Here is a 111,757-nt window from a genome sequence, read left to right as displayed (position 1 = left end):
TTCGAGCGCGAACTCTACGTGATCCGTCGTCGCATCGAGAAGGAGGTGATCGCGGCGCAGATCGGCGAGTTCTATATCTGCTCGCTGTCGTGCCGGTCGCTGATCTACAAGGGCATGTTCCTGGCCGAGCATCTGACGGATTTCTATCCCGATCTGCTCGACGAGCGCTTCGTGTCGCGGTTCGCGATCTACCATCAGCGTTATTCCACCAACACCTTCCCGACCTGGAAGCTGGCGCAGCCGTTCCGCAAGCTGGCGCATAACGGCGAGATCAACACGGTTTCCGGCAACATCAACTGGATGAAGAGCCACGAGACGCGGCTCGCCGATCCGGCGCTCGATCCGTTCATGGACGACATCAAGCCGGTGGTGCAGGCGGGCGGGTCCGACACCGCGACCCTGGACAACGTGTTCGAGCTGCTGACCTTTGCTGGCCGCGATGCGCCGATGGCGAAGACGCTGCTGGTGCCGGCGGCGATCGCCAAGGGCTCGGAGATGAAGCCCGAGCACAACGCGATGTTCCAGTACTGCAATGCGGTGATGGAGCCCTGGGACGGACCTGCTGCGATCTGCGGCACCGATGGGCGCTGGGTGATCGCCGGTCTCGACCGCAACGGTCTGCGTCCCTTGCGCTACACGGTGACGGCGAGCCGCATGCTGGTGGTCGGATCCGAAACCGGAATGGTGAAGATCCCAGAAGCGGACATCGTCAGCCGGGGCCGTCTCGGGCCGGGGCAGACCATCGCGCTCGATCTGGCGGAAAAGAAGCTCTACAGCGACGAGGAGATCCTGGATCTGTTGTCGTCGCGCCAGGACTTCGTCGGCTGGGTCGGCCGCATCAACCGGATCGACCGCATCGTCCGGGCCGATGCGGTGGAGCCGAGCTACTGGAGCGGCGAGGAGCTGCGCCGCCGTCAGACGGCGGTGGGCACCACGCTCGAAGAGCTGGAGATGATCCTGCATCCGATGGCCAGCGAAGCGCAGGAGGCGGTCGGCTCGATGGGCGACGACACGCCTTTGGCGGTGCTGTCGGAGCATTATCGCGGGCTTGCGCATTATTTCCGCCAGGCGTTCTCGCAGGTCACCAACCCGCCGATCGACTCCCTGCGCGAAACGCGCGTGATGAGTCTGGTCACGCGTCTCGGCAATCTCGGCAACGTTCTCGAGGAAGACGAGAACCAGTGCGATCTGTTGCAGCTCGACAGCCCGGTGCTGACCAGCGGCGAGCATCAGGCGATGCTGGAGTTCATGGGCGGCAACGCCTGTGTCGTGGACTGCACCTTTCCGGTCGCGGACGGCGAGAACGGCCTGCGCGACGCCATCGCCCGCATTCGTCGCGAGGCGGAAGAGCATGTGCGCGAAGGCGGAACGCATGTGTTCCTGACCGACGAGAAGCAGAGCGCGGAGCGGGCCTATATCCCGATGATCCTGGCCACCGCGGCCGTGCATACCCATCTGGTGCGCAGCTCTCTGCGGACGTTCACCTCGCTCAACGTGCGCACGTCGGAATGTCTCGACGTGCATGCGATCGCGGTGATGATCGGCGTCGGTGCCACCACGGTGAACGCGTATCTGGCGCAGGAATGCATCGCCGACCGGCATCGTCGCGGTCTGCTGGGCGATCTGTCCCTTCGCAAGGCGGTGGAGAACTATCGCAAGGCGGTCGACAAGGGCCTGCTCAAGATCATGAGCAAGATGGGCATCTCGGTGGTGGCCTCCTATCGCGGCGGCTACAATTTCGAGGCGATCGGCCTGTCGCGCGCGCTGGTGGCGGAGTTCTTCCCCGGCATGCAGTCGCGCATTTCCGGCATCGGTTTGAGCGGTCTGGCGCGCAACGTTCTGGGTTTCCACGAGAAGGCCTGGAGCGACGATGCGGTGGCGCTTCCCGTCGGCGGTCTCTACAAGCTGCGCCGTCGCGGCGAGGTGCATGCGTTCGACGGCGGTTTGATCCACACGCTGCAGACGGCGTGCGCGTCGGACAGCTTCACCATCTATCGCCGTTATGCCGACGCCGTGCGTCGCCAGCCGCCCGTCGCGTTGCGCGATCTGCTGGATTTCCGCGAGGGTCGCAGCGCGATCCCTGTGGAAGACGTCGAGAGCATCACCGAAATCCGCAAGCGTCTGCTGGCGCCGGGCATCTCGCTCGGTGCGCTGAGCCCGGAAGCGCATGAGACTCTGTCGATCGCGATGAACCGGATCGGCGCCAAGTCGGATTCCGGCGAGGGTGGCGAGGACCCTGCGCGGTCCAAGCCGCGTCCGAACGGCGACAACGCGTCGTCCGCGATCAAGCAGATCGCGTCGGGACGGTTCGGCGTCACCGCGCAATATCTGAACGATTGCCGCGAGATCGAGATCAAGATGGCGCAGGGCGCCAAGCCGGGCGAGGGCGGGCAACTGCCGGGCTTCAAGGTGACCGGCCTGATCGCCAAGCTGCGCCATGCCACGCCGGGCGTGACGTTGATCTCGCCGCCGCCACATCACGACATCTATTCGATCGAGGATCTGGCGCAGCTGATCTACGATCTGAAGCAGATCAATCCGGATGCGACGGTGACGGTGAAGCTGGTGGCGCGGTCCGGCATCGGCACGATCGCCGCCGGCGTGGCCAAGGCGAAGGCGGATTGCATCCTGATCTCCGGCCATTCCGGCGGTACCGGCGCCAGCCCGCAGACCTCTGTGAAATATGCCGGTCTGCCCTGGGAGATGGGGCTGGCGGAAGCGCATCAGGTTCTGATGCTGAACCGTCTGCGGCATCGGGTGAAGCTGCGCACCGATGGCGGGCTCAAGACCGGGCGCGACGTGGTGATCGCCGCCATGCTCGGTGCGGAGGAGTTCGGCATCGGCACGGCATCCCTGGTGGCGATGGGCTGCATCATGGTGCGGCAGTGCCATTCCAACACCTGCCCTGTCGGCATCTGCACCCAGGACGAGGCGCTGCGCGAGAAGTTCGACGGCAGCCCGGAGAAGGTGATCAACCTGTTCTCGTTCATCGCCGAGGACGTGCGCAACATCCTGGCGCAGCTGGGCGTGAAGACGTTGAACGAGATCATCGGCCGGACCGATCTTCTGCATCAGGTCAGTCGTGGTGCGGATTATCTCGATGACCTCGATCTGAACCCGCTTCTGGCGCAGGCCGATCCGGGTCCGTATGCGCGCTACTGCACCCGCGAGGGGCGCAACGAGGTGCCGGAAACGCTCGACGCGCAGATGATCGCCGACGCGAAGCCGTTGTTCGAGCATGGCGAGAAGATGCAGCTGCACTACAACGTGCAGAACACGCATCGCGCCATCGGCACCAAGATCTCGTCGCGCATCGTGCGTCGTTTCGGCCAGGACAGTCTCGCGCATGGCCATCTGACCGTGCGTCTGCGCGGTTCGGCGGGACAGTCCCTGGGCGCCTTCGCGGTGAAGGGGCTGAAGCTGGAAGTGATCGGCGACGCCAACGACTATGTCGGCAAGGGTTTGTCGGGTGCGACCATCGTGGTGCGCCAGCCGCCGTCGTCGCAGCTCGTGTCGAACCAGAACGCCATCGTCGGCAACACGGTACTTTACGGTGCGACCTCCGGCGCCTTGTATGCGGCCGGGCAGGCGGGCGAGCGCTTCGCTGTGCGCAATTCGGGCGCGACGGCGGTCGTCGAAGGCTGCGGCTCGAACGGTTGCGAATACATGACCGGCGGCACCGTGGTGGTTCTGGGGCCGGTGGGCGACAATTTCGGTGCCGGTTTCACCGGGGGCATGGCGTTCGTCTATGACAGCGACGGCGATTTCGAGATCCGCGCCAATCCGGACACGCTGACCTGGAGCCGCGTCACCGAAGCGCGCTGGCATGACGAGCTGCTGCGTTTGATCGAGACGCACGCCAAGGAAACCTCGTCCCGCTTCGCGGCCCTGCTGCTGCACGAGTGGAACAAGGCGTTGCCGCGCTTCTGGCATGTGGTGCCGAAGGAATATGCCAAGTACCTGGCCGTGGCGCGCGAGAACGAGAAGGCGCTTGCCGGCTGATCGCTCCGGGCGGGGTTGCGGCGATCCATCGGCGCTGCAACCCTGCCGGTCCGGCGTGGCGACGCGCCTGATCTCGCAGAACGGCGATGGAGACAGCATGACGGGACAAAGCTGGGATCGGGTACCGATCGATGCGCAGAGCGTGGCTGCGCCCTTGTCGCGTGCCGCGATCTTTCTGGTCGTGACCGTGAAGCCGGGCGATGCGGCGCTGGGCAGGGTGCGCGATGCGCTGGGCGGGATCGACGACCTGCTCAAGACCGTCGGGTTTCGCGACCTGGGCGGGCGTTTGTCCTGCATCGCCGCGATCGGGTCCGAACTGTGGGATCGTCTTTCGCCCGGCGCCAAGCCGGCAGAGCTGAAACCGTTCGCGGCCGTGGTCGGCCAGACCCATACCGCGCCGTCGACGCCAGGCGATCTGCTGTTCCATATCCGTGCCGAGCGGGTCGATCTCACCTTCGAGTTCGAGAAGCTTCTGCTGGGCTCGCTCGGCGATGCGATTGAGGTGGTCGATGAGGTGAACGGGTTCCGGTATTTCGATGCGCGCGATCTGCTGGGTTTCGTGGACGGGACGGCCAATCCGACCGGGCAGGACATTCCGGATTCAGCGATCGTCGGCGAGGAGGATGCGGCGTTCGCGGGCGGCAGCTACGTGATGGTGCAGAAATATCTGCACGATCTCACCGCCTGGAGTTCGATCGGCGTAGACCAGCAGCAACTGGTGATCGGCCGGACCAAGGTCGACAATATCGAGCTGCCCGACGACGCCGCGCCGCGGAAATCGCACAAGACGCTGGCGACGGTGGTGGATGCGCAGGGTGTGGAGCACGACATCCTGCGCGACAACATGCCGTTCGGGCGGCCGGGTCATGGCGAGTACGGCACCTATTTCATCGGCTATTCGCGCCGGCTCTGGGTGATCGAGAAGATGCTGGAGCGGATGTATGTGGGCGATCCGGTGGGGTCGTATGACCGCCTGCTGGATTTCTCCGTGCCGCATACGGGGACGGTGTTCTTCGCGCCATCGCGGGAGGTTCTGGGCCGGCTTTCCGGCGGCTGAGGGTGGACCCGGAACGAACCGCGATCGTAAGGGCGTTGCGGTCGCCTGTGTAAGGGCCCGGGTGGCGATCCGAAAGGCTTTCGGCCGGGTCTGAAGGATCGTCTCAAAACGGGGACGAACATCACGGAACGGTCACGAACCGTTAGTGCGCTTTCGGGTTACAAGGCCGACATGTCAGATCTTGCCATGAGCGCCTCGCGCCCGGCCGCCGCCAGCCGATCGACGCTGCCGACGGTCATCCTGTTCGCCGTGTTGTTGCTGGGAGGGCTCGGCTACGCGCTCTATGGCCTGATCACGGACATGAATTCCTCGCATTCCGAGCCCCTGGCGATCGGCACCCTGGTGCTGCTCGGCGTGGCGCTGCTGGTGGCACTGGGTTTCGAGTTCGTGAACGGATTCCACGACACAGCCAACGCCGTGGCGACGGTGATCTACACCAAGACGATGCCGCCCGCGGTCGCGGTGGTGTGGTCGGGCGTGTTCAACTTCCTGGGCGTGCTGACCTCGACCGGCGCTGTGGCGTATTCGATCGTGACGCTGCTGCCGATCGACCTGATCCTGAATTCCGGTTCCACCGCCGGCACCTGCATGATCTTCGCGCTGCTTCTGGCGGCGATCATTTGGAACCTCGCCACCTGGGCTGTGGGCATTCCGAACTCCTCCTCGCATGCGCTGATCGGGTCCATCCTGGGCGTGGGTCTCGCCAACCAGTTCATGACGCCACCCGGCGTGGCGTCGTCCGGCGTGCAATGGGGCCAGGCGTTGAAGGTGCTCGAAGCGCTGTTGTTCAGCCCGTTGCTCGGCTTCGTGTGCGCGGGCGGGCTGTTGCTGCTGGGCAAGGCGCTGATCCGCCGTCCGGAGCTTTGGCGCGAGCCGAAGGGCGACGCTCCGCCGCCGACCTGGATCCGTGGCCTGCTGATGCTGACCTGCACCGGCGTCTCGTTCTCGCATGGCGGCAATGACGGCCAGAAGGGCATGGGCCTGATCATGCTGATCCTGATCGGCGCTGCGCCCACCGCCTTCGCGCTGAACCGCGCCATTCCGGAAAGCGCCACCCCGACCTTCGTGCAGACCAGCCAGCAGGCGGCCGCGATCTTCAGGGCGCATGCCGCCGGTGCGCCGGACGCGGCGCCGGGCAATGCGCGCGGCGTGGTGGACGAGGCGATCAAGACGAGCCAGCTCGACCGTCCGGCGGTCTATGCGGCGTTGGCCACCTTGTCCGACGACATCGCGCACGAGATCCAGAGCTACGGCGCCATTCGTCTGGTGCCGGCGGTGGCGGTGAAGAACGTCCGCAACGAGATGTATCTGACTGCCGAGGCCGTTCGGATGCTGCCCAAGGTGGGGGCCAAGCTGGACAAGAGCGAACTCGGCACGCTGAAGAATTATGCCGGGGTTCTGAACAACGGCACCCGCTATATTCCGACCTGGGTGAAGGTGTCGGTGGCTCTGGCGCTTGGGCTCGGCACCATGGTCGGCTGGAAGCGGATCGTGGTGACGGTCGGCGAGCGCATCGGCAAGACGCATATGAGCTACGGCCAGGGTGCTGCGGCCGAGATCACCGCCATGGCGACGATCGGTCTGGCCGAGGCGTACGGCCTGCCGGTATCGACCACCCATATCCTGTCCTCCGGCGTCGCCGGTGCGATGGCGGCGAACGGGTCCGGCCTGCAGACCCGCACCCTGCGCAATATGGCGCTGGCCTGGGTGCTGACCCTGCCGGTGGCGATCACCCTGGCCGGCGTTCTCTACTGGCTGCTCCGCACCCTGTTCGTGTGAGAACGACGCCCGCCGTCCGGTTCGGGGCGGCGGGCTTCTCGCCAGAAGGCGAGATGTGCGACAGAAGCGGCGCATGGTCCCTCTCCCCCGACACGCTGCCCGACCGCTGCCCGCGATCCGTTCGCGGGCGTTTCGATTCGGGGTGTTTGCGGCCGGGATTATGGCCTGTGTTCCGGCGGGGGCGCGGGAGGCGGACCCGCCGCTGTCCTTGCGGGCGGGGGGGTGGCTGGCGGCGTGCGACAACGAGCGTTTCTGCACCGCCTATGGTTTTGCCGACGACGACAGCGCGGTGTTGTTGCTGCGGATGCCGCGCGGACGCGATCCGTCCGGCGCGCTGTTGTTGCGCTTCGACCGTCCGAACCGGCCGGAGATCGTTCGTCTGCAACTCGGGCGGCGTGGCGCGCCGCTGAGCCTGCGTTTCCGGCCGGGCGAGGCGGAGCAGGCGCGGGCGGTGCTGGACGCGTCCGCGGTGCGGATGGTGCTGCCGTGGCTGCGCCAGTCCGGGCGGTTGTTCGCCATCACCCAGGGGCGGCCGTCCTTGCGTGCGGTGTTCCGGCTGTCGGGGGCATCGTCCGTGCTGGACTGGATCGCGCGGGCGCAGCGGCGTCCGGCCGAGCCGGGCGTGCGGATCGCGGAGGCGCCGGCATCCGGTCCCGTCCCGCCGGACGCGGTGCCCCCTCCCGTCGTTGCGTCCCTGGCTGCGGTGCGGGCCTGTGCCGCACAGGATTCGGAGCAGCCGGGGCAGGGGCCGACCGCATCGGCCTTGTCCGGCGGGACCGTGCTGTGGCGGATCCCGTGCGGCAGCGGCAATTTCAGCCAGGACAGCCTGTTCGTGCTGGAGAGCGGCCGCACGGCCACGGTCGCGACGTTTCCGGTGCCGCCGCAATTCCCGGTGCGGCAGCCCGGCATTCTGGTGAACGCGGAGACGGACGGGCCGGATACGCTGCTGGGAACGGAGCCGTCGCGCGGGCTCGACGATTGCGGCGACACACGTCGTTATCGCTGGGACGGCAGGCGATTCCAGCTCGCACGCGCGCAGCTCATGCTGGCCTGCCACGGCCTGGCCGTCGAGGATTGGCCGGTGGTGTATCGGGCGGCGGGGGAGCGCTGAGGCCGGTCAGTCGGCGGCGAACTGGAGCCCCATCCAGGCCAGGATCGTGAACAGCACGATCACGGCGACCAGGCTGCCCAGCCCCAGCACGGCCATGCGCAGCAGGGTGAGGGCGACGCCGCCGCCATAAACGCCGCGCATGTGCCGGAACAGATGCGCCGGCAGCAGCAGGAGCAGCACGCCGGACGCCGGAACGATCGTGCCGGTCAGGAACACGGCGATCTGCACCAGCCCGGCGAAGGACAGGGAGTGGGTGGCGAAGATCAGGTGGTCGAAAAAGGTGAAGCGTGGCCGGGTCCAGAACGTCAGCAGCCAGAGCAGGGCGGCGGCGATCGGCAGCATCAGCAGGGTGAAGCGTTCCAGCCATTCGCGGATGATCTCGATCACCGGGTCGGGCTTATCCACGGCGCGCAGCAGATGCGGCTTGAGCCAGTCGTCGAAGCGGGTGGACCTTGTGTGGATGGTGCCGATCGCCTTGACGACGTCCTGATGCTCGGCGGCGGGGATGTCGACGGCGACCATGCCGTGCCGGGTGAGGGAGCCCGTGGTGAACAGGAGCAGCAGCACCACGAAGAACAGGCGCAGAGGCGGGATCTGCGACATGCGCCGGCCGGCCAGGTATTCGCGGGTCAGCACGGCCGGCCGGAGCGCCAGCGCGACCAGGGTGCGCCAGATGCGATGATCGGCGTGGGTCATCAGCTCGGCGAGTTCGCGCAGCAGATCGGTCACGGAACGGTGCACGGGGCCGCTTTTCTGGCCGCAATCCTGGCACCACGCACCGGCCGGGGTCGCGCCGCAGTTCAGGCAGAAGCGGCCGTCGTGATGATGTGCGTCTTCCATCGGCCTCTCCCGTGCCGAACCAGCATAACCGGGGGTGCGTTGTTCGTCTCGGTCGGATGGGGCGCCCTTTGAAGCGGGGCGCGGAGGCCATAGATAGAACCGAGCCGAACAGGATTGCGCCTCGAATGTCCAACGCCGCCACTGCCGTTTCCACCGTTCCGGAAAGCCCCGTCTGGGATCTGTCCGACCTGTATGCGGGGATGGACGATGCTGCTCTGCAGCAGGATTTCGCCGAGGCGGATCGTGCGGCGAAGGCGTTCGAGGAGGGCTACAAGGGCAAGCTCGCGACCCTCGACGGCAGCGGGCTGGCGGAGGCGATCGCGGAATACGAGCGCATCGACGTGCTGATGGGGCGCGCCGTGTCCTTCGCCGGGCTGCTGTTCGCGGGCGATTCCCAGGATGCGGCGATCGGGCGGTTCTACCAGTCCACCAACGAGCGCGTGACGGAGATCTCGTCCCGGCTGATCTTCTTCACCCTGGAGCTGAACGGTCTCGACGACGCGCATCTGGCCCGTCTGCTGGAGGACGAGCGGCTGCGTCGCTGGCAGCCTTTCCTGCGCGACCTGCGCGTGTTCCGCCCGCACCAGCTTTCGCAGGAGGTGGAAAGCGTTCTGCACGAGAAGTCGGTCACCGGCGCGCAGAGCTGGAGCCGTTTGTTCGACGAGACCATGGCCGGGCTGCGGGTGGAGATCGACGGCGAAAAGCTGACGGTCGGCGATGCGCTGAACCTGCTGAGCGATCGCGACCGCGCCGTGCGCGAGCGCGCGGCAAAGGCGATCGGGGTGACGTTCAAGGACAACATCCGGCTGTTCTCTCTGATCACGAACACGCTCGCCAAGGACAAGGAGGTTTCCGACCGGCTGCGCGCCTATCCGCGCCCCGGCAGTGCGCGCAATCGCGGCAACATGGTCGAGGACGAGGTGGTCGATGCGCTGGTGACGGCGGTGACCGGCGATTACGCGCGCCTGTCGCATCGCTACTACGTGATGAAGGCGAAGTGGCTCGGGCTGGAGAAACTGGAGCACTGGGACCGCAACGCGCCCCTGCCGGCCGATCTCGACGCGAAGATCAGCTGGGACGAGGCGCGGGAGCGTGTGCTGGGCGCCTATAACGGGTTCGCGCCGGAGCTGGGCGGGATCGCGCAGCGTTTCTTCGACCGGCCCTGGATCGACGCGGCGCTGCGTCCGGGAAAGAGCAGCGGCGCGTTCGCGCACCCGACCGTGCCGGACGCGCATCCCTATATCCTGATGAATTATCACGGCCGTTCGCGCGACGTGATGACGCTGGCGCACGAACTCGGGCACGGTATCCATCAGGTTCTGGCGGCGGATCAGGGTTATCTGATGGGATCGACGCCGCTCACTCTGGCCGAGACCGCCAGCGTGTTCGGCGAAATGCTAACCTTCCGCGCCGTGCTCGATGCGGAAACCGATCCGGCGCGCCGTCGCCGGATGCTGGCCGGCAAGGTCGAGGACATGCTGAACACGGTGGTGCGCCAGATCGCGTTCTACCGCTTCGAGACGCTGCTGCATGACGAGCGCCGCCAGGGCGAGCTGCTGCCGGAGCGGATCGGGGAGATCTGGCGACAGGTGCAGACCGAGAGCCTCGGGCCTGCGTTCAATTTCACACCGGATTACGATCAGTTCTGGGCCTATGTGCCGCATTTCGTGCATTCGCCGTTCTATGTCTACGCTTATGCGTTCGGTGATTGTCTGGTGAATGCGCTGTTCGGCGTGTTCCAGAGCGGGCATCCGGGCTTCCAGCAGAAATATGTCGAGATGCTGAAAGCGGGCGGCACCAAGCGGCACCAGGAGCTTCTGGCGCCGTTCGGTCTCGATGCCACCGACCCTGACTTCTGGCGCAAGGGTCTTGATGTGATCAGTGGATTTATCGACGAGCTGGAGCGTGACGATGGCTGAGCGCGATCTCGACCGGGGCAGCGTGTTCGGCGAAATCCGCCGTCTCGCACGCACCTCCGGGGCCGTCGGCGGGATCGCCGCGCGCATGGCCGGGGCGAAGGTCGGCATCCGCACCAACAAGAACGCGCATGCGGAGGATCTGCGCGCCGTTCTCGGCGGCTTGAAAGGGCCGTTGATGAAGGTGGCGCAGCTTCTCTCCACCATTCCCGATGTTCTGCCGCCGGAATATGCAGAGGAGCTGGCGCATCTGCAGGCGAACGCCCCGGCGATGGGCTGGTCGTTCGTGCGCCGGCGGATGGCGACCGAGCTCGGCCCGGACTGGGAACGCAAATTCGGGTCGTTCGACCGGGAAGCGATCGCGGCGGCCAGTCTGGGTCAGGTGCATCGGGCCACGCTGCGGGATGGCCGTCCTGTCGCGGCCAAGCTGCAATACCCGGATATGGGTTCGACGGTGGAAGCCGATCTGCGCCAGTTGAAGCTGGGCATGGCGGTGTATCACCGGCTCGACAACGCCATCCAGCAGGATGACGTGTTCAAGGAGTTGGCCGAACGGGTCAGGGAAGAACTCGATTATCGCCGCGAGGCGTCGCATCTGCGCTTGTATCGTCACATGCTGGCGGGGCATGACGAGGTGTCGGTGCCGGAGCCGTTCGACGATCTGTCCAGCGCGCGTCTGCTGACGATGGGATGGCTGGACGGGATCTCGATCCAGACGTTCCTGGCCGGCGATCCGGACCAGGAGAGCCGCAACGAGGTGGCGAAGGCGCTTTTCGCCGCCTGGTATCTGCCGCTCTACCGCTACGGCGTGATCCATGGCGATCCGCATCTGGGCAATTTCCAGGTGCGTGCGGATCGCGGCATCAACCTGCTCGATTTCGGCGCCATTCGCGTGTTCCCGGCGCGCTTCGTGCGCGGCGTGGTGGATCTGCAGCAGGCAATCGCTCGCAACGACGACGACCAGGCGTTCCACGCCTACCAGCAATGGGGTTTCACCAACCTCACCCGCGAGAAGATGGCGGTTCTGAACGAGTGGGCGCGTTTCCTGCACGAACCTTTGCTGCAGGATCGCGTCCGTCCGATTCAGGAAAACGACGATCCCACCTTCGGCCGTTCTGTGGTGGAGCGTGTGCATGCCGGGTTGCAGCGTACCGGCGGCGTGCGTCCGCCGCAGGAGTTCGTGCTGATCGACCGGTCGGCGATCGGCCTCGGCAGCGTCTTTCTACGTCTGGGCGCCAAGCTCAACTGGCACCGGCTGTATCACGAAACGATTGAGGGCTTCGACGTGGACGAGATGGCGCAGCGTCAGGAGACGGCCCTGCGCGACGCGCGCGTGCCGCCGCCGCTGTCGACGATCTGAACGCCCTTCAACGATCGCCGCCGCCATCCATCGGGGCGGTGGGTGCCGCGTTCGTCCTGGACGGCGGCTGAGGGTGCGGATCGGGCACGGCGATGCCGTGCCTGTTCAGATAGGCCGTCACCACAGGCCCCCAGATCGCTGCTCCGCCACGGCCGAAGAACAGGGCGTGACCATCGCTGCCGAACGGGCCGACCGCTACGGCGGATAATTCGCCGCCATGGGCAACGAAAGCCTGTTGCATCGCCGAGACCAGACGGGGTCCGAAGCGCGTGTCGTTGGCGGCACTGATCCAGAGCACGCCACCGGCCGAGCTTCGGCCGAAATACCCTGCGGCCTCGATCAAACGACGCGGTTCGCAGGTCACGTTCGCCTCGCCGTCGACATGGCCGCCATTGCCGGGCGCCATCAGGATGAAGGCGGCGACGTCGGGATGCTGAGCGCTGGAATAGGCCAGCGCGGCCCAGCCGCCGGCCGATTGCCCGAGCACGACGGCGCCACCCGGCCGGACGAACGGCAGCGACAGGGCTGCATGCACCGTCGCGTCGAGATCGACGGCGCCTTCGAGACCACCGCGAACGTAGTCGGGATCGCCGCAGGGTCCGATGCTGTCCGCATCGATCCCGCCGGTTTCGCCGTAGCCGCGACGCAGCGCCTGCACCACGACGAAGCCGCGACGGAGGAACCAGGCGATCGCCCGGTCGGAGCAGGGGTGCAGGGTGACGAACGGACGATCCCGCATCGGTGGCGCGCCGTGGGCGACGACCACGACGGGGGCGGGTGCGTCTCCATCGGGCCGACAGACCTTGCCTGCGAGAAGCACTCGGTCGCCATCGACCGCGACGGGTACGGAAATAGGCATCGCGCGCCAGCGGCCTGTTTCCGGAACCGGCTCGGGTGCCGCTGTGCAGCACGGCAGGGCAGCCGCCAGCAACAACGGGACGACGGCTTTGATCAATCGTGCCACCGGGACCTGCCTATACGAAGACACATGCGTAACGGACCGTGCGGAGCGGGGTGGAACCCACCCGTGTTTCCGATCCGGCGACGCAGGCCCTTCTGCTTGCATCGGGCTCGCAGCGAAGGCAAGCTGGCGCCGGATCGTCTCAGTTGCGGAGAAACGCTTCCGCCGTACGCAGGCTCAACGCCATCTGCGTGAGCGCCGGGTTGGCGGCCATCGCGCTCGGGAACGTCGAGTTGTCGCAGATCCACAGATTGTCGATCTCGTGGCTGCGCCCGACGCCGTCGACGACGTTGCGATCCGGGTCGTCGCCCATGCGGCAGGTGCCGATGGTGTGTGCGGAACGCGGGGCGACCCAGATATCCTTGGCACCTGCCGCTTCCCAGACGTCGCGCATCATGCGGATGGCGTGTGCGTCCATCGCCTTTTCGTTGGAACCGTAGCCGAAGGTGATCAGCGGTTTCGGCATCCCGCTTTCGTCAGTTTCGTTCGACAGCGTCATGCGGTTGTCGTCGCGGGGCAGGCAATCGCCGTTGATGCCGATGCCGCCTGCATGATTGTAGCCGAGCAGGGCGTCGGTGAGGGCGCGTCCGCCGATCTCCCGGCCGCGCCCCATTGCGTTGGCCCAAGTCGCCGGCATCACGCCGAGGCTCTGCACCAGATAGCCGCCGGCGAAATCGGCGTTCTTCGGACGCAGGAAGTCTTCCGTCATCAACGAGGATGGATAGCCCTCGTTCATCCGCATCTCGTCGTCGAATGAGCCCCAGACCTGGGTCGCGACATGCGCCATATAGTTGCGTCCGACCTGTCCGTTGCCGTTGCCGGTGTTCGTGTGCAGGAGCAGGCGCGCGGACTCGACCGCGCCGGCGCACAGAACCAGCGCACGGCATTTCTGCGCGTGCAGGACACCGTCCTTGCGATAGGCGACGGATCGCACGCGGCCGTCGGCGGCTCGTTCGATGTCGACCGCCATGCAGCCGGTGCGGATTTCCGCGCCATCGGCGATGGCGGCCGGGATGTAGGTGTTGGCGGTGGTGGCCTTGGCCTCGTTACGACACCCTTGATGGCAGGCGCCGCAGTTGAGACAGGCGGCGCGTCCGACGCGTGCGCGGGACAGCACCGCCGCCGGAGCGTCGGCCGTGGTGATCCCCAAGGCCTCGCAGCCGCGCTGCATCTTTTGTGCGGGAGCGTTCAGCGCCAAGGGCGGCATCGCGTAGGTCCTGTTTGGATCCCACGGATACTGCACCGGACCGCACACGCCGATATCCCGTTCGACCTGTTCGATAAAGGGCAGCAGCTCCGCGACGGTCAGCGGCCAGTCTTCGCCCTGTCCGGTTTCGCTCCGCAAACGGAATTCGCGCGGGTCCGGGCGTGGTGTGAACGCGCCCCAATGCAGGGTCGAGCCGCCGACGCCGATGCCGCTGTTGTTGGCGCCGAACGCTTCCGGGGTTTCGCCGGCGCTCAGGCGTTCGCCCATCCAGTAGAGATCGGGCGAGCCGAGTTCGTCGGGGGTGAAGTTACCGGGGTTGCGGAAGCGGCCGGCTTCGAGCGCCACGACGGACAGGCCGGCGGCGGCGAACCGGGCTAGCAGCGGGCCTGCACCGGCCCCTGTGCCGACCACCACGACGTCGACGATCTCGCTCGGAGAGAACCGGCGCATCATGCGTGCTCCTGCCAGAAACCGTTTTCCCAGTCTTCATTTTCGCCGGCGCCCGGTTTGTTGAAGCCAAGCAGCTCGGTGTCGTTGCCGGTCGCGGCGGCGAGGATGCCGGCGCGGGCCTCGATCGCCGGATGTGTCAAGAAGATCTGGCAGCTATCGCCCCTGACTTCTGCGAGCCAGTTCTGCATCGCCTCCGCGGACAGGCCGCCGTCCGAAGTGTCGAGTCTGCCGGCGGCGAGATCGTCGATCATCGTGTCGATGTCGGCGCGCGGGAGAGTCGCGAATCCGGTGCCGTGCTTGCGCTGTGCCGACGCATCGAGGGTCGCCAGCGCCTGCCGATAGGCGTCGGCATCCTGCGGCAGCATGGCGAAACGCCATCCGTCGCCGATGCCGTCATGGAGTTTGCTGTCCAGCTTCGCCGCCAGATCGATCTCGACGCCGTCCGGCATCGGCAGGATCGCGCGCACCAACGCGCGGAGAACGGCGAGACCGTTCCGGTCCAGAACGCGCGGCTCGTAGCCGTCGTCGGGCTGACCGCGCTTCTCCAGCAGGGCTCGCGTGCGGCCCGTCATGCGGCCGGACCGCGTTTCTTGTGTGAGTGTGTCGACGAACTCGGCGATCAGCTTTGCGACCGCGTCCGGTTTCTCCATCGGCAGCAAATGCGCGGCACCGGCGATACGCTCCAGCCGTCCGTCGTGCAGATGCGGCATCGTCATTGTTCGCTGCACCTCTTCGCCGAGCGCCTCGTCCTCGGTTCCGGCAAGAACCAGGGCCGGAGCGGCGACTTTGCCGATCCGCTCGCGGAGATCCTCCTTGCTGCCATCCGTCAGCCAGTGGCGCCAGGCCTGGCGCGCCGCGCGCAGGACGTCGCGCAGGGCGGCTTCGTGGGTTTCGGCGTCGAGATCGGCAGCGACATTGGCGCGCACGTACTGGTCCGCCTCCTTGCGGCTCTGCACCGCGTCGCCTTCGAACCAGCCGAGCATCTCAGCCCGCTTTTCATTCTCCATCGGTTCCGGCGCGGGCGGCGAGCCCGCGGCCAGCACCAGCCCAACGAGGCGGGACGGGGAGGGCGGCGCGGTTTCGGCGCGTTTCGCCACCGTCAGGGCCACCTTCGCGCTCATGCTGTGACCGACCAGAAAGAACGGTCCGTCGACGCGATCGGTGAGCTGATGCTCGATCCACTCCGCCATGGCCTCCACGGAACGTCCGTGCGTGGAGGAGGCGTCGCCGAAGCCGGGCAGGTCGAGGCCGAGGGCCGGGAACCGTCCTGCCAGCAGGGTTTCCACCTTCGTCCAGGTTTCCGCGCTGCCGCCCAGATGGTGCATGAAGACGATCGTCGTCGGCGACGCTGGTTGCGGCATCGGTTTGTCCGTTTCTTCGGCTGAGCACGGCGCAACACGGCAGCCCTCCGGTCGGTTCCCGTGCCGCATGTTGCGTCCTGGCTCGGATGCACCATTTCGGGAGAAACCCTTTCCCGAATGGAGCCGATCCATGCCCCGCATCGTCCGCTTTCATGAAACTGGCGCGCCGGAAGTGTTGCGTCTGGAAGAGCTGCCCGGCCGGGAGCCGGGCGACAACGAGGTCCGGATCGCGGTGCGCGCGATCGGCCTGAACCGGGCCGAGGCGATGTTCCGGCAAGGGCGGTATCTTGAGGAGCCGAAACTGCCGGCGAGTCTGGGCTACGAGGCGGCGGGCATCGTCGATGCGGTCGGGCCGGGGGTGCAGGGGATCGCGCCCGGCGATCATGTCGCGACCATTCCGTCGTTCTCGATGAACGCATACGCGCTCTACGGCGACGAGGTGATCGCGCCGGCGCATGCGGTGGTGGTGCATCCGAAGGAGATCGCCTTCGAGACCGCGGCCGCATCCTGGATGCAGTACGTCACCGCCTGGGGCGCGCTGCACCATATTGCCGGGCTTCGTGCGGGGGATACGGTGCTGATCCCGGCGGCGACCAGCAGCGTCGGTCTGGCGGCGATCCAGATCTGCCGGGCGGCGGGTGCGCGTCCGGTGGCGCTGACGCGGACAGCCGCGAAGCGGGCCGCGCTGGAGAAAGCGGCGCCGGGTGTGGAGATCATCGTGACCGGCGAGCGGGATCTGGTGGCCGAGACGATGCGTCTGACGGACGGCAAGGGGGCGCGCATCGTGTTCGACCCCGTCGGCGGTCCCACGCTGGAGAAACTCTGTGCGGCAGCGGCGCAAGGCGGGATCGTGTTCCAGTATGGCGCGCTGAGCCCGGAGCCGACGCCTCTGCCGCTGTTCACCGTGTTGTCGAAGCAACTCACCGTGCGGGGCTACACGTTGTTCGAGTTGAACGCGGATCGCGCGGTGATCGAACAGGCGACGCGGTTCGTTCTGGAGGGTCTGGCCAGCGGGGCGCTCGATCCGGTGATCAGCCGCGTGTTCCCGCTCGAGCAGGTGGTGGAGGCGCACCGGTTCCTGGAATCCAACGAGCAGATCGGCAAGATCCTGCTCTCGGTCGCGCCGTGATCGCAGCGCCGCTGGCCTGGGCCTGTGTCGGCTGGGCGGCTCTGAGCGGTGGCGTCTACCACTGGCTCGACCGGCGTCAGGCGCGCGCCGTGCGGGCCGGGCGGGGCCGGGTTCCGCCGGCCTTCGCCGCGACCGTGTCGGTCGAGCAGCACGAGAAGGCGTCGTCCTATGCGCTTGCGCGTCTGCGGCTCGGCGGGGTGGAGCGCGTGGCGGAGTTTCTCGCCACCGCTTTCGCGTTGCTGGTCGGGTTCGATCTCGCCTCGCGTCTGGCGAATGTGGTTCTGCCAGTGGGGATCGGCCGCAGCCTGCTGATTTTCGCGATCCTCTGGCTGGCGCAGACGGCGATCGGGCTGCCTTTCGCGGCGTGGCGCACGTTGCGGCTGGAGCAGCGTTTCGGGTTCAACCGCACCAGCCCGGCGCGTTTCGTTCGCGATCTCGCGATGCGTCTGGTGCTGACGGCAGCGATCGGGGGGCTGCTTCTGTTCGGGTTGCTGCTGGTGATGCGCGATCTGCACGGGCCATGGTGGGTGGTGGCGTGGCTCGGTCTGGTGGCGATCACCCTGGCCGCGCCGGCCGTCTATCTCCGGGTGGTGGCGCCGCTGTTCAACCGGTTCCAGCCTCTGCGTACCAGCGTGGCCGATCCGGTTCGGGCGCTGCTGGACCGGACCGGGTTCCGCGCCGGCGCCCTGCTGGAGATGGACGCGTCGAAGCGGTCGAGCCGGGGCAATGCGTTCGTGACCGGCTGGGGGGCGGCGAAGCGGATCGTGCTGTTCGACACGTTGATCGACGCGCATCCGCCGGAGGAGATCGAGGCGGTGGTGGCGCACGAGCTGGGTCACGTGCATCACCGCCACGTCCTGTCCGGCCTGCTGCGTGGCGTGGCGATGCTGTTCGGGCTGTGCGCAGCGGTGGGCTGGCTTTCGGCGCAGCCCTGGCTGCAACCGGCATTCGGGATTGTTCATCCAGACCCGGCCGTCGGGCTCGTTCTGGCGCTGCTGCTGGCCGGGCTGGTGTCGCCCGTGCTCGGCGTCGCCGGCAACGCGCTGTCGCGCCGGCACGAGTTCCAGGCCGACGCCTTCGCCCGTCGCATGGTGGGAGCGCGGCCGATGACTGACGCGCTGGTCCGCCTGGCGCGCGACAACGCGGCGACGGTCGTGCCGGACCGGCTGTATTCGCTGGTGCATCACACGCATCCGCCGGTGCCGCTGCGTGTGGCGGCGTTGCAGCGCGCGGCCTGACCGCGCGACCTGACGCCGGGGTGCTCGGCAACCTCCGGGCCCCCCGGGCGTGTTGGTTCGATCGAGCAAGGACCAGCCCATGATCGCATCGGCGAGAACGCCAGGACAACAGCCGGGAGCCGAGGCGGAAGGGCCGAGCCAGATTCCCGCGGCCGGATGGCTCCAGGTCGGCAAGCGGATGTTCTCGTCGTTTCTCGACGACAGGATCATGGCCGAGGCGGCATCCTGCACCTTCTATTCGCTGCTGGCGCTGTTTCCGGCGATCGCCACTGTGATCTCGATCTACGGGCTGTTCGCGGACCCGACGGTGCTGATCGACCAGCTCGACAATGTGAAGGGGGTGGTGCCGGGCGGCGGCATGGACATCGTCAAGGGGCAGGTGCAGGCGCTGACGTCCAGCCCGCCCAAGGCGCTGGGCTTCGGTCTGGTGATCGGTCTACTGACCTCGCTGTGGAGCGCCAACAACGGCACCAAATCGTTCTTCGACGCGCTCAACGTCGTTTATCACGAAAAGGAGAAGCGGTCCTTCATCTGGCTGACGTTGCAGACGCTGTGCTTCACCTTCGGTGCGGTGGTGTTCCTGATCGGCGCGATGCTGATGGTCGTGGTGGTGCCGATCCTGCTCGCCTATCTCGGGCTCGACAGCGCGACCAAGCAGGTGATGTCCCTGGTGCGCTGGCCGGCGATGCTGGTGCTGATGACGTTCGCGCTCGGGATCGTCTACCGGTTCGGGCCGAGCCGGAATCAGGCGCGCTACCAATGGATCAGCTGGGGCGCCGCGTTCGCGTCGATCGGCTGGGTGCTGGTGTCGGCCGCGTTCTCGTACTACGTCGCCAATTTCGGGTCCTACAACAAGACCTACGGGTCGCTGGGCGCCGTGATCGGCTTCATGACCTGGATCTGGATTTCGACCATCGTCGTGCTGATGGGGGCGGAGCTGAACGCAGAGCTGGAGCTGCAGACCAGCCGCGACACGACGGTGGGACCGGACAAGCCGGCCGGCCAGCGTGGCGCGTTCATCGCCGACCATCAGGTGGATACACAGCGGGCCGGGTGAGTTCTATACAGTCCGGCCACACTATCGGAGCGTTCCATGTCCGAAGAATTCCAGACTCTGCCGTCCGGCATCCAGTATCGTGACGAGGTGATCGGCGAGGGGGCCAGCCCCGTTAACGGCCAGACCGTGATCGTCCACTACACCGGCTGGCTCGACAAGGACGGCCAGCAGGGCGCCAAGTTCGACAGCTCGCGCGATCGCGGCCAGCCGTTCCGCTTCACCATCGGCGTGCAGCAGGTGATTTCCGGCTGGGATATCGGCGTCAGCACCATGAAGGTCGGCGGTCGGCGTCTGCTGCGTCTGCCGCCCGAGCACGGCTATGGCGCGCGTGGGGCCGGGGCGGTGATCCCGCCGAATGCGACCCTGCTGTTCGACGTGGAACTGCTCGGTCTCGCCTGAGACGCCGTTTCCGGTGCGGGTTCGCCTGCACCGGGCACTGGATCAGTCCTCCGCGAGCGTGCTGAATCCGTTGAACGGATCCTTGTAGACGATCCGGGAGCCCGGTTTCCCGTTCCACGGGGCGACGTCGCTGTAATCGCACTCGAACATGCCGACCCGGCACAGCGTGCCGTCGGCGCGCCAGACCATCATCAGCCCGTGCTCCAGCTCCCAATCGCACGAGCCGGCCATGATCACGTACCAGGGTGACCCGTCGGCCTTGGTCTCGCATTCTACGTAGAGCTCTTCCGGCGCGATATGCTCCCAGATCGCCTCGGGCGTCTTCGGCACGCTCATCGTTCTGCCGTCGTCGAACGGGGCGATGCCGCAGGTCTCCTTGATATGCCGGTAATAGGCATACAGGTGCCTCGTGTCGCGCAGCCGATCGGTACTCGTCAGGCTCAGGAATGCGTCCAGGGCTTGCCGCGCGGCCGAGTTTTCCTCCAGCAGTTCAACGGCGTTTTCGGTCAGGCAGACGGGCTTGGCGTCGAAATATCCGGTCGTGATCTGCGGCATCAGAGGACGCCGTCGGCGGGAATGGGACGGGTCGGCACGTCGTAGGTCGGATCGAGCCTCGAGCGTAGATAGTCGGCGCCGGAGATGGGCGGATAGCGGCGCAGCGCGGCTTCGCCGCCAGCGATCGGCGAGACGATCACGTCCGGGTTCGGGTCGAGGAAGAACGCGATCGACAAACGCTCCTGTTCCGGCACGCGCACGCGATGCGGGGTCGAGACGTAGATGTCGTTGGTCCAGCGCATCAGGCAGTCGCCGATATTGACGATGAAGGCGCCCTCGACGCAGGGGGCCTCGATCCAGATCCCGTCGCGCCGGCGCAGTTCGAGCCCCGCCACGCCGTCCACGGCCAGGATGGTGATGTTGCCGTAATCGGTATGCTCGCCTGCGCCGGGCGCGTCGCTCGGCACGCCGTCCGCGGGCGGGTAGCGCAGCAGGCGCAGCGTCGCCAGGGAGCGGTCGAGAGCGGGGATGAAGAAGTCTTCATCGAGGCCGAGATCGAGGCAGAAGCCCCGATGCAGGGTGCGACCGATCGCCAGGCAGCGCTCGAAATGCGCCAGCATCGCGTCGCGCCAGCCGGGCAGGGCCGGCCATGGATTGATGCCGCGGAAGGGTTTGCCGAGGTCCGGATCGTCCGGGGGCAGTTCCAGGCCGATATTGAAGCCTTCCTTGCGATCCGGCGCCGCGGCCGGATCCAGCCGTTCCTCGGCCAGACCGAAATAGCCGCGGTTGTTGCCGTGACGGTGGATCGACAGCGCCGCCCTGTCCTCGGCCGGTAGGGCGAAGAAGCGGCGCGAGGCGTCGAACAGAGCCTGCATGGTTCCGGCCGGAACGCCGTGGCCGGTGACGTAGAAAAAGCCGGTGTCGCGGCAGGCGCGGCCGAGCAACGTCGCGGTGCCCAGGCGCGTTTCGGGATCGGGGGCGGTCAATCCGCTCATGTCGATGATCGGCAGGGTCGCATCCATGGCTGCATCCTGGCCGCCGGACGGTCTTGGCTGCAATGGGACGGGAGCGGAAGCCCTGCAACGCCACGCGAAACGCGCACGTCATGAAGTTCCGGCCATGCAATTGCCGCATGGATGTGTCACATTCGCCGCAGCACGATCGCGAAGGAGGGCATGCGCATGATGATGATGGTCGGACTGCCTGCCGTGCTGCTGTCGATCGCGCTGCTGCTGGTCGCCGTGTGCGCGGTGCAGCCGGTGGCGCGCAGGCTGGCGCTGCCGGAAACCGTGCTGCTCGCCGTGGTGGGGATCGTACTGGGCGGTGCGGCCGATGTGCTGCTGCGGTCTTCCGTCACCAACGTGTTCGACGGCGCGGCGCGGACCCTGCTCGATTTTCCGATCGATTCCGAAGCCTTCCTGCTGATCTTCCTGCCGATCCTGGTGTTCCAGGGCTCGCTGATGATCGATGTGCGCCGTTTGGCGCATGAATGGGCCACGGTACTGCTGCTGGCGATCGTCGCCGTGGTGGTCAGCACGGCGGCGATCGGGTTCGCGCTCTATCCGTTCTCGGGAATGCCTCTGGTGGTGTGCCTGACGCTGGGCGCCATCGTCGCCAATACGGACCCGTCCGCCGTGGCGGCGATCTTCGGCGAGATCGGCGCCGCCAGCCGCCTGACCCGTCTGGTCGAGGGCGAGGCGCTGCTGAACGACGCGGCGGCGATCTCGATCTTCGGCATCCTGCTTCCGGCCCTGACCAACCATGCCGAGGTGTCCGCCGGGCCGGCCATCGTCGATTTCGTGCTGTCCTTCGGCGGCGCCCTGGTGGTCGGCGGGCTGCTGGGCCGGCTTACCCTGTGGACCACCACCCTGGTCGGCAGCACGCCTGCGGCCGAGGTCACGCTAACCATCGCCCTGCCTTACGTAGCCTATATCGTCTGCGACCGGTTCGGCATGTCCGGCGTGGTGGCGACCGCCGCGGCCGGTCTGGTGTATTCCGCCTATGGTCCGTCCACGCTGCGGCCGCAGACTTGGCGCTTCGTGCAGGAGCTGTGGGAACAGCTCGTGTTCTGGGCCGGGTCGCTGGTGTTCGTGCTGGCCTCCATGCTGGTGCCGCGCCTGCTGATCGGCATGACGCGATGGGACGTGGTCCTGATCCTGATCGCCGTCGCCGCCGGCCTCGTCGCCCGCACGGCGGTGGTGTTCGGCATGCTGCCGGTTCTGGCCGCGACCAAGCTGTCGCCGCCGGTGCCGACGCCGTTCAAGGCCACCATGGTCTGGGGCGGGTTGCGCGGCGCCATCACCCTGGCGCTGGCTCTGGCCGTGGCCGAGAACTCGCACGTGAATGCGGAGGTGGCGCATTTCATCGGCATCATCGCCACCGGCTTCGTTCTGTTCACCTTGTTCCTGAACGGCACCACGCTGCGCCATCTGGTGATCAAGCTGAAGCTGGATCAGCTGTCGCCGATCGATCAGGCGCTGCGGCATCAGGTGCTCAGCATCGGCCTGGGCGAGGTGAAGGAGCGCACGCGCCGCGTGGCCGGCGATCTGGGCTTTCCCGCCCATGCGATGAAGCATGTTCTGGACAAGCTGGATCGCCGCATCGCCGCCGAGCAGGCCGCCAATACGTTCGACACCGCGCTCGGCGACCGTCAGCGCGTCACCCTGGCGCTGATCACCATCGCCAACCAGGAACGCTCCATCCTGCTCGACCTGTTCCGCACGCGCGGCATCTCGCGGCGGGTAATGGAAACGCTTCTGCGTTCTGCCGAGGCGATGATCGACGGCGCGCGTCTGGAAGGGCGATTCGGCTACGTGCAGGCGGTACGCCGGCGTCTGAGCCCGAGCTGGCGCTTCCGTTTCGCGCAGTTCATCCACCATCGCCTGCATCTCGATGCGCCGCTGATGTATGCGATGATGGAGCGGTTCGAGATGCTGATGGTGGCGCATATCGTGTCGCTGTCGCTGACCCGCTTCATGCGCCGCCGCGTCGAGCCGACTCTGGGCACGCGCCTGGCCGATATCGTGTCCGAGGTGCTGGAACGGCAGCAGAAGCTGCTGGAGGAAGCGATCGGCACCATGCGCCTGCACTACCAGGGCTACACCGAGGCGCTGGAAAGCCGGATGCTGCGTCAGGTGGCCTTGCGTCTCGAAGGCGAGCAGTACGACGAGCTGCTGTCGGAAAGCCTGATCAGCGAGGAGCTGCACGCCGAGCTGTTCCGGGGCGTGGAGGTGCGGCGGCACAGGATGGAGCGGCGCATGCGCTTCAACCTGAAGAGCGGCATCGAAAGCCGGATCAAGGCGATTCCGGCGCTGAACGGCGTGCCCGTGGCGGTGCTGCACGATCTGGCGATGAGCGTGGCGATCCACTTCACTGCGCCGAACGAGCGGATCCTGAAGCGCGACCGTCCCGTGCGCATGGTGTATTTCGTCAGCGCCGGCCAGTTCGAAACGCATGTGGACGAACACGACGTTCATTTCGGCCCGGGCACCGTGCTGGGCGCGGACGATCTGCTGCGTGGCGGCAAGGTGCGGACGTCGGTGCGCTCGCTGCGTTTCGGCCATCTGCTGGCGATGAGCGCCAAGGAGTTCCTGCGTCTGGCCGAGGAATACCCGGTGGTGCGGGAGAACCTCGACCGTCAGTCGCGCGTCCGCATGGGCGAGGCGCCGAACCAGCCGCTTCTGCCCGCGCCGACGGGTGCCGCCGTCGCCCTTCCGGATTACGTCCCGCCGGCGGAGATCGAAACGATCTCGCATCGCTGACCCTGGAGGGCACCGCCGTGAATGGAGCGCTCGACCGCCTTCGTGCCATGACGGAGCCGCCGCAAGGCGCGTCGCCGGTTTTGCGTGCTCTTTGGCACGAGGCGAAGGGCGACTGGCCTGCCGCGCATACTCTGGTGGAAGAGCCGCGCAATGCCGAGGAATGCCTGATGCACGCGTTCCTGCATCGCGTCGAAGGCGATCTCGGCAACGCGGCCTATTGGTATCGTCGTGCGGGGGTGCCGGTTTGCCGGGACGATCTCGAGACCGAGCGTGCCGCGCTGGCCGAACGGCTGCTTCTGTGATTCGCCTTGCGAGCCTGCTGGGTTTAGGGTCGGCCTTTCTCGTTTGCTCGGCGCAGGCCGCGCCGTCCGTTTTGCCTCCCCCGCCGCCGGCCGGCGCGGAGAGCCCCTGGAACGGCGACTGGGTTCTCAGTCAGACACGCAATCCAGCCGCGATCCGGGACCAGGCGGCCGATGGCTACCGCTTCCATATCGGCCGTGACGGCGCGATCCTGTGGGAGATCCCGAGCCTGCACGAAACCGTCAGCGGACATCTCGACGGCGCGGAGATGCCGATCCGGCGCCCGGGCGCCGACGGCATGGCTCTGGCGGTGAAGGCCGACGGTCCGCAGACGCTGCTCTACACCGTCTTTCGGAACGAAAAGCCGATCGGCCAGGGGCGGATGACCCTGGCCGAGCAGAACCGGGTCTGGGTGGACATCTCCGGTCCTTTCGGCCGTCCCGATCTGGCCGGGGTGGTGATCTATGTCCGTCCTGGCCAGGGGAAGAGGTGACTGCGGCTCACGCCATCCAGGACAGCAGGAACGACACGGTGACCAGCGACAGGATGGTGGAGATCAGCGTGGCGCGGCTGGCGACGCCGGGTTCGCGCTCGTAGAGACGCGCCAGCATGAACGGGCCGGTGCCGACGGGAAGGGCGGAGATCAGGATCGCCGAACGCGCCCACAGAGAGGGCAGATCGAACACCAACAGCGCCAGCAGCGCGGTCAGGGCCGGCTGGAACAGCAGCTTCAGCCCGACCACGCGAGCCAGTGCCGCCACGGGCGCGCTGCCCTGCACCGGCTCGGTCAGGAACAGGCCGATCGTCACGAGAGCGCACGGGCTGGCCGCGTCACCCAGCAGGCCGGTGAAGCGCAGAACCGGCGCGCCGAGCGGGATCCCGGCCAGATTCACCGCAGCCCCCGCCAGAGGAGCTGCCACCAGCGGGTTGCGGATCAGTGCCGCGCCGACATTCAGCAGCGTCCGGCCCGTGCTCTGGCCGGATTGCAGGTCGAGCTCCACCAGGGCGATGCCGAGCGCGAAGAGAGCGCACACGGTCAGGATCGACGCCAGGATCACCGGCGGCAGACCATCCTGGCCGAACACGCCGAGGCAGAGCGGGATGCCCATGAACGCGGTGTTGGCGTAGCCGGACGCCAGCCCTTCGATCACCGCGCCGGATAGCCGGTTCTCCCGCTGCACCGGACGGCGCAGATCGAGCCATAATCCGATCGCGAAGGTCGCGAGCATCGCGACGGCGTAGCAGACGATGAAGCCGGGATGGCCGATCTGGCCTGGCGTGATCTGCGCCATGCTCTGGAACAGCTCCGCCGGCAGCGCCAGGCGTACCACGAAGCGGTTCAAGCTGTTGGTGGCGCCGTCGCCGAGCCAACCGAGCCGCCCCGCCGCGAAACCGGCCAGGATCAGCCCGAAGATCGGCAGCAGGACCGACAGCACCGCCTGCATCAGCCGGCTCCGCCATCCGCGGGAGACGCGATCAGCATCTGCACCGGAACGTCCTGCGCCGTGGCCGATGTGACGGCGATGCCTGAATTGTCGAGCGCGCCCAGCTCCACCGGAGCGCCGGGCTGCAGCAGCACCACGCGCCCGGCGATCCGCACCCGGACCGGATCGCGGAACAGCAGGGTGAAGCGCGTGCCGGCGGGCGGCCTGACCGGATCGCTCCAGCGTCCGGCCGGAGCATCGAAGCGCAGCCTGCGCAGCGGCACAGGCGGCAGGGACAAGGACAGCGTCGTCGGCGCGCCGGGACGCAGATCGATCTCGCGTTCCACCCGCTGCATGCCGGCCGCGGTCGCCGCGATCCTGTGCGGCCCGGCGGGCAGGGTGCGGCGCAGAGGCGTATGGCCGATCACCCGCCCGTCCACGCTCACCGACGCGCCGGCCGGATCGCTGTCGAGCACCAGCTCCGCCGGTTTCGGCTGCGGCGACAGGGTCAGGGTCGTGGTTCTGCCGATCTCCGCGTGCAGGATGCGGTCCGGCGTCATGTAGCCGTCCGCGGCGAAACCGATCCTGTGCCGCCCGGCGGAGACCGCGATCGGGCTGTCCGCCGCGCCGGACGTCACGCCGTCCACCAGGACGCTGCCGGAGGCGGGGCGGCTCAGATGCACGATCAGCGTGCCGTGCGGCGTCACCACCAGCGTCCGCCACAGGATCGCCGCGCACACGAACACGAAGACGGCGGCGAGAAGTTTGCGGATGGCGCCGGCCCGGTGCGGATTGGGCGGACGCGGCGTGCGCGACCGTTCGGGCCGTGCGCGTGTGTCGTTCCAGCGTGTATCGTGCGCGCTCTCCGCACGCTCGTGCGGGGTGTCGTGCGCAGGTTCCGGCATCGGCGCGAAACTCGGCTCGACACGCACCGGCTCCTCGGGCGCGGCGGTGGTCCGCACCAGATCGGGCGGCACCACGGGGGCGGCCGGATGCGAGGCGGCGTTCGGCGGCGGGGGTTCGTCGGCGACGGGCGGCGCCGGCGGGGGAGCGGGCGGTGGTGTCGGCCTGGCGATGCGCTGCTCCCGGCCGCAGAACGGACAGAACGGCACCGCCGATCCGAGCCTGGCGTCGCAATGCGGGCACGTCACGCTCACGGCGCGGCACTCCCGCATGCCGCCGACCAGCCATCGGGAACGGGCTGGCTCGGGGTGCAGCTTCCCGCCTGCGGGATGCGGTTGATCGCCGCATCCGCCAGTTCCAGCAGCCCGGCGCTCGGCTGTGCGTCCGGCGCCACCTGCTCGTCATGCTCGAAGCGCAGGATCGCCGCTGACAGCACGTCCGACGCGACGCCGTCCACGGGGCCGTCGTAATACAGCAGCCGTTTCAACGCCGCCTGGGTGTCGCGGATCAGCGGACTCGCTTCGGGGGCATCGTAGAGATGATCGGCGACGCGTCCCGGTCCCCAGCCGCCATCGGGCAGCCGGCAGCGCTCGCCTTCCACCGCGAAACGGCGCGACGCACCTTCCACAGTGTAGCGCAGCGCCCGGCAGAAACGCCCGTCGCGCAGATCGGGGGCGAACGGGACGATGGTACCGGACAGGCCGGTATTCGGGTCCTCCCAAGGCACCGGCGTGTTGGCGGGAACACTGTCGAGAATGGACGGCAGACGCCCCGCAACCGCCTGCTGCGCCTGCGCCATCGGCAGAACGGATTCCTGTGCCCGGGCGGGTTCCGGCGGCAGCAGCAGAAGCAGAACCGGGGCGAGAGCGTATCGCCGCCAGGGCCGGAACCCGGCGTCATTCGTCATCCGGCAGAAGCTCCTCGTCCTCCGGCAAGGTGTTCCGCAGCAGATCGAGCAGCACCGGAACGTCGCGCACGCGTTGCCATTGCGTGCTGCCCAGCAGACGGACATTGGTGCCTTCGCGCAGCGTTCCGTTGCCGGCCAGAACGCGCATCTCGGCCAGGGCGAACGGGCCGGAGAGCTGTTTGGCGATCGAGAGATGCCAGGCCGCTCCGGTGGAAAGCGGTTCGTCGCGTGGCGGCGCTCCCGCAGAGGTCGCGGGCTGTAGCAGACGCGACAGGGCCGTTTCGGTGAAACGCTCCGGCACGATGCGTCTCTTGTCCTGGGCGCGGGTTTCCGGCGCGTCCGACGGGTCCTGGTTGGCGTCGTGCGGATCGGCATCGGCGGCGCTGCCGGGCAATGCTGTCGTCCAGTCCGGAATAGTGCGGGACAGGGTCTCGAATGCATCCGTCACGTCGCTCGGCGCGCCCTGGATGGTCGCGGCGCGTTCGCGCAGATCCTGGGCGATTTCGCCTGCCAGGATCTGCACCAGACCCGGAATGCGGTCGGTCTGGGTCGGCCCGATCCGGCTCTTGCGCGCGGCATAGACGCGCTCGCCGGTCCAGCCGATCAAGGCGGCGGCGGCCAGCAATTGCAGCTTGCCGAGACCGTGCTCGAACGCTTCCACACGATTCTGCACCTTGTCGCGATGGCGCGAGAAGCCGCTGGACCGGATCACCCGCTCCGTGCCGGCATCGCCCCAGTCGCCGCCGCCCAGATCGATCTGGTAGGGCTCGCCCGGACGGGCGCCGCGCTGAAGGATTCCGTAGGCCACGCCGCGGATGAATAGCCCCATGTTGCGGCGCATCTCCTCGATCTCGCGCGTGGTCGGCACGACGGGATCGGGGAAACGCTCGCTCTGTCGATGCGTGTGCAGCGGCATCGGCCGCTTCTGTTCGAGCTGGTAGGCGATGCGCCAATCGGTGCGGAGCGGATCGATGCTGTCGAGCGGAATGCCGCTCAATTCGCAATAGATCACGACGCGGTCTCGCAGACCCGAATTCAGGTATTGCGGCACGCCGATGCCGAGACGCCCGGTCGGCACCACCTGCGCGATCTCCGCGCCGAAATTGCGTTCGAAGCTCTCCTTGTCGTCGGTGGCGATCAGCAGCGTGTAGCGCGGCCCCATGGCGATGCCTGTGCCAAGATGATCGAACGAGGCGTCGAGCCAGGGCATGGCGCGGACCATGGCACGCCCGAAGATCGCCATGCGGTCGCGCGCGCTCATGTCGAGCAGGATCGACTGCGCCGAACGCAGCGAGTCCGCACGCGGCGCCAGCTGCACCCGCGCGAAGCCGCGCAGACGATTCAGCAGAACCGCTCTCGCGGAATCGTCGCGCAGGATCGGGAACAGAACGCGCGATCCGCCCTCGTCGCGGAACATCTCCTGCGCCCAGCGGGTAATGTCCGCAGGGTCGCTGTCCAGCATGGCATGCGCTTCAGCATCCGCTTCGGGCAGAACCACGAAGGTTCCGGCATCGCGCCGCGAGACCGCTTCGCGCAGAAGCCCGATCTCGGTGTCGAACTCGGCCAGGGTGCGACGCACCAGCAGACGGCCCTGCACAAGCTCGGCCACCGCGCCATCCCAGAGCGTGTTGCCGTCCGCATCCTGGCCGCGGCGCGTGCCCAGCATCTCCGACATGTCACGCAGGAATTGCTGCGCTTCCACGGCGGCCTGACGGCGCAACTGCATGGCAAGATAATACGAGGTCTCGACGTGCAGATGCTCGAGATAGCGTTCCGCCGCCTTGCGGTCCGGGCCGAACAAACGGCGGTTCACCGCCTCGCGCAGATTGTCGAGCGATTGCTCGAAGCGGCGCTGCGTTTCCGCCGCGCGCGCGGCGTAGCGGTTTTCGATCTCGAACAAACGTCCGATCTCGGTTTCGAGCTGGAGCTTGGAATCCTCGACAAGACGGATGGTGTAGTCGAGACCGCCGCGATCGCGCTGGTCGAGATAATCGAACAGAACCGCGCGCAGACCGTGCGGCCCGGGGGAGGCGCGTTCGGCCGTGAGGCGGTTGCGCGTCGCCAGGATCAGATCGGCGGCGAGGCCCGATCCGCTCTTGTGCCTGATCGTGCCGAGAACGTCGCCATGGCGTTGCTCGAATTCGCGCAACGCCAGGGTCGGCAGATTGCGCGGATCGGCGCCATTGAACGCCTCGCTCTGGTAGGTCGCGAGCAGATCGCGATCGATCCCCGCCAGGATCGACTGTCCGTTGCCGTCTTCCAGCAGGCGCTCGATCAGCGCGGGCTCGTTGATGGTTCCGGTATCGCTGGCGCCGGGCAGGACGTGCTGGAACGGGTTGGGCTGGAGAAAGAACTGCTCGTCGAGGAAGTCGTCGCGCTCGGACGGCGTCGGCAAACGTCCTGAATCCTCCAGCGCCACGTTGAAATACGCCTTCAGCATCGCCTTGGAGGTCTCGGCGACCGCGCTGTCTACCGCGACGCGGCTCTTGGTGTCGATCGTGCTCTGGCCGAAGGACGAGAAGAGCTGGCTGTAGCGCAGCGCCTGACGGCCGAGCTTGGCCGGCAAAGGCGGTTCGTAGTTGTCGACCTTGTGCTGCGCCTGGTTGACGGCGATGGATCGCTTGGTCGCCGCGAATTCCGAGGTGCCGAAATCCTCGAACAGGATGTCGGCGGCCATGTCATAGAGATCCTCGACGCCGTCGAGACCGTCATCGAGCACGTTGCGCGTGTCGAGCAGATACACGTCGTCGAACGGCGCGATATTTGCCGCCGGGCCCTGATGCTCCGCCCATTGCTCCACGAAAGGCGGGGAGGGGTTCGGACGCATCGCGTGTTCGAGTTCCATCAGCGCCGCGTAGCCGTTGGCGCTCACGCGCTGTCGCTGATGATCCTGGTATCCGCCCGGCAGAAGCAGGACCAGCTCCACCGTCGGCATCGGATGGATCAGCGACCGCAGCGCCAGTCCCAGATCGATGAACGCGCCCGATCCGGTGCCTCCGGCCGCCGAACACACCACCACCACGCGCAGACGGTTCTCCACCTCCAGACCGAGATGGGCGAGATCGTCCTGATGGCCGACGGAGCGCAGCAGATGGTCGGCGCGCTCGCGCAGCATGTCGGAGAGTTTGCGGAACTGATCGAAGAACAACAGGCGCGAGATCGCCCGGACCTGTCCGGCGCCTTTCTCCGTGTTGATCAGCGCGAAATCGGCGATCGGCAGCCAGTCCGCGATCAGCGGATAGCGGTCGATATCCTTCATGTAGCGCTTCACGTCGACGGCGTGCTGCAGACGCTCGTTCTCGCGAAAGGCGACGATGCGGGCGAGCGGATCGCTGTTCGCCTGCCGGTCGCTTTCGATCGCCGTGCGCAGGTCGGTGTCGAAATACACGAAGGAGGCGATCGGGAAGCGCGACAGATCGTCGATCCGCCGCCCGTTCCAGTCCGCGGTCAGGATGCGGCGGCGCAGACGCAGCAGGATCTGCATCCCGGTGCCGCCCAGCCCCACGAACAAAGTAGGCTGCACGCGCCGCGGCGTGGCCTTCTCCGGCGTGCCTGATGTGGTGGCAGACATGGGTCGAACTCCCGATCAGGCGCGCGGGCGCAACTGCCGTCCGCGCGCGGCGGCGCGATACAGCAGCACGAACAGAACCAGCATCAGCAGGATGAACAGGCCGAGCGGCAGGGTGAAGGCGAGCGTGCCCCAGAGATTGCCCAGCAGCCCGAACAGCACCAGCACGCACAGCGCCAGCAGCAGCGCGAACAGCGCCCATCCTGCGCTTCCCGCCGCCGAGGGCGAGGCGCGCAGGCTGATCAGATGCGAGCGGATCGCGCCGCGCACGAAGAACAGCCCCACCGCCAGAACCAGCAGAATGGCCCCGCCCACCGCGGCGCTGGTCGCGGACAGCCCGGCCTCGCCCGGCAGCGTCGCCGCGTCGATGGTCTGGCCGGTCTGGATCTGGCCTGTTTGCGCCGTCCCGGTTTGAGACCCCGGCTGCGCGCCGGTCTGAACGCCGGTTTGGGCCGGCACCGCCGGGGTCGCCGTCTGTGCGTCGCCGCTGGGCGGCTGGAGGTTGAAGTCCGGCGTGCCGCTCTTCGCGGGAGTCTGGGGCTGGAGCTGGGCGGGTGCGGGCATGGGGCGGTCTCGATCCGGGTTCGTTCGTCAGCGCGGGGCGGCGCCGGATCGTTCCACGATTCCCGGCCGCCCGAACAGACGCCCGCGTATCAGGAAGGTCTTTCCGCCCGGCAGGACGATCTCGCGCCGCTCGAACGGACGCAGCCGGAGGCGCCGGACCTGCCCCGCCAGGGTCACCTCATGCTGACGCGGCGCCAGCAGCAGAACCAGCACGCCCAGCAGCAGAAGCAGCACCCCGCCGATCCCGCCGAGCCCCAGGATCAGCGGCCAGGCCGAGAACCGCACGATCAGCGTCACCGGCAGCTCTGTGCTGGCGGCGCTCACCGAGCGATCGGCGAAGAACACCGACGGCAACTGATCCATCGCCGCGATCTGCGCCATCTTCTGCCGGAAACCGTCGCTCAGAGAGAGACCGACGCCGGACAGGGCGATCCGCAACGTCCCGTGCAGCACCACATCCTTCTGCAACCAGCCTGCAAGGCCCGGTGCGCGGTCGATTGCCGGCACGTGCAGCGACAGCGTCACACCGTCCAGCGCCTGTTCCGGCTGCAAGGCGGTGAGCTGATCGGGCGCGATCGTCGCATCCAGCGCCGGACCGCCGCCCGTCGGGGGCACCCAGCTCAGCGAAAGCTGCGCCCGGTCGATCACGTGCGGATAGAAATCAGAGCGCAGCGCGCCTTCGATCGACACCACCGATGGTGCTGCGCCCGGCACGCCGTCGAACACCAGCCCGCCATCCGGCCCGCGCGACACGCGCAGCCCCGGCGTGGTGCTGCGTTCCGGCAGGAACGACAGGCGCGCCTGGTCCAGCGGCTTCAACTGCACCGCCGGATCGGAGAACAGATGAATCAAGGCAGGGGCGTGGGTGATGCGGTCCAGCTCCGCCGCTGCCGCCTTGCCGTAGGCGATGCCGTAGATGATCAGCCCGTTCGCCGCGTAGAGCTTGCCTTGCACCTGCATCCGCACCGGGTAGGACACCACCGACGGCAGGGCTTCGCTGGAACCAAGACGGGTCGCGAAATCGCGCGTGTTCTCGTTCACGCGCTGGCTGTTGCCGGGCGAGTTGCGGTTGTTGGTGATCATCCAGACAATGCCGGGCTTTCCGGCCAGGATGGTCTGGATGCCGCCCACCAGGGCGCCGTCGAAATCGGCATCGGCGAGATGGCCGTTGCGCTGCACGGCGGGCGCGATCGAATCGACCGCCCGCGCGATCGCCGCGGGATCGTCCGCGCCGCGATACAGCACGTCCGGCGAACGCCGCCCCGGCACCTGTCCGTCCTGGTCGAACCGCGCCACCACCGTTTCGCCGCCCGCATCGGAGGCGGCGATCAACGCCTTCACCAGGGGCCGGAACGGCGAGGACGGGTCGGTGTAGAACGGCTCCATCCAGCCGGAATCCTGGATCAGATACACCGATGCCACGGCTGCCATCGCCGGTGCGGGTGCCAGCAGTGTCAGCAAGGCGGCGAGCAGAGCGTTCTTTCTTGGAAGAAAGAACCAAAGAACTTCTATCCGTTTGGCCGTGTACCTGGCAGGCCAGGAATGACCAAACGGATGAAAGTCTTTTTGCTTCTTTTTCTTCAGAAAAAGAAGATCCTCTTCGGTTTCGTGAACCCTAGCCCGCATCGCGCAGCTCCCACCGGAAGCAGCGATTCTCCACCGCGCCATGGATCAGAAGGAACCGATCCTGCACCGTCACCGACAACTCGCTCGCGCGATGGGCGCGCAGCACGCAATCGAGCGGCTCCAGCATGCGCGGACCTCTGCTGAAGAACAGTGTGCAGAACAAGGGCGGCACATCCGGCGCGGGCGGAAACAACGGATCGCCCAGAAACGCGCCGAGCCGGCCGCGATCGTTGCACAGCGCCAGAACGAAGCGGTTCTCGCCCAGGCACAGCAGCGGATACAGGAACCGGTCGTCGTCGAGCGGATAATCGCAGATCGGGCGCTCGTCCCAGGGCAGGCGCAGCAGCGCGTTCTCGCGGAACACGGCGCGTCCGGTGCCGGGCATGTAGCCGCGCGCCATCCGGCGGCCACGCGGCTGGTGGGGCGCGAACAGGGTCTCCCAGACCAGCGTTTCCCGGTCGAGGCGTGCGGGCATATGCAGCGTGCCGTCGCGCCCCGCCACCGGCCGTGCTTCCAGCAGGGGCGATACCCCGTCGGACCAGAGCGAGAACCGGGCTTCGAACCCGTCGCCGGTATCGCGCACGGCCAACTGTCCGGCGCTGCTGCACCAGAACGCGCTGTCGATGCCGCACACCGGCACCGCGAACGGCGCGCGTGCCGCCTCTGCGCCGGACACCGGCAGGATCTCCCAAGCCGACCCCGACAACACGGCGACGGCCAGACCGCCATCGTACGACACCGGCGCGATCACCGCTCCGCCCAGTCGCGTCGGGCCGCCGAGTGAAGCGCAGGATTCCTCCGGCGCGCTGACCGGCGCGTCCAACGCGCCCAGAAGATCGACCCAGACCGGCCCGCGCTCGGTCGGCAAGGCGATGCCGCCATGGCTCGACGACGCCGCCCAGCTCCAGCGCGGCAGTGTCGCGCAAGGCGGCACACGCAGCAGCCTGTGCCAGTCCGCGTCACGTCCGGAATAGGCGAATACCCAGCCGCTGCTTTGGTCGCAGCACAGCAGGCGCGACGGCGCGCCCGCCACGGCCAGAGCCACCGCGCCGGGGGGCAGGGCGATCTCCTCCATCGTCGCCGGATCGGGCTGCAACGGCAGATCGCGTTCCGGCAGACCGCCGGCATCGCCGAACGGCGGCGACCACGGCGCGGAGCGATCCGGCGCGGGCGCCTCGCCCAGCGACGCCCCGCAGCGCGGGCAGAACCGGAACGCGTTCGGGAGCGGCCCGGGATGGGTGCAGCGTGTGTCGCGCACGCCGAGCCGCTCCAGCAGCGCCGCATCGGCTGCGCGCTCCAGCGCACGCCCCGCCACCGAGGCCGGGACGAACCGCCCCTCCGTTTCGCGCCAGATCTCCGCGCCGAACCGCCCGTCGAGCGTCCAGTCGCTCACGACGCCGCACGTCCGTCCAGCATGCGCAGCACCTCTTGCGCCGCTCCCGTGGACGGCGGCACGTCGCCCGGCGACAGCGACTCCATCACCGCGCGGAACCCGGCCCTCTGCGCATCCGCCGCCGCCCGGTCGCGGATCAACTCTTCCACCGTACGCGCCAGCTTCTCCGGCCGGCAGTCGCCTTGCAGCAATTCCGGCACCAGCGCCCGCTTGGCCAGGAGGTTGACCATGGACACGAACGGCACCCTGATCAGCCGACGCGCGATCGCCGCCGTCAGCGGGTTCACCCGGTAGGTCACCGCCATCGGCACCCCGGCCAGGGCCAGCTCCAGCGTCGAGGTGCCCGATTTGGTCAGCGCAGCGCCGCCGCCGGGCCGGGCGGCCGCGGCGAAGGCGTCGTGCTTCTCGTCGATTTCGCTCACCACGATCGGCTTCACCGACCAGTCGGCGACAGCGCGCGCCACGGTCTGCGCCACTACCGGCGATGCCACCAGCACCGGCTGCAATGCCGGAACCCGTTCCCGCAGCAGCGCCACCGTGCGGCGGAACACCGGCAGAAGACGCGGCACCTCGCTGCGCCGGCTGCCCGGCATCAGCACCAGGACCGGCGCGTCCGCCGCGAGGCCATGCTTTTCGCGGAACCGCGCGCCATCGCCGGCGTCGGCGCCCGATTGCAGCACCGGATGGCCGACGAAGCGCGCTTCCAGCCCGTGCCGCCCGAAGAAGTCCGGCTCGAACGGCAGCAGGCAGAGCAGCGCCTCCCAGCGGCCCGGAAACTCCCGCACGCGATGCTCGCGCCAGGCCCAGACCTGCGGCGCCACGTAGTGCAGACGAGGTATCCCCAGCCTGCCGATGCGCTTCAGCAGCCGCAGGGCGAAGCCGGGGCTGTCGATCGTCACCACCAGATCGGGCCGGCTCCGCTCGATGTCGCGCACCGCCTCGTCCAGCCGTCGCGACAGGCTCCTGATTCGGGGCAGGATCTCGACCAGTCCCATCACGGCCAGCTCGCGCATCGGAAACAGGCTTTCGAGTCCGCGCTCCGCCATCCGCACCCCGCCGATGCCGCGGAAGCGCAGTTCCGGCCGCAGACCTTGCAGCGCGGCCATCAGCCGGCCGCCCAGAACGTCGCCGCTGGCCTCGCCGGCCATGATCCAGATCAGCGGACCCGCCGCGCCGGCCTCATCCGCCATAAAGCTGGTCCGGGTCGATGAGCGGCGCGCTGATCGCCACCAGTTCGCCGTCGCGCACCGCGTCATAGAAGCAGGAGCGCCGCCCGGTATGGCAGGCGACCCCGGTCTGATCGACCAGCAGCAGCACCGCATCCCGGTCGCAATCGAGCCTCACCTCGACCACGCGCTGGGTCTGTCCCGAGCTTTCGCCCTTGCGCCACAGCTTGCCGCGCGAGCGGCTCCAGTAGCAGGCGCGACCGCTCTCGATCGTCTCGCGCAGGGCGTCGCGATTCATCCAGGCCAGCATCAGCACTTCGCCGGTGTCGTGCTGCTGCGCGATGGCGGCGATCAGACCGTTGGCGTCGAACGCCACCCGGTCCAGCACAGCCTCGGTTGCCCCGCTCACGCGCCTTCGCTCCCGGTCTTCGGCTCGGGCAGACGCATCCAGCCCGGCACGCGCGCCTGCAACGCGCCATGCTCGGTCGAGACCGCCCCGTGCAGATGCTCCAGACGCAGCACCGCCAGCCCGTTGCCTTCCCGCGAGGAGCGCATGATGCCGATCTCGCGCCCATCGGCCATCAGTGGCGTGCCGGGCGGCGGCAGCGCCCCGTCCCCGCTCACCGGCACCAGACGCCGCTTCAACAGCCCGCGATAACGTGTCCGCGCGGTCAGTTCCTGGCCCATGAAGCAGCCTTTACTCCAGGAAATGCCGTTCAACTCGTCGAACCCCGCTTCCAGCAGCACGGTGCGGTCCGGCTCGCTGTCCCGCGTGCCGTCCGGCAGACCCAGCAGCAGACGATGGGTGTCGTAATCGCCCTCGTCGGCATTCGCGTCCGGCAGCGTCTCGCCGACCAACCGCCACCCTGCCTCAGGCAGACGCGGATCGGGCGCGGCGATCAGCCCCGGCGATTCCTGCGGCGTTCCGTCCCAGCAGGCGGCGACCTTCAGCGTCGTTTCCGCCACCATCACCTTGGCCCGCAGCCGGAACCGCGACAGCTTGGTCGCCAGCATCGCTGCCTGCGCCGCCTCGCACTCCAGCAGCAGGGTTTCGCCGTCGGAATACAGAAAGAAATCCGCCAGATACTTGCCCTGCGGCGTCAGCAGCGCCGCCCACACGGCCCGGCCGGGCACCGCCAGGGCGACATCGTTCGAGACGAGCCCCTGGAGAAAGGAAACGCGGTCGGGCCCCTCGATGGAGAGAACGGCGCGCGCGGGCAGATGAGCAAGCTTCAGCATGCCCCAGAGCTTGGGGGACGGGACGGCTTCCGACAACAGCCGAAAGGTTCTAACAGACACCCCCCATCGTCGACCGGAGCGCGAACCCTGTCTCGTATCCTGTTCATCACCGCGACCAGGCTGGGCGACGCGGTGCTGTCCACCGGATTGCTCCAACATCTGCTCGACACCCTGCCGCATGCGCGCATCACCGTCGCCTGCGGGCCAGTCGCCGCCGGGCTGTTCCAGCGCATGCCGCGTCTCGACCGCGTGATCGTGGTGGAGAAACAGCGCTACGATCTGCACTGGCTGCAGCTCTGGCGCGATTGCGTGCGCACGCGATGGGATCTCGCGATCGACCTGCGCGGTTCCGCCGTCACGCTTCTGCTGCCGGCGAAGAAGCGGCGCATCATGCGCGGCGGGCGCCGTCCCGGCCATCGCACCGCGCATCTCGCCGGGGTGCTGAATCTCGACGCGCCGCCGATGCCGGTGAGCTGGTTCGACGGCGAGGACGACGCGGTGGCCGCCGCTTTGCTGCCCGGGTCCGGCGATCCGGACGCCCCCTATATCGGCCTGGGCCCGACCGCGAACTGGAGCGGCAAGGTCTGGCCGGCGCAGCGTTTCGCCGCGCTCTTCGCTGCCCTGCGCGAGCGTATTCCGGGCGCGCGTCCGGTGGTGTTCGCGGGGCCGGGGCAGACCGAACACGCCATGGCGCAGGCGCTGATCGACCTGCTGCCGGTGCGCGCCGTCGATCTGCGCGGCAAACTCTCCCTGCCGGAAGTCTCCGCCGCCCTGTCGCGCTGCCGTTTGTTCGTCGGCAACGATTCCGGTCTGATGCATCTTTCCGCCGCCACCGGCATCCCGACCCTGGGCTTGTTCGGCCCCAGCCGCGCCAGCGAATACGCGCCGACGGGGCCGCGCACGGCGTTCGTCGTGGCGCCGGGGCCGGAAGGCGACGCGCCGATCGGCGGCCTCTCCGTCCAGACGGCGCTCGATGCGGCTCTGGAGCTTCTGGCATGATGCGGCGGTTGCGGTCGGGGAGCGTGTCGCGGTGAAGGTCGCGCAGATCATGGCCGGCTCGCCCGCGGGCGGGGCGGAGTTGTTTTTCGAGCGCCTGTCCATCGCCCTGGGCGCGGACGGTGTGGAGATCCTGCCGATCATCCGGCGCGAAGCGGGCAGGGCGCAGCGCCTGCGCAAGGGCGGTTTGTCGCCGGTCGAGATGCGCTTCGGCGGCAGGCTCGATCTGTTCACCCGCCCGGCGATCCGGCGTGCCCTGGCGGCGTTCCGCCCCCGCATCGCGATCGCCTGGATGAACCGGGCCGCGCGCATGACCCCGGACGGCGATCACGTTCTGGCCGGTCGTCTCGGCGGCTTCTATGACCTGAACAATTATCGCCATTGCGATCACCTGATCGGCAACACCCACGGCATCGTCCGCTGGATACGCGAGCAGGGCTGGCCGTCGGAGCGCGTGCATTATCTGCCGAACTTCGCCGCCGAACTGGCCGGTGCCGCCCCGGCGCGCCCGGCCTCGGTGCCGCCTGGGGCGAAGCTGGTGCTGGCCTTGGGGCGGCTGCATCGCAACAAGGCGTTCGACGTGCTGATCCGCGCCATGCCACGCCTGCCCGGGGTGCATGTGCTGATCGCGGGCGAGGGGCCGGAGCGCGAGGCGTTGCGGGCTCTGGCCGAGAGCGAAGGCGTCGCCGACCGGCTGCATATGCCGGGCTGGGCGCAGCACACCGCCGGGCTTGTCGCGGCCTGCGACGTTCTGGTCTGCCCGTCGCGACACGAACCGCTCGGTAATGTGGTGATCGAGGGGTTTTCCGGCGCGAGACCGGTGGTGGCGGCGCGCGCCCAAGGGCCGGTCGAGCTGATCCATGACGGCGAGGACGGCGTGCTGGCCGCGCTGGAAGACCCGCACGCTTTGGCCGAGGCGCTCGGTTCCGTTCTGGGCGATCCGACCCGCGCGGCGCTGCTCGCTGCTTCCGGACGGGCCCGGTTCGAGCAGGAATTCGCCGCGCGCCCGGTGCTGGATCGCTGGCACGACTTCTTTCAGCGCGCGGAGAAAAGCTGATGTGCGGCATTGCGGGTTTCGCACTGGCCCCCGGCGTCACCCGTCCGGGTTTCGATGCAAGCGGCCTCACCGCCCTGGTGCGTGCGCTCGCCCATCGCGGCCCGGACGGCTCCGGTCACAGCATGGTCGGACGGGTCGGGCTGGTGCATACGCGCCTCGCCATCATCGATCTCGACGGCGGCGACCAGCCCTTGTTCGCGGGCTCCGCGGCCCTGATCGCCAATGGCGAGATCTACAACGATCTACAGCTCCGCAGCACGCTGCCGGAAGTTCGTTTCGCCACCGGCAGCGATTGCGAACCGGCGCTGCATCTCTGGCTGCGCGACGGCCAACGCTACGTCGATCATCTGCGCGGCATGTACGCGATCGCGATCCATGAGCGCGGCACGCAGAATCTCGTGCTCTCGCGCGATCCGTTCGGGATCAAGCCGCTCTACATCGCCGAAACCGAGGGCGGCATCGCCTTTGCCTCCGAACCGCAGGCTCTGCTCAGCGCGGGTCTGGTGCAGCGTCGCATGCGCAACGCCGCGCGCGACGAGCTGCTGCAGCTCCAGTTCACCACTGGCCGCGACACCATCTACGAGGGCATCCGCCGCGTCCTGCCCGGCGAGACCCTGCGTATCGCCGGCGGGCGGGTGATCGACAGAAGCCGCGTGCCTGCCTGTCCGGAAGGCCCCGCCGAAACCATCACCGAAGCCGCCGCCCTGGCCCGGCTCGACCGGGCCCTGGAAGACAGCGTCTCGCTGCACCAGCGCGCCGACGTGCCGTACGGCATGTTCCTTAGTGGGGGGATCGACAGCGCCGCCGTGCTGCGCATGATGACGCGCCTCGGCAAATCGCGTGTACAGGCCTTCACCGCCGCGTTCGACGTGCCCGACGCCGCCGATGAAAGCGAGCACGCCGCCGCGCTCGCCCGCGCGGCCGGCGCGCGTCACGAGATCATGCGCATCGACGAAGCGACCGTCTGGCGTCATTTGCCCGATATCGTCGCCTCCATGGACGATCCTGTGGCCGATTACGCCATCATCCCGAGCTGGCTGCTGGCGCGCCGCGCGCGTCGCGACGTCAAGGTGATCCTGAGCGGGGAGGGCGGCGACGAGCTGTTCGCGGGCTACGGGCGCTATCGCTCCGCCATGCGTCCCTGGTGGCGCGGCGGACGCGCCATGCGCCGTCGCGGCACGTTCGACGGTCTGAATGTCCTGCGCCAGTCCGGACGCGATTGGCGGCAGGGCATCGCCGCCACCGAACTCGCCGAGAATGGCGCCCGCTCCCGCCTCGCCGCGGCGCAGGCTTCCGACATTGCCGAATGGCTGCCGCACGATCTGCTGCTGAAGCTCGATCGCTGCCTGATGGCGCACGGCATCGAGGGGCGCACGCCGTTGCTGGACCCGGCCGTGGCCGAGGCCGCGTTCCGTCTGCCGGACGGGCTCAAGGTGCGTCGCGGCATGGGCAAATGGCTGCTGCGGCGCTGGCTGGAAAACGAGATGCCGGAAGCGCGGCCGTTCGCGCCCAAGCAGGGTTTCACGGTGCCGGTCGGCGCCTGGATCGCCGCCAAGGGCGATCAGCTGGCGCCTCTGGTCGCGAAACAGGAGGGCGTGCGAGAGATCGCCACCCCGGATCGGGTGCAGGCCTTGTTCCGAAACGCCGCCGGGCGGCGCGAACAGCATGCCGCCTGGACGCTGCTGTTCTATGCGCTCTGGCATCGCACGCATGTCGAAGGCCGCATGCCCGCCGGCGACGTGTTCGACACGCTGGCGGCGTAAGCGCCGCTGAAGCCGCTTGTCCGGGGTCGTTCCGGTATCTTACGGTCGTCCGGCATGAGCTTTTTCGAGAGCCTCCTGGTTCTGCTGCTGTTGTCGATCGGGCTGCTGCAGGTCTCGCGCCGGCTCGGCCTGCCGTATCCGGCGATGCTGGCGGCGTCCGGCATGCTGGTCGCGCTGGTTCCGGGCGCGCCGGAGATCACGCTCGATCCAGCCATGGCGCTGGCCTTGTTCATCGCGCCTACTCTGCTCGATGCCGCCTATGATTTTCCCGTCACGCTGGCGCGGCGCTTCTGGCCGCCTTTGCTGGTTCTGGCGGCGGGCGGGGTGCTGCTGACCGCGTTTCTGGTCGCCTGGCTCGGTGTCCACTACGCCGGGTTGCCGCTGTCGGCGGCCCTGGTGCTGGGCGCGATCGTGGCGCCGCCCGATGCGGTCGCCGCCACGGCGGTGCTGTCCGGCCTGTCCGTGCCGGCCAACACCGAGGCCGTTCTGAAAGGCGAAAGCCTGTTCAACGACGCGGTGGCGCTGCTTCTATTCGGCGGTGCGTTGGCCGTGCAGGAGCAGGGCGGTCTGCACTGGATCGGCGTGGTTCATCTCGGCCTGGCCGCTCCGGCCGGGATCGCGCTCGGCATCGCTTTCGCCTTTCTGTCCCGCCTCACCACGCCGTTCACCACCGGAACGCTGGGCGGCAATCTGCTGCAATTCGTCTCCACCTGTCTGGTCTGGATCGTTGCCGAACGGCTCGGCGTGTCTGCCGTGCTCTGCGTGGTAGCCTATGCGATGACGCTCGCCTCCACCCATACCGGCGCATCCTCTGCGCGGATGCGGGTTCATTCCTATGCGGTCTGGGCCACGGTGGTGTTTCTTTTGAACGTGCTCGCCTTTCTGTTCATGGGCATGCAGGTCCGCACCATCCTGGCCAGGATGCAGACCACGCGTCTGGATCAGGCGCTGTCCTTCGCCGCGATCGTTCTCGCTGCCGTGGTTCTTGTGCGTTTTGTGGTGGTGATGCTGTCCAACCGCCTCGCGGCGCATGTTCCGGCGTATCGCGGCCATGCCGAGAGGCCGAGCCTGCGCGCCGGCATTCTCGTCGGCTGGTGCGGCATGCGCGGTCTGGTGACGTTGGCGACCGCCTTTGCCCTGCCGGCGGACTTCCCGAAACGCGATCTCGTGACCTTGACCGCGTTCGCCATCGTCATGGGCACGCTTGTCCTGCAGGGGCTCACCCTGGCGCCGCTGATCCGGCTGCTCCATCTCGACCGCTCCGAGGATGCCGCGCGAGCCTTGTCGCGTGCGCGCGAAGCGCTGATCAAGGCGGGAATGGACAGTCTCGACGGCGAGGACGGGCGCGAGGCGGTGCTGGTGCGCAAGACCTATGCGGCGCGCTCGGAGGCCGAACATCTCTGGGCGGATCAGGAACGTTACCGGACGCTGGCGCTCGGCGCGATCGCTGCCGAGCGCGCGGCCTTGCTGCGCATGCACCGCAACCACGAACTCGACGCCGCCTGCTACGACACGCTGCTGGAAGAGCTGGACTGGCGCGAGCTGGCTCTTCTGCCCGACGAGCACCGCAGGATCGAGGAAAGCTGATCGCGACGGACAGGACAGTCGTGCCGGCCTTTGTTGTTGCCGGCACGCAGAGAAAACGAACGCTTCTCCCGCTTCACGCCTCTCCCAGAGCGTAGCGACGGCAATGGTTGAGATAGGCCGGCTCGTGCACGGCGACCAGATCGACGACGCTGGTCCATAGCCAGGACGGCGCATCGAGCGTGCCGGACCGTCGCCGCAGCGCGGACAGCCAGGAGCGGCGATCCGCATCCTCCAGCTGCCGTCCATGCGCCTGTCCCACCACGTTGGCCAGGGACCACGCGACGTCCAATGCTTCCTGCCGGCCAAGGCGGTCGAACTCCAGCTTCAGATCCTGCGGCAGCAGGGCACGCAGGAACACGGATCGGTCCAGCAGCCGTGCCGCCAACATACGATCGCCGAGATGCGGCGAGAGGGCCCGCGCACCCGCCACGACGCGATCGGCCGGCGCGCGCGGCATGGATGCGCCCGGCGCACGCGGCGTATCGGCGGAAACGGCTTCCTTGATGTCGATCAGGCAATGTCGCGCATCATTACCCTTGCCGACACGCAACAGCACGGCGTAGCGCAGGCGTCCCAGCGACGAACATCCCTTGCGCCAGAAGGCCGCATCGAGAACCCGCACCGCCGCTCCGGTCTCGAAACCGCGCAGGGCCGTGACCAGCGCCTGCACGGTTTCCTCCGTGAACAGCGCGTCGATGGCGCCGCGTTCCGCCTTGGTGAGCGGCCAGAAACGCCGCCCGAGCGGAATGCTGGGCGCGGTCCCTTCGATGCGCTCATCCGCCAGATGTTTCCAGGATCGTCCGGCGGCTTCCTGCAGGATGCCGCGCATGCGCTTCGGCAGATCCGACGGCTTCGCGGCTTTGCCGTCCGCGAACGCGTCCTCGTAGCCTGCCGTGACCTGTTCCATGATCTGCGCCGTGGCCACGCCGGGCAGGTCGGACGAGCGCGCCGCCATCGCCAGGGACAGGCTGAGCCGGATGAGGTCATGCGCGGGATTGCCGATCACGGTCTGGTCCAGATCGCGGATCTGCAAGGCGAGCTTGCCGTCCGCGCTGCCGACCGGCCCGAGATTGCCCAGATGGCAATCGCCGCAGATCCAGAGCGGCGGCCCGTCCGGCACCGCGGCCCGGGTCGAATCCTCCAACCAGGCGTAGAAACGCCTGGTGCTGCCGCGCACGAAGGCGAGCGCGGAGGCTGCCATCTTGCGATTCTGTTCCGCCGCCAACGCGGCGGCACGATCAGCCGGCCTCACCGTGTCCTTGTCATCCATCGACACATCCGACACGCGATCGGCCACGGGCACAATCGCGTGTCGGCCTGTTTCAGTGCTCGGAGGCGAGCACTGTTTCCTTTTCCTGCGAACGGCGCCCGCCGAGCAGGGTCCGCACCGCCGTATAGAAGGCGGGTGTGAACAGGAGCCCGAACACCGTCACGCCCAGCATGCCGAAGAACACGGCGGTGCCGAGCGAGCGGCGCATCTCCGAGCCCGCCCCGGTCGCGACGGCCAAGGGCGCGACGCCGAGAATGAAGGCGAACGACGTCATCAGGATCGGACGCAGACGGGTGCGCGCCGCATGCATCGCCGCCGCCGCCGGGCTGGCGCCTTCGTCTTCGGCCTGACGGGCGAATTCGACGATCAGGATCGCGTTCTTGGCGGCCAGACCGACCAGAACCACGAAGCCGATCTGCGCCAGGATGTCGATCGACAGCCCCCGCGCCATCAATCCCGTAACCGAGGCCAGAAGGCACATCGGTACGATCAGCACGATCGACAAAGGCAGCTTCCAGCTCTCGTACTGCGCCGCCAGCACCAGGAACACGAACAAGGCGGCGGCGCCGAACACCAGCAGGGTGGGCGTGCCTTTCTGCTGCTGCTGGAACGCGATCTCGGTCCATTCGAACCCGATCCCCGGCGGCAGAACCTCCTTCGCGAGCTGCTCCATCCGCGCCAGCGCCGTGCCGCTGGCGACGCCGGGCGCGGCGGCGCCCATGATCTCCGCGGCGGGATACAGATCGTAGCGCGGCACGCGATAGGCCGAGGTCACGTCCTCGAAGCGCGCCACGGAGCCGATCGGCACCATCAGCCCGGCCGCGTTGCGCACCTTCAACCGGCCGATATCTGAGACGTTGCGACGGAACGACCCGTCCGCCTGCGCCACGACTTCGTAGGTGCGGCCGAGATAGTTGAAGTCGTTCACGTATTGCGAGCCGAGATAGATCTGGAACGTGTTGAACACGTCCGTCGGCGTCAGCCCGACCTTCTCCGCCTTTTCGCGATCGATATCGGCGTAGACGGACGGCGTGTTGGTGTTGAAGAGGGTGAACACGCCCGCGAAATCCGGGTCCTTGTTGGCAGCGCCCATCAGGGTCTGCGCCGCATGCGCCAGCGCCTCGCTGCCGAGACCCGCGCGATCCTGCAGCATCAGCTTGAAGCCGCCTGCGGTACCGAGGCCCTGCACGGGCGGCGGGGCGATCGACAGGATGAACGCGCCCTTGATCGCCGACAAACGCTTCTGCAGATCGCCCAACACGACGGCAGCGGTGTGGCCATGGTTGGGATGGTCGTAGAGCGAGGGCAGGCCGGAGAAGATGGTGCCGTTGTTGGATGCGACCGTGAAGGTGGTGGCGTCAAGACCCGCGAACGGCACCACATGCTCCACGCCCGGGGTGGAGAGAATGATCTGGCTCGCCTGGCGCACCACCGCTTCCGTCCGGTCCAGCGTCGCTCCAGCCGGAAGCTGGATCACCGTGATCAGATAGCCCTGATCCTGCTCCGGCACGAAGCCCGTCGGCGCGCGCGACAACTGCACCCCCGCCAGTGCGATCAGCGCCACGTACACGCCCAGCACGATCGCCAGATTGCGCACCAGCTTTCGCGTCAAACGGCCATAGGCGTTCGACATGCGATCGAAACCGCGATTGAACCGGTCGAAGAACCCGCCGATCAGACGCGATGCGATCGACCCGCGATCGACGTGCTCTTCATGAGCCTTGAACAGCACCGCGCACAAAGCCGGGCTCAGCGTCAGGGACACGAAGCACGAGATCACCGTGGAGGCGGCGATCGTCACCGCGAACTGGCGGAAGAACTCGCCGGAAATGCCCGACAGGAACGCCGACGGCACGAACACAGCGCACAAAGTCAGCGCGATCGCGATCAGCGCGCCGCCCACCTCGTCCATGGTGCGATGCGCCGCCTCGTTCGGCGTCATGCCGGCACGCAGATTGCGTTCGACGTTCTCCACCACGACGATGGCATCGTCGACCACGATGCCGACCGCCAGCACCAGGCCGAACAGGGACAGGTTGTTCAGCGAGATCCCCAGCAATGCCAGAATCGTGAACGTTCCCACCAGCGACACGGGAATCGCGATCACCGGGATCAGCGACGCGCGCCAGGTCTGCAGGAACAGGATCACCACGCCGACCACCAGGACGATGGCGACGAAGATGGTGACGATCACCTCGTGCACCGACTTTCCGACGAAGGTCGTGGGATCGTAGATGATCCGGTAGTCGAGACCGGGCGGGAAATCCGCCTTCATCGCCTGCATGGTGGACAGCACTTCGTGCTCCACCGCCAGCGAGTTCGAGCCCGGCTGGGCGAAGATCAGCAGCGGAACCGCGCTGTTGTCGTCCAGGAACCCGGCGGAGCCGTAATCCTGCGCGCCGATATCGACATGGCCGATGTCGCGGATGCGCGTGTTGTGGCCGTTCGGGTCGGTCTTGACGATGATGTCGGCGAACTGCGCCGGCGTCGAAAGACGGCCGAGCGTCTGGATGTTGAGCTGGAACGCCTCGTGCGACGGCAGAGGCGGCTGGTTCAGGATGCCCGCGGAGACCTGCACGTTCTGCGCCTGCAGCGCGGCCAGAACCTCACTCGCATCCAGATCGTACGCCGCCACCTTGTCGGGATCGAGCCAGATCCGCATCGCGTAGTCGCGGCCGCCGAACACCTGCACGTCGCCCACGCCCGGCAGTCGCGCCAGCGCATCCTTCACGTGCAGCGTGGCGTAGTTCGAGATGTAGAGATCGTCGCGGCTGCGATCCGGCGAGATCAGATGCACCGCCAGCAGGATGTTGGGCGTCGATTTCCGCACCTGCACGCCGAGCCGCTGCACGTCCTGCGGCAGGCGGGGCAGGGCGTCCTGCACGCGATTTTGCGTGAGCATCTGCGAGATGTTCAGATCCGTGCCGATCCGGAACGTCACCGTCAGCGTCAGCTTGCCGTCGCCGGTGGACTGGCTGCTCATGTAGAGCATGTTCTCGACGCCGTTGATCTGCTGCTCCAGCGGCGTCGCCACCGTGCGCGCCACCGTTTCCGCCGATGCGCCCGGATAGGTGGTGGTGATCTGCACCGTGGGCGGCACGATCTCGGGATATTGCGCGATCGGCAGGGTGAACAGCGCACCCAGACCCACCAGGGTCAGGAAGACGCTGAACACCGTGGCCAGGATCGGCCGGTCGATGAAGATATGCGTGAACCGCATCGTTTGCTGTCCTGTTGGCCGCAATGCCGGACACGCGTGAGCGCGTCCGGCCGCGATATCAGTCCTGGGTGTCGGCGCGGTCGTCGAAGCGGATGGCACCGTTCTGCGGCACCACCGGCGCTCCGGGGCGCGCATGCATCAGGCCGTCGATGATTACCGTGTCGCTGGGCGACAAGCCGCCGGTCACGACGCTCAGACCGCCGCGCGTTCCGCCCAGGGTCACGATCTTCGGCACCACCTTGTTGTCGGCGGAAACCGTCATCAGCAGATGCTGCGACTGGTCCGGCACCACGGCGTCGGCCGGCACCAGCAGGGCCGGATGCGGCGGCGCGGTCTCCACCCGGACCCGGGCGAACTCGCCGGGATAGAGCGACAGATCCTTGTTCGGTACGGTGGCGCGGGCATGGATGGTGCCGCTGGCGCGATCGAGCGAATTGTCGATGAAGTCGAGCGTGCCGGTATGGGAATAATCGGCGTCGCCGCTGAGCTTGATCGCCACCGGCGCCGGCGCGTCGCTCTTGTGGCGCGCCCGATCGGCCTGATAGGCCAGGAAATCGGCCTCGCTCATGTCGAAATCGAGATAGATCGGATCGAGCGATACCAGCGTCGTCAGCAAGGTCGTCGGGCTGGTGCCGCCGCGGCTGCCGCTGACCAGACTGCCGATCGCCACACGATGCGCGCTGATCCGCCCGGTGAACGGGGCCCGCACCTGGCAATATTCGAGATCGAGCGCCGCATCCCGCGCCTGCGCATTGGCGAGCTCCAGCGACGCCTGATCGGCGAGCTGGTCGGCCTGCCGCTGATCTACCGATTGTCCGGTGCCGAATTCGGTCTTCTTCAGCTGCTGCGCACGCCACAACTCGCTGCCGGCGAGCGCCAGACGCGCCTGCGCCTGCCGGATCTGCGCCGTCGCCTGCGCCAGCCTGATCTGATACGGGCGCGGGTCGATCACGAACAGCAGATCGCCCTTCTGCACGATCTGGCCGTCGGTGAAATGGATCTCGGTCAGGGTGCCGCCCACCTGCGCCCGCACCTCGAGCGCGTCCACGGCGGAGAACTGCCCCAGGAAATCGGCGCGATCGCTCAGCGTGCGCTGCAGCGGCTTGCTCACCGTCACCTGCGCCGGTGGAAAGGCAGGCGGTCCGGCCGGATGCGTTCCGCCGCCGCTCTCGTGCAGGGCGACCCCACCGGCCACGGCCAGCACAAGAACCGCGACCGCAGCGAACCGCACCGACCGGCGCCGGTCGCGCCCCTGTTTGCTGCGGACGATATCGTCGAGCTCGTTCATTTTCTTCCACCACGCAACCGGATCGCCCTACCGAGCGATACAATACCGATTGGTATGGTGCCTGGACGCTTGAAAGCAACCCTCCTATCTACGCGGGACAGGCTGCGCGTTGCGTCGCGGCCACAGGGAGAGCACGGAAGTGGGACGCCCGCGTGAGTTCGATGTCGACGATGCGCTTCAAGCCGCGCTGCGGGTCTTCTGGAAGAAAGGGTTCGAGGGCGCGTCCCTGACGGACCTGACGGAAGCCATGGGGATCACCCGTCCCAGCCTCTACGCCGCATACGGCAACAAGCAGCAGCTCTTCGTCAAGGCGCTGGACCGGTTCCAGAGCACCTGCCTCGGTTTCACCGAGTGCGCCCTGGCCAGCCCCACCGCTTCGGAAGTGCTGCAGAAGCTGCTCTACGGCTATGCCGATTGCTACACCTCCCAGGGGCAGCCGCCCGGATCGCTGAAGACCAACGGCGTCCTGGTCTGTTCCGAAGCCTCCGAGCCGGTGCGCTGCGAACTGGTCCGTCGCCGGCGCGAGGACGAGGCGGCACTCCAACGGAGGCTCGAACGCGCTCGGGAGGAGGGCGACCTGCCTGCGGATGCCGACCCCGCCGCTCTCGCCTCCTTCGTCATGACGGTGGCACAAGGCATGTCGGTGCAGGCCGCGTCCGGCGCCGATCGCGAAACGCTTCATGCCGTGGTGCGCACCGCCCTGCGCGCCATGCCCGTCGCCTGCGGAGTCCCCCGATGCGCTACGACCTGATCCTTCGCAACGGCGTCTGCGTGCTGCCCTGGGGCGAGATCGCCACCGATCTCGGCGTGCGCGACGGTCGCATCGCCGCCCTGGGGGTTCCGGCGGATGCGGAGGCGGCAGAGCGTTTCGACGCCACCGGCCTGCACATCCTGCCCGGCCTGATCGACGCCCATGTGCATCTGCGCGATCCCGGCGACGCCAGCATCGAGAGCATCCCCACCGGCACACGCGCCGCGGCGCTCGGCGGCATCACGACCGTGTTCGACATGCCGAACACCAGCCCCTCCATCACCAGCCGCGAGCAGCTCGACTGGAAGGCCGGCTACGTGGAGCGGGAAAGCTTCACCGATTTCGCCTTCTATGTCGGCGCCACCCGCGCCAACACGCCTGATCTCGCCGAATACGAGACGCTGCCCGGGGTCTGCGCGGTGAAGCTGTTCGCCGGCTCCTCCACCGGCGATCTGATGATCGAGGACGATGCCGGCATCGAGGCGGTGATGCGCTCCGGGCGCCGTCGCATCGCCTTTCACAGCGAGGACGAATACCGGCTCCAGGCCCGCAAGCCATTGTTCGAGCGCGGCATGCCCTATGACACGCACCGGATCTGGCGCGACGAGGAATGCGCGTTTCTCGGCACGCGCCGGATCATGGCGCTCGCCCGTAAGACCGGACGCCCGGCGCATATCCTGCACACCTCCACCGCCGAGGAACTCGACTATCTCGCCGGCTTCCGCGACATCGCCACCGTCGAGGTGCTGGTGAACCATCTCACCCAGGTCGCGCCCGACTGCTACGAGCGACTGGAAGGGCTGGCGGTGATGAACCCCCCGATCCGCGACCGGCGCCATTTCGAGGCGAGCTGGGCGGCGGTGCGCGACGGCACCGTCGATGTGGTCTCGTCCGATCACGCACCGCATCCGATCGCGGCCAAGCGCCGTCCCTGGCCCGATTGCCCGGCCGGGCTCACCGGCGTGCAGACCATCGTCCCGTTGATGCTGGACCACGTGAATCACGGCCGGCTCAGCCTGTCCCGTCTGGCCGATCTGATGGCGGCGGGCCCGGCCCGGGTCTACAACATGGCCGCCAAGGGCCGCATCGCGACCGGCTTCGATGCCGACTTCACCGTGGTCGACATGAAGCGCCGGCGTGCCATCACCAACGACTGGATCGCGACCCCCTGCGGCTGGACCCCGTTCGATGGACAGGAGGTGACGGGTTGGCCTGTCGCGACCATCGTGCGTGGGCGGATCGTGATGCGCGACGACGAGGTGATCGGCGCGCCGCAGGGTAGGATGGCTCGTTTGGCCTGGTAGAAGGAGTTCGTGATGCTGGACGAAGCGACGCGCGATCGCGCCAGGGGTGCTCTTCTCGGCTTGGCGGTCGGCGACGCGCTCGGCACCACGCTCGAGTTCAGCCGTCGCGACAGCCAGCCTCTGCAAACGGAGATCACCGGCGGCGGGCCGTTTGGGCTCCAGCCCGGACAATGGACCGACGACACCAGCATGGCGCTGGCGCTTGCCGACAGCCTAATCCAGAGTGGCGGTCTGGATCCGCGCGATCTGGCGGAGCGCTTCGTCGCCTGGTGGAAACAGGGCGCCTTCTCCGCCACCGGCCATTGCTTCGATATCGGCGTCACCACCGCCGAGGCGCTGGGACGCTTCCGCGCGAACGGCAACCCCATGGCCGGCTCCACCGACGAGAACGCCGCCGGAGACGGCTCGGTCATGCGTCTGGCCCCGGTCGTGCTGGCCACGCTCGGCCATCCGTCGCGCAGAACCGAATGGGCCGCGGGGCAAAGCCGCGTCACGCACGGCGCGCCGCAGGCGGTGGAAGGCTGCGTCTGGTTCGCCGAACTGCTCGCCCGCGCGATCGGCGGCGAGCCCAAGGAACAATTGCTGGCGCCCGATCGGGGCGGCGACCATCCGGCGCTGCGCGCGCTGCACAGAGCGGAATGGGCGACCAAGGAACGCGCCGAGATCCGCTCCAGCGGCTATGTGGTGCACACGCTGGAGGCCGCGCTCTGGTCGGTGTCCCGCACCGACAGCTTCGAGGATGCACTGATCCTGGCGGTGAATCTGGGCGAGGATTCCGACACGGTCGGGGCGGTGACGGGCCAGCTCGCGGGGGCGCTGTATGGACTGTCCGCAACCCCCGAACGCTGGCTAGCGCCGCTGTTCTGGCGAAGCGAGATCACCCGCTCCGCCGATGCGCTGCTGGCGATGAACGACGCCTGAAGAAACCGTTTCCGGGTCAGGCTTGCATCTGGATCGGCTGTTTCCGCTCCAGAGCCAGTGCCACCAGGAACACCACGAGCCCGCCCGCCGCCAGAAGCGCGCCGACCCAGCCGGGCGACGACCAGCCATAACCGGCGGTGATCGCCGCGCCGGCCAGTGCCGCGCCCAGACCGTTGGCGATGTTGAAGGCGGAGTGGTTCAGCGATGCTGCCAGGGATTGCGCGTCGCCCGCCACATCCATCAGACGCGTTTGGATCGCCGGCGCCAGCGCCACGCCGCAGCCGACCAGGAACGCATCCGCCGTCGCCGCCCAGGCGAAGGGCAGGGCAGGGATGAACAGAAGCGCCACCACGACGTCCCACACCAGCAGGCCGACCACCGCCCGCTTCGGAGCGCGATCCACCAGCCAGGCGCCCACCGTGTTGCCGACCGCCATGCCCAGCCCCATCACGGACAGAACCAGCGGCACGACGGCGGCGCTCATATGGGTGCGGTGCATCAGCGCCGGCGAGATGTAGCTGTAGACCGCGAACAAACCGCCGAACCCGATTGCGGCGGTGCCCAGCGCCAGCCACACCTGTATGCGCCGCAAGGCGCCGAGCTCGGTCAAAGGCGATGCGCCGTCCTGCGCCGGGATCGGCGGCAGCGTCCACAACAGCCCCGCCACGCCCAGCAGCGCGATCACGCCCACCGCATAATAGGACAGGTGCCAGTCGATGAACGCGCCGCACCAGGAGGCCAGCGGCGCACCGATGATCGTCGCCGTGGTCAGCCCCAGCATCATTTGGCCGACCGCGCGGGTCCGCTCGCGCCGGTCCACCATCGAGGCCGCCACCAGCGCGCCGATGCCGAAATAGGCGCCATGCGGCAGGCCGGCCAGGAAGCGGAACAGCAGCACCACGTCGTAGCGCTGCGACAGCCCGGTGAGGATGTTGAAGACGGCATAGATCAGCATCAGCCCGATCAGCACGCTTCGTCGCGACAGGCGCGCGGCCAGCACGGCGAACAACGGCGCCCCCACCACCACGCCGCCGGCATAGGCGCTGATCAGCCAGCCGGCATTCGGGACGGTCGTGTGCAGATTGGTTGCCACGGAGGGCAACAGCCCCATCATCGCGAACTCGCCGGTGCCGATCGCGAACCCGCCGGTGGCGAGTGCCAGGATCGCCGCCACGCGGCCATGCGGCGGCCTCAGCACGACGCGCGCCGGCAGGGTCTCGGTGTCGATCTCGCTCATGAATCCGTCCGTCTGCGGTCGCCCATTGTGCGGCGCAGCAGCCTTGCCCTCAAGCATCCGATGCCCGGCCGACCTCACACGTTTCGGTCAGCTTCGGCCCGTCTCCGCTCGCTGGGCCACCAACGCCACACCCGCGTCCAGCAGACTTGCGGCGATCAACGCGCCGCTCTCGGCGGAACACAGCGTGGCGTCCCCCGTCACGGCGCTGTTCCCCAGCTCCACCGGCAGATCGACCGATACGCCGGCGATCGTCGCGGTGCCGAACGCGCTGGTCTCCAGCCCGCCAACGACACGCTTCGGCGCGGGTGCCTCCGGCACCAAATCCGGCCGCATCAGCGCGGGAAATAGGTGCATGGCGACGCTGCACAACGGATCGGCACCATGTCCGGCCGAGCGTGCCGCATGCTCCGCGCCCAGCAGCGACGGCAACAAGGCGCCCGCGATCTTCCACAAACCGAAGCACGGGATCAACACACCGTCGCGCAGCCAGATTCGTTGCGTCTCGTCATGAATGGCCTGCGCGTTGCCGCCATGGCCGTTCACCACGATCAACCGCGTCACGCCGTGGCGGAGCAGGGCGTTCAGCATGTCGCGAAGCACCGCCCGCAACGTGTCCTGTTCCAGCGCGATGCCGCCGATACGGCTGCCGAAGACATCCCGCCCGCCGAACGGCAGAACCGGCGCGACCAGGGCATCGATCCCGTTCGCGATCGATGTCGCGGCGATCCGATCGCTGAGCGTTTCCGCACACAGGTAATCTCCCATGGGCGCGTGCGGTCCCTGGTCTTCCAGACTGCCCAAAGGCAGCAGCACCACGGCGCCCGCTTGCAGCCGTTCCGCCGCTTCCGCGCTGGTCAGCGCGCCGAGCCGAATCTTCACTGCGTCCACCCGGCTTCCTTCCCAACAATGCTTGACGATCAACGCTCTGCACGAGATAGCTGAAGCAGCAAGGGACAGGAGGCTCGCATGGAAACGGTTCGGCGCGAAAGGGCGCGGCGCCGCCATATTGCGCGGCTGGGCATCGCTGCTTCCTTGTCGTGCGCGGTTCTGCCGGTTCTGGCCGAGGCGGCTCCTGCCCACCATTCCGGTCACGCCGCCCCCCATGCGGCGCCGTCTCGCGCGGCACCGGGCGCCGCCGCCGCCGGCTGGAGCGCCACCAGCTGCGGACGCGAGCCCGCGCCGCCGACGGTGGAGACCAGCACCATCGCGCGCTACAACGCCAGCATCGATGCCGTCACAGCCTATGATCAGGCGGCCCGGACCTACAACAGCTGCGTATCCCGCTCCGCGACGGCGGAGCAGACCGCGATCAGCGCCCAGGCCAAGCAGCGCATCGACGCGATCCAGACCGTCAGCGAGGCGGTGCAGAAGCGGATCGCCGCCAATTTCAATGCTTTGAGCGCAGCGCTGAAGAAAGGGCCGCCCGCGCACTGATCGGGTTCACTGCAGCGCGGTCGGCCAGCGCGCCAGACGGACACGATTCTGTTCCGGGGTGAGCGCGGTCGGCCCCTGCGCCACCTGTCTCGGCATGCCCGGCGTCGCGCCGGGATCGGCCCAGCAGTTCACCTGCGCCAGGGTGCGCGTGCAATAAGGCTGCGGCGGCACCGGTGGCGCCACCGGCTTGCAGTAGCTTTCCCCCCGATCGAGCCGGACTGCGGAGCAATCCTTTCCAGTGATGGCCGAATAGGCCATGTCTGGAAGGGTGCGGTGGAACGCCGCCACATCCGCGCCGAACCCTAGCGACAAGGGAAACACAGTCGGCATCACGCAGCCGCCGAGAAGCGGGCAGATGGCCAGAGCCGGTAGAACGGACAGGACGAAGCGCGCTCTCATCCGCGCCATTCTGAGCGAACGAGGTAAAGAAAGACTTTACGCGCGCCGTTTGCCGGTTCACCACGCCGCCGCTATGGTCCGGCGCCTCCGTTCGGTGCGAAACGGATCGGAACGGCTTTCGGGGAACGAGCGGCGAGTGGTCGAGGATATCTTCAACGAGATCGACGGCGATCTGCGTGCCGAACGCGCCGCTGTCCGGAACAAAAAGCTGGCGATGGCCGGCCTGGGCGTGCTGGTGGTGGCCGGTCTTGCCGTGGGCGGCTGGCAGTTCATGGTTCATCGCGACCATGCCCGCGCCGAAGCGGTCGCCGCGCAGTATTTCGCCGCCCAGAAGAATGCCGACACCACCCCGTCCGTGGCGCTCGGACCCTATGCCCCGCCCACGCCGGAACAGCTGCGCGCGCGCGGCGAGTTCGCCGCCATCGCCGCCCATGCGCCGGAAGGCTTCGCCACCCTGTCGCGCCTGCGGGAGGCCGCACTCGCCTGGCAGGCCAACGATCACAAGGCGGCGCTCGCCTTGTGGGACCAGATCGGCAACGACCGCGATGCCGATCGCGATCTGCGTGGCCTCGGCACGCTGCTGTGGGTGCAGCATCAGGTCGATGACGGCGATCCGGGCCTGCTGAAAGCCCGCCTGCGCGACATCGAGGGCCCGAACAGCATTTGGCGTCAGCTCGCCACCGAAACCGATGCGCTGATCGACCTGCGCACCGGCCATGTCGCCGATGCGCGCGGCAAGCTCTTCTCCGTGAGCCAGGACCCGTCCGCCCCGTCGGGCGAACAGAACCGCGCCAGCGATCTTCTCAACACACTCGACAGCTCGAAGTCCGGCGGATGATGCAGCAGCGCGACCCTTCTTCTTTCTTCCGTGAGCGCACCGGCGAGCGCGTGGTGCTGAACCGCCGTGGCCTGCTGTGCGGCATCGCCGCCGCGACGGCGTTGCTGCCGCTGGCCGGTTGCGGCCTGTTCGACGACGACGAGAAGCCGATCCTGGCCGGGCGTCGCGAGGACGTTCTGTCCACCGGCGCCGGTCTGGTGGTGGATGAAAGCGACACCACCCCCATCACGATCCCCGCCCCGGTGCTGACGCCCGACTGGCAGCAGCCGGGCCGGGTCCCCAGCCATGAGGCGGTGAACGAGGCGACCACGGGCGGTCAGGCCGCGTTGAAGCGCCGCTGGACCACGTCGCTCGGCACGGGCGAGGGTGGCCGTCTGGTGCTGGCCGCCGAGCCGGTGGTCGCGGGCGGTCATATCTACGCCATGGATGCGCGTGGCGTGGTGAATGCGTTCGACGCGTCGAACGGGCAGCGCATCTGGCGCACCGACACCAAGCCGAAGAAGAGCCGCTCCTCCAATGTCGGCGGCGGTCTCACCTTCGCCGACAACATCGTCTACGTGGTCGACGGCGTCGCCGAATCGCTGGCGCTGGATGCCGCCACCGGCAAGATCCTCTGGCGCGTGAATGTCGGTACGCCCGGCCGCTCGGCGCCCACCGTGGTCGATGGCCGCATGTTCTTCGGCACCATCGACGAGCGCCTGTTCGCGCTCGACATCACCAACGGCCATCAGCTCTGGGTGTATCAGGCGACCGCGTCGGAAACGATCGTGTTTGGCCAGCCGGCGCCGGCCGTGGTCGGTAGCACCGTTCTGGCCGGGTTCGGCTCCGGCGATATCGCGGCGATCCGCGCCGAGACCGGCGAACTTCTCTGGAGCGACACGCTCGGCTCCACCGGCGGACGCAATTCGATCCTCGACTTCTCCTCCGTGCACGGCCTGCCGGTGATCTCGAACGGCACCGCCTACGTGATCAGCGTCGGCCGCGTCTTCACCGCGATCGATCTCCGCTCGGGCCGCAGGCTGTGGGAACGCAGCGTCGGCGGCACCGACGATCTGGTGGTGGTCGGCGACTGGATCTTCATGCTCAGTCAGGACCAGCAGCTCGCCTGTCTCGACAAGGCGAACGGCCATGTGCGCTGGGTCACGACCCTGCCGCGCTTCCGCAAGCCCAAGCCCGGCAAGGGCCCGATCGGCTGGGCCGGTCCGCTGCTCGTGGACGGTCAGTTGGTCTGCGTCAGCGATTTCCGCAAGCAGGGCATGATCTTGGTGGATGCCGTCACCGGCAAGATCACCCGCACCGACAAGCTCGACCATCTCGCGGCCATGCCGCCGATCGCCGCCGGCGGCCAGATGCTGCTGATCACGGATGACGGCATGCTGTCCTCCTACGGCTGATCGACCATGAAGCGCGGCTCCCGCCAGGCGGCTCCCAACACCGACACGACGCCCTTCGCCCTGCTGCCCGTGGTGGTGATCGCCGGACGCCCGAATGTCGGCAAATCCACCTTGTTCAACCGGCTCAGTGGCCGGCGTACGGCGATCGTGTCCGACACGCCGGGCGTCACCCGCGACCGCAAGGATGCGGAGGCGCTGCTGCGCGGACGGCGCGTGCGCCTGATCGACACGGCGGGGCTGGAAGAAGCGGCCCCCGATACGCTGTACGGACGCATGCGCGCTTCGTCCGAATATGCGGTGTCCGAGGCCGATCTGGTGTTGTTCTGCATCGATGCCCGTTCCGGAATCACCCCGGCCGACCAGCATTTCGCCACCTGGCTGCGCCGTCAGGGCCGGCCTGTGCTGCTGGTCGCCAACAAGGCTGAGGGCAAGGCGGGCGCCGCGGCGGCGATGGAATCCTTCTCCCTCGGCCTCGGCACGCCTTGCGCCATCTCCGCCGAACACGGTGAGGGTCTGGCCGACCTGATGGCCGAGATCGTCGAGCGTCTGCCGCCGCCGATGGCGCCGGTCACGCGGGAGGATCTCGGCCTCGACGAGATGTTCGAGGAGGAGGAGATCGGCGAGGACGGCGAGGTGGTGCTGCCGCCGCGTCCGCCCGGCCCGTTGCGTCTGGCCATCGTCGGCCGACCCAATGCCGGCAAGTCCACCCTGCTGAACCGCCTGCTCGGCGAGGAGCGGATGATCACCGGTCCCGAGCCGGGACTGACGCGCGATGCGGTGTCGGTGCTGCTGGAAGACCGCTACGGCCCGATCGAGCTGGTCGATACCGCCGGCCTGCGCAAGAAGGCCCGCATCGAACAGCCGCTGGAGAAGATGTCGGTCTCCGCATCGCTCGAAGCGCTGAAGATGGCCGAGATCGTGGTGCTCACCATCGACGCCACGCTCGGCGTGCACGACCAGGACCTGCAGATCGCCCGCCTGATCGAGCGGGAAGGGCGCGGCTGCGTGCTGGCGCTCAACAAATGGGATGCGGTGGAAGACCGGATCGCCACACGCAAGGCGATCTCCGACCGGATCGAGTTCTCTCTCTCGCAGATGCGTGGCATACCGGTTGTGGCGTTCTCGGCTCTGACCGGTTCCGGTATACAAAAGCTCCTGCCTTCGGTGCGCGCGGCGCACGAGGTCTGGAACAAGCGTGTCCCGACCGGTGCGCTGAACCGCTGGTTCGAGTCCGCGCTGGAACGGCACACCCCACCGCTGGTGGAAGGGCGCCGCCTCAAGCTGCGTTACATGACACAGGCCAAGGCACGTCCGCCGACCTTCATCCTGTTCGGCACCCGCGCCGAGATGCTGCCGGAAGACTATCAGCGTTATTTGGTGAACGGGTTGCGCGAGACGTTCGACATGCCCGGCACGCCGATCCGTCTGCTGCTGCGCGGCACCAAGAACCCCTACGCCGAGGAGTGACGGGACGGGCGCTGCAGACCGTTCCAGCACCCTGCCGCGATCGGAGCGGCGTCCGGTTCGGGCGATCGAGCCCTCTTTTGGCGGCCCGGATGACGGTTTCAGGCCGCCAGCAGGCCGTCCAGCAGTGACCAGACGTAAGCGGGCTCGATCTCGAAGCATTCACGACCGTTTCTGTCGCTGTCCACCGGGGCATTGCCGCGCACATCCGGACGGTCGATGACCCGTTCCGGGTCGGGCAGAACCAGGACCGCCGGCGTCTCCATGAAGCGCGGCGCGTGATAGATATCGAGATCGTGCCGGTGCATCAGGTTGTAGCGGCTGGTCAGGATCACGCTCGGCAGGTTCGCGATCCACCGATATTTGGCGAGGCCGGCTCCCCACGGCGCCAGACAGAGTTTCGCTTCCTCGCACCAGGCCAGACTCGTCTCCACGCTCTGCCCGACCGTGCTGAGCACGCTCACACGCCGTCCGGCGGCGTAGGCGGCGACGCCCTCGACGATCTCCAGTTCCGCTGCCAGCGGGTCGCGATGGGATTGCGCGTCCTTGATGCTGCGGATGATCGCACCCTCGGTCGTCCCCGGAGCGCGATTGCGGCCGTCCAGCACGATCACCGCACCGGGCCAGTTCCGGTCGAGATGATCCACCAGCGCGCGCAGGAAACCGGGGGTGTCGGTAAACGTCCGATCCTCCAGCCGCAGCCCGACGATCAGCACCGGGCCGGGACCGGCTCCTGTTCTTTGCGCCGATACTGCCTGGGCGTCTGGCGTCGTCATGACATGACGGCGAATGGTCTCGCGCAGCGTCGCGCCGATGAACGATCCGGTGAAGCGGACCGGAATCAGGTTCGACCCGTACACGCGTTCGGCGAAGCCTGATCTCCCCACGATATCGCGTTCGACCTTTCCCGTCAGCGCGGGGAACAGCCGCTCCAGCGGACCGAACAGTTCGGCCCGTCCATCGGCTCCGTCGATCACGAGGCAGCGCGGCGCGTCCGTCTCCATCGTCGCGACGAGCCGGTCCAGTCCGGACAACTCGTTCCAGAGATAATGACCGATATGGAGCAGGGGATCGGTCGTGAACGTCGCCGCGATCTCTCCGCTGCCGTTGCGACGCCGCCCGCGTATCGTGGCACCGTGCAGCAGCGCATGCCGCAGGATCAGGTGCCAGAACTCGTGCTGGACATGGTGCCGGAACCACCAGTTCGCCGGGGTGGTCTCGCCGCACAGGAAATGGTTCTCGTAGGGCAGGAACAGCCCCATCACCGTGCAATCGCGCTCGCCGGTCGCGACCATGAACCGCAAGCCGTGCCGATCCCGGAACTGATAGGCGATCGCGTATTCGCTCGGCGCGAAGACGGCTTCCAGAACCGCGTCCGTGCCGTCCACCGGGCTGGGCCAACGCAGGCTGTCGCCGCCGCGCAGTGCCTCCAGGCTGGCCTCGAACATGTTGTGCTGCAACGCGCGATCGAGGTGCGGTTGCGTCAGGACCAGTCCGTCGGGCCGATCCGGGGCAGGTGGCAACAGGATCGGGCCGTCACCGGCCTTGATCATCTGGTCGAGCGCTTCCGGCATCAGCGCACCCGTGGCCAGATACAGAGCCCGATCCAGCATCGCACGGCACAGAAGAAGAAAGGAGGGCGACCTGTAGGAGGGCAGGGTGTCGTTCAGGGCGATCAGGTCGTACCAGTAGCGGCGGAACAGCAGCGGCGCCTTCTGGCGGATCACGGCGGCGCAGCGCGGATCGGAGACCGTGTCGTCGTCGATGGCGTCGCAGGCTGCATCCAGGATGCGGCTCGCGCGCGCGCCGGATGAATGTTCCATCTCGAGGATCAGCAGCGGCGCGAAACAACAGACCAGGGCGGATACGCGCCAGCCGTCGTGGAACTGCCAGAGAAACGCGCCGCCGGACGTGATCGGCCATTCCAGGCTCTCGTCGATCAACAGGGCGACACCGCCCGGTCCGGTGCGTACGGCGAATCGCCGCTCCTGGTCCGGACCGAAACCGATCGCGTCCAGGATCGCGAAATCGGCTTTCCGAACGACATGATAGAGGATCGGCAGGCGGACCGACCGCTCAATCCGGTTCAGTTCGGCGACGAAGCGCCGGAAACGCTCTGGCTCGTCCGTCCGGTGCATCAGAACCGTCTGGAGACCGCTTCGGATCCGACCCGCGAGAACGGCATCGATGCAATCCGGCGTGTTGCCGAGCATCCGGCCGGTCAGGTCCATGTACCAACAGGCGTGCTCGCCGGTTTCGGTATGGACGAGATCGGCGAGCACCAGAGGCGCCAGCACGAAATGGACGCTCTGCAACGTCCATCCGTCATGGAGTGCCGCAACCGTGGCCCGTGCGGCCGGAAGACGCAGATAAGCCCGCTCGAGCGACGACTGCGCTACCGGTTCAGCAGCCTCCGGGGCCGGCAGAATGGTCAAGACGGCGGCCTCCGCATGCAGATCGGTCGGAAAGAACCGTGTCACGAGAGGCGGCCGGAGACTCGTCCGCCTTCCTGTTCGATCAGTCCTGAGTCGGCTCTTCCGGCTCGGCCTCGGCCCCTTCATCGGTGCCGTCCGTTCCATTGGCGGCAGCGGCCTTGGCGGCCTGCTTGTCGCGCAGCTTGGCTTCCTTTTTCGCGGCCTTGGCGCGATCGCGCTCGGCCTTCTGGAAGTTGTAGTTGACCTTATACGCCATAAAAGAAAACCTTCCTGTTCCGGTTGCCGCAGGGACCGGGGCCGTTCCGTGGCGGGTTTCGCGACCGTCACGGATGCCGAGGCGGCGATCATGCAGCCATACGGGAACGGATGCCAGACCGGGCGAGGTTCCCCGGTTCGTGGAGATTTGTTGACACGGCGTCCCCGGTTCTCTACCCACGGCGGCAATCAGACACGTCGCTCCGCGAAGGCTCGCGCAGCGGCGCCTATTCGTTTGGAGTTGTTTGTTTGTTCGACGCGCTGTCAGGCAAGCTCACCGGTGTGTTCGACAAGCTCCGTACCCGCGGGGCGTTGTCCGAAGCCGATGTGATGGAAGCCATGCGCGAGGTTCGCCTCGCCATGCTGGATGCCGACGTGGCGCTGCCTGTGGTGAAGGAATTCACCAACAAGGTGCGCGAGCGCGCCGTGGGACATGAGGTGCTGGACAGCATCTCGCCCGGCCAGGCGGTGGCGAAGATCGTCAACGATGCCCTGATCGACGCCCTGGGCGGCGCCGGCGCGGTGCCGCTGAACCTGAATGCCGCGGCCCCGATCCCCATCCTGATGGTGGGTCTGCAGGGCTCCGGCAAGACCACCACCTCCGGCAAGATCGCGCTGCGCCTGCAGACGCGCGAGAAGCGCCGCGTGCTGCTGGCCAGCCTCGACGTGCAGCGTCCGGCGGCGCAGCTCCAGCTCCAGCAGCTGGGCGAGCGCGCCAAGGTCGCCTCCCTGCCGATCGTTCCGGGCCAGTCCCCGGTCGAGATCGCCCGTCGCGCCATGGACACGGGACGTCGCGAAGGCTTCGACGTAGTGATCCTGGACACCGCCGGCCGCCTGTCGATCGACGAGGCGCTGATGCAGGAGGTGCGGGAGATCCGCGCCGAGACCAACCCGGCCGAAACGCTGCTCGTGGTCGATGCCATGACCGGCCAGGACGCGGTCAACACCGCCAAGCACTTCAACGATGCGGTGGGCGTCACCGGCATCGTCATGACCCGTATGGACGGCGATGCGCGCGGCGGCGCGGCGCTTTCCATGCGTGCCATCACCGGCGCACCGATCAAGCTGACCGGTTCCGGCGAGAAGCTGGAAGCGCTGGAAGAATTCCATCCGGAGCGCGTGGCCGGCCGCATTCTCGGCCTGGGCGACCTCGCCGGGTTGGTGGAGAAGGCGTCCGAGACGCTGGACCAGGAAGAAACCGAGAAGCTCGCGCTCAAGATGATGCGCGGCAAGTTCGACCTGGACGACTACGCGGCGCAGATCAAGCAGATCTCCAAGCTCGGCTCCATCGGCGGCATTCTCGACATGCTGCCCGGCATGGGCAAGCTGAAGGAGCAGATTGGCGACAAGGATCTGGATACCTCCATCCTGAAGCGCCACACCGCGATCATCTCGTCGATGACGAAGGCGGAGCGTCGCTCGCCGGACATTATTAAGGCCTCGCGCAAGAAGCGGATCGCAGCCGGATCAGGCTCTTCCGTGCAGGAGGTCAACCGTCTTCTGAAGCAGTTCGACGACATGTCGACCATGATGAAGCGGATCAACAAGCTCGGCGCGAAGGGCCTCATGCGACACGGCATGTCGGCCCTGATGCCCAAGGGAATGCCGCCGGGGCGGCCGCAATAGCCCCCGCGACAATCGTTCACACACAATCGTCTACGTCGGAGAGTTATCCATGAGCCTCAAGATCCGCCTGGCCCGCGCCGGTGCCAAGAAGCGCCCGTACTACCACATCGTCGTCGCCGACAGCCGTTCGCCGCGCGATGGCCGCTTCATCGAGAAGGTCGGTTCCTACAACCCTATGCTCCCGGCCGAGCATGACGACCGCGTGAACCTGGCCGGCGAGCGCATTCTGCACTGGATGTCCCAGGGCGCCCTGCCGACCGACCGCGTCGCGCGCTTCCTGGGCCATGCCGGCCTGACGCCGATGCCAGCCTATCGCGAGCAGCCGAAGCAGTCCGCGCCGAAGAAGAAGGCGCAGGAGCGCGCTGCCGCCGCTGCCGCCGCGGCCCAGGCCTAAGCAGACGCTTCCGCCGGACGAGACATGGACGCGCAGCGCATCCTGATGGGCGTGGTAGGCAGGCCGCACGGCGTGCGTGGGCTGGTGCGTGTGCACTCCTACGCCGCCGTGCCGGCCGATCTCGCCGCCTATGGCGTGCTGTCGGACGATCGCGGCGGAAGCTGGACGTTGAGCTGGCGTGGCGAGGGCATCGCTGCCCTGACCGATTCGAGCGGCCGCACGGTCGCCGATCGCGACGAGGCGGCGAAGCTGGTCAACCGCAAGCTGTTCGTTCCGCGCGACCGTTTGCCCGAACCGGAGGAGGACGAGTTCTATCTCGCCGATCTGGTCGGCATGCGGGCGGTGGAGCGGAGTGCCGACGGCGAGCGTCCGGTGGGCACGGTGTTGGCGGTGCACGATTACGGCGCCGGCCCCAGCCTGGAGCTGGAGGGCGGTGCGATGGTGCCGTTCACCCGCGCCTGCGTGCCGGAAGTCTCGGTCGCCGATCGCCGTCTCGTCGTGGTGATGCCCGACGAGATGGAGGTGCAGGACGAGCGGGACGGGGACGACCCGTCATGAGCTGGTTCGCTTCCGTCATCACCCTGTTCCCGGAGATGTTTCCGGGTCCGCTCGGCCATTCCCTGGCCGGACGGGCGCTCGAAGACGGCGTGTGGTCTCTCCGCACGCACGATCTCCGGGAACACGGGCTCGGCCGCCATCGTGCGGTGGACGACACGCCGTTCGGCGGCGGCGCCGGCATGGTGATGCGTCCCGATGTGGTGGATGCGGCGATCGATGCCGCCATCTCGGGTCTCGACCTGCCTTTGGTGTATCTCACCCCGCGCGGCCGTCGGCTGGAACAGGCCGATATTCGCCGGTTCGCCGCCGGCCCCGGCGTGGCGCTGCTGTGCGGTCGCTACGAGGGCGTCGACGAGCGCGTGCTCGAAGCCCGCGCGGTGGAACAGTACAGCATCGGCGATTTCGTTCTGTCCGGCGGGGAAACCGCCGCCCTGGTTCTGCTTGATGCCTGCGTCCGGCTTCTGCCGGGCGTGATGGGCTCCGAGCTGAGCGGGGTGGAGGAAAGCTTTTCCGACGGGCTGCTCGAATATCCGCTCTACACGCGGCCGGCGGAATGGCAGGGGCGCGCTGTGCCCCCCGTCCTGCTGTCCGGACACCATGCCCAGGTGGAAACCTGGCGCAAGCAACAAGCCGAGGATGCGACGCGCGTCCGCCGCCCCGATCTGTGGGCGGCGTACGCAGGTCGGACCCCGCAACGCAACGGGTTGCCGGTTCGAGCCGGCTTCCATAACTGATTCTTCCAGAAGGACCCCGGATCATGAACATCATCGAAAAGTACGAGGCCGCGGAGATCGCCCGCCTCACCGAAGCCCGCGCCGTGCCGAAATTCGCCCCGGGCGACACCGTCCGCGTGTCCGTGAAGGTGGTCGAAGGCGAGCGCACCCGCGTTCAGGCCTATGAGGGCGTCGTGATCGCGCGCTCGAACAAGGGCCTCGGCTCGAACTTCACCGTTCGCAAGATCTCCTACGGCGAGGGCGTTGAGCGCGTGTTCCCGCTCTATGCGCCGACCATCTCCGAGATCCATGTCGTCCGTCGCGGCGACGTGCGTCGCGCGAAGCTGTACTATCTGCGCGGCCGTCGCGGTAAGTCCGCCCGTATCGCCGAGAAGGCCCGCGAAGTCGTGGCGCCGGCCGCCGCCGCGGAATAACACTCTCAGACTGTTTGGACCGGGGTCGGGGGGCTCGCAGAGATGCGGGCCCCTCGGACATGAACTCCCCCGGTTTCGGAGGAGGATCGCTTCATGCCTACCCTGTTCGACAAGATCTGGGCCGCCCACGTGGTGGATCGGCTCGAAGACGGGACGGCGATCCTTTATATCGATCGTCACCTCGTTCATGAGGTGACCAGTCCGCAGGCCTTCGAGGGTTTGCGCGCCAGCGGCCGCCGTTTGCGCCGCCCGGACGCCACCATCGCCGTGGCCGACCACAACGTTCCCACCGGCGACCGCTCGCTGCCGATCGAGGAGCCGCAGAGCCGGCTGCAGATCGAGACCCTGGAGCGCAACGTCGCCGAGTTCGGCGTGCCGTATTTCCCGCTGCGTTCGCGCCAGCAGGGCATCGTGCACATCATCGGCCCGGAGCAGGGCATCTCGCTACCCGGCATGACCATCGTCTGCGGCGACAGCCACACCTCCACCCATGGCGCCCTGGGCGCTCTGGCGTTCGGCATCGGCACGTCCGAGGTCGAGCACGTGATGGCCACGCAGACCCTGCTGCAGAAGCCGGCCAAGAACATGCGCATCCGCGTCGAAGGCGAGCTGGCCCCCGGCGTGACCGCCAAGGACGTGATGCTGGCGATCATCGGCACCATCGGCACCGCCGGCGGCACCGGGCATGTGATGGAATTCGCCGGCTCCGCCATTCGCGGTCTCGACATGGCCGGGCGCATGACGATCTGCAACATGTCGATCGAGGCCGGTGCGCGTGCCGGTCTGGTGGCGCCGGACGACACCACCTTCGCCTATGTGAAGGGCCGTCCGTTCGCGCCCAAGGGCGAGGCGTTCGACCGCGCGGTGGAGTACTGGCGCACGCTGCATTCCGACCCGGACGCGGTGTTCGACACCGAGGTCGAGCTGCGCGCCGAGGATATCGCGCCTCTGGTCACCTGGGGCACCAGCCCGGAGGACGTGGTGGCGATCACCGGCACCGTGCCCGATCCCGCCGCTGCCGCCGACGAGGCTCGACGCGCGCAGATGCAGCGCATGCTGGACTATATGGGTCTGAGCGCCGGGCAGAAGCTGGCCGAGGTGCCGGTGGATGCGGTGTTCATCGGCTCCTGCACCAACGGCCGCATCGAGGACATGCGCGCCGCCGCCTCCATCGCCCGTGGCCGCCATGTCGCGCCCGGCGTGCGCGCCCTGGTGGTGCCGGGCTCCGGTCTGGTGAAGCAGCAGGCGGAGGAAGAAGGGTTGGACCGCGTGTTCCTCGATGCCGGCTTCGAATGGCGCGAGGCGGGGTGTTCGATGTGCCTGGGCATGAACCCGGATAAGCTTACCCCCGGCCAGCGCTGTGCCTCCACCTCCAACCGTAATTTCGAGGGCAGGCAAGGTCCCGGCGGGCGCACCCATCTTCTGTCGCCGGCCATGGCGGCGGCGGCGGCGGTGACGGGCCGGCTCTGCGATGTCCGGGAGCTCGTGTGATGCAGGCGTTCACCACCCTGACCGCCGTGGCGGCGCCGCTGCCGGAAGCCAATATCGACACCGACAAGATCATCCCGGCGCGCTTCCTGAAGACGATCCAGCGTTCGGGCCTCGGCAAGAACGCGTTCGACGCGATGCGCTACAATGCGGACGGGTCGGAGAAGCCGGATTTCGTGCTCAACCGCGAACCCTACCGCCATGCGGAGATCCTGATCACGCACGAGAATTTCGGCTGCGGCTCGTCGCGCGAACACGCGCCCTGGGCGCTGCTGGATTTCGGCATACGCTGCGTGATCGCGCCCTCCTTTGCCGACATCTTCCACAACAACTGCTTCAAGAACGGCATCCTACCGATCCGTCTGCCGCGCGAGATCTGCGACGCGTTGATGGAGGACGCTGCCCAGGGCGCCAATAGCCGCCTGACGGTGGATCTGGAGCGCCAGGTGGTGGTGCGTCCGGATGGCGAGGAGATCGCTTTCGAGGTGGACGCGCTGCGTCGTCATCTGCTGCTGGAGGGGCTGGACGATATCGGCCAGACGCTCCAGCACGCGCCGGCGATCGAGCGGTTCGAGCAGGCGCGGGAGGCGGCGCCTTGGGTGCCGTCGATTTCGCTCTGATCTTCTTTTTCTGAAGAAAAAGAAGCAAAAAAACTTCTATCCGTTTGGGTTCTTGAACCTTTCCGGTTCTCGGCTCCAGAACAGATAAGAGTTTTTTGGTTCTTTTTTGCAAAAAAGAACATTCATTTCCTTCTGACCCCCCAACCGAATACCTGGAGCGCGACATGGCATCCAACAAGAAGCTGCTGGTCCTGCCCGGCGACGGCATCGGGCCGGAAGTAATGCGCGAAGCGGTACGTGTGGTGGACTGGCTGGAACAGAACCGCGCCGTGCGCTTCGACATCAGCGAGGATCTTGTCGGCGGCGCGTCGATCGACGTGCATGGCGTGCCGGTCCGGGATGAGGTGATCGCGGCCGCGCGCGCGGCCGACGCTGTGCTGTTCGGCTCCGTCGGCGGTCCGAAATGGGCCGACGTGGCGTTCGAGAACCGGCCGGAGGTGGCGATCCTGCGCCTGCGCGCCGAGCTGGAACTGTTCGCCAATCTGCGCCCGGCCACCGTGCTGGACCCGCTGGTGGAGGCGAGCACGCTGAAGCCGGAGATCGTGCGCGGGCTCGACATCATGATCGTGCGCGAGACGGTGGGCGGCGTGTATTTCGGCGAGCCGCGCGGGATCGAGACCCTGCCGGACGGCTCGCAGCGCGGCGTGAACACCGAGGTCTATTCCACCCATGAGATCGAGCGCGTCGCCCGCGTCGCCTTCGAACTGGCCCGCAAGCGTCAGAACCGGGTCTGCTCGGTCGAGAAGTGCAACGTGATGGAAAGCGGCCTGCTCTGGCGGCAGGTGGTGACCCGCCTGGGCAAGGCCGAGTATCCGGACGTCGAACTCAGCCACATGTTGGCGGATAACTGCGCCATGCAGCTCGTGCGCAATCCGCGCCAGTTCGACGTGATCGTGACCGGCAATCTGTTCGGCGATCTGCTGTCCGATCTGGCCTCCATGCTTACCGGCAGCCTCGGCATGCTGCCCTCGGCCACGCTCGGCAGCGCGGATGCGGAGGGGCGCCGCCCGGCGCTCTACGAGCCGATCCATGGCAGCGCGCCGGACATCGCCGGCACCGGCAAGGCGAACCCTCTGGCGCAGATCGCCTCTCTGGCGATGCTGCTGCGCTATTCGCTGGGGCTGGAGGAGGAGGCGGCGCTGATCGAGCGCGCCTGCACCAACGTGCTCGCCGCCGGGCTGCGCACACCCGACATCATGAGCGACGGAGGCACCCCGGTCGGCACCTCGGGCATGGGCGATGCGGTTCTGGCCGAGCTGGACCGGCTGAACGGCTGATCGTTCGCATCGCCCCGTTCGAGGAAAGCCTCGCTCAGTCCTCCCGCGCGTCGAACAAAGCGCGGCTGCGATCGATCTCGCCGTGATTCGCCTGCGCCCATTGGCCGAAATCGCGTGCCGACCGGGCGAGGGACTGGCCCAGCGGGCTCAGCGCGTATTCGACCTGTGGTGGAACGGTGGGGTGCACGGTGCGCGCCACCATGCCGTCGCGCTCGAGCGTGCGCAGGGTGCGGGTCAGCATCTGCTGGCTGATGCCGCTCACGGTGCGCTTGATGTCGTTGAAACGGCGCGGCTGCTGCGACAGGATCATGACGACTGGCAAAGTCCATTTATCGCCGAGCAGGCCCAGCACATCGCCGATCTGGCGGCAGCGCTCCGTTCCGGTGACGGGGTCGGTCACATCCATATGCCCTGGTCCTGGTTTTCTGCGTTCTTGGCAAGCGTCGCGAGGTTCCATAGCTGAGACGGGACCATCAACGAACGGGCTTTTCCATGAACCTGCTCCATCTCGACTCCAGCATCCTCGGCGAGCATTCCGCCAGCCGCGCCCTGTCCGCAGCGATCGTCGAACGGCTGAAGCAACTGCATCCGGACCTGCATGTGGTGCGGCGCGACTTGGTAGCCGATCCGCTGCCGCATCTCGACCTGGAGACGCACGGCAGGCTCGCCGAGACGACCGAGATGAAGGAGTATCTCGCGGCCGATATCGTGGTGATCGGCCTCGGCTTCTATAATTTCAGCCTGCCGTCCCAGCTCAAGAGCTGGATCGACCGCATCGCGGCCCGCGGCGTCACCTTCGCCTACCAGGACGGCAAGCCGGTCGGGCTGGCCGCGAACAAGCGTGTGATCGTCGCCATGGGCAGAGGCGGGGTGTATGCGCCGGACACCCCGTATGCGGCCTACGAGCACGCCCAGAGCCTGCTCGCCAGCATCTTCGGTTTCCTCGGCATCACCCCCGAATTCGTCGTCGCCGAAGGGCTGGCGAAGGGCGAGGAAGCGCGCGCTGCCGCCATGGAAGGCGCCATGGCGAAGATCGCAGCCATTCCGGCGTGACGATCGGCGAACGGAGCGCCGCGCCCGGGGCTCCGTTCCCATCCGGTCAGCGTAGATCCTGCAACCGGAACCATGCGATCCGGCCGATCTCGGCCAGGGCGGCGCGTCGTTCCGCCTCCGCATCGTGTTCGAGCCGGGTTTCGAACGCGGCCAGCACGCTGTCGCGGGTCTGCGCCCGCACGGCGATCACGAACGGAAAGCCGAAGCGCGTGCGATAGGCGGTGTTGAGCCGGTCGAACCGCTCGAACAGCGCGTCGGGCAGGCGATCGAGGCCCAGGCCCTTCTGTTCGCCGGTGGAAAACGCTTCCAGCGTCCCGGCCCGTGCCAGTTTGCCGGCCAGATCGGGATGGGCGCGGATCAGCGCGAGTTGGGCGGCTTCCGGGGCCTCGTTCACCGCGCGTTGCATCGCCGCATGCAGCGCCGCCCGGTCGGCGAACGGCCTGTCCCGCCACGCTGCCGCGGCGATCCAGGGAGAATGTTCGTAGAGCGGTCCGGCCACGGCGACGAAATCGTCCTGCCCGGCTTGGTTCAGGGTGTAGAGAAGGGGATCGGCATCCATCCCGGAGCATAAACACGAAAAACCGCCGCCGAGAGCCCCGGCGGCGGTTCCGAACCGTTTTCGCGAACGGTGAAGAGCTTTAGAAGCCCTCGCGCTCCAGGCGCTTGCGCTCCATCTTGCGCGCGCGGCGAACGGCCTCGGCGGCCTCGCGGGCGCGGCGCTCGGACGGCTTCTCGTAGTGCCGGCGCAGCTTCATCTCACGGAAGATGCCTTCGCGCTGCATCTTCTTCTTGAGCGCCTTGAGCGCCTGATCGACATTGTTGTCACGAACGAGAACCTGCACTGCGCGGTCAACTCCTTGATGGCGAACGAACGCTGCTTGGGGGGGAAGCGCCATCCTGCCGATATATGTAGGGAGGACGCCGATGCGATTCCCAACGAGGCGCGCCGTATAGCACAGGGATCTTGCCGAGCACAATTCGATTCTCCGCGCCATGTTCGGCATCGTTTCAAGCGGCTAGGGTTGGGCCTGGATCGAGACGGAAACGAGAGACGGGAATGGCCCTGCTGAAGATCGCCCGCATGGGTCACCCGGTTCTGCTGGAGCGCGCCCGCGAGGTGGACGACCCGGCATCGCCGGAGATCCAGACCCTGATCGACGACATGATCGAGACCATGCACGACGCCAGCGGCGCCGGTCTGGCCGCCCCCCAGGTGCACAGGAAGCTGCGTTTGTTCGTGTATCACGTCCCGGCCGCCCGTTCGGCTGGGGCCGACGATCCGCCGCGCCCGGTCGCCGCGCTGATCAATCCGCTGATCACACCGATCGGCGACGCGGTCGCCACCAACACCGAAGGCTGCCTGTCGATTCCCGGCCTGCGCGGTGCGGTGCCGCGCCCGGCACGCGTGCGCTACGAGGGGCTCGACCGTCACGGCACACCGGTCTCCGGCGAGGCGACCGGCTTCCTGGCAGTGGTGTTGCAGCACGAGAACGACCATCTGGACGGTATCCTCTATCCCATGCGCATGCCCGATCTCGGCCGGCTGGGATTCGACGCGGAATACGAGAAACACGGTTTGGGGAACGGATGATGATCGGTTCGACGATGCGCGGCGCACTGGCGGGGCTGGGCTCGGCCGGGCGGATCGGCCGGCTTGTGGCGGAGATCGGCAATGGCGGGTTGAGCGAGCGTCTGCATCCCGATCCGGCGCGGGACGCGGCGGTACGGGCGATGCTGCCGCATGTGAGCCTTCATGGCTGGAGCGCCGAGGCCGCGCGGCGTGGCGCCGGGCCCGATGCCGATCTGATGTTTCCAGGCGGGCCGGCGGAAATGGTCGAAGCGCATAGCGACCTGCTCGACCGCCTGCTGCTGGACGCGGCGGACACGCTCGCTGAAACGCGCCTGTCGCGTCGGGTGAGGGCGCTGGTGTTGCTGCGTCTGGAGCATGCGGCGGATGATCGCGACGCGGTGCGACGCGGCGTGGCCCTGTTGTCGCTGCCCGGTCATCGCGTGGCGGCGGCGCGCATGCTGGCGCGCACGGTGGACACGATCTGGCGTGCGGCCGGCGACACCGCGACCGATTGGAGCCGGCACAGCAAGCGCGCCATCCTGGCCGGGGTGTATCTCGCCACGCTGCTGTTCTGGCTGCGTCATGGCGACCCGGTCGAAACGGCGTCCTTCCTGGATCGGCGTCTGGCCGGCGTGGCGCGGATCGGCAAATTGCGGGCGCGTCTCGGCGGTGGAGCGAGACCGGTCGCGGCCTGACCGGGGTCGGCTTTCTTTATGGCAACGAAGCTGTCTTAACTCTCGCATGGACCGCAGACCGCCGCCGTTCGACTCCGTCCCGCCTGCCGCCTCTGCCCAGCCGGCCGGCGCCGGGCTGCTGTTCCTGCGCGAGGAGCAGATGCGTCTGGCACAGGATCTGTTCTTTTTCGCCTATCGTGATCTGACCGCCTCGGCCGATTCCATTCTCGAGGAGCTCGATCTCGGCCGGGCGCATCACCGGGCGCTGCATTTCATCGGCCGCCGGCCCGGTATCGCCGTGAGCGAGCTTCTCTCCGTGCTCGGCATCACCAAGCAGAGCCTGGCGCGCGTGCTGGGCGAGCTGGTTTCGCGCGGGCTGGTGTCGCAGGTGCAGGGACCGACCGACCGCCGGCAGCGCCTTCTCAGCCTGACCGCCGACGGTCAGACGCTGGAGCGGCGCTTGTTCGAGCAGCAGCGCCAGAAGATGGTGGCCGCCTATCGCGAGGCCGGCGGCGTGGCGGTGGAAGGGTTCCGGCGCGTGATGCGCGGGGTGATGGACCCCGAAACGCGCCGCAGGCTGGAAGCGGCGGAAGCGCCGTCCGGGCGACAGGTGAACGGCTGATGGGCGAGACTCAGATCACCGCCGATGCGGCGCATATCCTGGTGGTGGACGACGATTCGCGTCTGCGCGGCCTGTTGCAACGTTATCTGGCCCAGGAAGGGTTTCGCGTTTCGGTCGCGGGCAGCGCCGCCGACGCGCGCAAGCTGCTGGGCGCGATGCAGCCCGATCTGATGGTGCTCGACGTCACCATGCCCGGCGAAACGGGCCTCCAGCTCACCAGCGCGCTGCGCAAGGATGGGCACGAGATGCCGATCCTGCTGCTGACCGCACGTGGCGAGCCGGAAGACCGGATCGCCGGGCTGGAAGCGGGCTCGGACGATTATCTCGGCAAGCCGTTCGAACCGCGCGAGTTGCTGCTGCGCCTGCGGGCGTTGCTGCGTCGCGTCGGGCCGCCCGCGCCGACCGAGAACACGCGGCCCTTGCGTCTGGGTGCGCTGGAATTCGACCCGGTGCGCGGCCTGCTGGAAGGCGAGCGCGGCACCGTGCACATGACCGGCGGCGAAACGGCCCTGCTTTGCGTGCTGGCACGCCGTCCCAACGAGGTGATGTCGCGCGAGATGATCGCCCGCATCCTGGAGATGGACGAGGCGGGCGAACGGGCGATCGACGTGCAGGTGACGCGCCTGCGCCGCCGGATCGAGACCGATCCGCGCGAGCCGCGCTTTCTCCAGACGGTGCGTGGGCGGGGCTATGTGTTGCGGCCGGGGCATTGAGAATGGAGAGAATCTTCTTTTTCTGAAGAAAAAGAAGCAAAAAGACTTCTATCCGTTTGGATTGTACCGACGGACGGAAGTTCTTTGGTTCTTTCTCTCAAGAAAGAACACCCTTGTCCTCCAGTGCGCGAGGGTTGCCCATGGAGATTGACCCGAACGATCGGCTTCTCCCGCCGGAGGAACCCGCCTCGCCACGCCAGCGCTGGCGGTTGAAGCTCGACCGGCCGGTCAGGCGCGTCCTGCCGCGCTCTCTCCTGGGCCGCTCCCTGCTGATCCTGTTGATTCCGCTTCTGGTGACGCAGGCGATCTCGCTGGAGCTGTTCTACGGTTCGCATCTCGATGTGGTGTCCCGCCGCCTGACCGGCGCCGTGGCGGGCGAGATCTCGGAAACCCTGCTGCTGCTGGAGCGCACCAAACGGGAGTCGGAGCGGCGCTGGATCATCGATTCCGCCGCCGCCCAGTTCCAGCTCGGACTGACCCTGCGCCCGCACGAGAAGCTTCTGCATGTCGGTTCCACCAACGTGCTGGGCCCGATGGACGAGGATCTGGCCGCCGCCCTGCAGCAGTCGATCCATCGCCCACTCAGCATCGATTGGCTGAGCGACCCGCATACGGTGAAGATCCAGATCCAGCTCACGGACGGGGTGCTGGAGGTGGATGCGCCCCGCAAACGTCTCGACGTCGGACCGATCTGGCTGTTCGTGGTTTGGGTCGCCGGTTCGGCGCTGCTCCTGTTCCTCGTCGCCGCCTTGTTCATGCGCAACCAGGTCCGGGCGATCCGGCGTCTGGCACGCGCGGCGGAAGCGTTCGGCATGGGGCGCGATCCCGGACCGATCCGCCCGGAAGGCGCGCAGGAGGTGCGCAAGGCCGCCAGCGCGTTCAACCGGATGCAGGAGCGCATCCTCCGCTTCGTCGCGCAGCGCACCGCCATGCTGGCCGGCGTGAGCCACGATCTGCGCACCCCGCTCACCCGTCTCCGGCTCACCCTGGCGATGATGCCGCAATCGGGTCAGGTCAGTGCCGAGACGTTGGCGCCGGACGTGGCCGAAATGGTGGCCGACGTCGCGGAGATGGACCGGATGATCGAGGGCTACCTCTCCTTCGCCCGCGGCGAGGGGGTGGAGCAGGCCGAACCCGTCTTCCTGCCCGCGCTTCTGGAGGAGGTGGCCGGGGCCGCATCCCGCGCCGGCGCCGAGATCCTGTCGGTGGAATCCGAACCGATGGGCGAGATCGTGCTCCGTCCCGGTGCGATCCGACGCGTCCTGTCGAATCTGCTGGAAAACGCACGTCGTCATGGCGGCCGCATCCGTCTGGCCGCGCTGGCGGATGCGCGCTGGGTGGTGATCCTGGTGGACGATGACGGGCCGGGTATCCCGGACCATAAGCGCGAACAGATGTTCCGCGCGTTCGAAAGCGGCGGCGAAGGCGGCACCGGCTTGGGTCTGACCATCGCCCGCGACATCATCCAGGCGCATGGCGGCGATATCTGGCTGGAGCAGAGCCCCTACGGCGGCCTCAGGGCGCGGATCAGACTGCCGTTCTGAACCGGTTCCAGACACGAAAAAACCCGGCTCCTTTCGAAACCGGGCTTGCCGACCAACGACATCCGCCGTGGCGGGATCAGGGCAGGGTGTTGCCCGCGCCGCCATGGCCGTAGCCGTTGTTCGAACCGAGACCGCCCAGACCGTTGCTGCCGAGCGTGTCGCCGCCCAGGCCCATCGGGTTGTAGCGGCCCACATTGCCGATGACCTGCTGCAGGAACGAGCTGTCGCTGCCCGGCGAAGGCGTGACGCGGGACGACATCGGCACGTCGTGCGCGTTGGCCTTGTCCAGACGACGGATGTTCTGCAGCGTGCCGCTCTGGTCGAAATTCAGCACCAGCACCTGCTGCTTCTCGACCTTGTCGCGCGCCAGAGGCACCGGAGCGGTGACTTCGCCGATATAGAACCAGATATTGTCGTCGAAAGTCGCACGCGCCGTGGGCGAACCCAGCAGGGCGCTCACATCGGCGCGGCTCATGCCGGGATGGAGCTGGTCGTAATCCTGCTTCTCGACGAACTGGCCACGCTCGGTCGGCAGCGGGGCGAACAGCCCGCAACCGCCCAGGGCGCCGGTGAGGCCGGTGGCCAGAAGGACCGCGAGAACAGGTGCCGGGCGGAAAGCGGTGCGCATGGTCGGGCGACGATCCTGTGCTTGAAGCGGACCGGTTGCCCGGCTGCATCGACATGCCCTAGTCAGAACCGACGTGGTACCGGATGTCGCGGCGCGAGCAACGCAGCCGACCCGTTCCACGCCGAACCAGTCAGGGCGCCCGCTCCGGGTGCCCGATCGGCCGAACCGTGTCAATCGTTGCGTCGGCGTGCGGTGTTCCGCGACCGACGCGAGCAGGAATATCGCGCCCATGTCCAGCGCATCATCCGAACCCGGCCGGTCCGGTTCCGCCCGCCCCGAATTGTCGCGCCGGGTGCAGATCAACAGCCTCGGCCGGCAGGACGGCGCCGGTCGCCGCGCGTCCGCAGAACAGGAGATCGTGGTCGAGGCCGATGCGGCCGAATGCGTCGCCCTGGCGAAGCGCCTGGGCGTGCCGGCGGTGCATGCGCTCCGTTGCCGGTTCCGCTTGTCCGGGGTCGACGGGCAGGGGCGCGTTTCGGCGGATGGGTTGCTGACCGCGACCCTGACCCGCGTTTGTGTCGCCAGCCTGGAGGAGTTCGACACCGAGCTGGTGGAGGCCTTCCGCGTGCGCTTCGTGCCGGCCGATCTCGACGGCGAAGCCGAGGATTCGCTCGACCCTGATGCCGATGACGACATTCCTTATGAAGGCACCCAGATCGATCTGGGCGAAGCGGCGGTGGAACAGGCGGCGCTGGCGATGGAGCCCTATCCGCGCAAGCCCGGCGTGTCGTTGCCCGGCGTGGAGGCGGTGGATGCCGCACCGGCCGGAACGGACGACCCGGACGGGCAGGAGCGGCCGAATCCGTTCGCGGTGCTGGCGAAGAGAACCCCTTCGTAACGTCCTTCCTTCAAGGTTTGCTTGCGAAACCCGGCGCCCTCTGTTAGACGCCGCCGCTCATTGAATACAGGTTCGCCCCGCGCGTTGGGCCGAACACCTGTTCGTCCTATCGAAACTGGAGGGGCTCAGGCCCATGGCTGTTCCCAAGAGAAAGACCTCGCCCTCTCGCCGCGGCATGCGGCGGAGCCACGAGGCGCTTCCCCGAGAGGCCCACAACGAGTGCGGCAATTGCGGCGAGCTGCGCCGTCCGCACCACGTCTGCGGCCATTGCGGTCATTACGACGGCCGTGAAGTCGTTCAGGCCGGCAAGGCCCTGAAGGCCGCCGTCCGTCTCTGACGCGAACACGGGCTGAACCGATGCCGCCTTCTTCGGGTGTGCCGCCCGAGGCGCCGGAAACGGGGTCTGAGACGGCTTCGGTAAAGGCTCCTCCCGCGCAGGCCGTATTCGCGCTAGCCATCGACGCCATGGGCGGCGATGGTGCGCCCGGGATCGTGATCGACGGTCTGGCCCGCGTCGCGGAGCGTCATCCCGGCATCCGTGTGCTTCTGGTCGGTGACGAAGCGGTGATCGCGCCGCTTCTGGCGCGCTCGCGTGCCAAGTCGATCTGCACCGTCCGGCATGCCGGCTCGGTGATCAGCAACGAGATCAAGGGAACCGCGGCACTCCGCCTGCGGGACTCGTCCATGCGCATGGCGATCGACGCCGTGGCGCAGGGCGAGGCTCTCGGCGTGGTTTCGGCCGGCAATTCCGGTGCGCTGCTGGCGCTCGCCAAGATCGTCGTGAAAACCATCCCCGGAATCGACCGCCCGGCCCTGGCCGCCATCAGCCCATCCGCCGGTGGCGACGTGGTGATGCTCGATCTGGGTGCGAACGTCGCCTGCGACAGCCGCAATCTGGCCGAGTTCGCCATCATGGGCGAAGCCTTCGCCTCCGTCGTGCTGGGCCTGCCGGCGCCCACGATCGGGCTGCTGAATGTCGGCTCCGAACAGATGAAGGGCGACGATCGCATCCGTCAGGCGGCTGACATGCTGCGGACGAGCCCGATCGCCAACCAGTTCCACGGCTTCGTGGAAGGTCACGACATCACCGCCGGCACGACCGACGTGGTGGTGACGGACGGCTTCACCGGCAACGTCGCGCTGAAAACGGGCGAGGGGGCGATGAAGCTCGCCGGCTCGCTCCTGAAGCAGGTGTTCAAGGCCAGCCTGCTGTCGCGCATCGCCTATCTGCTGGCGCGTCCCGGTCTGGACCGGATGCGCGAATGGCTCGATCCGCGCCGCTACAACGGCGCCGTGCTGCTGGGCTTGAATGGCGTGGTGGTGAAGTCGCATGGTGGCGCCGATGCGGAAGGCTTCGCCCATGCCGTCGACGTGGCGATGGACATGGTCACGCACCGATTCAACGAGCGCATCCGCGAAAGCCTGAGCCGGTTCGAGGCCGGCCGAATCGCTTCGGCGGTGGCCGAGAATCCGGCAACCGCTTCTTCCGACGAACCTGTCGCGAGCAGGCTCGCCACCACCGGCTGAAGGATCGGGCGCCGTCGCGTCGGCACCCGCTTCCGGCCCGTTGATTGACGGAACAGCATGTCGTTTCGCTCCAGCTTCCTCGGCGTCGGCACCTACCTCCCGGAGCGCGTGGTTTCCAACGCGGCGCTCGCCGAGCGTGTCGACACCTCCGACGAATGGATCCGCGAGCGCACGGGCATTACCCAGCGTTATCTCGCCGGGCCGCACGAGACCTGCAGCTTCATGGCGATCGAAGCCGCCCGTCGCGCGCTCGCTCACGCAGGCGTCGCAGGCGAGAGCGTCGATGCGGTGATCGTCGCCACCGCCACGCCCGATCAGGCGTTTCCCGCCACCGCCGTCCGCGTCCAGGCCGCGATCGGCGCCGGCGGGTTCGGTTTCGACCTGTCCGCCGCGTGCAGCGGCTTCATCTATGCCCTGTCCGTCGCCGATTCGATGATCCGCGGCGGCACCGCCCGCCGGGTCATGGTGATCGGTTCGGAGGTCTATTCCCGTATCCTCGATTGGGAAGACCGCACCACCTGCGTGCTGTTCGGCGACGGGGCCGGCGCGGTTCTGCTGGGGGCCGGTCCGGCCGACGGGCCGGGGCTGCTCTCCACCCACCTCCATTCAGACGGCAGCTTCGGCGACCTCCTGTTCGTGGACGGTGCGGTGGGCCTGCGCGAATCGTCCGGCTGCCTGCGCATGAACGGACGCGAGGTGTTTCGCCATGCCGTCGCCAAGCTGGCCGGCGCGGTGGACGAGGCTCTCGCGACCAACGACCTCACCTATGCGGACGTGGACTGGCTGGTGCCGCACCAGGCCAACAAGCGGATCATCGACGCCATGGGCAAGAAGCTTGGTCTGGCCGCCGATCGCGTGGTGGTCACCGTGGACCGTCACGCCAACACCTCCGCCGCCTCCATTCCGCTCGCCTTTGCAGAGGCGGTGCAGGACGGGCGCATCCGAACCGGCGACCTCGTTCTGATGGAAGCGCTCGGCGGCGGTCTGACCTGGGGTTCCGCACTGCTGCGCATGTGACGGTGGCAGCCGGGATACAGTCCGGACCCCTCTTGCACTTTCTGCCCGCAATCCCCACCCGCAACGGTTTGACGGTGCTTTCCGCCGTGCTTACGGTCGCTAGATGAGCACCGTCACCCGCGCCGGCCTCGCCGAACACATCTACACCCAGGTCGGTTTGTCGCGGAACGAATCGGCCGAGCTGCTGGAAGCCGTGCTGGACCGCATCTCCGATGCGCTGGCCGCGGGCGATCCGGTCAAGATCAGTGGGTTTGGTACCTTCACCGTCCGCCAGAAGGGCAGGCGCGTCGGTCGCAACCCGAAGACCGGCGTCGAAGTGCCGATCCTGCCGCGCTCTGTTCTGGTGTTCCGCCCCAGCCAGGTGCTGAAGGCGCGCGTGAACGGGCGCGACCCGTCGGGCGAGGATGACGCGGCATGACCGACCACGAGGAGTGGCCGTCGGACGACGCCGCGCAGGACGAGCATCACGGCGAGGACGCACGGCCGGAAGAGCCGAGCACGCGCCTGAAGAAAAGCCCGTCCGCTTTCCGCACCATCAGCGAGGTCGCGGACGATCTTCACATTCCGCAGCACGTGCTGCGCTTCTGGGAAACCCGGTTTCCTCAGGTGAAGCCGCTGAAGCGCGGCGGCGGCCGGCGCTATTACCGCCCGGACGACATCGCCCTGCTGCGCCGGATTTCCGACCTGCTCTATATCCAAGGCTACACCATCAAAGGCGTGCAGCGCCTGCTGCGCGAAGGCGACGGCACGCTGACCGGCGATCTGCCGCCGCCGGAGGTGGCCGAGCGCGACGACGAGGTCCTGTTTCCGCCCAGACAGGCGGCGCCCCCACCGCCGCCGGAGCCTGAACCCACGCCCGAACCGGCCGGTCCCGCGCCGGAACTGGTGGCGCTGGAGACCGAGAACCAGCGCCTGCGCCGGATGCTCCGGTCGGTGCTGGGCGAGCTGGAACAGATCCGGGAGCATTTCCCGTACTGAAGCACGAGGGGAACGGCACGGTGCGGGTTGCCTGACCGCCCGCCCCCTGCTAGACCCCGCCGTGCCGAAGGCATTCGGGCAGTAGCGCAGCCTGGTAGCGCATCAGTCTGGGGGACTGGGGGTCGTGGGTTCGAATCCCGCCTGCCCGACCAAAACGCCCCACCTCCCTCACGTCGTTTGGATGATCTCTCCCTGCGGCTCCTGCGCAGGGTCGGTGTATTCCCGCCAGAGCAGGATCAGCGCGGCCATAATGGCCGGGCCAACGAACAGCCCGATCAGGCCCCAGGCTTCCACGCCGCCCAGAATCCCCAGCAGCACCCACAGGAAGGGCAGCTTGGTCGCGCCGCCGATCAGCACCGGCCTGACGAAGTGGTCGGCGACGAACACCACGATCATGCCGACCGCGAACAGCACGATCGCCCCGACCGTCGCACCCTGCGCCAGCACCAGCGCCGAAGCGAGGCCGATCGCCAGCACGGCGCAGAACGGGATCATGGCGGCGACGGCGGTGATCAGGCCGAACAAGGTCGGATGCGGCGTGCCGGCGACGGCATAGGCGAACCCCATCAGCACGCCTTCGCCGAGACCCACCAGCACCAGACCGTCCACCGTGCCGTGCACGGAGGCGACCATCTGCCGCGCCACGCGCTCGCCACGCGCGCCGAACGCGCGACGACTCGCCACCAGCAGACGCTCGGTCACCGACTCGCCCTCGCGGAACAGGAAGAACAGGGTGATCAGGCTGAACGCGAACAAGGTCGCGCGATGCGCGACCTGGGTGCCGAGCTGGCGGGTGACGCGGAAACTGCTCGGCGATTTCATGGTGTCAAACAGGTCGTTGGCATCGTCCGGATCGGCCAGATGCTGTTGCCACCAGGCGGTGGCCTGCTCGTGCGCCACCGGCAGACGGTGTACCCAGCCCGGCACGGGCACGCCGGTCCGTCTCGCATGCTCCATCCAGGCCAGCACGCCCTGCGCCTCCCGTGCCGCTTCCAAAGCGATCAGGGAAAGCGGCACCAGGAACACCAGGGCGATGCCGGCGGTGAACAGCAAAGGCAGCAGCATGTTGTGCTTGCCGGGCGGCCAGCGTCGCTTGGCGCGCTGGAACAGCGGCCAGGTGGCGATGGCGAAGATCACCGCCCAGGCCAGGGCCGGCAGGAAGTCGCGCAGGGTGAAGATGCCCAGGATCGCCATGATGGTGGCCAGCGCGGCGCGGGCGAGCTGCTGGTTGCCGGCACGGCGATTGGCGGCCTGTTCCGGTGTCTGTTCCGTGCCGGAATCGCGTGCTGCGGCCAGAATGCGGTCCATCCGTCTCGTTGCTCCACACGCGGCGCCGCCGAAGAACGGGCCGTTCGTGTCTTAGGTTTGCGCGGTTTGCCGCCCGGAAGCGAGAGGCGCTCTTGACGCCCCTCCCATCGCTCGGGGCCTGATAGGGTTCGACCGCTCCGTTCGACCTTCGCACCGGGACCCGACGCATGCCGCATCCGAGCACCCCCACAGGCCGCCTGCATCATCTCGCCGCCACCCCCGCCAGCATCCAGCTCGGCATCTTCGATGCGCGCATCCCACCGGTGATCGAGATCGAGCCGGGCGACACGGTGGAGCTGGAATGCCTCAGCGGCGGCCCGGAAGTGATGCCGACCGATCTCACCGCCTTTCCGATCCCGCCCGTGCTTCAGGCGATCCACGCCGCCGGACTCCCCCGCATCGGCACGCACATGACCACCGGTCCGGTGGCGGTGCGCGGCGCCGAGCCCGGCGACATGCTGGAAGTGCGGATCGATTCGGTCGTGCCGACCTCCGACTGGGGCTATTGCGGCATCCGTCCTCTGGCCGGAACGATCCCGGACGATTTCGACACCAGGCTCATGACCCATATCCCGGTCGACCGGGCGCGCGGCACCTGCCGTCTGCCCTGGGGACCGGAACTGACCCTGGCGCCGTTCTTCGGCATCATGGGGGTGGCGCCGCCGCTGTCGTTCGGCCGGCTGTCCTCGCGTGAGCCGCGCTGCTTCGGCGGCAATCTGGACAACAAGGAACTGGTCGCCGGCAGCACGCTCTACCTGCCGGTGTTCGTGCCGGGGGCGAACTTCCTGGCCGGAGACGGGCACGGGCTGCAGGGCGACGGCGAGGTCTGCGTGAACGCGCTGGAGATGTCGCTCACCGGCCGCTTCACCTTGATCCTGCATAAGGGTTCCCCGGAAGCGCCGCTTTTGCGCACGCCCTATGCCGAAACCCCGACCCACTGGATCAGCATGGGCCTGCACGAGGATCTCGATCAGGCGATGAAGGGCGCGCTGCGGGAGATGATCGCGCTGATCTGCTCCCGCACCACGTTGTCGCGCGAACAGGCCTACCAGACCTGCTCCCTGGCGGTGGATTTCCGCGTCACCCAGACGGTGAACGGCGAGAAGGGGGTGCATGGCATGCTGCGCAAGGGGCTGTTGTTCTGATCCGCACCGCTCTGCTGTTGTCGCTGGGGCTGCTGGCCGGCTGCGCAACGGTTCCGGCACATCCGCCGCGGGACGTGATCGTCGATACCGATCTCGGCGACGATCTCGACGACGCCTTCGCCCTGGCGTTGGTGCTGCACGCGCCGTCGCTGCATCTGTTGGCCGTCTCCACCAGCCTCGGCGACACCACGCTGCGGGCCCGCCTCGCGCGACGGTTCCTCGATGCGAACGGGCGCGGCGATGTGCCGGTATTCGCTGGACCGGCCACCGCGCCGCATACGGGCTTCACCCAGGCCGTCTACGCGCGAGGCGGTCCGATCCCGCCGGGCGGTTTTCCGGATGCCGTTGAAGGCGTCCTGACCCGTCTCCGCGCCGCGCCGGAGCACAGCATCACCCTGATCGCTCTGGCGCCGATGACGACCGTGGGCGCGATGGTCCGGCGCGACCCGTCGGCGTTCCACAGGTTGCGCGCCGTGGTGATGATGGGCGGCTCGATCCGGCGCGGCTATCCGTTCGGGCCGACGCGCGGCAGCGGACCGGACCCGGAATACAACGTCGTCTGCGATCCGGCCGGATTACGTGCTGTCCTGGCCTCCGGCGTGCCGGTCGAGATGATGCCGCTGGACGCGACGCTGGTGCCGCTCGACCCGGCCGATCGCGATGTGATCCTGGGCCGGCCGGACGAGGCGGCGCTGCGATCCTTGTTCGCGGAATGGCACCGGAACAGCCCCTATGGCGACCATCCGACATTGTTCGATGTGGTGCCGGTGGCGCATCTGCTGCAATCGGATCTGTGCCGGGAAGAGCCGATGCGGATCGTCGTCGACGAGGACGGGCTGACCCGGCCGGTGCCGGGACCGCCGAACGCGCAGGTCTGCCTCGGGATCGACCCGAAGGCGGTGAACACCCTGCTGCGCGATGCCCTGACGCAGTGAACCCGGAGCCGGCGCGAACCGGCTCCGGGGCAGGCGATCAGTTCTGCTGCAGACGGGCCGCGGCGAACTCGTAATTGGCCAGCTTGTCCAGGAAGTTGGTCACGTAGTCCGGACGGCGGTTCTGGAAGTCGAGATAGTAGGAGTGCTCCCACACATCGAGACCCAGCAGCGCGGTGCCCGAGCCTTCGGCCAGCGGGTTGGAGCCGTTGGCGGTCTTGGTGACCTTCAGCTTGCCGTCGCTGCCCAGCACCAGCCAGGCCCAGCCGGAGCCGAACTGGGTGGTGGCGGCGGTCTTGAACGCGTCCTTGAACGCTTCGACGCTGCCGAAATCGGACACGATCTTGCTTTCCAGCGCGCCCGGAATGCCGCCGCCGGTCGGCGACAGGCCCTGCCAGAACAGGATGTGGTTCCAGTGCTGGCCGGCGTTGTTGAACACCGGCGCCATGTCGGCCTTGCCGTGGCTCAGGGTGACGATCTCGTCCAGGGACTTGCCCTGGAGCGCCTCGTTCTTCTCCACGAAGCCGTTCAGCGCCGTGACATAGGCCTGGTGATGCTTGCCGTGATGCAGTTCCAGAGTCTGCTGGCCCATGCTCTTGGAGGCCAGGGCATTGGCCGGATAGGGCAGGGCGGGAAGTTCGAAAGCCATGAGCGTTTCTCCTGGTGAGGCTCGGGGAAGAGCTATGGGGTCGCTGCCGCGAGCGTCAAGGCGTGCAGGCATGACTTGCCCGTGCCGCTCGCCCGGAGCATCACACGCCGCATGCCGAACCAACGCGCACCGGATGCCGGTCGTTTCACCACGGAAGCGAGCGCCGTCGATCCCGACCGCTTCCTGTGCATCGCCCCGGCACCCGCCGCCTTGCGCGAGCCCCTGGCCGCGTTGATCCTGTTCAACCACGAGCTGGTGCGCGCCACCGAACTGCCCTCCGCCCGCTCCGGCGCCGGGCCGATCGCGGCGCTGATCCGGCTGCAGTGGTGGCGCGAGGTGGTCGGCAACGAGCGCGACGACTGGCACAACCAGCCGGTTGCCGTCGCGATCCGCGACCTGCTGGAACAGGGCCGGGTGCCGCCCGATGCGCTGCTGAGCATGATCGCCGCACGCGAAGCCGAGGCGGAAGGCGGTCTCGGCGTGGCAGAATGGCGCCTCGTCCTGCTTGGCGGCGCCGGTGGGCTGCAACGCGCGATCGGCGCCGTGCTGGGCGTCGCGGCCAGCGCCTCGAGCCGTCTCGCCGATGTGGGCGCCGCCTTCGCCTGCGGCGCGCTTCGGCGCTATCTGCCGGCCCTGCTGGCCGCCGAACGCGACGTCCTGCCCGACGGCATCGCCGATCTGGATCTCCCGTCCCAGCGCGCCTTTCTGGCCGAGCAGGGCGAACGTTTCCTCGCTGACGCGACCGGTCCCCGGCTGCCGCGCGGACAGAACTGCGCGCTCTCGCCTCTCGTGCTCGCACGGCGCGATCTGCACGGCGACCCAGCCCGGTTCGACCGGACCGGCGGCGCGCGCGGCATCGGCGACCGTCTGGCGGTGATCGCCGCCGGGCTGCGCTGACCCCTTTACCGGACCGAAACGAACCCGCCTGCTTCCGAACCGTCTTGAAAGGCTGAACATCCCTCCAGGAGCGACGCATGGGTTACGAGGCGATCCACACGGACGGTCTGGCCCTGGTCACGGGCGGCGCGTCCGGCATCGGTCTGGCCGCCTGTCGCCGCTTCGCCGCCGCCGGCATGCGCATCGCCATCGCCGACCGGCCCGGCCCGGCGCTGGAACGCGCGGTGGAAAGCGTCGCCGCCGAAACCGGGGCGGGGGCGGTGCGCGGCTTCGGGCTCGACATCGCCGAGCGGGACGAGGTGCGGGGCATGGTCGCCGCCGTCACCGGCTGGGGCGGCCGCATCGACGTGGCGATGGCCAACGCCGCGATCCAGCCCGGCAGCGCCATCCCCGGCGAGGACCGGAGCTGGGACGACATTCTCGCGGTGAACCTGCACGGGGTGATCGAGACCGTCCGCGCCGTCCTGCCAGGCATGACCGAAACCGACGCGCCCGGCCTGATCGTCGTTTCCGGCTCCAAGCAGGGCATCACCACCCCGCCCGGCGACCCGGCCTACAACGTCGCCAAGGCGGGCGTGAAGGCCTTCACCGAGGCGGTGCAGCACATGCTGCGCAACCGGGAGGGATGCCGGGTCAGCGCGCATCTGCTGATCCCCGGCTTCGTCTGGACCGGCCTGACCCGCGGCGGGCGCACGGAGAAGCCCGAGGCGGCCTGGACGCCGGACCAGACCGTCGCCTTCATGCTCGAACGGCTCGAAGCCGGCGATTTCTACATCCTGTGCCCGGACAACGACGTGTCCCGCGCCACCGACGAGAAGCGCATCCTGTGGGCCGCCGGCGACATCGTCGAGAACCGCCCGCCTTTGTCACGGTGGCATCCGGACCACGCCGAGGCGTTCAGCCGCTTCCTGCGCGGCTGAACGCCCTGCTCAGGCCGCCCGCAGCGCTGAACGCGGCGCCATCCTGTGCCGGCCGTAGAGCGACAGCAGCCAGCCGCCGAAATAGCCCGCCGTGGCGCCGGAGATCGCGGCGGCGACGGAAAGGGTCGTCGGGCTCGGCGGCTGCTGAACCGCCACGGTGACGGCCGAACCGTATTTCAGCACGAACACCAGCAGGCTCCGCACGAGCGGCCCCGCACTGCCGCCGCGACGCACCAGCCCGGTGTCCGGGTCCACCGCATGCAAGGTCGGCCCCGTCAGCAGCCCCAGGGGCGACAGGATCGCCGCCGCGGCCAGCCAGCATCCGATCTGCACCGCGCCGGGATGGCCGGACAGCATCGTCTCGACGCCCCAGGCCGCGAACAGTACCGGCACCACCACCATCCGCCGCAGCGAGACGGTCTGGTCCTTGAGGGCGCAGGCACCCTGGTAGACGAGATAGGCGAGCATGGCCCAGACCCAGACCGGGGTGTGGCGGATGATCTGCTCGATGAACATGGCGTCGGAGCTCCGAGAAAAGAACGACCTCCCGGTGCCCGCTTCGCCCGTGTTGCCGCAATGGCGGCTTCGCGGAATGCGGCGCGCCGTTCGCGAAACGCTGTTATTGTCGGTTCACGAAGCGCGAATGGGAGGAACTCCGGTCATGCCGCCACGCCCGTTGTCCCTCCGAAGATCCGTCCTGTTCAGGTTCGTGTCGCTCCTGGCCGTATCTGCGCTTCTCACGACCATGGCGCCCTGGGGCAGCGAACGTCTCTCAGTCGTGGAGCGCGCCGGCTACTTCCTGCTGTGCGGACTGTTCTGGCAGCTCGGCGTCACCCTGGCCTGCCTTCTGCTCGCCCGCACCGGCCATCGACTGACCGGTGCACGGAGCGTCGCCGCGAACGCACTACTAGCCTCCGTACCGGGCGTGCTGGGAATCTCGCTGATCAACCGGATCGCGTTCGGCCATGCCGGGCCATTGTTGTGGATTTGGCTGGACACCCTGCCTTTGGGCCTCGCCGCCGCCTTCGCCTATCGCGGCGTCGTCACGTCCTGGACGGTGCCCGATGCCCGTCCCGGAGCACCACCACCCGAGGCCCCCGCCGCTCCGGCGCCGGCCAGCGGAGACCGCCGCGCCTTCCTGCGCGCCCATGCCCCCGACCTCGCTGGACGGCGTCTGATCGCCCTCCAGGCCGAGGATCATTATCTCCGGCTGCATTGCGACGGGGCGGAAAAGCTCGTCCTGCTCCGCATGCGCGATGCCATCGCCGCTCTGGGCGAGGCCGCTGGCTGGCAGCCGCATCGCTCGTTCTGGATCGCGCGCGATGCGAGGGCGCGGGCCGAGCGGCGCGGGCAGGGATGGCAGCTCGTTCTGGAAACCGGTCTCGTCGTGCCGGTCAGCCGCGCCGCGGTGCCGGCAATGCGGGCGGCAGGGTTCGGCCCCGCCGCCCGAACCGGTCAGTCCTCCGCGGACGAAGCCAGCATCATGGCGGTGGGCAGCACCACCGAATAGTCGTCCTTCGCCTGATCCTGATTCATCAGCGTCATCAACTGCGTCGCCGCCGCGATGGTGCCCAGCGGCGCGCCATGGGCGGCGGCGTCGGCCAGCAGCAGTCCCAGATCCTTGTGCGCCAGCCAGGTTGGGAATTGCGGCTCGAGATCGCCCGACCCGGCCGCCTTGATCTTGCGCTGATGATGCGGCGACACGACCGCCAGCCCGCCCAGCGTTTCCAGCAGCAGGTCGCGGTCGAGCCCCGCCGCCACGCCATACCCCGCCGCCTCGCTGATCGCGGCCATGGTCGAGACCATGATGCCGTTGACCACCAGCTTCAGCGCCGAACCCTGTCCGGCCGGCCCGGCATGCACCGTCTTCTTGCCGATCGCGTCCAGAAACGGTTTGGCGCGGGCGATGTCCGCGTCTTCGCCGCCGGCCAGCACCACCAGCTCGCCCTTCTCCGCTTCCGGCGTGCTGCCCGAAACCGGCGCATCCACCACGGCGATGCCCTTCTCCGCACCCGCCGCGAACAGGCGGCGCGAGACGCGCGGCGACACTGAGGAGGTGTTGATCAGCAGCCCGCCGCTCTTCATCCCGGCCAGGATACCGTCGGCGCCGTAGGCGGATTCCTCGACCGCGTCGTCGTTCGGCACGCTGATCATCACCACCGCACTTTCCGCCGCCAGCGCGCGCGGCGAGGACAGCATGCGTGTGCCGTCCTCCGCCTTGCCGCCCTTCGCGGACGGGGTGAACGCCACCACCGTGTAGCCCGCGTCGCGGATATGCGTCGCCATCAGCTTCGCCATCGCGCCGTAGCCGACGAACCCCACCACCTTGTGCTCAGTCATCCAACCCTCTCGCGTCGCGTCAGGCGCGCTTACGCCGACGCTGCGCCACCGGTTCCGGCAGAAGCGGCCGAAGGAACCGGCCGGTATGGCTCTCGGGATGCGCCGCGATCTGCTCCGGCGTGCCTTCGGCCACCACGAGACCGCCGCCATCGCCGCCCTCCGGCCCCAGATCGAGCACCCAGTCGGCGGTCTTGATCACCTCCAGATTGTGCTCGATCACCAGCACCGTGTTGCCCTGGTCCACCAGCGCATGCAGCACCTCCAGCAGCTTGCGCACGTCCTCGGTGTGCAGCCCCGTGGTCGGCTCGTCGAGAATATAGAGCGTGCGGCCGGTGGCGCGCCGGGCCAGCTCCTTGCTCAGCTTCACACGCTGCGCCTCGCCGCCGGAAAGCGTGGTGGCCTGCTGTCCCAGCTTCACGTAGCCGAGCCCGACCTGTTGCAGGATGGTGAGACGGTCGCGGATGCGGTTGGCGGCGGAGAAATACGGCACCGCCTCGTCCACCGTCATGTTCAGCACGTCGGCGATGGAGTGGCCGCGGAACTTCACCTCCAGCGTTTCGCGGTTGTAGCGCTGGCCCTTGCAGGTGTCGCAGGTCACGAACACGTCCGGCAGGAAGTGCATCTCGATCTTCAGCACGCCGTCGCCCTGGCACGCCTCGCACCGCCCACCCTTCACGTTGAACGAGAAGCGGCCCGGCTTGTAGCCGCGCGCCTTGCTCTCCGGCAGCTCGGCGAACCAATCGCGGATCGGCGCGAACAGGTCGGTATAGGTGGCCGGGTTGGAGCGCGGCGTGCGGCCGATCGGCGACTGGTCGATATCGATGATCTTGTCGAGCAGCTCCAGGCCGTCGATCCGCTCATGCGGCGCCGGCACCTGGCCCGAGCCCATCAGGCGGCGTGACAGCGCCTTGTAGAGCGTGTCGATCACCAGCGTCGACTTGCCGCCGCCGGACACCCCGGTGATGCAGGTGAAGGTGCCGAGCGGGAACGAGGCCGAGACATTCTTGAGGTTGTTGCCGGTCGCACCGATCACCCGCACCTGGCGCTTCGGATCGATCGGCCGGCGCTCCGCCGGCACAGGGATCGCCCGGCGCCCGGACAGATAGGCGCCGGTCAGGCTGTCGGGATGCGCCGCCACCTCTTCCGGCGTGCCATGCGCGATCACGTTGCCGCCATGCACGCCGGCGGCCGGGCCCATATCGATCAGGTAGTCGGCTGAGCGGATCGCGTCCTCGTCATGCTCCACCACCAGAAGCGTGTTGCCGAGCCGCTTCAGCCGGTCGAGCGTGCCGAGCAGACGCTCGTTGTCGCGCTGGTGCAGGCCGATCGACGGCTCGTCCAGAACATACAGGACGCCGGTCAGTCCGGAGCCGATCTGCGAGGCCAGGCGGATGCGCTGCGACTCGCCGCCGGACAAGGTGGCCGAACCGCGCGACAGCGTCAGATAATCGAGCCCCACATCGTCCAGGAAGCGCAGACGGTCCAGGATCTCGCGCAGGATGCGCCGCGCGATCTCGGCCCGCTGCGGCGTCAGCGTGGCTTCCACCGTGCCGAACCAGTGCAGGGCGCGCCGGATCGGCAGTTCGGAGGCGTCGGCGATGGTATGCCCGGCGATCTTCACCGACAGCGCTTCCGGACGCAGACGGGCGCCGTTGCAGACATGACACGGCTTTTCCGACTGGTAGCGCGACATCTCCTCGCGGATCCACGCGCTGTCGGTTTCGGTGAAACGGCGCTGCAGGTTCTTCAGCACCCCCTCGAAGGCCTTCTTCACCGTATAGGACCGCTTGTCGTCCTTGTAGGTGAACTCTACTACCTCCTCGGTGCCATGCAGCACCGCATCCCGTACCGGCGTGGGCAGCGCGTCCCAGGACACGGTCATCGACGTGCCGAAATGCCGCATCAGGCTTTGCAGAGTCTGGATGTAGTACGGGCTCTGGCTGCCGTTCCAGGGCGCGACCGCACCGCCGGCCAGGGTCAGATTTTCGTCTGGCACCACCAGATGCGGGTCGAAGAAGCTTTCCACCCCGATGCCGTCGCAGACAGGACAGGCGCCCTGCGGCGCGTTGAACGAGAACAGCCGCGGCTCGACCTCTTCCAGCGTGAAGCCGCTGACCGGGCAGGCGAATTTGGAGGAGAACACCGTCCGTTTCGGATCGGCGGCCTCTTTCACGACTTCCTCGGCGTAGACGATGCCGTCCGACAGGCCGAGCGCCTGCTCGAAACTGTCGGCAAGACGGCTCTCGATCCCGGCCTTGACGATCACCCGGTCCACCACGGCTTCCACCGTGTGCTTCAGCTTGCGGTTCAGGTTGGGAACGTCGGCGATCTCGTAGAGCGTGCCGTCCACCTTCGCGCGGGTGAAGCCCTTGCGCGCCAGATCGGCCAGCTCCTTGCGATACTCGCCCTTGCGGTCCTTGATCACCGGCGCCAGCAGCATCAGCCGCGTGCCCTCCGGCATCGCCATCACCCGGTCCACCATCTGGCTCACCGTCTGCGCCTCGATCGGCAGGCCGGTGGCGGGCGAATACGGCACCCCGGCCCGCGCCCAGAGCAGGCGCATGTAGTCGTGCACCTCGGTGATGGTGCCGACGGTGGAGCGCGGATTGCGCGAGGTGGTCTTCTGTTCGATCGAGATCGCGGGAGACAGGCCCTCGATCGAATCCACGTCCGGCTTGCCCATCAGCTCCAGGAACTGGCGCGCATAGGCGGACAGGCTCTCGACGTAGCGACGCTGGCCCTCGGCATAGATGGTGTCGAAGGCGAGGGAGGATTTCCCGGAGCCCGACAGGCCGGTGACGACGGTGAGCTGGTCGCGCGGGATGTCGACGTCGATATTCTTCAGGTTATGCTCGCGTGCCCCGCGGACCCGGATGGCGGCGTTCGGCGCGGCGATCCCCGTCTGGACGGCCGTGCTCGTTCGTTTCCGGGTCGGCTGGGCCAAGCGGCAGCTCCTGTTCATTGTCTGTTCACGTTCCACGTGTATAACGCGGCGCGTAGGTAAACACTACCGTAGTGAAAAGGTGCCGCAGCCTCGGCTGGCCGGCGCCGAAAGAAGACTGGAAATTGCGATGGCCGGCAGCGTCAACAAGGTGATCCTGGTCGGGAATCTCGGAAAGGACCCCGAGGTCCGGAACGCCCAGAACGGCTCCAAGATCGTCAACTTCACCCTGGCGACCAGCGAAAGCTGGAACGACAAGGCCTCCGGCGAACGACGCGAGAAGACCGAATGGCACCGCGTCGTGGTGTTCAACGAGCGCATCGCCGACGTGGTCGAGCGCTTCTGCCGCAAGGGCAAGAAGGTCTATCTCGAGGGCTCGTTGCAGACCCGGAAATGGACCGACCAGTCCGGCCAGGAGAAATACACGACGGAAATCGTGCTCGACCGCTTCCGCGGCGAGCTGACCATGCTCGACTCAGGCCGCGGCGGCGATGAGGGTGGTGAAGGCGGTGGCTACGGCGGCGGCGGTTACGGTGGCGGCGGCTATGGCGGCGGTTCGGGCGGCGGCGGTCGCGCGATCGCGGCGCCGCGCGGCGGCAGCAAGCCGGCCGGCGGCGGTACGGCCGGCGGCGGCCAGGGCGGCTGGGAACCCTCCGGCGCGGATCTGGACGACGAAATCCCGTTCTGATCCCGGCCTCGGTCGGTTTGCGCCGGAAAATCGGAACGTCATCGCGTTCCGGTTCCGCTCCGTGTGAAGCCGGCCCGAGGGTTTTCAACGTGTTCCGGGCCAAGTTGCAGGCGGTGGGCGAGTCTTCGATCGCGCAAGCCTGGCAGTAGAGCGAGCGCGCCCGTTCGGTGGCTCACACCATGCGCTCGCCCTTGTCGCAGGGCTGGGCGAGCATGTCGCAGCGCGGCTGTCGCGCCGGTTGCAGCCAAGCTGGAAATGCCGCGTCTGGCAGCGAGCCTGCGCCGGCTGCGGTAGGACCGGCATCGGATCGCCGTCGACACAAGCGTTGCGGATGCCGCCTGCACGGTCGGTGCATCCCAGAGCGCTGCCGGATGCCCGCCCCCTCCGGCGACGAAACGGGCGTTTGTCGTGTACGGTTTTGCGGCCCCGGCGCGCGTGCTACGGTATAAGAATCACGGCGTTTGTCGCGCCGACATCGTGTGCCGCTCCGGCACCGGCCGCTCCACAGCCAGGCCGGCCCGTTGCGGTGCCCTGCTGATATGGACTGCCTGTTGAGCGATTCCTCCGAGCCCCCCGTGCCGCCGCTGCCGCCTGAGGCGGTTCTGCCCGAGGGCGCGCCGTCCGACATGGTGCCCGTGACCATCGAAGAGGAGATGCGCTCGTCGTATCTCGCCTACGCGATGTCCGTGATCGTCAGCCGCGCCCTGCCGGACGTGCGCGACGGCCTGAAACCCGTGCATCGCCGCATCCTGTATTCGATGCGCGAAAGCGGCTTCACCCACGACAAGCCGTATCGCAAATCGGCCCGCGCGGTCGGCGACGTGATGGGTAAATACCATCCGCACGGCGACAGCTCGATCTACGACGCCATGGTCCGCATGGCGCAGAGCTGGTCGATGCGCGTCCGCCTGATCGACGGCCAGGGCAATTTCGGCTCGGTGGACGGCGATAGCCCGGCGGCGATGCGCTACACCGAAGCGCGCCTGTCCAAATCGGCCATGTTCCTGCTGGACGACATCGACCGCGACACGGTGGATTTCGGCCCGAACTACGACGAGAGCGAGGAGGAACCGAAGGTCCTTCCCGCCGCCTATCCGAACCTGCTGATCAATGGCGGCTCCGGCATCGCCGTCGGCATGGCCACCAACATCCCGACCCATAATCCGGGCGAGATCATCGACGCCACCCTGGCGCTGATCGCCGATCCGGCCCTGTCGCTCGAGGATCTGATGCGGATCGTGCCGGGGCCGGATTTCCCGACCGGCGGCATCATCCTGGGCCGTTCCGGCATCCGCTCCGCCTTCGAGACCGGGCGCGGTTCGGTGATGGTGCGTGCCCGCGCCGAGATCGAGGATCTGCGACGCGACCGCAAGGCCATCGTCATCACCGAGATTCCCTATCAGGTGAACAAGGCCACCTTGCAGGAGAAGATCGCCGAGCTGGTCCGCGCCAAGCAGGTCGAAGGCATCTCCGACATCCGTGACGAGAGCGACCGCTCCGGCATGCGGATCGTGATCGAGGTCAAGCGCGACGCCACCCCGGAAGTGGTGCTCAACCAGCTCTACCGTTTCACCCAGCTCCAGACCTCGTTCGGCGTCAACATGCTGGCGCTGAACGACGGACAGCCCAAGCTGATGGGGCTGAAGGAGATGCTGCTGGCCTTCATCGCCTTCCGGGAGGAGGTGATCCTGCGCCGGGCGCGGTTCGATCTCGGCAAGGCACGCGATCGCGGCCATCTGCTGGTCGGCCTGGTCCTGGCGGTGGCCAATATCGACCGGGTGATCGCGCTGATCCGCTCCGCCCCCGACGCCGCCTCGGCGCGCGAGGCCCTGATGACGCAGGATTGGGACGCGGCGGAGATCGAGCCGCTGCTGTCGCTGATCCATGACGACGGCAACGTGGTGATCGACGGGCGCGTCCGCCTCACCGAAGCCCAGGCGCGCGGCATCCTGGAACTGCGCCTGCAGCGCCTCACCGGTCTGGAACGCGAGAAGATCCAGGCCGAGCTGGGCGAGGTCGGCCAGAGGATCAACGAGCTGCTGGAGATCATCGGCAGCCGTCCGCGCCGTCTGGAAGTGATGCGCGACGAGCTGGGCGTGGTCCGCGCCGAGATCGCCACGCCGCGCATGACGGAGATCTCCGACATCGCCGGCGACCAGACCGACGAGAGCCTGGTCGAGCCGGGGCAGATGGTCGTGACCATCACCCGCGACGGCTTCATCAAGCGCACGCCGCTGGAAACCTTCCGGGCGCAGAATCGCGGCGGACGCGGACGCACGGCGGCGGGCCGTCGCGGCGACGACATCGTCACCCGCTCCTTCAATGCCCACACCCATCAATGGGTGCTGTTCTTCTCCTCCGGCGGCAAGGCGTATCGCGAAAAGGTCTGGCGCCTGCCGGAAGCCAGCCCCACCGCGAAGGGCAGGGCGCTGGTGAACCTGCTGCCCGAACTCGGCGGCGATTCCATCACCACGGTGCTGCCGCTGCCGCAGGACGAGACCCTGTGGGAGAACCTGCACCTCGTCTTCGCCACCGCGTCCGGCAACGTGCGACGCAACCGCCTCAGCGATTTCCGCAACGTGCGCTCGTCCGGCCTGATCGCGATGAAGCTCGACGAGGCCTGGGGCAAGACCGGCGACAGCCTGATCGGTGTCGCCACCTGCCGCGAAGGCCAGGACGTGATGCTGGCCACACGCCTCGGCCGCTGCATCCGCTTCCAGATCACCGACGAGACCCTGCGCGTGTTCGCGGGCCGCGATTCCACCGGCGTGCGCGGCATCCGTCTCGGCAACAACGACGAGGTGAATAGCCTTGCCGTGCTGAACCATGTGGAGGCCAGCCCGGACGAACGAGCCGGCTTCCTCAAGATGGCCAACGCCAAGCGTCGGGCCGAGGCCGCCGACCCGTCGGCGGAAGGCGAGTCCGAGATCGACGCCGAAGCACAGGAAGAGGGCGTCGTCGCGGCGGCCCTGGACGCCGAACGGTTCGCCGAACTCGAATCCGGCGAGGAGATCCTGCTCACCGTCACCAATGGCGGCTTCGGCAAGCGCTCCTCGGCCTATGACTACCGCGCCAGCGGACGTGGCGGTCTGGGCATCGCCAACGTCACCTTCACCGCCCGCAGCGGCACCGAGGTGGTTGCCACCCTACCGGTGCTGCACGGCACCGACGTGATGCTGGTGACCGATGCCGGCCGTTTGATCCGCGTGCCGGTGGATCAGGTGCGGATCACCGGACGCGCCTCCATGGGCGTCACCCTGTTCCGCCTGGACGGCAAGGAGCGCGTCACCAGCGTGTTCCCCGTCCTGGAGGACGAATCGGCGGACGGCGAGGATGCGGCGGAGATCGCCGACACCGCCCCGGACGAGGCGCAAACGCCGGACACCACGCCGGAGAGCGAAGGATAAGCGGATGGCGGACAGCCGGCAGCATGTCGGGTTCTATCCCGGCACGTTCGATCCGATCACCAGGGGCCACCTGGACATCATCACGCGCGGCGCCCGTCTGGTGGAGCGCCTGATCGTCGGCGTCGCCGCCAATATCGGCAAGGCGCCGCTGATGAGCCTGGCCGAGCGGGTGGAGTGCGTCGCGCACGAAACCCGTCTCGTGTCGCAGGAGACGGGAACCCCGATCGAGGTGATCGGTTTCGACAACCTGCTGGTGCAGTGCGCCCGTCAGCACGGCGCCAACGTCATCATCCGCGGTCTCCGCGCCGTGACCGACTACGACTACGAAACCCAGATGTTCGGCATGAACCACAGGCTCGATCCCGGTATCGAGACCGTGTTCCTGATGGCGACGGAGAGCTACCAGTTCATTTCGTCCCGGCTGGTGAAGGAGATCGCCCAGCTCGGTGGCGACGTCACCGCCTTCGTGCCCCGGCACACCCATGGCAGGATCATGGCCAAGCTCCGCTGAGCGGCCGGTCCTTATCATTCACGAGGTAATTTAATGTCCGAATCCACCGCGCCCGCCACCGACGACCTGATCAATCTCGATCTGAAGACCGGCCGGGTCGTGATCAAGCTGCGCCCGGATCTGGCGCCCGAGCACGCCGCCCGCTTCCGGTCGCTGGCAGCCGAAGGCTTCTACGACAACACCCCGTTCCATCGCGTGATCGAGGGCTTCATGGCCCAGGGCGGCGATCCGACCGGCACCGGCACCGGCGGCTCCAAGCTGCCCGACCTGAAGAGCGAGTTCACCAACAAGGCCCGATTCGTGCGTGGCACCCTGGGCGCCGCCCGCACCGCGCATCCGCACAGCGCCAACTCGCAGTTCTTCATCATGTTCGCGCCGGCGCCGAGCCTGGACGGGCAATACACGATTTTCGGCGAGGTCGTGGAAGGAATGGAGCTGGTCGATCAGATCAAGCGTGGCGCTGGCGGCAGCGGCATGGTATCCGACCCGGACCGCATCGTGACCATGCGCCCGGCGAGCCAGCCGGCCGCCTGATCGCGTTCACGTGGCGCCGGACCCATCGTTCGGCGCCCGTTCTGGCGGGCCGGTAGCTCAGTGGTAGAGCATTCGACTTTTAATCGAATGGCCGTGGGTTCGAACCCCACCCGGCCCACCATTTCCTTTTCCCGTGCCGGGATTCCCTCTTCTTTCAGTACGCTGATGCGGCTCGGATAGAGGGGCATCGACTCCTGCATGGCGGGATAGACGACGCGCATTTGGCGAGAAACGCCGAACCGCTGGACATCATCCGTCTGTCAGGAACGCAGGTCCAAGCCGGGCGACGAACGCCGTGGCTACGCGTCACGCAAGCGATACGGGCGTGTCCGTCAATCGATTCTTCTACCGACAGGCGCTCCGAGATTCGGCGATTCCGGCCCGCCAGCATCGAGGCCGATCTTCAGGCTGGTGTGGTTTCCATCGCAGGGATGGCTTCCTCGGCGAGGTAGGCGGGGAGGACCTCGTCCGGCGTGCCCTGCATGCGGATCATGCCGTGATCCAGCCACAGCACGCGCGTGCACCATGTCGCGACCACCTTCATCAGATGAGTGGAGATCACCAGGATCTCGGCCTGACGCACCAGAGCCTCGAGCCGGTCCTGCGCCTTGTTCATGAAGATGGCGTCGCCGGCCAGGAACCATTCGTCCATCAGCAGCACGCGCGGGCGGATGGAGGTGGCGAGCGCGAAGCCGAGCCGGATCACCATGCCCGAACTGTAGGTGCGGACCGGCATGTCGAGAAACGAGCCGAGTTCGGCGAAGCCCTGCACGTCCTGTTCGATCTCGCGGATCCGTCGCGGCGACAGCCCGGCATGGAGACCGCGCAGGCCGATATTCTCGCGGCCGGTCAGCTCCAGGTTCATGCCCAGATTGGTGTCGAGCAGGGCGTTGATCTCGCCGCGAATGGTGACGCGTCCGCCGACCGGCTCGTAGATCCCGGCCAGCGCCCGGAGCAGCGTGGTCTTGCCGGCGCCGTTGCCGCCGACCAGGCCGAGGCGGTCGCCGGGCTTCAGGGAGAAGGAGATCGAGCGCAGCGCCTGGACCACCATGCGCTGCTGCTGGTCCTGCTCGAAGCGGGTCGAGCGCATGTTGGCCAGCGTGCGTCGCAAGGTGCGGGCGCTGCCGTGATAGAGCGGAAAGGTGACCGAGAGGTCGGACACCTCGACGCCGGTTCCGGTCGGGATCCGGCAGGATGGGGCGGCATTCATGCGCGTCAGATCCAGTAGGCCAGTCGCGACCGCACGCGCATGAACAGGAACAGGCCGGCTGCCCAGAGAATGGCGCTGTCGATCAGCGACAGGTACCAGAGATGCAGCCCGGCATGTCCGCCCAGCAGCGGGCGGCGGACGATCTCCATCAGCGCGTAGAACGGGTTGAGCTGCAGCCATTCATGGCCGTGCGCGATCAGTTCCGGCTGCCAGATGATCGGGCTGATGTAGAAGAAGAGCTGCATCAGGCTGGCGATCACCGGCGGGATGTCACGGAAGCGGGCGCCGAGCGTGCCGAGCAGCAGGCAGGCCGGGATCGCATCGAGCATCCAGAGCGCGAAACCGGGGATCGCATAGGGCAGACGTTCGCCCGGCCAGACATGGAAGATGGCGAACACCGCCACGACCACCACGACGTTATGCAGCAGCACCAGCAGGTTGCGGATGATGCAGCGCGCGGCATGGACGCAGAAGGGCAGGCGCATGGAGCGCACCATGCCTTCCGCCGCCGTGAAGCAGGACGCGCCCTCGTTCACCACGTTGGCCATGAAGCCCCACAGCACCAGCGACAGGGACAGGAAGGGCAGGTAGTTGCCGAAACGGACGTTGAACAGGATGGGATAAAGGAAGCCCATCGCCGCGATCATCACCGCCGTGGAGGCGGTGAGCCAGAACGGGCCCAGCACGGAGCCACGATAGCGCAGCTTCACGTCCAGCCAGCCGAGCTTGAAGCAGAGCCGCCAGAGTTTGGCCGCCTCGACGGCGTCTGCCACGGCGTGCCGGAAGCGCGCGGGCACGGTTTCCGGATAAAGATCCAGCAGCGGTTCCGGATGGGTGGTGGCGCCGTCGGCTGTGGACACGGGGTTCCTGTTCTCCAACACCATCAGGGCGGCTCCGGAACGGGGGAACCGGCCTTGCGTGAACGGCCCGTCGGGGCCGGCCATGACGTGACGCAAATGCGACCGGGGGGCAAGGGTGCGGGTGGATCGCAGCGAAGTGGTCCGAAAGAACGGAGCGGTCGTCGTGAGTCCATCGGGTCGTCGACCGGGAGATCGCCGGCGTGACGGCCCAGGCGATGCGATCGGGGTCGCGCGCAGCAACCCGTTCGGCGGCCAGGAAACGCACATGTCCCTGCAGGATCGTTGTCGGAGGCCTGGACAGAACCCGGTTCGTCCCAACCGGCTCCCCCGCGCGTTCACCCTCCCAGATACGCAGCGAGTTCCTCGGGTGCGCGGTTGGGGAAGCGATGACGCAACAGGTCGAGGAAGGCCGACACCCTGGCGTTGAGGAGTCGGCGCGACGGATAAAGCGCCCAGATCGCGATATCCGACCCGGCCGCGTTTCCCCAACGCGACAGCCGCCCGGCCGCGAGATCGTCGAGCACCAGCGACAGCGGCAGACACGCCGCTCCGGCGCCGGCCCGGGCCGCGTCGCGAATCATCATCACGGATGAAAGGCGCAGAACCGGCTCGATCGCGATCGTTTCAGGTTCGTCCGGACCTGCCAGCGTCCATGTTCGGGCCGGGTCGGCGCCGCGCACGACGGCCGGCACCGCCGCTCCGGAGGGCCGCGGCAGATCGGGGGCGGCGACCATGACCAGCCGATCGTGCAGGAAGAGCCTGCCGACCAGCGCTTCGTCCGCGGGCGGGTTCACCCTGATGGCTAGATCGTAGCCCTCCTCGATCATATCGACGAGCCGATCGTCGGTGGTCACCTCGAGACGCACCTCCGGGTGGCAGCGCGCGAACTCGGCGGCGAGCGTCCCCATCGCGGTCTGGGAAAACAGGAGCGGCGCACTGATGCGCAGCCGTCCACGCACCCGGCCGCCGCCCGAGGCGATGGCGGCCGTCGTCTCCTCCAACTCGGTCAACAATGCTCCGGCACGTTCGAACAGGGCTCGCCCTTCCTCGGTCAGCTTGAGGTCGCGCCGTCCTCGCTCGAACAGACGGAGGTCCAGGACGGCTTCCAACTCGCCGATGCGCCGCGACAGCGTCGCCTTGGGACGCCCTGTCGCGCGGGACGCCGCGCCGAAACCGCCATGGCGGGCAACGAGCGTGAAATCGGCGAGGGCGAGCAGGTCCATATCGTTCCACCAGTGAGACGCCGCGTCTGATTCTAGCGCCTATTTGGGTCAGTCCGGAACGATCATCTTTGTTTTGCCAACGAGGCGAAACCAAGGAGCAGACCATGACCATTCTCGTGACAGGTGCCACCGGCCGTGTCGGCCGCCAGGTTGTCGAACAGCTCGTCGCGCGAAACGCGGGCGTTCGCGTTCTCACCCGCGATGCCGCCAGGACGGCCTTCCCGCCCGGCGTCGAGGTGGCGCAGGGCGACATTCTCGATATCGAGTCCCTGCGCGCCGCCTTCTCCGGCGTCAGCACGCTGTTTCTGCTGAATGCCGTGACGGGAGACGAGTTCACCCGGGCGATCATTGCCCTGAACGTGGCACGCGAGGCGGGGGTCAAACGCGTCGTCTACCTGTCCGTGTTCGGAGCCGACGACGCGGTCAATGTGCCGCACTTCGCGGTGAAGCACGGCGCGGAGCGGATGCTGGAGGCGATGGGCTTCGGTGCCACCATTCTGCGGGCGACCTATTTCATCGACAACGACGTGACGGTGAAGGACGTGATCCTGAACCACGGCGTCTATCCCATGCCGATCGGCGGCAAGGGGCTCGCGATGGTCGACGTCCGCGACATCGCCGAGATCGCGGCGATCGAACTGATCCGCCGGCACGACGCGCCGGGCGTGTTGCCGAGCGAGACGATCAACCTCGTCGGGCCGGACACGCTGACCGGCGCGGACGTGGCGGCGATCTGGACGGAGGTGCTCGAACGACCGGTCGTCTATGGCGGCGACGACCCCAGCCGGTTCGAGGCCAACCTGGCCGCGATCATGCCGGCCTGGACGGCATATGAGATGCGGCTGATGGCCGAGCGCTTCGTGAGCGACGGCATGATCCCGTCCGCCGGCGACCGCGAGCGACTGACGGCGCTGCTGGGCCGTGCCCTCCACACTTATCGGGACGCCGCTCTCCGTATCGCGGCCTCCTAATTGCGGGACCTGCCGAACCTGCCTGCTGCCTGTGGATGTGTTGGCGGCAGGCGGACCCGACAGCACCGCCCGGTTCAGGCCGGGGATGGCAGCACCGGGTTTTCGTCGCTACCCCCGCGCTCTTGATGCCGCGGGATTTCACCCACCCGTGTTCGCCGGCGCACCCAACGGCACTATTCCCCGCAGGTCTCGCTGCAGCGGGACCTGCGGGGTTCCTGAACGCGACGATCGGCGCCGGATGGCGCGATCGTCCAGCCGCGTCGTTCGCGGATGCAACCTCATCTGCGGATGGGGAAGGACGGCAAGGCGCCGCTCCGGTGTGGACGGGAACGGCGCTTGCTCGGGACCCGTTCGGGACGGGGCGGCCGGCGGCAAGCCCGCCCCCCGCGTTGCTCAGCCTGCCTTGGCGGGCGGGGCCGGGGGCTGGGCTGTTGGGGCCTGCGCGCCGGGCACCGGAGCGGGGGCGTCGCCGGAGGGCAGCGGCGGCGGATTGGCCGGGGCGGCAAGCGCCTGTCCATTCGCCAAAGGCGGCGCTGGCGGGACGTTGCCGGCCTGCGGTGCCGGACCGCCCGGCGGTGCCGGGGGCGGGGGCGGCGCGCCGGCACCCTGGGGGGCGGGTCCAACCGGCGGCGGCGGAGCGCCCGCACCGACCGGAGCCGGACCACCCGGAGGCGGAGGCGGCGGCGGGAGCGGACCGGCGGCGGCCAGCGGGCCCGGACCACCCGGCGGCGGCGGTGGCGGGGTCATGCCCGGACCGAAGCCAGGACCGACGCCGGGAGGCGGGCCGGGCGGAACCGCGCCGGGATGCGGTCCGGGTCCGCCCGGGCCACCGGGACCGCCGGGCGGCGGCGGGGGCGGCACCTCGCGGATGGTGTTGTCCGCCGTCACCAGGAACCGGGCATGAAGCTGACCGCGCTCGTAGCGGCCCTGCACGGTGAGCGGGCTGCCGGCCGAAAGACGGGCGGTCTCCGGACCTGCGTCGACCAGCGTGTGACCGCTCGGATCCTGGAGCATGAAGCGGTCGCCGAACAGATCGGTGACGGTGCCGTGCACGGACACGATGCCGCTGGCGGCGGACAGCTTGTTGATCGGGGTCTGGACGGTGGGCGCCATTTGCACGATGGGGCTGGCGAAGCCGGACAGGGCGGTGCCGCCGACCGCGCCGGCGACGAACAGGGCTGCGCCGCCCAGGGCCATACGGAAGCGGGGGCTGGCTGCAATCGAACGAACCGACATGAACAACTCCCTTGTGTCGTTGTGTTCGATCGAAGGGATAGCGGGGGACACCCAGACGGACGCTGAACCGTTCCGTTCAGCTTCGGTTAAGCTCGAACCGCTAGAGCAGCACCCGTCCGGGCGGGGGCGCTCTGGATGACTGCGGTGCCTCCGAAACAGCGAAGTAGGCCGTCATGCGTATCCTGCTGGCAGAAGACGACCGCGATCTGGGGCCGCGAATCGCGGCGGCCCTGCGCGAGGAGCGGTTCGCGGTGGATCTGGCTGCCGATGGGATCGACGCTGCGCATCTGGGCGAGACCGGTCAGTACGATGCCGCCGTTCTGGATCTCGGTCTGCCCGGGCTCGACGGCGTGTCGGTGCTGCAGCAATGGCGTCGCGCGGAGCGGACCCTGCCGGTGTTGATCCTGACCGCGCGCGACGGCTGGTCGGACAAGGTGGCGGGTTTCAAGGCGGGTGCGGACGATTTCCTGGTGAAGCCGTTCCGGTTCGAGGAGCTGGTGATGCGTCTGCGCGCTCTGGTGCGGCGTGCCGCAGGGCATGCCGGCAGCGTTCTGCGGGCCGGGCCGCTGCAGTTCGACAGCCAGACCGGGCAGTTCGAGCTGGATGGGCTGCCGTTGCGCCTCACCGCGTTCGAATGGCGGGTTCTGTCGCAGCTCATGCTGCGGCGGGGCGCGGTGGTGGAGCGGCTCGATCTGCTCGAGCGCGTCTACCAGAGTGACGCGGAGGTCGATTCCAACAGCCTGGAGGTGATCGTCGGGCGTTTGCGCCGCAAGATCGGCGCCGCTCTGATCGAGACGGTGCGCGGGCGCGGCTATCGCCTGGTCGGCGAGGGCTGAACCGTGGCGGTCCGGTCGCTCCAGGCGCGGATGCTGGTGTTGTCCGCTGTTCTGGCGGTGCTGGTGACCGTCAGCGTCGGCTGGGCGGTGGCGGCGGTGCTGGAACGTTTCGTGATGCAGGGGCTGGATGGCAGGCTGGACGCCGAGCTGGCGCTTCTGGCCTCCGCCGTGGACGGAAACGGGCATGTGGACCGTGCACGCCTGGAGCGCGATTCGGGGCTGCTGTCGAATGGGCCGGAATGGCGCTGGCGGATCAGCGGGCCGGACGGGGTGCTGGGATCGGCGGATCTGCATGTGCGTGCGCCTCTGCCCGGGCCGTTGCCTCCGGTGCCGCTGCCTCCGGGGCCGGGTGTTCCGCCGGGACCGGAGGCACTGCCGGGTCCGGTCCCGCCGCCGGGGCCGGAAGGGAACGGGCCGCGCCCTGTGGACGGCACCGACGGCGTGTCGGTGCATGCGCGGACGATGCTGCTCCAGACAGCGCGCGGACCGGTGACCTTGCTGGCCGAAGTGCCGCGCGCGGTGCTGCGCCGGCCGATCCGGGCGGCCCTGTTGCCGCTTCTGTCGATTCTGGGAGCTTTGCTGGCGCTTCTGGTGGCGGCGGCGGTGATCCAGCTGCGGATCGGGCTGGCGCCCGTGCGTCGTCTGCGCGACCAGATCGAGGCGATTCGCAGCGGGGTGCGCGAGCGTGTGGACGAGAACCAGCCGGAGGAGCTGCGGCCTCTGGCGGTGGAGTTGAACGGGCTGGCGGCGGATACGGAGCGGGCTCTGGAGGCGGCACGGGGCAGCGGGGCGAATCTGGCCCATGCCCTGAAGACGCCCGTGGCGGTTCTGGCGCTGGACTTGCGCGGCGAGCCGGAGCGCGCGGCGCAGATCGCCCGGATCGACGCGACCATCCGGCATCATCTGCGCCGTGCGCGGATCGAGGCGGTGAACCGGCGCGTGTCGACGCTCCTGGCGCCGGCTCTGGACGGGGTTCTGGCGGCGATCCGGCATCTGCATGCCGATCGGGCGCTTCGGGTGGAGCGCGCGGTCGACGACTCGCTGTCTTTGGCGGTGGATTCGCACGATCTGGACGAGCTTCTGGGCAATTTGCTCGACAATGCCGCGCGTCACGCGCGCGAGACGCTGTTCGTGCAGGCGGGGACCGATCCGGCGAATCCGCGCCTGGCGCGGATCGTGATCGCCGATGACGGGCCCGGCATTCCCGCAGCGCAGCGGGCCGGCGTGCTGGAACGCGGCGCGCGTCTGGACGAGCGCGGCGACGGGCACGGCTTCGGTCTGGCGATCGCGGCGGAGCTGGCGGCGCTGTATGGTGGCGGGTTGGTTCTGAGCGAGCGGGACGGCGGCGGTCTGCGGGTCGAGGTGACAGTGCCGCGCCGCGTGGGGAGCTGAAGCGGAACGCCGCGATCAGCTTTCAGGCCGGATTTTCATCAAAGGGTCACGGCATCGGGCCGGAAAAGCGGCCATGGTGCCCGGAGGCGGATTCGAACCACCGACACTGCGATTTTCAGTCGCATGCTCTACCAACTGAGCTATCCGGGCCCTGGGGCCGTTCGATCCGATGGCGCGGAGCCGCCGGTTCGTTGGTGGCGCAGCGTTTAACCCACGTCCGGATCGAGATCAAGTCGCCCCGGCCGGGCTTCGCTGTCGGCTTCGTCCGCCGGCGGGCCGGGGACGCGATAATCGCCGGTGAGCCAGCGGCCGAGATCGGCGTCGGCGCAGCGCAGCGAACAGAACGGCTTGAACCGCTGCACGGTGTTGCGGCCGCAGATCGGGCAGCGCGAACCGGGAACGAGGCTGTCGGGATCAGCCATGATGCAGACTCCAGCCGCAGGGCGGCAGCGAGGGATCGATCCGGACCGAGACGGGACGTCCCGCACGTGCGGCCAGGGCATCGCGCGCAAACGGATCGCCGTCGAGCGCGGTCGCGACGTCGATCGCGGCGATCAGATCAGGCAGACGATGCGGCGGGGCGGCGGCGAATCGGGCGGCTTCGGCCAGGGCAGCCAGGGCGGCGGCATGCGGACCGGCGAGCAGCTCGTGCAGCGGCGGATGGAGTCGCGGGCGCAGGATCTCCGCTAGGCCGAGGGCAGTGAAGCCGAGCAGTTTCGGACGCAGCGGATCGCGGGCCAGGGCGGCCTCGATCTCCGGCCGAAGGGCTGCGCGTTTGCGTGACGGCAGGCCGGCCAGATCGAGCAGGATGGCGCCGCCGAGGTTGCGCAGCCGAAGCTGGTGCAGCAGCGGGCCGATCGCGTCGCGATTGGCGGCGAATTGCGCGGTAGCCTTAGCGGATTTCTGGCCGCTGCTGGCGCCTCCATCCATGTCGATCGCGACCAGAGCCGGGGTCGGGTGGATGCTGGCGCGCATGCCGCCGGGGAGGGCGAGTTCGGGTTCGGCCAGTGCCTCCGCTTGTGCGGCGATGCCGGGCGGCCAGATCTCGGGCTGGACGCTCATGCGGGTGCGCAGAGCGGGCACGCTGGCTGGAAGGGCCGGATCGTCGCAAATGATCGGGGCGTCTGGATATTGGGCGGCGAGCCGGTCCAGCGGGGTCGGGCCGCGTGCCACGAGGCCGATCGGCCCGCTTCGTTCGGCCGACCGATCATCCGCGAGAACCAGACGCGGGCCCTTGCCGCCTTGTGCGCCGCGGGCGACGCGAACGAGAACGGAATCACCCTCGGAAAGACCGCTTCCGTCACGCAGGGGGAGAAAGCCGTTTTCGGTGCCGCTGCCGAGCACGACGAAGGCGCCCCCTAGTGCCGGCAGGACGGCGTCGATGCGGCCGCGCAGAAGATCGCCGACACCGTCGGGACGTCCCGGTCGCCAGAGCGCGTAGTCGAGCAGGACGCCGTCCGACGCTGCGGCGATGCGGATTTCCCCGGGGAAACAGCGTGCCAGCAGGGTGGCGGACATCGCGGCTAGTCCAGCCAGCCGCGCCCGCGCAGAAGCTGGGCGGTTTCGAACAAGGGCAGGCCGACCACGTTGGAATGGCTGCCGGACAGGAAGCGCACGAAGGCGGCCATATGGCCCTGGATGGCATAGCCGCCGGCCTTGCCCTGCCAGTCACCGGCCCTGATCAGCCCGTCGATCTGGCGATCGGTGAGGCGCGACAGGGCGACCACGCTTTCGACCACGCGCGTGCTGGTGCTGCCGTCAGGGGCGCGGAGGGCGAGGGCGGTGAGCACGCTGTGGCGTCGCCCGGTGAGCAAGGACAGGCAGCGTCGCGCTTCGGCTTCGGTCTCGGTCTTGGGCAGGATGCGCCGTCCGAGCGCCACCACCGTATCGGCGGCGAGCACGAGCGCGTCTTCTCCGATGCGGGGAGCGGCGGCGGCGAGCTTGGCGTCGGCCATGCGGATCGCGTAGGGGCGTGGCAGCTCCTCGCGACGGGGCGTCTCGTCGATATCGGGGGACAGAACCGCATCGGGCGCGATACCGATCTGTTCGAGCAGGGCCAGCCGTCTCGGGCTGGACGAGGCCAGAACCAGTCTGGACCGCCCGGCAATGCCGTCCCCGCGAGCGCGGGGGGCAGGTTCAACCAAAACCGGATCTACTTGAAGCGGAAGGTGATGCGACCCTTGGACAGGTCGTACGGGGTCATTTCGACATTGACCCGGTCGCCGGCCAGCACGCGGATGCGGTTCTTGCGCATCTTGCCGCTGGTATGGGCCAGGATGGTGTGCTCGTTGTCGAGCTTGACCCTGAACATGGCGTTGGGAAGCAGCTCCTGGACGGTGCCGCTGAACTCGATCATGTCTTCCTTAGACATTGCGCGTATCGATCCGATCGAACATGGTTTGTTGGCGCACCAAGCGCCTCCCGATGCAGTTGAAAACAGTTTGCGAGCAATCGAGCCCGCACGCGAGACGCGTGTGGGCTGTTCCTATGCGTGCCGGAACATGAGGATTACACCCCGCGCGGTCAAGCTTTACGTCCGGAGGCCGCGAGTCTCATCGCCACGCTGGCGGCATGGGCCTGCAGCCCTTCGGCCTCGGCGAGCGTAACCGCGGCCGGTCCGACGCGGTCGAGCGCGTCCGCGCCGGCCTCGATCCAGGTGGTGCGCTTGATGAAGTCGAACACGGACAGCCCGGAGGCGAAGCGCGCCGTACGGCTGGTCGGCAGCACGTGGTTGGGGCCGCCGACATAGTCGCCGACCGCTTCCGGGCAGAAACGGCCGCGGAAGATCGCGCCGGCATGGCGTATGGCGGCGAAGGCCTCGGTGTCGTCGGCCAGCATGAGCTGGAGGTGCTCCGGGGCGAGCCGGTTCACCAGCGCCCAGGCGTCGCTCCAGCGTTCGACCACCAGGATCGCGCCGTAGCTGTCCCAGGAGGCGCGGGCGATCGTCTCGCGCGGCAGGGTCCGGAGCAGGCGTTCGACGGACTCCGCTACGCGCGTGGCGAAGGCATCGTCATCGGTGATCAGGATCGACTGGGCGAGTTCGTCGTGTTCCGCCTGGGCCAGCAGGTCGATGGCGACATGGTCGGGATCGTTCTCGCCATCGGCGACGATGACCACCTCGGACGGGCCGGCGATGCTGTCGATGCCGACATGGCCGAACACCTGGCGCTTGGCTTCGGCGACGAAGGCGTTGCCGGGGCCGACGATGCGGTCGACCGGCGCGATCGTGTCGGTGCCGTAGGCGAGGGCGGCGACGGCCTGCGCGCCGCCGATGCGGTAGATCTCGGACACGCCGGCGAGCCGGGCCGCGGCCAGAACGAGCGATGCGAGCTGACCGCCGGGGCAGGGCACGCACATGGCGATGCGTCCGACGCCGGCGACGCGGGCCGGGATCGCGTTCATCAGCACCGAGGACGGATAGGCCGCCTTGCCGCCCGGAACATAGAGACCGACCGCATCGAGCGGGGTCCAGCGCATGCCGAGTGTGAGGCCGTCCTCGTCGGTGAAGCGGAGGTCGGAGGGCATCTGCGCGCGATGGAAGCGCTCGATGCGCCGCGCGGCGACGGCCAGCGCGTCCAGCAGCGCCGGTTCGACCGCAGCGGTGGCGGCGTCGATCTCGTCCGGGGCGATGCGCAGGGTTTTGGGCGTCAGCTTCTCCGGATGACGGTCGAAGCGGTCGGTGTAGTCGCACAGGGCGGCGTCGCCACGTGCGCGGACATCGGCGAGGATGGCGCGCACCGGGGCATCGACCGGCGAACCGCCGTCGCGCACCTCATGCACCAGGGCGTCGAACGCCGCCGCGAAACCCGGCTCGGCGGTGTGAAGGCGCCTCATGCGGCCTGTCCGGCCTCGAGCGCGTGACGGAAGCGGCTGATCAGCGCGGAAACTTCCTCGGGACGCGTCTTGAGCGCGGTGCGGTTGACGATCAGGCGGGAGGACACGTCCGCGATCACCTCGACCTCGGCGAGACCGTTCGCTTTTAAGGTCGAGCCGGTCTGCACCAGATCGACGATCAGGCGCGACAGGCCGAGGCCGGGGGCGAGTTCCATCGCGCCGTTGAGGTGCACGATATCGGCATGGACGCCGCGCGCGGCGAAATGGCGCCGGGCGATGTTCGGGTATTTGGTGGCGACACGGACCTGCGACCAGCGCGCCGGATCGTCCTGCATCGCCTGCTCGACCGGCTCGGCGATGGACACGCGGCAACCGCCGATGCGTAGATCGAGCGGGGCGTAGATCTCAGGATAGTCGAACTCCATCAGCACGTCTGCACCGCAGATGCCGATCTGCGCCGCGCCGAAGGCGACGAAGGTGGCGACGTCGAACGGGCGCACGCGCACCACGTCGAGCTGCGGGTCGTTGGTTTCGAAGCGGAGACGGCGGCTGTCCTCATCGAGGCAGTCTGGGGCCGGGGCGATCCCGGCGGCGTGCAGCAGTGGGCCGCATTCGGCCAGGATTCGGCCCTTGGGCAAGGCGAGCACCAGCGGGCCGGTGGTTTCCGGAACGAGATGGGCGGCGCTGGACAGGGCGGACATACGAACTCCGGCTGGGAGGATCGTTGCGGCGATAGCATCCGCGCGCAGCCGGAGAAAGGCCGGTGACGCCGTACCTGCCGGCCCTTGTGAGCATGGGTGGGCGGGAACGCGTCCCGCCCGGCCGGGTCAGTCGGCGACGCGCTCGATGATGGCGCCGCAGCCGGACAGCTTGCGCTCCACCGCCTCGTAGCCGCGATCGAGGTGATAAACGCGGCTGAGCACGGTTTCGCCCTGGGCGGCGAGGCCGGCGAGGATCAGCGAGAAGGAGGCGCGCAGATCGGTGGCCATCACCGGGGCGCCGGACAGGGATTCGACGCCGCGGATGATGGCGGACGCGCCATGGACGTTGATTCGCGCGCCCATGCGGTTGAGTTCCGGCACGTGCATGAAGCGGTTCTCGAAGATGGTCTCGGTCATCATCGAGGCGCCTTCCGCGACCGAGAACAAAGCCATGAACTGCGCCTGCATGTCGGTGGGGAAGCCGGGATAGGGCTCGGTCATCACGTCGACGCCCTTGAGACGGCCGGCGCGGCGGACGCGCATGGCGCCGTCTTCTTCCGTGACCTCGACGCCGGCTTCCTCCAGCGCGCGCACGACCGAGCCGAGATGGTCGATGCGTCCGCCGAGCAGGCGCACGTCGCCGCCGGTGATGCCGACCGCGCAGGCATAGGTGCCGCATTCGATGCGGTCGGCGACCACGGCGTGATGCGCGCCATGCAGGCTCTTCACCCCGTCGATCACCAGCGTGCCGGTGCCTTCGCCGGTGATCTGCGCGCCCATGGCGTTGAGGCAGGCGACCAGATCGTCGATTTCCGGCTCGCGCGCGGCGTTGACGATCTCCGTGCGGCCGTTCGCGAGCGAGGCGGCCATGAGCAGGTTCTCGGTGGCGCCGACGGAGGCGAAGGGCAGGATGATGCGGGCGCCGGACAGGCCGCGCGGGGCCCGGGCATCGATGTAGCCGGCCTCCAGCTTGATCTCGGCGCCGAGCGCTTCGAGTCCCTTGAGGTGCAGATCGACCGGACGCGTGCCGATGGCGCAGCCGCCGGGCAAGGAGACACGGGCCTCGCCGACGCGGGCCAGCAGGGGCCCGAGCACCAGGATGGAGGCGCGCATGCGCGAGACGATGTCGTAGGGCGCTTCGGTGTTGGTGATGTCGCCGCCGACGGACAGGACCTGGCCGGTGCCGTCCACATCCTCCACCGCGACGCCGTGCTGGGCGAGCAGCAGGCGCATGGTGCCGATGTCATCGATGCGCGGGACGTTGGAGACGACCAGACGCTCGGAGGTGAGCAGTCCGGCCACCAGCAGTTTGAGCGCCGAGTTCTTGGCGCCGCCGATCGGGATTTCGCCGTGCAGCGGGCGACCGCCGCGGATCAGGAACTTGTCCATGATGTGCTCCGTCACATGCGGGGCGTGGCGACGCCGCGCTGACCCATATATTTGCCGGCCTTGTCGGCGTAGCTGATCTCGCAGGGCCCGGAGCCCTGCAGGAACAGGAACTGGCAGATGCCTTCGTCGGCGTAGATCTTCGCCGGCAGGGGCGTGGTGTTGCTGATCTCGATGGTGACCTGGCCTTCCCATTCCGGTTCGAGCGGGGTCACGTTCACGATGATGCCGCAGCGCGCATAGGTCGACTTGCCGAGGCAGACCACGAGCACGTCGCGCGGGATGCGGAAATACTCGATCGTGTGTGCGAGCGCGAAGCTGTTGGGCGGGATGATGCAGACCGGCCCCTTGCGGGTGACGAAGCTCTGCTCGTCGAAATTCTTCGGGTCCACCGTGACGCTGTCGACATCGGTGAAGATCTTGAAGTCGCTGGCGACGCGGGCGTCGTAGCCGTACGACGACAGGCCGTAGGAGATCACGCCGGCGCGCTTCTGCGTTTCCACGAACGGCTCGATCATGCCGTGTTCGGTGGCCATGCGCCTGATCCAACTGTCGGGCATCACCGGCATGGCGGGGGAGTCTTTCGATCGTGTCGTGGCGGAGCGGCACCGATAGCCAAACATGAGCCGGGCAGCAATCGCCTGCGGCGCGCTTGTGCCTATTCCGCGTCGGGGGTGGAGGACGGCGCGGCCCGGTTCTCGTCGGCGCGGCCGTCTTCCCGGGCGCGGCTTTGCTGTTTGCGCCGGCGCAGATTGTCGCGAAGCGCACGCGCTAGCCGTTCCTCGCGGTCGCGCTGCGCGCGGGATTTCGCTGGGGCAGGGACCGGTTCGTCGGTCATCGGGACATCTCTGGGAAGGGCCGGTGGGATCGAATGGTGCTGTTGCAGGGAATCGAACCCTGGACCTCTCCCTTACCAAGGGAGTGCTCTACCGCTGAGCTACAACAGCGAACCGCACCGGCGGTGGCGCGCTTCCTAGCGTCGGTCGGGAAGGGACGCAAGAGGGCAGACACGGCATTGTGCGTGGAAATGCATGGCGGGCCGTCCGGTCAGCTGCGCGGACCGTCGCTTTCGGGGCGGATCGCGTAGCTGTCCAGGAACACGCGCACGGCGCCCTGCGCGGTCTGGTCCTGCTCGAACTGGGTTGGATCGCCGCCGATGCGCAGACGCCGCTTGGTGCAGCAGGGCGTCTGGCAGAGCGCGAAGAACTGGCCGGCGGCGAAGAATGGGTCGTCGCGACGGAGTAGCCCGGCTTCCATATGCCGTTCCAGCCATTCGGCCATGCGGCTGAGCGCGGTCTGCGGACCGGTCTGCCAGAAGATCTCCGCCAGATGGGGGAATTTGGCCGCTTCGGCGACGACGATCCGGTAGAGAACGACGGAGCCCGGGGAAATGATCAGGCTGATCATACCGCCTGCGATCTCGCGCAGCACGTCCTCCATCGACCCTTCGGTACTGATGGGCGCGAACAGGCGCGGCAGCTCCGCTGCCGCCTTCTGCGAGACGAAGGCCGCGAACAAGGCCGATTTGCTGTCGAAGTAGTTGTAGAGCGTGCCCTTCGACACGTTCGCCTCGGCCGCGATTCGCGACATGCTGGCGCCCTCATAGCCGTCCTCGGTGAAGACGATCCCGGCGCCCGAGAGGATCTGCTGGCGTTTGAGATTCGAGTTTTCTTCCAACGCCGACATGAGCAGCTCCCGTTGCCACCGGAAAAGCGCCGGGGAGAAGGATCGTACGGATCGTTCGGCGGCGGTGCGGCGCCGGCATTCGCGTTCCGCATTGACGCCCCGAACAAAGCAGATACTGTCCGGCTGATCAACGCTGACCGAACCGATCGGTCAGCGCATTTCATGCGCCCGGGCGGGCGGCAGGCGTTGCCGCTCCCGGTCGGCGGCCGCGGCTGCGATGGGGCATGGCACAGGAGCGGCAATGGCCTCCAAGGATATGGTTCACGGAACGGCGCTCGGCATGTTGGCCGGGCTGGGTCTGCTGCTGGGCGGCTGCTCTGTGGGGCCGGACTACAAACAACCCTCCGTTTGGTCGCCGTCCACCTGGTTGAACCATGACAAGCCGGGTCAGGCGGCGGTTGCAAGCGCGGTGGACTCGATGCCGCCGGACCCGAACTGGTGGTCGGTGTTCAACGATCCGGAACTGACGGCGCTGGAGCAACGCGTCGCGGCCGACAATTTCGACGTCCGGATCGCCACCGCGCGTCTGGCGGAAAGCCGGGCGCAGCTTCGGGTGACCGGTGCGGATCAATATCCGAGCCTGACCGGCACCGGGCGCTACGAACGCCTGAAGATCAGCGACAAGGAAGTGCAGCGTGGCCTGAGCGATGCCGTCGGCGGTCTGCCCGTGTCCGCTGCCACCGCATCGGATATCCGCGCTCAGGCCGGGCGCGCCAGCGTTCCGCCGCTCGATCTGTGGTCGGACGGCATCGACGCGTCCTGGGAACTGGATCTGTGGGGGAGGGTGCGCCGGGAGGTGGAATCCGCCCGTGCCAATCTCCAGTCCTCGGTGGAGGATCGACGCGCGGTTCTGATCGCCCGTCTGGGCGAGGTGGCGCGAGACTATATGTCTCTGCGCGGCAGCCAGCAGCTTCTGGCGATCGAAAAGGAGAACCAGAAGACCTCGCAGGCCTCGCTCGATCTGACCCGGGAGCGGTTCACCCACGGCCTGACGACCGAACTGGACGTGCAGAATGCCGCGGCGCAGCTCGATAACGTGAGTGCGCAGAT

104 protein-coding genes and 4 tRNA genes (2 of these 108 only partly in view) are annotated in these 111,757 nt (G+C 68.0%); 59 read left to right on the top strand and 49 right to left on the bottom strand.

Going from position 1 to position 111,757, the window contains the following annotated elements; all coding sequences use genetic code 11:
- From gltB to ACZ5BM_RS02630, 4 genes are all read left to right on the top strand, one after another.
- Positions 1-4,002, top strand: the 3' portion of a protein-coding gene (gltB, locus tag ACZ5BM_RS02645) for a glutamate synthase family protein (RefSeq protein ID WP_498909791.1). 534 nt of this gene lie to the left of the window's left edge; 4,002 of the gene's 4,536 nt are visible here — the last part of the coding sequence; its start codon lies beyond the left edge, outside the window; the stop codon is at positions 4,000-4,002.
- Positions 3,992-5,059 carry a Dyp-type peroxidase gene (locus ACZ5BM_RS02640; RefSeq protein WP_498909790.1) on the top strand — a complete coding sequence of 356 codons (1,068 nt, stop codon included), beginning with the start codon at positions 3,992-3,994 and terminating at the stop codon, positions 5,057-5,059. The genes gltB and ACZ5BM_RS02640 overlap by 11 nt, the downstream gene beginning before the upstream one ends.
- 186 nt (positions 5,060-5,245) lie before the next feature.
- A complete protein-coding gene (locus ACZ5BM_RS02635) occupies positions 5,246-6,838 on the top strand; it encodes an inorganic phosphate transporter (protein WP_498909789.1) in 1,593 nt (530 codons plus the stop codon).
- 160 nt (positions 6,839-6,998) lie between these two features.
- Complete coding sequence (locus ACZ5BM_RS02630) at positions 6,999-7,949, top strand: DUF1176 domain-containing protein (RefSeq protein WP_498909788.1); 951 nt, start codon at positions 6,999-7,001, stop codon at positions 7,947-7,949.
- A 6-nt stretch (positions 7,950-7,955) separates the two neighbouring features.
- On the opposite strand, the gene ACZ5BM_RS02625 is transcribed toward ACZ5BM_RS02630, so the two are convergent.
- The gene (locus ACZ5BM_RS02625; RefSeq protein WP_498909787.1) at positions 7,956-8,789 is read right to left on the bottom strand and encodes a DUF3667 domain-containing protein; all 834 of its coding nucleotides are present in this window, start codon (positions 8,787-8,789) and stop codon (positions 7,956-7,958) included.
- A gap of 125 nt (positions 8,790-8,914) precedes the next feature.
- Here ACZ5BM_RS02625 and ACZ5BM_RS02620 point away from each other — a divergent pair, with 125 nt between their 5' ends.
- Both ACZ5BM_RS02620 and ACZ5BM_RS02615 read left to right on the top strand, forming a co-directional pair.
- Positions 8,915-10,708, top strand: coding sequence for a M3 family oligoendopeptidase (locus ACZ5BM_RS02620; RefSeq protein WP_498909786.1), 1,794 nt, complete (start codon positions 8,915-8,917; stop codon positions 10,706-10,708).
- Positions 10,701-12,065: an ABC1 kinase family protein gene (locus tag ACZ5BM_RS02615; RefSeq protein WP_498909785.1), complete on the top strand. Its 1,365-nt coding sequence runs from the start codon at positions 10,701-10,703 to the stop codon at positions 12,063-12,065. Before ACZ5BM_RS02620 ends, ACZ5BM_RS02615 begins: the two co-directional genes overlap by 8 nt.
- Before the next feature lie 7 nt (positions 12,066-12,072).
- On the opposite strand, the gene ACZ5BM_RS02610 is transcribed toward ACZ5BM_RS02615, so the two are convergent.
- The 3 genes from ACZ5BM_RS02610 to ACZ5BM_RS02600 all read right to left on the bottom strand — a co-directional run bounded on the left by ACZ5BM_RS02610 (position 12,073) and on the right by ACZ5BM_RS02600 (position 16,044).
- Positions 12,073-12,804, bottom strand: a complete 732-nt coding sequence (locus tag ACZ5BM_RS02610; RefSeq protein ID WP_498909784.1) for an alpha/beta hydrolase family protein — start codon at positions 12,802-12,804, stop codon at positions 12,073-12,075.
- 364 nt (positions 12,805-13,168) lie between these two features.
- Complete coding sequence (locus ACZ5BM_RS02605; protein WP_498909783.1) at positions 13,169-14,686, bottom strand: GMC family oxidoreductase; 1,518 nt, start codon at positions 14,684-14,686, stop codon at positions 13,169-13,171.
- Positions 14,683-16,044, bottom strand: a complete 1,362-nt coding sequence (locus ACZ5BM_RS02600) for an alpha/beta hydrolase (RefSeq protein ID WP_498909782.1) — start codon at positions 16,042-16,044, stop codon at positions 14,683-14,685. The genes ACZ5BM_RS02605 and ACZ5BM_RS02600 overlap by 4 nt, the downstream gene beginning before the upstream one ends.
- A gap of 130 nt (positions 16,045-16,174) precedes the next feature.
- Here ACZ5BM_RS02600 and ACZ5BM_RS02595 point away from each other — a divergent pair, with 130 nt between their 5' ends.
- The 4 genes from ACZ5BM_RS02595 to ACZ5BM_RS02580 all read left to right on the top strand — a co-directional run bounded on the left by ACZ5BM_RS02595 (position 16,175) and on the right by ACZ5BM_RS02580 (position 19,867).
- A complete protein-coding gene (locus ACZ5BM_RS02595) occupies positions 16,175-17,173 on the top strand; it encodes a zinc-dependent alcohol dehydrogenase family protein (RefSeq protein ID WP_498909781.1) in 999 nt (332 codons plus the stop codon).
- On the top strand, positions 17,170-18,411 hold the full coding sequence (locus tag ACZ5BM_RS02590) for a M48 family metallopeptidase (protein WP_498909780.1): 1,242 nt from the start codon (positions 17,170-17,172) through the stop codon (positions 18,409-18,411). Before ACZ5BM_RS02595 ends, ACZ5BM_RS02590 begins: the two co-directional genes overlap by 4 nt.
- A 79-nt stretch (positions 18,412-18,490) precedes the next feature.
- Positions 18,491-19,468: a YihY/virulence factor BrkB family protein gene (locus ACZ5BM_RS02585; RefSeq protein WP_498909779.1), complete on the top strand. Its 978-nt coding sequence runs from the start codon at positions 18,491-18,493 to the stop codon at positions 19,466-19,468.
- A 36-nt stretch (positions 19,469-19,504) separates the two neighbouring features.
- Complete coding sequence (locus tag ACZ5BM_RS02580; RefSeq protein WP_498909778.1) at positions 19,505-19,867, top strand: FKBP-type peptidyl-prolyl cis-trans isomerase; 363 nt, start codon at positions 19,505-19,507, stop codon at positions 19,865-19,867.
- Between the two features lie 42 nt (positions 19,868-19,909).
- Here the strand turns inward: ACZ5BM_RS02580 and ACZ5BM_RS02575 are convergent, their stop codons facing one another.
- Together ACZ5BM_RS02575 and ACZ5BM_RS02570 are read right to left on the bottom strand one after the other, a co-directional pair.
- Positions 19,910-20,422, bottom strand: coding sequence for a DUF6985 domain-containing protein (locus tag ACZ5BM_RS02575; protein WP_498909777.1), 513 nt, complete (start codon positions 20,420-20,422; stop codon positions 19,910-19,912).
- Positions 20,422-21,384, bottom strand: coding sequence for an isopenicillin N synthase family dioxygenase (locus ACZ5BM_RS02570; RefSeq protein ID WP_498909776.1), 963 nt, complete (start codon positions 21,382-21,384; stop codon positions 20,422-20,424). Before ACZ5BM_RS02570 ends, ACZ5BM_RS02575 begins: the two co-directional genes overlap by 1 nt.
- A gap of 162 nt (positions 21,385-21,546) precedes the next feature.
- Here ACZ5BM_RS02570 and ACZ5BM_RS02565 point away from each other — a divergent pair, with 162 nt between their 5' ends.
- From ACZ5BM_RS02565 to ACZ5BM_RS02555, 3 genes are read left to right on the top strand one after another with little or no spacing between them, the layout of a single operon-like run.
- Positions 21,547-24,123, top strand: coding sequence for a cation:proton antiporter (locus ACZ5BM_RS02565; RefSeq protein ID WP_498911454.1), 2,577 nt, complete (start codon positions 21,547-21,549; stop codon positions 24,121-24,123).
- A gap of 17 nt (positions 24,124-24,140) precedes the next feature.
- A complete protein-coding gene (locus ACZ5BM_RS02560; protein WP_498909775.1) occupies positions 24,141-24,425 on the top strand; it encodes a hypothetical protein in 285 nt (94 codons plus the stop codon).
- A complete protein-coding gene (locus ACZ5BM_RS02555; RefSeq protein WP_498909774.1) occupies positions 24,422-24,916 on the top strand; it encodes a hypothetical protein in 495 nt (164 codons plus the stop codon). Before ACZ5BM_RS02560 ends, ACZ5BM_RS02555 begins: the two co-directional genes overlap by 4 nt.
- Positions 24,917-24,923: 7 nt before the next feature.
- On the opposite strand, the gene ACZ5BM_RS02550 is transcribed toward ACZ5BM_RS02555, so the two are convergent.
- The 10 genes from ACZ5BM_RS02550 to ygfZ form a co-directional block, all read right to left on the bottom strand.
- Complete coding sequence (locus tag ACZ5BM_RS02550) at positions 24,924-25,868, bottom strand: AEC family transporter (protein WP_498909773.1); 945 nt, start codon at positions 25,866-25,868, stop codon at positions 24,924-24,926.
- Positions 25,868-27,004 carry a PEGA domain-containing protein gene (locus tag ACZ5BM_RS02545; protein ID WP_498909772.1) on the bottom strand — a complete coding sequence of 379 codons (1,137 nt, stop codon included), beginning with the start codon at positions 27,002-27,004 and terminating at the stop codon, positions 25,868-25,870. Before ACZ5BM_RS02545 ends, ACZ5BM_RS02550 begins: the two co-directional genes overlap by 1 nt.
- On the bottom strand, positions 27,001-27,657 hold the full coding sequence (locus ACZ5BM_RS02540) for an RT0821/Lpp0805 family surface protein (RefSeq protein ID WP_498909771.1): 657 nt from the start codon (positions 27,655-27,657) through the stop codon (positions 27,001-27,003). Before ACZ5BM_RS02540 ends, ACZ5BM_RS02545 begins: the two co-directional genes overlap by 4 nt.
- Positions 27,647-31,228: a tubulin-like doman-containing protein gene (locus tag ACZ5BM_RS02535; RefSeq protein ID WP_498909770.1), complete on the bottom strand. Its 3,582-nt coding sequence runs from the start codon at positions 31,226-31,228 to the stop codon at positions 27,647-27,649. The genes ACZ5BM_RS02540 and ACZ5BM_RS02535 overlap by 11 nt, the downstream gene beginning before the upstream one ends.
- A gap of 15 nt (positions 31,229-31,243) precedes the next feature.
- Complete coding sequence (locus tag ACZ5BM_RS02530; protein ID WP_498909769.1) at positions 31,244-31,789, bottom strand: RodZ family helix-turn-helix domain-containing protein; 546 nt, start codon at positions 31,787-31,789, stop codon at positions 31,244-31,246.
- A 27-nt stretch (positions 31,790-31,816) separates the two neighbouring features.
- On the bottom strand, positions 31,817-33,250 hold the full coding sequence (locus ACZ5BM_RS02525) for a hypothetical protein (RefSeq protein ID WP_498909767.1): 1,434 nt from the start codon (positions 33,248-33,250) through the stop codon (positions 31,817-31,819).
- 154 nt (positions 33,251-33,404) lie between these two features.
- Positions 33,405-34,808, bottom strand: a complete 1,404-nt coding sequence (locus ACZ5BM_RS02520) for a hypothetical protein (RefSeq protein ID WP_498909766.1) — start codon at positions 34,806-34,808, stop codon at positions 33,405-33,407.
- A complete protein-coding gene (gene lpxB / locus ACZ5BM_RS02515; protein ID WP_498909765.1) occupies positions 34,805-35,998 on the bottom strand; it encodes a lipid-A-disaccharide synthase in 1,194 nt (397 codons plus the stop codon). Before lpxB ends, ACZ5BM_RS02520 begins: the two co-directional genes overlap by 4 nt.
- Entirely contained in the window at positions 35,988-36,383 is a 396-nt protein-coding gene (gene hisI, locus ACZ5BM_RS02510) for a phosphoribosyl-AMP cyclohydrolase (RefSeq protein WP_498909763.1), read from the bottom strand. The genes lpxB and hisI overlap by 11 nt, the downstream gene beginning before the upstream one ends.
- The gene (gene ygfZ, locus ACZ5BM_RS02505) at positions 36,380-37,213 is read right to left on the bottom strand and encodes a CAF17-like 4Fe-4S cluster assembly/insertion protein YgfZ (protein ID WP_498909761.1); all 834 of its coding nucleotides are present in this window, start codon (positions 37,211-37,213) and stop codon (positions 36,380-36,382) included. Before ygfZ ends, hisI begins: the two co-directional genes overlap by 4 nt.
- Before the next feature lie 132 nt (positions 37,214-37,345).
- On the opposite strand from ygfZ, the gene ACZ5BM_RS02500 reads away from it, so the two are divergent.
- From ACZ5BM_RS02500 to ACZ5BM_RS02485, 4 genes are read left to right on the top strand one after another with little or no spacing between them, the layout of a single operon-like run.
- The gene (locus ACZ5BM_RS02500) at positions 37,346-38,212 is read left to right on the top strand and encodes a glycosyltransferase family 9 protein (protein WP_498909759.1); all 867 of its coding nucleotides are present in this window, start codon (positions 37,346-37,348) and stop codon (positions 38,210-38,212) included.
- Positions 38,187-39,266: a glycosyltransferase gene (locus ACZ5BM_RS02495; protein ID WP_498909757.1), complete on the top strand. Its 1,080-nt coding sequence runs from the start codon at positions 38,187-38,189 to the stop codon at positions 39,264-39,266. The genes ACZ5BM_RS02500 and ACZ5BM_RS02495 overlap by 26 nt, the downstream gene beginning before the upstream one ends.
- Complete coding sequence (gene asnB, locus ACZ5BM_RS02490; RefSeq protein ID WP_498909755.1) at positions 39,266-41,029, top strand: asparagine synthetase B family protein; 1,764 nt, start codon at positions 39,266-39,268, stop codon at positions 41,027-41,029. Before ACZ5BM_RS02495 ends, asnB begins: the two co-directional genes overlap by 1 nt.
- Before the next feature lie 54 nt (positions 41,030-41,083).
- On the top strand, positions 41,084-42,616 hold the full coding sequence (locus ACZ5BM_RS02485; protein ID WP_498909753.1) for a cation:proton antiporter: 1,533 nt from the start codon (positions 41,084-41,086) through the stop codon (positions 42,614-42,616).
- Positions 42,617-42,689: 73 nt separating this feature from the next.
- Here the strand turns inward: ACZ5BM_RS02485 and ACZ5BM_RS02480 are convergent, their stop codons facing one another.
- Genes ACZ5BM_RS02480 through ACZ5BM_RS02470 form a run of 3 tightly spaced genes read right to left on the bottom strand, consistent with a single transcriptional unit; the run spans position 42,690 to position 48,394 of the window.
- Complete coding sequence (locus tag ACZ5BM_RS02480) at positions 42,690-43,886, bottom strand: DUF2252 family protein (RefSeq protein WP_498909752.1); 1,197 nt, start codon at positions 43,884-43,886, stop codon at positions 42,690-42,692.
- Between the two features lie 52 nt (positions 43,887-43,938).
- Positions 43,939-47,106, bottom strand: coding sequence for an efflux RND transporter permease subunit (locus ACZ5BM_RS02475; protein WP_498909750.1), 3,168 nt, complete (start codon positions 47,104-47,106; stop codon positions 43,939-43,941).
- A 58-nt stretch (positions 47,107-47,164) separates the two neighbouring features.
- Positions 47,165-48,394, bottom strand: a complete 1,230-nt coding sequence (locus ACZ5BM_RS02470; protein ID WP_498909749.1) for an efflux RND transporter periplasmic adaptor subunit — start codon at positions 48,392-48,394, stop codon at positions 47,165-47,167.
- A gap of 139 nt (positions 48,395-48,533) precedes the next feature.
- Here ACZ5BM_RS02470 and ACZ5BM_RS02465 point away from each other — a divergent pair, with 139 nt between their 5' ends.
- From ACZ5BM_RS02465 to ACZ5BM_RS02455, 3 genes are read left to right on the top strand one after another with little or no spacing between them, the layout of a single operon-like run.
- Positions 48,534-49,145, top strand: a complete 612-nt coding sequence (locus ACZ5BM_RS02465) for a TetR/AcrR family transcriptional regulator (protein ID WP_498909748.1) — start codon at positions 48,534-48,536, stop codon at positions 49,143-49,145.
- On the top strand, positions 49,130-50,449 hold the full coding sequence (locus ACZ5BM_RS02460) for a dihydroorotase (RefSeq protein ID WP_498909747.1): 1,320 nt from the start codon (positions 49,130-49,132) through the stop codon (positions 50,447-50,449). The genes ACZ5BM_RS02465 and ACZ5BM_RS02460 overlap by 16 nt, the downstream gene beginning before the upstream one ends.
- A gap of 12 nt (positions 50,450-50,461) precedes the next feature.
- Positions 50,462-51,370, top strand: a complete 909-nt coding sequence (locus tag ACZ5BM_RS02455; protein ID WP_498909746.1) for an ADP-ribosylglycohydrolase family protein — start codon at positions 50,462-50,464, stop codon at positions 51,368-51,370.
- A gap of 16 nt (positions 51,371-51,386) precedes the next feature.
- Here the strand turns inward: ACZ5BM_RS02455 and ACZ5BM_RS02450 are convergent, their stop codons facing one another.
- Together ACZ5BM_RS02450 and ACZ5BM_RS02445 are read right to left on the bottom strand one after the other, a co-directional pair.
- A complete protein-coding gene (locus ACZ5BM_RS02450; RefSeq protein WP_498909745.1) occupies positions 51,387-52,607 on the bottom strand; it encodes an MFS transporter in 1,221 nt (406 codons plus the stop codon).
- A gap of 87 nt (positions 52,608-52,694) precedes the next feature.
- A complete protein-coding gene (locus tag ACZ5BM_RS02445) occupies positions 52,695-53,495 on the bottom strand; it encodes a creatininase family protein (protein WP_498909744.1) in 801 nt (266 codons plus the stop codon).
- A 78-nt stretch (positions 53,496-53,573) separates the two neighbouring features.
- Between ACZ5BM_RS02445 and ACZ5BM_RS02440 the strand changes: the two genes are divergently transcribed.
- Positions 53,574-54,041 (top strand): hypothetical protein, encoded by a 468-nt coding sequence (locus tag ACZ5BM_RS02440; protein ID WP_498909743.1) that lies wholly within the window; start codon positions 53,574-53,576, stop codon positions 54,039-54,041.
- Between the two features lie 6 nt (positions 54,042-54,047).
- Here ACZ5BM_RS02440 and ACZ5BM_RS02435 read toward each other — a convergent pair whose 3' ends face one another.
- A complete protein-coding gene (locus ACZ5BM_RS02435; RefSeq protein WP_498909742.1) occupies positions 54,048-54,440 on the bottom strand; it encodes a hypothetical protein in 393 nt (130 codons plus the stop codon).
- Positions 54,441-54,576: 136 nt separating this feature from the next.
- On the opposite strand from ACZ5BM_RS02435, the gene ACZ5BM_RS02430 reads away from it, so the two are divergent.
- From ACZ5BM_RS02430 to der, 3 genes are read left to right on the top strand one after another with little or no spacing between them, the layout of a single operon-like run.
- On the top strand, positions 54,577-55,278 hold the full coding sequence (locus ACZ5BM_RS02430; protein WP_498909741.1) for a hypothetical protein: 702 nt from the start codon (positions 54,577-54,579) through the stop codon (positions 55,276-55,278).
- Positions 55,278-56,672: a PQQ-binding-like beta-propeller repeat protein gene (locus tag ACZ5BM_RS02425; RefSeq protein WP_498911452.1), complete on the top strand. Its 1,395-nt coding sequence runs from the start codon at positions 55,278-55,280 to the stop codon at positions 56,670-56,672. The genes ACZ5BM_RS02430 and ACZ5BM_RS02425 overlap by 1 nt, the downstream gene beginning before the upstream one ends.
- 6 nt (positions 56,673-56,678) lie before the next feature.
- Positions 56,679-58,139: a ribosome biogenesis GTPase Der gene (gene der, locus ACZ5BM_RS02420; protein WP_498909740.1), complete on the top strand. Its 1,461-nt coding sequence runs from the start codon at positions 56,679-56,681 to the stop codon at positions 58,137-58,139.
- A gap of 98 nt (positions 58,140-58,237) precedes the next feature.
- On the opposite strand, the gene ACZ5BM_RS02415 is transcribed toward der, so the two are convergent.
- Complete coding sequence (locus tag ACZ5BM_RS02415) at positions 58,238-60,571, bottom strand: hypothetical protein (protein ID WP_498909739.1); 2,334 nt, start codon at positions 60,569-60,571, stop codon at positions 58,238-58,240.
- A gap of 82 nt (positions 60,572-60,653) precedes the next feature.
- Positions 60,654-60,827 (bottom strand): hypothetical protein, encoded by a 174-nt coding sequence (locus ACZ5BM_RS02410; protein ID WP_498909738.1) that lies wholly within the window; start codon positions 60,825-60,827, stop codon positions 60,654-60,656.
- Between the two features lie 248 nt (positions 60,828-61,075).
- Here ACZ5BM_RS02410 and ffh point away from each other — a divergent pair, with 248 nt between their 5' ends.
- The 8 genes from ffh (at position 61,076) to leuB (ending at position 67,936) form a co-directional block, all read left to right on the top strand.
- Positions 61,076-62,452 carry a signal recognition particle protein gene (gene ffh, locus ACZ5BM_RS02405; RefSeq protein WP_498909737.1) on the top strand — a complete coding sequence of 459 codons (1,377 nt, stop codon included), beginning with the start codon at positions 61,076-61,078 and terminating at the stop codon, positions 62,450-62,452.
- Positions 62,453-62,501: 49 nt separating this feature from the next.
- On the top strand, positions 62,502-62,846 hold the full coding sequence (gene rpsP, locus ACZ5BM_RS02400; RefSeq protein WP_498909736.1) for a small ribosomal subunit protein bS16: 345 nt from the start codon (positions 62,502-62,504) through the stop codon (positions 62,844-62,846).
- Positions 62,847-62,870: 24 nt separating this feature from the next.
- Positions 62,871-63,404: a ribosome maturation factor RimM gene (rimM, locus tag ACZ5BM_RS02395; RefSeq protein WP_498909735.1), complete on the top strand. Its 534-nt coding sequence runs from the start codon at positions 62,871-62,873 to the stop codon at positions 63,402-63,404.
- A complete protein-coding gene (gene trmD / locus ACZ5BM_RS02390) occupies positions 63,401-64,138 on the top strand; it encodes a tRNA (guanine(37)-N(1))-methyltransferase (protein ID WP_498909734.1) in 738 nt (245 codons plus the stop codon). Before rimM ends, trmD begins: the two co-directional genes overlap by 4 nt.
- Positions 64,139-64,161: 23 nt before the next feature.
- Entirely contained in the window at positions 64,162-64,551 is a 390-nt protein-coding gene (rplS, locus tag ACZ5BM_RS02385; protein WP_498909733.1) for a 50S ribosomal protein L19, read from the top strand.
- 93 nt (positions 64,552-64,644) lie between these two features.
- Positions 64,645-66,042, top strand: a complete 1,398-nt coding sequence (gene leuC / locus ACZ5BM_RS02380; RefSeq protein ID WP_498909732.1) for a 3-isopropylmalate dehydratase large subunit — start codon at positions 64,645-64,647, stop codon at positions 66,040-66,042.
- Positions 66,042-66,659 (top strand): 3-isopropylmalate dehydratase small subunit, encoded by a 618-nt coding sequence (leuD, locus tag ACZ5BM_RS02375; protein ID WP_498909731.1) that lies wholly within the window; start codon positions 66,042-66,044, stop codon positions 66,657-66,659. The genes leuC and leuD overlap by 1 nt, the downstream gene beginning before the upstream one ends.
- Positions 66,660-66,823: 164 nt before the next feature.
- Complete coding sequence (leuB, locus tag ACZ5BM_RS02370) at positions 66,824-67,936, top strand: 3-isopropylmalate dehydrogenase (RefSeq protein ID WP_498909730.1); 1,113 nt, start codon at positions 66,824-66,826, stop codon at positions 67,934-67,936.
- A gap of 34 nt (positions 67,937-67,970) precedes the next feature.
- Here leuB and ACZ5BM_RS02365 read toward each other — a convergent pair whose 3' ends face one another.
- Complete coding sequence (locus tag ACZ5BM_RS02365; RefSeq protein ID WP_498909729.1) at positions 67,971-68,342, bottom strand: winged helix-turn-helix transcriptional regulator; 372 nt, start codon at positions 68,340-68,342, stop codon at positions 67,971-67,973.
- Positions 68,343-68,428: 86 nt separating this feature from the next.
- Between ACZ5BM_RS02365 and ACZ5BM_RS02360 the strand changes: the two genes are divergently transcribed.
- Positions 68,429-68,989, top strand: coding sequence for an FMN-dependent NADH-azoreductase (locus ACZ5BM_RS02360; protein WP_498909728.1), 561 nt, complete (start codon positions 68,429-68,431; stop codon positions 68,987-68,989).
- Between the two features lie 46 nt (positions 68,990-69,035).
- Here ACZ5BM_RS02360 and uraD read toward each other — a convergent pair whose 3' ends face one another.
- Together uraD and rpsU are read right to left on the bottom strand one after the other, a co-directional pair.
- Positions 69,036-69,548: a 2-oxo-4-hydroxy-4-carboxy-5-ureidoimidazoline decarboxylase gene (gene uraD / locus ACZ5BM_RS02355; protein WP_498909727.1), complete on the bottom strand. Its 513-nt coding sequence runs from the start codon at positions 69,546-69,548 to the stop codon at positions 69,036-69,038.
- 79 nt (positions 69,549-69,627) lie between these two features.
- On the bottom strand, positions 69,628-69,831 hold the full coding sequence (gene rpsU / locus ACZ5BM_RS02350) for a 30S ribosomal protein S21 (protein WP_084440514.1): 204 nt from the start codon (positions 69,829-69,831) through the stop codon (positions 69,628-69,630).
- Between the two features lie 215 nt (positions 69,832-70,046).
- On the opposite strand from rpsU, the gene def reads away from it, so the two are divergent.
- The 5 genes from def (at position 70,047) to ACZ5BM_RS02325 (ending at position 74,112) form a co-directional block, all read left to right on the top strand.
- On the top strand, positions 70,047-70,580 hold the full coding sequence (def, locus tag ACZ5BM_RS02345) for a peptide deformylase (RefSeq protein ID WP_498909726.1): 534 nt from the start codon (positions 70,047-70,049) through the stop codon (positions 70,578-70,580).
- The gene (locus ACZ5BM_RS02340; protein ID WP_498909725.1) at positions 70,577-71,254 is read left to right on the top strand and encodes a COQ9 family protein; all 678 of its coding nucleotides are present in this window, start codon (positions 70,577-70,579) and stop codon (positions 71,252-71,254) included. The genes def and ACZ5BM_RS02340 overlap by 4 nt, the downstream gene beginning before the upstream one ends.
- 46 nt (positions 71,255-71,300) lie before the next feature.
- Positions 71,301-71,855, top strand: coding sequence for a MarR family winged helix-turn-helix transcriptional regulator (locus ACZ5BM_RS02335; protein WP_498909724.1), 555 nt, complete (start codon positions 71,301-71,303; stop codon positions 71,853-71,855).
- A complete protein-coding gene (locus ACZ5BM_RS02330; protein ID WP_498909723.1) occupies positions 71,855-72,568 on the top strand; it encodes a response regulator transcription factor family protein in 714 nt (237 codons plus the stop codon). The genes ACZ5BM_RS02335 and ACZ5BM_RS02330 overlap by 1 nt, the downstream gene beginning before the upstream one ends.
- 140 nt (positions 72,569-72,708) lie before the next feature.
- Positions 72,709-74,112, top strand: a complete 1,404-nt coding sequence (locus tag ACZ5BM_RS02325; protein ID WP_498909722.1) for a two-component system sensor histidine kinase family protein — start codon at positions 72,709-72,711, stop codon at positions 74,110-74,112.
- A gap of 76 nt (positions 74,113-74,188) precedes the next feature.
- On the opposite strand, the gene ACZ5BM_RS02320 is transcribed toward ACZ5BM_RS02325, so the two are convergent.
- Entirely contained in the window at positions 74,189-74,740 is a 552-nt protein-coding gene (locus ACZ5BM_RS02320) for an outer membrane protein assembly factor BamE (RefSeq protein ID WP_498909721.1), read from the bottom strand.
- Between the two features lie 229 nt (positions 74,741-74,969).
- Between ACZ5BM_RS02320 and ACZ5BM_RS02315 the strand changes: the two genes are divergently transcribed.
- The 7 genes from ACZ5BM_RS02315 (at position 74,970) to ACZ5BM_RS02285 (ending at position 79,252) form a co-directional block, all read left to right on the top strand.
- A complete protein-coding gene (locus ACZ5BM_RS02315; RefSeq protein WP_498909720.1) occupies positions 74,970-75,578 on the top strand; it encodes a YceD family protein in 609 nt (202 codons plus the stop codon).
- A gap of 133 nt (positions 75,579-75,711) precedes the next feature.
- On the top strand, positions 75,712-75,915 hold the full coding sequence (gene rpmF / locus ACZ5BM_RS02310) for a 50S ribosomal protein L32 (protein WP_422864873.1): 204 nt from the start codon (positions 75,712-75,714) through the stop codon (positions 75,913-75,915).
- 20 nt (positions 75,916-75,935) lie between these two features.
- Positions 75,936-77,105: a phosphate acyltransferase gene (gene plsX, locus ACZ5BM_RS02305; protein ID WP_498909719.1), complete on the top strand. Its 1,170-nt coding sequence runs from the start codon at positions 75,936-75,938 to the stop codon at positions 77,103-77,105.
- A gap of 57 nt (positions 77,106-77,162) precedes the next feature.
- Positions 77,163-78,122: a beta-ketoacyl-ACP synthase III gene (locus tag ACZ5BM_RS02300; RefSeq protein ID WP_498909718.1), complete on the top strand. Its 960-nt coding sequence runs from the start codon at positions 77,163-77,165 to the stop codon at positions 78,120-78,122.
- Positions 78,123-78,225: 103 nt separating this feature from the next.
- Positions 78,226-78,540, top strand: a complete 315-nt coding sequence (locus ACZ5BM_RS02295) for an integration host factor subunit alpha (protein ID WP_498909717.1) — start codon at positions 78,226-78,228, stop codon at positions 78,538-78,540.
- The gene (locus tag ACZ5BM_RS02290) at positions 78,537-79,100 is read left to right on the top strand and encodes a MerR family transcriptional regulator (RefSeq protein WP_498909716.1); all 564 of its coding nucleotides are present in this window, start codon (positions 78,537-78,539) and stop codon (positions 79,098-79,100) included. Before ACZ5BM_RS02295 ends, ACZ5BM_RS02290 begins: the two co-directional genes overlap by 4 nt.
- A 75-nt stretch (positions 79,101-79,175) precedes the next feature.
- Positions 79,176-79,252, top strand: a tRNA-Pro gene (locus ACZ5BM_RS02285).
- Between the two features lie 16 nt (positions 79,253-79,268).
- Here ACZ5BM_RS02285 and ACZ5BM_RS02280 read toward each other — a convergent pair.
- Positions 79,269-80,408 carry an AI-2E family transporter gene (locus tag ACZ5BM_RS02280; RefSeq protein ID WP_498909715.1) on the bottom strand — a complete coding sequence of 380 codons (1,140 nt, stop codon included), beginning with the start codon at positions 80,406-80,408 and terminating at the stop codon, positions 79,269-79,271.
- 167 nt (positions 80,409-80,575) lie between these two features.
- Here ACZ5BM_RS02280 and ACZ5BM_RS02275 point away from each other — a divergent pair, with 167 nt between their 5' ends.
- Positions 80,576-81,553, top strand: coding sequence for an acetamidase/formamidase family protein (locus tag ACZ5BM_RS02275; protein WP_498909714.1), 978 nt, complete (start codon positions 80,576-80,578; stop codon positions 81,551-81,553).
- A gap of 17 nt (positions 81,554-81,570) precedes the next feature.
- Entirely contained in the window at positions 81,571-82,488 is a 918-nt protein-coding gene (locus ACZ5BM_RS02270; RefSeq protein WP_498909713.1) for a nucleoside hydrolase, read from the top strand.
- Positions 82,489-82,525: 37 nt separating this feature from the next.
- On the opposite strand, the gene ACZ5BM_RS02265 is transcribed toward ACZ5BM_RS02270, so the two are convergent.
- Positions 82,526-83,134: a superoxide dismutase gene (locus tag ACZ5BM_RS02265; RefSeq protein ID WP_498909712.1), complete on the bottom strand. Its 609-nt coding sequence runs from the start codon at positions 83,132-83,134 to the stop codon at positions 82,526-82,528.
- Between the two features lie 111 nt (positions 83,135-83,245).
- Here ACZ5BM_RS02265 and ACZ5BM_RS02260 point away from each other — a divergent pair, with 111 nt between their 5' ends.
- Positions 83,246-84,031 carry a squalene/phytoene synthase family protein gene (locus ACZ5BM_RS02260; protein ID WP_498909711.1) on the top strand — a complete coding sequence of 262 codons (786 nt, stop codon included), beginning with the start codon at positions 83,246-83,248 and terminating at the stop codon, positions 84,029-84,031.
- A gap of 77 nt (positions 84,032-84,108) precedes the next feature.
- Positions 84,109-84,951, top strand: a complete 843-nt coding sequence (locus ACZ5BM_RS02255) for an SDR family NAD(P)-dependent oxidoreductase (protein WP_498909710.1) — start codon at positions 84,109-84,111, stop codon at positions 84,949-84,951.
- A 9-nt stretch (positions 84,952-84,960) separates the two neighbouring features.
- On the opposite strand, the gene ACZ5BM_RS02250 is transcribed toward ACZ5BM_RS02255, so the two are convergent.
- Positions 84,961-85,467, bottom strand: coding sequence for a DUF6622 family protein (locus tag ACZ5BM_RS02250; protein WP_498909709.1), 507 nt, complete (start codon positions 85,465-85,467; stop codon positions 84,961-84,963).
- 145 nt (positions 85,468-85,612) lie between these two features.
- Between ACZ5BM_RS02250 and ACZ5BM_RS02245 the strand changes: the two genes are divergently transcribed.
- The gene (locus ACZ5BM_RS02245) at positions 85,613-86,461 is read left to right on the top strand and encodes a LytTR family DNA-binding domain-containing protein (RefSeq protein ID WP_498909708.1); all 849 of its coding nucleotides are present in this window, start codon (positions 85,613-85,615) and stop codon (positions 86,459-86,461) included.
- On the opposite strand, the gene ACZ5BM_RS02240 is transcribed toward ACZ5BM_RS02245, so the two are convergent.
- Positions 86,407-87,378: an NAD(P)-dependent oxidoreductase gene (locus tag ACZ5BM_RS02240; protein WP_498911450.1), complete on the bottom strand. Its 972-nt coding sequence runs from the start codon at positions 87,376-87,378 to the stop codon at positions 86,407-86,409. The genes ACZ5BM_RS02245 and ACZ5BM_RS02240 overlap by 55 nt on opposite strands.
- Positions 87,311-90,187: an excinuclease ABC subunit UvrA gene (gene uvrA / locus ACZ5BM_RS02235; protein ID WP_498911449.1), complete on the bottom strand. Its 2,877-nt coding sequence runs from the start codon at positions 90,185-90,187 to the stop codon at positions 87,311-87,313. Before uvrA ends, ACZ5BM_RS02240 begins: the two co-directional genes overlap by 68 nt.
- 175 nt (positions 90,188-90,362) lie before the next feature.
- Between uvrA and ssb the strand changes: the two genes are divergently transcribed.
- From ssb to ACZ5BM_RS02210, 5 genes are all read left to right on the top strand, one after another.
- A complete protein-coding gene (gene ssb, locus ACZ5BM_RS02230) occupies positions 90,363-90,920 on the top strand; it encodes a single stranded DNA-binding domain-containing protein (RefSeq protein ID WP_498909707.1) in 558 nt (185 codons plus the stop codon).
- Positions 90,921-91,546: 626 nt separating this feature from the next.
- A complete protein-coding gene (gene gyrA, locus ACZ5BM_RS02225) occupies positions 91,547-94,327 on the top strand; it encodes a DNA gyrase subunit A (protein WP_498911447.1) in 2,781 nt (926 codons plus the stop codon).
- Between the two features lie 4 nt (positions 94,328-94,331).
- Positions 94,332-94,838, top strand: a complete 507-nt coding sequence (coaD, locus tag ACZ5BM_RS02220; protein WP_498909706.1) for a pantetheine-phosphate adenylyltransferase — start codon at positions 94,332-94,334, stop codon at positions 94,836-94,838.
- A gap of 33 nt (positions 94,839-94,871) precedes the next feature.
- Complete coding sequence (locus ACZ5BM_RS02215) at positions 94,872-95,372, top strand: peptidylprolyl isomerase (protein WP_498909705.1); 501 nt, start codon at positions 94,872-94,874, stop codon at positions 95,370-95,372.
- Between the two features lie 46 nt (positions 95,373-95,418).
- Positions 95,419-95,493: transfer RNA gene (locus ACZ5BM_RS02210), tRNA-Lys, on the top strand.
- Between the two features lie 282 nt (positions 95,494-95,775).
- Here the strand turns inward: ACZ5BM_RS02210 and ACZ5BM_RS02205 are convergent.
- From ACZ5BM_RS02205 to ACZ5BM_RS02195, 3 genes are all read right to left on the bottom strand, one after another.
- The gene (locus tag ACZ5BM_RS02205; RefSeq protein WP_498909704.1) at positions 95,776-96,582 is read right to left on the bottom strand and encodes an ABC transporter ATP-binding protein; all 807 of its coding nucleotides are present in this window, start codon (positions 96,580-96,582) and stop codon (positions 95,776-95,778) included.
- A 5-nt stretch (positions 96,583-96,587) separates the two neighbouring features.
- On the bottom strand, positions 96,588-97,442 hold the full coding sequence (locus ACZ5BM_RS02200) for an ABC transporter permease (protein WP_498909703.1): 855 nt from the start codon (positions 97,440-97,442) through the stop codon (positions 96,588-96,590).
- A gap of 335 nt (positions 97,443-97,777) precedes the next feature.
- Positions 97,778-98,665, bottom strand: coding sequence for a LysR family transcriptional regulator (locus ACZ5BM_RS02195; protein WP_498909702.1), 888 nt, complete (start codon positions 98,663-98,665; stop codon positions 97,778-97,780).
- A gap of 104 nt (positions 98,666-98,769) precedes the next feature.
- Between ACZ5BM_RS02195 and ACZ5BM_RS02190 the strand changes: the two genes are divergently transcribed.
- The gene (locus tag ACZ5BM_RS02190; protein ID WP_498909701.1) at positions 98,770-99,636 is read left to right on the top strand and encodes an SDR family oxidoreductase; all 867 of its coding nucleotides are present in this window, start codon (positions 98,770-98,772) and stop codon (positions 99,634-99,636) included.
- 393 nt (positions 99,637-100,029) lie between these two features.
- Here the strand turns inward: ACZ5BM_RS02190 and ACZ5BM_RS02185 are convergent, their stop codons facing one another.
- Positions 100,030-100,872, bottom strand: a complete 843-nt coding sequence (locus ACZ5BM_RS02185) for a hypothetical protein (protein ID WP_498909700.1) — start codon at positions 100,870-100,872, stop codon at positions 100,030-100,032.
- Between the two features lie 173 nt (positions 100,873-101,045).
- On the opposite strand from ACZ5BM_RS02185, the gene ACZ5BM_RS02180 reads away from it, so the two are divergent.
- Positions 101,046-101,708, top strand: a complete 663-nt coding sequence (locus ACZ5BM_RS02180) for a response regulator transcription factor family protein (protein WP_498909699.1) — start codon at positions 101,046-101,048, stop codon at positions 101,706-101,708.
- Between the two features lie 3 nt (positions 101,709-101,711).
- On the top strand, positions 101,712-103,100 hold the full coding sequence (locus tag ACZ5BM_RS02175; protein ID WP_498909698.1) for a sensor histidine kinase: 1,389 nt from the start codon (positions 101,712-101,714) through the stop codon (positions 103,098-103,100).
- A gap of 74 nt (positions 103,101-103,174) precedes the next feature.
- Here ACZ5BM_RS02175 and ACZ5BM_RS02170 read toward each other — a convergent pair.
- The 12 genes from ACZ5BM_RS02170 to ACZ5BM_RS02115 all read right to left on the bottom strand — a co-directional run bounded on the left by ACZ5BM_RS02170 (position 103,175) and on the right by ACZ5BM_RS02115 (position 110,707).
- A tRNA-Phe gene (locus ACZ5BM_RS02170) sits at positions 103,175-103,250 on the bottom strand.
- A 56-nt stretch (positions 103,251-103,306) separates the two neighbouring features.
- Entirely contained in the window at positions 103,307-103,522 is a 216-nt protein-coding gene (locus tag ACZ5BM_RS02165) for a DNA gyrase inhibitor YacG (protein ID WP_498909697.1), read from the bottom strand.
- On the bottom strand, positions 103,515-104,618 hold the full coding sequence (locus tag ACZ5BM_RS02160) for an Rne/Rng family ribonuclease (protein ID WP_498909696.1): 1,104 nt from the start codon (positions 104,616-104,618) through the stop codon (positions 103,515-103,517). Before ACZ5BM_RS02160 ends, ACZ5BM_RS02165 begins: the two co-directional genes overlap by 8 nt.
- 5 nt (positions 104,619-104,623) lie before the next feature.
- Positions 104,624-105,244: a Maf family protein gene (locus ACZ5BM_RS02155; RefSeq protein WP_498909695.1), complete on the bottom strand. Its 621-nt coding sequence runs from the start codon at positions 105,242-105,244 to the stop codon at positions 104,624-104,626.
- An 8-nt stretch (positions 105,245-105,252) separates the two neighbouring features.
- Positions 105,253-105,471: a translation initiation factor IF-1 gene (gene infA, locus ACZ5BM_RS02150; RefSeq protein ID WP_419734948.1), complete on the bottom strand. Its 219-nt coding sequence runs from the start codon at positions 105,469-105,471 to the stop codon at positions 105,253-105,255.
- Between the two features lie 152 nt (positions 105,472-105,623).
- A complete protein-coding gene (gene hisD / locus ACZ5BM_RS02145; RefSeq protein WP_498909694.1) occupies positions 105,624-106,934 on the bottom strand; it encodes a histidinol dehydrogenase in 1,311 nt (436 codons plus the stop codon).
- Positions 106,931-107,635 (bottom strand): ATP phosphoribosyltransferase, encoded by a 705-nt coding sequence (gene hisG / locus ACZ5BM_RS02140; protein WP_498909693.1) that lies wholly within the window; start codon positions 107,633-107,635, stop codon positions 106,931-106,933. The genes hisD and hisG overlap by 4 nt, the downstream gene beginning before the upstream one ends.
- Before the next feature lie 126 nt (positions 107,636-107,761).
- On the bottom strand, positions 107,762-109,024 hold the full coding sequence (gene murA, locus ACZ5BM_RS02135) for a UDP-N-acetylglucosamine 1-carboxyvinyltransferase (protein WP_498909692.1): 1,263 nt from the start codon (positions 109,022-109,024) through the stop codon (positions 107,762-107,764).
- A gap of 11 nt (positions 109,025-109,035) precedes the next feature.
- Positions 109,036-109,590: a dCTP deaminase gene (dcd, locus tag ACZ5BM_RS02130; RefSeq protein ID WP_498909691.1), complete on the bottom strand. Its 555-nt coding sequence runs from the start codon at positions 109,588-109,590 to the stop codon at positions 109,036-109,038.
- An 89-nt stretch (positions 109,591-109,679) separates the two neighbouring features.
- Positions 109,680-109,859, bottom strand: a complete 180-nt coding sequence (locus tag ACZ5BM_RS02125) for a hypothetical protein (RefSeq protein WP_498909690.1) — start codon at positions 109,857-109,859, stop codon at positions 109,680-109,682.
- Positions 109,860-109,893: 34 nt separating this feature from the next.
- Positions 109,894-109,968 (bottom strand) — tRNA-Thr (locus tag ACZ5BM_RS02120).
- 100 nt (positions 109,969-110,068) lie between these two features.
- A complete protein-coding gene (locus ACZ5BM_RS02115) occupies positions 110,069-110,707 on the bottom strand; it encodes a TetR/AcrR family transcriptional regulator (protein WP_498909689.1) in 639 nt (212 codons plus the stop codon).
- 241 nt (positions 110,708-110,948) lie between these two features.
- On the opposite strand from ACZ5BM_RS02115, the gene ACZ5BM_RS02110 reads away from it, so the two are divergent.
- On the top strand, positions 110,949-111,757 hold the 5' portion of the coding sequence (locus tag ACZ5BM_RS02110; protein WP_498909688.1) for an outer membrane factor lipoprotein domain-containing protein. The gene runs 787 nt beyond the window's last position; 809 of the gene's 1,596 nt are visible here — the first part of the coding sequence; the start codon lies at positions 110,949-110,951; its stop codon lies off the right edge, out of view.

The organism is Lichenicola sp. GTC18331 (genome assembly GCF_055386855.1).
Note: the sequence above shows the minus strand (reverse complement) of the source record. Positions and strands in the feature narration are given on the sequence as shown.

Excerpts from the sequence above, each read along its gene's own strand:
- ACZ5BM_RS02320 (WP_498909721.1), bottom strand. The coding sequence starts at position 74,740 with ATGCGCACCGCTTTCCGCCCGGCACCTGTTCTCGCGGTCCTTCTGGCC.
- ACZ5BM_RS02410 (WP_498909738.1), bottom strand. The coding sequence starts at position 60,827 with ATGGCGTATAAGGTCAACTACAACTTCCAGAAGGCCGAGCGCGATCGC.
- ACZ5BM_RS02595 (WP_498909781.1), top strand. The coding sequence starts at position 16,175 with ATGCCCCGCATCGTCCGCTTTCATGAAACTGGCGCGCCGGAAGTGTTG.
- leuC (WP_498909732.1), top strand. The coding sequence starts at position 64,645 with ATGCCTACCCTGTTCGACAAGATCTGGGCCGCCCACGTGGTGGATCGG.
- ACZ5BM_RS02300 (WP_498909718.1), top strand. The coding sequence starts at position 77,163 with ATGTCGTTTCGCTCCAGCTTCCTCGGCGTCGGCACCTACCTCCCGGAG.
- ACZ5BM_RS02550 (WP_498909773.1), bottom strand. The coding sequence starts at position 25,868 with ATGCAGGCGGTGCTGTCGGTCCTGCTGCCGATCTTCGGGCTGATCCTG.
- ACZ5BM_RS02195 (WP_498909702.1), bottom strand. The coding sequence starts at position 98,665 with ATGGACCTGCTCGCCCTCGCCGATTTCACGCTCGTTGCCCGCCATGGC.
- ACZ5BM_RS02470 (WP_498909749.1), bottom strand. The coding sequence starts at position 48,394 with ATGAACGAGCTCGACGATATCGTCCGCAGCAAACAGGGGCGCGACCGG.
- ACZ5BM_RS02280 (WP_498909715.1), bottom strand. The coding sequence starts at position 80,408 with ATGGACCGCATTCTGGCCGCAGCACGCGATTCCGGCACGGAACAGACA.
- ACZ5BM_RS02275 (WP_498909714.1), top strand. The coding sequence starts at position 80,576 with ATGCCGCATCCGAGCACCCCCACAGGCCGCCTGCATCATCTCGCCGCC.
- hisD (WP_498909694.1), bottom strand. The coding sequence starts at position 106,934 with ATGAGGCGCCTTCACACCGCCGAGCCGGGTTTCGCGGCGGCGTTCGAC.
- ACZ5BM_RS02450 (WP_498909745.1), bottom strand. The coding sequence starts at position 52,607 with ATGAGCGAGATCGACACCGAGACCCTGCCGGCGCGCGTCGTGCTGAGG.
- ACZ5BM_RS02205 (WP_498909704.1), bottom strand. The coding sequence starts at position 96,582 with ATGAATGCCGCCCCATCCTGCCGGATCCCGACCGGAACCGGCGTCGAG.
- asnB (WP_498909755.1), top strand. The coding sequence starts at position 39,266 with ATGTGCGGCATTGCGGGTTTCGCACTGGCCCCCGGCGTCACCCGTCCG.
- hisG (WP_498909693.1), bottom strand. The coding sequence starts at position 107,635 with ATGTCCGCCCTGTCCAGCGCCGCCCATCTCGTTCCGGAAACCACCGGC.
- ACZ5BM_RS02295 (WP_498909717.1), top strand. The coding sequence starts at position 78,226 with ATGAGCACCGTCACCCGCGCCGGCCTCGCCGAACACATCTACACCCAG.
- ACZ5BM_RS02570 (WP_498909776.1), bottom strand. The coding sequence starts at position 21,384 with ATGGATGCGACCCTGCCGATCATCGACATGAGCGGATTGACCGCCCCC.
- ACZ5BM_RS02330 (WP_498909723.1), top strand. The coding sequence starts at position 71,855 with ATGGGCGAGACTCAGATCACCGCCGATGCGGCGCATATCCTGGTGGTG.
- ACZ5BM_RS02125 (WP_498909690.1), bottom strand. The coding sequence starts at position 109,859 with ATGACCGACGAACCGGTCCCTGCCCCAGCGAAATCCCGCGCGCAGCGC.
- ACZ5BM_RS02260 (WP_498909711.1), top strand. The coding sequence starts at position 83,246 with ATGCCGAACCAACGCGCACCGGATGCCGGTCGTTTCACCACGGAAGCG.
- ACZ5BM_RS02615 (WP_498909785.1), top strand. The coding sequence starts at position 10,701 with ATGGCTGAGCGCGATCTCGACCGGGGCAGCGTGTTCGGCGAAATCCGC.
- ACZ5BM_RS02160 (WP_498909696.1), bottom strand. The coding sequence starts at position 104,618 with ATGTCCGCCACCCTGCTGGCACGCTGTTTCCCCGGGGAAATCCGCATC.
- ACZ5BM_RS02185 (WP_498909700.1), bottom strand. The coding sequence starts at position 100,872 with ATGTCGGTTCGTTCGATTGCAGCCAGCCCCCGCTTCCGTATGGCCCTG.
- ACZ5BM_RS02625 (WP_498909787.1), bottom strand. The coding sequence starts at position 8,789 with ATGGAAGACGCACATCATCACGACGGCCGCTTCTGCCTGAACTGCGGC.
- ACZ5BM_RS02250 (WP_498909709.1), bottom strand. The coding sequence starts at position 85,467 with ATGTTCATCGAGCAGATCATCCGCCACACCCCGGTCTGGGTCTGGGCC.
- ACZ5BM_RS02540 (WP_498909771.1), bottom strand. The coding sequence starts at position 27,657 with ATGACGAATGACGCCGGGTTCCGGCCCTGGCGGCGATACGCTCTCGCC.
- ACZ5BM_RS02255 (WP_498909710.1), top strand. The coding sequence starts at position 84,109 with ATGGGTTACGAGGCGATCCACACGGACGGTCTGGCCCTGGTCACGGGC.
- ACZ5BM_RS02315 (WP_498909720.1), top strand. The coding sequence starts at position 74,970 with ATGTCCAGCGCATCATCCGAACCCGGCCGGTCCGGTTCCGCCCGCCCC.
- ACZ5BM_RS02180 (WP_498909699.1), top strand. The coding sequence starts at position 101,046 with ATGCGTATCCTGCTGGCAGAAGACGACCGCGATCTGGGGCCGCGAATC.
- leuB (WP_498909730.1), top strand. The coding sequence starts at position 66,824 with ATGGCATCCAACAAGAAGCTGCTGGTCCTGCCCGGCGACGGCATCGGG.
- def (WP_498909726.1), top strand. The coding sequence starts at position 70,047 with ATGGCCCTGCTGAAGATCGCCCGCATGGGTCACCCGGTTCTGCTGGAG.
- infA (WP_419734948.1), bottom strand. The coding sequence starts at position 105,471 with ATGTCTAAGGAAGACATGATCGAGTTCAGCGGCACCGTCCAGGAGCTG.
- uraD (WP_498909727.1), bottom strand. The coding sequence starts at position 69,548 with ATGGATGCCGATCCCCTTCTCTACACCCTGAACCAAGCCGGGCAGGAC.
- ACZ5BM_RS02190 (WP_498909701.1), top strand. The coding sequence starts at position 98,770 with ATGACCATTCTCGTGACAGGTGCCACCGGCCGTGTCGGCCGCCAGGTT.
- lpxB (WP_498909765.1), bottom strand. The coding sequence starts at position 35,998 with ATGGCGGATGAGGCCGGCGCGGCGGGTCCGCTGATCTGGATCATGGCC.
- rimM (WP_498909735.1), top strand. The coding sequence starts at position 62,871 with ATGGACGCGCAGCGCATCCTGATGGGCGTGGTAGGCAGGCCGCACGGC.
- ssb (WP_498909707.1), top strand. The coding sequence starts at position 90,363 with ATGGCCGGCAGCGTCAACAAGGTGATCCTGGTCGGGAATCTCGGAAAG.
- ACZ5BM_RS02365 (WP_498909729.1), bottom strand. The coding sequence starts at position 68,342 with ATGGATGTGACCGACCCCGTCACCGGAACGGAGCGCTGCCGCCAGATC.
- ACZ5BM_RS02455 (WP_498909746.1), top strand. The coding sequence starts at position 50,462 with ATGCTGGACGAAGCGACGCGCGATCGCGCCAGGGGTGCTCTTCTCGGC.
- ACZ5BM_RS02535 (WP_498909770.1), bottom strand. The coding sequence starts at position 31,228 with ATGTCTGCCACCACATCAGGCACGCCGGAGAAGGCCACGCCGCGGCGC.
- ACZ5BM_RS02425 (WP_498911452.1), top strand. The coding sequence starts at position 55,278 with ATGCAGCAGCGCGACCCTTCTTCTTTCTTCCGTGAGCGCACCGGCGAG.
- ACZ5BM_RS02630 (WP_498909788.1), top strand. The coding sequence starts at position 6,999 with ATGGCCTGTGTTCCGGCGGGGGCGCGGGAGGCGGACCCGCCGCTGTCC.
- ACZ5BM_RS02340 (WP_498909725.1), top strand. The coding sequence starts at position 70,577 with ATGATGATCGGTTCGACGATGCGCGGCGCACTGGCGGGGCTGGGCTCG.
- ACZ5BM_RS02435 (WP_498909742.1), bottom strand. The coding sequence starts at position 54,440 with ATGAGAGCGCGCTTCGTCCTGTCCGTTCTACCGGCTCTGGCCATCTGC.
- ACZ5BM_RS02245 (WP_498909708.1), top strand. The coding sequence starts at position 85,613 with ATGCCGCCACGCCCGTTGTCCCTCCGAAGATCCGTCCTGTTCAGGTTC.
- ACZ5BM_RS02325 (WP_498909722.1), top strand. The coding sequence starts at position 72,709 with ATGGAGATTGACCCGAACGATCGGCTTCTCCCGCCGGAGGAACCCGCC.
- ACZ5BM_RS02610 (WP_498909784.1), bottom strand. The coding sequence starts at position 12,804 with ATGCGGGATCGTCCGTTCGTCACCCTGCACCCCTGCTCCGACCGGGCG.
- ACZ5BM_RS02360 (WP_498909728.1), top strand. The coding sequence starts at position 68,429 with ATGAACCTGCTCCATCTCGACTCCAGCATCCTCGGCGAGCATTCCGCC.
- ACZ5BM_RS02600 (WP_498909782.1), bottom strand. The coding sequence starts at position 16,044 with ATGCCGCAACCAGCGTCGCCGACGACGATCGTCTTCATGCACCATCTG.
- murA (WP_498909692.1), bottom strand. The coding sequence starts at position 109,024 with ATGGACAAGTTCCTGATCCGCGGCGGTCGCCCGCTGCACGGCGAAATC.
- ACZ5BM_RS02530 (WP_498909769.1), bottom strand. The coding sequence starts at position 31,789 with ATGCCCGCACCCGCCCAGCTCCAGCCCCAGACTCCCGCGAAGAGCGGC.
- ACZ5BM_RS02585 (WP_498909779.1), top strand. The coding sequence starts at position 18,491 with ATGATCGCATCGGCGAGAACGCCAGGACAACAGCCGGGAGCCGAGGCG.
- ACZ5BM_RS02165 (WP_498909697.1), bottom strand. The coding sequence starts at position 103,522 with ATGGCTGATCCCGACAGCCTCGTTCCCGGTTCGCGCTGCCCGATCTGC.
- rplS (WP_498909733.1), top strand. The coding sequence starts at position 64,162 with ATGAACATCATCGAAAAGTACGAGGCCGCGGAGATCGCCCGCCTCACC.
- ACZ5BM_RS02215 (WP_498909705.1), top strand. The coding sequence starts at position 94,872 with ATGTCCGAATCCACCGCGCCCGCCACCGACGACCTGATCAATCTCGAT.
- ACZ5BM_RS02605 (WP_498909783.1), bottom strand. The coding sequence starts at position 14,686 with ATGATGCGCCGGTTCTCTCCGAGCGAGATCGTCGACGTCGTGGTGGTC.
- rpmF (WP_422864873.1), top strand. The coding sequence starts at position 75,712 with ATGGCTGTTCCCAAGAGAAAGACCTCGCCCTCTCGCCGCGGCATGCGG.
- gyrA (WP_498911447.1), top strand. The coding sequence starts at position 91,547 with ATGGTGCCCGTGACCATCGAAGAGGAGATGCGCTCGTCGTATCTCGCC.
- ACZ5BM_RS02480 (WP_498909752.1), bottom strand. The coding sequence starts at position 43,886 with ATGGATGACAAGGACACGGTGAGGCCGGCTGATCGTGCCGCCGCGTTG.
- ACZ5BM_RS02335 (WP_498909724.1), top strand. The coding sequence starts at position 71,301 with ATGGACCGCAGACCGCCGCCGTTCGACTCCGTCCCGCCTGCCGCCTCT.
- ACZ5BM_RS02580 (WP_498909778.1), top strand. The coding sequence starts at position 19,505 with ATGTCCGAAGAATTCCAGACTCTGCCGTCCGGCATCCAGTATCGTGAC.
- plsX (WP_498909719.1), top strand. The coding sequence starts at position 75,936 with ATGCCGCCTTCTTCGGGTGTGCCGCCCGAGGCGCCGGAAACGGGGTCT.
- ACZ5BM_RS02485 (WP_498909753.1), top strand. The coding sequence starts at position 41,084 with ATGAGCTTTTTCGAGAGCCTCCTGGTTCTGCTGCTGTTGTCGATCGGG.
- ACZ5BM_RS02475 (WP_498909750.1), bottom strand. The coding sequence starts at position 47,106 with ATGCGGTTCACGCATATCTTCATCGACCGGCCGATCCTGGCCACGGTG.
- ACZ5BM_RS02290 (WP_498909716.1), top strand. The coding sequence starts at position 78,537 with ATGACCGACCACGAGGAGTGGCCGTCGGACGACGCCGCGCAGGACGAG.
- trmD (WP_498909734.1), top strand. The coding sequence starts at position 63,401 with ATGAGCTGGTTCGCTTCCGTCATCACCCTGTTCCCGGAGATGTTTCCG.
- ACZ5BM_RS02460 (WP_498909747.1), top strand. The coding sequence starts at position 49,130 with ATGCGCTACGACCTGATCCTTCGCAACGGCGTCTGCGTGCTGCCCTGG.
- ACZ5BM_RS02265 (WP_498909712.1), bottom strand. The coding sequence starts at position 83,134 with ATGGCTTTCGAACTTCCCGCCCTGCCCTATCCGGCCAATGCCCTGGCC.
- ACZ5BM_RS02440 (WP_498909743.1), top strand. The coding sequence starts at position 53,574 with ATGGAAACGGTTCGGCGCGAAAGGGCGCGGCGCCGCCATATTGCGCGG.
- coaD (WP_498909706.1), top strand. The coding sequence starts at position 94,332 with ATGGCGGACAGCCGGCAGCATGTCGGGTTCTATCCCGGCACGTTCGAT.
- ACZ5BM_RS02620 (WP_498909786.1), top strand. The coding sequence starts at position 8,915 with ATGTCCAACGCCGCCACTGCCGTTTCCACCGTTCCGGAAAGCCCCGTC.
- ACZ5BM_RS02115 (WP_498909689.1), bottom strand. The coding sequence starts at position 110,707 with ATGTCGGCGTTGGAAGAAAACTCGAATCTCAAACGCCAGCAGATCCTC.
- ACZ5BM_RS02565 (WP_498911454.1), top strand. The coding sequence starts at position 21,547 with ATGATGATGGTCGGACTGCCTGCCGTGCTGCTGTCGATCGCGCTGCTG.
- ACZ5BM_RS02495 (WP_498909757.1), top strand. The coding sequence starts at position 38,187 with ATGCGGCTCTGGAGCTTCTGGCATGATGCGGCGGTTGCGGTCGGGGAG.
- der (WP_498909740.1), top strand. The coding sequence starts at position 56,679 with ATGAAGCGCGGCTCCCGCCAGGCGGCTCCCAACACCGACACGACGCCC.
- leuD (WP_498909731.1), top strand. The coding sequence starts at position 66,042 with ATGCAGGCGTTCACCACCCTGACCGCCGTGGCGGCGCCGCTGCCGGAA.
- dcd (WP_498909691.1), bottom strand. The coding sequence starts at position 109,590 with ATGCCGGTGATGCCCGACAGTTGGATCAGGCGCATGGCCACCGAACAC.
- ACZ5BM_RS02635 (WP_498909789.1), top strand. The coding sequence starts at position 5,246 with ATGAGCGCCTCGCGCCCGGCCGCCGCCAGCCGATCGACGCTGCCGACG.
- rpsP (WP_498909736.1), top strand. The coding sequence starts at position 62,502 with ATGAGCCTCAAGATCCGCCTGGCCCGCGCCGGTGCCAAGAAGCGCCCG.
- ACZ5BM_RS02575 (WP_498909777.1), bottom strand. The coding sequence starts at position 20,422 with ATGCCGCAGATCACGACCGGATATTTCGACGCCAAGCCCGTCTGCCTG.
- ygfZ (WP_498909761.1), bottom strand. The coding sequence starts at position 37,213 with ATGCTGAAGCTTGCTCATCTGCCCGCGCGCGCCGTTCTCTCCATCGAG.